This is a genomic window from Gemella sp. zg-570 (assembly GCF_018866345.1).
GTDB lineage: Bacteria > Bacillota > Bacilli > Staphylococcales > Gemellaceae > Gemelliphila.
The window spans coordinates 1-115,343 of sequence record NZ_CP076443.1 but is presented as its reverse complement, the minus strand read 5'-3'; the positions used below and the strand labels follow the sequence as shown (position 1 = coordinate 115,343).

The 115,343-nt window shown below is 30.7% G+C and carries 98 protein-coding genes, 3 tRNA genes, 3 rRNA genes and 1 riboswitch (1 of these 105 running past the window's edge); of the genes, 37 read left to right on the top strand and 67 right to left on the bottom strand.

Annotated features, from left to right (window positions below):
* Both KMP11_RS00520 and yycF read right to left on the bottom strand, forming a co-directional pair.
* Nucleotides 1-1,226 carry the 5' portion of an ATP-binding protein gene (locus KMP11_RS00520; protein WP_216279905.1) on the bottom strand. 640 nt of this gene lie to the left of the window's left edge, so the window shows 1,226 of its 1,866 coding nt (coding positions 1-1,226); it begins with the start codon at nt 1,224-1,226; the stop codon falls past the left edge of the window.
* Complete coding sequence (gene yycF, locus KMP11_RS00515; protein WP_215755839.1) at nt 1,226-1,930, bottom strand: response regulator YycF; 705 nt, start codon at nt 1,928-1,930, stop codon at nt 1,226-1,228. Before yycF ends, KMP11_RS00520 begins: the two co-directional genes overlap by 1 nt.
* A 189-nt stretch (nt 1,931-2,119) precedes the next feature.
* Nucleotides 2,120-2,231: riboswitch (FMN riboswitch) on the top strand.
* A gap of 103 nt (nt 2,232-2,334) precedes the next feature.
* Between yycF and KMP11_RS00510 the strand changes: the two genes are divergently transcribed.
* On the top strand, nt 2,335-2,898 hold the full coding sequence (locus KMP11_RS00510; RefSeq protein ID WP_215755840.1) for an ECF transporter S component: 564 nt from the start codon (nt 2,335-2,337) through the stop codon (nt 2,896-2,898).
* 186 nt (nt 2,899-3,084) lie between these two features.
* Complete coding sequence (locus KMP11_RS00505; RefSeq protein WP_216279904.1) at nt 3,085-3,222, top strand: hypothetical protein; 138 nt, start codon at nt 3,085-3,087, stop codon at nt 3,220-3,222.
* 309 nt (nt 3,223-3,531) lie between these two features.
* Here the strand turns inward: KMP11_RS00505 and KMP11_RS00500 are convergent, their stop codons facing one another.
* Entirely contained in the window at nt 3,532-4,857 is a 1,326-nt protein-coding gene (locus tag KMP11_RS00500; RefSeq protein ID WP_216279903.1) for an NtaA/DmoA family FMN-dependent monooxygenase, read from the bottom strand.
* Nucleotides 4,858-5,140: 283 nt separating this feature from the next.
* Between KMP11_RS00500 and KMP11_RS00495 the strand changes: the two genes are divergently transcribed.
* Entirely contained in the window at nt 5,141-5,698 is a 558-nt protein-coding gene (locus tag KMP11_RS00495) for a TetR/AcrR family transcriptional regulator (protein ID WP_216279902.1), read from the top strand.
* Nucleotides 5,699-6,111: 413 nt separating this feature from the next.
* Here KMP11_RS00495 and KMP11_RS00490 read toward each other — a convergent pair whose 3' ends face one another.
* The 6 genes from KMP11_RS00490 to KMP11_RS00465 all read right to left on the bottom strand — a co-directional run bounded on the left by KMP11_RS00490 (nt 6,112) and on the right by KMP11_RS00465 (nt 11,511).
* Nucleotides 6,112-6,612, bottom strand: coding sequence for a DUF4064 domain-containing protein (locus KMP11_RS00490; protein ID WP_215755842.1), 501 nt, complete (start codon nt 6,610-6,612; stop codon nt 6,112-6,114).
* 78 nt (nt 6,613-6,690) lie between these two features.
* Nucleotides 6,691-7,527: an exodeoxyribonuclease III gene (locus KMP11_RS00485; RefSeq protein ID WP_215755843.1), complete on the bottom strand. Its 837-nt coding sequence runs from the start codon at nt 7,525-7,527 to the stop codon at nt 6,691-6,693.
* 614 nt (nt 7,528-8,141) lie between these two features.
* Nucleotides 8,142-8,741, bottom strand: coding sequence for a response regulator transcription factor (locus KMP11_RS00480; RefSeq protein WP_216279901.1), 600 nt, complete (start codon nt 8,739-8,741; stop codon nt 8,142-8,144).
* The gene (locus tag KMP11_RS00475) at nt 8,738-9,592 is read right to left on the bottom strand and encodes a sensor histidine kinase (RefSeq protein ID WP_216279900.1); all 855 of its coding nucleotides are present in this window, start codon (nt 9,590-9,592) and stop codon (nt 8,738-8,740) included. The genes KMP11_RS00480 and KMP11_RS00475 overlap by 4 nt, the downstream gene beginning before the upstream one ends.
* A 301-nt stretch (nt 9,593-9,893) precedes the next feature.
* Nucleotides 9,894-10,634 (bottom strand): ABC transporter permease, encoded by a 741-nt coding sequence (locus KMP11_RS00470; RefSeq protein ID WP_216279899.1) that lies wholly within the window; start codon nt 10,632-10,634, stop codon nt 9,894-9,896.
* A gap of 1 nt (nt 10,635) precedes the next feature.
* Nucleotides 10,636-11,511: an ABC transporter ATP-binding protein gene (locus tag KMP11_RS00465; protein WP_216279898.1), complete on the bottom strand. Its 876-nt coding sequence runs from the start codon at nt 11,509-11,511 to the stop codon at nt 10,636-10,638.
* Between the two features lie 222 nt (nt 11,512-11,733).
* Here KMP11_RS00465 and KMP11_RS00460 point away from each other — a divergent pair, with 222 nt between their 5' ends.
* Nucleotides 11,734-13,068 (top strand): MATE family efflux transporter, encoded by a 1,335-nt coding sequence (locus KMP11_RS00460; RefSeq protein ID WP_215755848.1) that lies wholly within the window; start codon nt 11,734-11,736, stop codon nt 13,066-13,068.
* A gap of 280 nt (nt 13,069-13,348) precedes the next feature.
* On the opposite strand, the gene KMP11_RS00455 is transcribed toward KMP11_RS00460, so the two are convergent.
* Nucleotides 13,349-14,395, bottom strand: a complete 1,047-nt coding sequence (locus KMP11_RS00455) for a LacI family DNA-binding transcriptional regulator (protein WP_216279897.1) — start codon at nt 14,393-14,395, stop codon at nt 13,349-13,351.
* A gap of 414 nt (nt 14,396-14,809) precedes the next feature.
* Here KMP11_RS00455 and KMP11_RS00450 point away from each other — a divergent pair, with 414 nt between their 5' ends.
* Nucleotides 14,810-15,766, top strand: coding sequence for an L-lactate dehydrogenase (locus KMP11_RS00450; protein WP_215755850.1), 957 nt, complete (start codon nt 14,810-14,812; stop codon nt 15,764-15,766).
* Between the two features lie 663 nt (nt 15,767-16,429).
* Here KMP11_RS00450 and purD read toward each other — a convergent pair.
* The 3 genes from purD to rpsU all read right to left on the bottom strand — a co-directional run bounded on the left by purD (nt 16,430) and on the right by rpsU (nt 19,713).
* Nucleotides 16,430-17,668, bottom strand: coding sequence for a phosphoribosylamine--glycine ligase (gene purD / locus KMP11_RS00445; RefSeq protein WP_216279896.1), 1,239 nt, complete (start codon nt 17,666-17,668; stop codon nt 16,430-16,432).
* 72 nt (nt 17,669-17,740) lie between these two features.
* On the bottom strand, nt 17,741-19,252 hold the full coding sequence (gene purH / locus KMP11_RS00440; protein ID WP_216279895.1) for a bifunctional phosphoribosylaminoimidazolecarboxamide formyltransferase/IMP cyclohydrolase: 1,512 nt from the start codon (nt 19,250-19,252) through the stop codon (nt 17,741-17,743).
* Between the two features lie 287 nt (nt 19,253-19,539).
* Nucleotides 19,540-19,713 (bottom strand): 30S ribosomal protein S21, encoded by a 174-nt coding sequence (gene rpsU, locus KMP11_RS00435; protein ID WP_135156913.1) that lies wholly within the window; start codon nt 19,711-19,713, stop codon nt 19,540-19,542.
* A gap of 572 nt (nt 19,714-20,285) precedes the next feature.
* Here rpsU and KMP11_RS00430 point away from each other — a divergent pair.
* Nucleotides 20,286-20,927 carry a hypothetical protein gene (locus KMP11_RS00430; protein WP_216279894.1) on the top strand — a complete coding sequence of 214 codons (642 nt, stop codon included), beginning with the start codon at nt 20,286-20,288 and terminating at the stop codon, nt 20,925-20,927.
* Between the two features lie 414 nt (nt 20,928-21,341).
* Nucleotides 21,342-21,905: a hypothetical protein gene (locus tag KMP11_RS00425; protein ID WP_216279893.1), complete on the top strand. Its 564-nt coding sequence runs from the start codon at nt 21,342-21,344 to the stop codon at nt 21,903-21,905.
* 708 nt (nt 21,906-22,613) lie between these two features.
* Here KMP11_RS00425 and KMP11_RS00420 read toward each other — a convergent pair.
* From KMP11_RS00420 to yidD, 8 genes are all read right to left on the bottom strand, one after another.
* Complete coding sequence (locus KMP11_RS00420) at nt 22,614-23,795, bottom strand: helix-turn-helix transcriptional regulator (RefSeq protein WP_216279892.1); 1,182 nt, start codon at nt 23,793-23,795, stop codon at nt 22,614-22,616.
* A gap of 22 nt (nt 23,796-23,817) precedes the next feature.
* Entirely contained in the window at nt 23,818-24,639 is an 822-nt protein-coding gene (locus KMP11_RS00415) for an ABC transporter permease (protein ID WP_216279891.1), read from the bottom strand.
* 1 nt (nt 24,640) lies between these two features.
* Nucleotides 24,641-25,858, bottom strand: a complete 1,218-nt coding sequence (locus KMP11_RS00410; protein WP_216279890.1) for an ABC transporter ATP-binding protein — start codon at nt 25,856-25,858, stop codon at nt 24,641-24,643.
* 303 nt (nt 25,859-26,161) lie between these two features.
* Nucleotides 26,162-26,473 carry a DUF1904 family protein gene (locus tag KMP11_RS00405; RefSeq protein WP_216279889.1) on the bottom strand — a complete coding sequence of 104 codons (312 nt, stop codon included), beginning with the start codon at nt 26,471-26,473 and terminating at the stop codon, nt 26,162-26,164.
* A 165-nt stretch (nt 26,474-26,638) separates the two neighbouring features.
* Nucleotides 26,639-27,283, bottom strand: coding sequence for a VTT domain-containing protein (locus KMP11_RS00400; RefSeq protein ID WP_216279888.1), 645 nt, complete (start codon nt 27,281-27,283; stop codon nt 26,639-26,641).
* Between the two features lie 73 nt (nt 27,284-27,356).
* The gene (locus KMP11_RS00395) at nt 27,357-30,902 is read right to left on the bottom strand and encodes a UvrD-helicase domain-containing protein (protein ID WP_216279887.1); all 3,546 of its coding nucleotides are present in this window, start codon (nt 30,900-30,902) and stop codon (nt 27,357-27,359) included.
* Between the two features lie 1,959 nt (nt 30,903-32,861).
* Nucleotides 32,862-34,667 carry an ABC transporter substrate-binding protein gene (locus KMP11_RS00390; protein WP_215755861.1) on the bottom strand — a complete coding sequence of 602 codons (1,806 nt, stop codon included), beginning with the start codon at nt 34,665-34,667 and terminating at the stop codon, nt 32,862-32,864.
* A gap of 203 nt (nt 34,668-34,870) precedes the next feature.
* Complete coding sequence (gene yidD, locus KMP11_RS00385) at nt 34,871-35,125, bottom strand: membrane protein insertion efficiency factor YidD (protein ID WP_215755862.1); 255 nt, start codon at nt 35,123-35,125, stop codon at nt 34,871-34,873.
* Between the two features lie 171 nt (nt 35,126-35,296).
* On the opposite strand from yidD, the gene hemH reads away from it, so the two are divergent.
* Both hemH and KMP11_RS00375 read left to right on the top strand, forming a co-directional pair.
* Nucleotides 35,297-36,313 (top strand): ferrochelatase, encoded by a 1,017-nt coding sequence (gene hemH, locus KMP11_RS00380; protein WP_216279886.1) that lies wholly within the window; start codon nt 35,297-35,299, stop codon nt 36,311-36,313.
* 162 nt (nt 36,314-36,475) lie between these two features.
* Nucleotides 36,476-36,910, top strand: coding sequence for a Dps family protein (locus tag KMP11_RS00375; protein ID WP_216279885.1), 435 nt, complete (start codon nt 36,476-36,478; stop codon nt 36,908-36,910).
* Nucleotides 36,911-37,195: 285 nt separating this feature from the next.
* Here the strand turns inward: KMP11_RS00375 and KMP11_RS00370 are convergent, their stop codons facing one another.
* The 3 genes from KMP11_RS00370 to KMP11_RS00360 form a co-directional block, all read right to left on the bottom strand.
* On the bottom strand, nt 37,196-37,465 hold the full coding sequence (locus KMP11_RS00370) for a type II toxin-antitoxin system RelE family toxin (protein WP_215755865.1): 270 nt from the start codon (nt 37,463-37,465) through the stop codon (nt 37,196-37,198).
* Nucleotides 37,458-37,682: a type II toxin-antitoxin system RelB family antitoxin gene (relB, locus tag KMP11_RS00365; RefSeq protein WP_215755866.1), complete on the bottom strand. Its 225-nt coding sequence runs from the start codon at nt 37,680-37,682 to the stop codon at nt 37,458-37,460. The genes KMP11_RS00370 and relB overlap by 8 nt, the downstream gene beginning before the upstream one ends.
* A gap of 298 nt (nt 37,683-37,980) precedes the next feature.
* Nucleotides 37,981-38,298, bottom strand: a complete 318-nt coding sequence (locus KMP11_RS00360) for a sigma-70 RNA polymerase sigma factor region 4 domain-containing protein (protein WP_215755867.1) — start codon at nt 38,296-38,298, stop codon at nt 37,981-37,983.
* Nucleotides 38,299-38,495: 197 nt separating this feature from the next.
* On the opposite strand from KMP11_RS00360, the gene KMP11_RS00355 reads away from it, so the two are divergent.
* Together KMP11_RS00355 and KMP11_RS00350 are read left to right on the top strand one after the other, a co-directional pair.
* A complete protein-coding gene (locus tag KMP11_RS00355; RefSeq protein ID WP_215755868.1) occupies nt 38,496-38,855 on the top strand; it encodes a helix-turn-helix domain-containing protein in 360 nt (119 codons plus the stop codon).
* Nucleotide 38,856: 1 nt separating this feature from the next.
* Nucleotides 38,857-39,090 (top strand): hypothetical protein, encoded by a 234-nt coding sequence (locus tag KMP11_RS00350; protein WP_215755869.1) that lies wholly within the window; start codon nt 38,857-38,859, stop codon nt 39,088-39,090.
* A gap of 221 nt (nt 39,091-39,311) precedes the next feature.
* Here KMP11_RS00350 and KMP11_RS00345 read toward each other — a convergent pair whose 3' ends face one another.
* Both KMP11_RS00345 and KMP11_RS00340 read right to left on the bottom strand, forming a co-directional pair.
* On the bottom strand, nt 39,312-39,524 hold the full coding sequence (locus KMP11_RS00345; RefSeq protein WP_215755871.1) for a DUF2922 domain-containing protein: 213 nt from the start codon (nt 39,522-39,524) through the stop codon (nt 39,312-39,314).
* A gap of 17 nt (nt 39,525-39,541) precedes the next feature.
* The gene (locus KMP11_RS00340; RefSeq protein WP_215755872.1) at nt 39,542-39,736 is read right to left on the bottom strand and encodes a hypothetical protein; all 195 of its coding nucleotides are present in this window, start codon (nt 39,734-39,736) and stop codon (nt 39,542-39,544) included.
* Between the two features lie 175 nt (nt 39,737-39,911).
* Here KMP11_RS00340 and cdaA point away from each other — a divergent pair, with 175 nt between their 5' ends.
* The 3 genes from cdaA to KMP11_RS00325 all read left to right on the top strand — a co-directional run bounded on the left by cdaA (nt 39,912) and on the right by KMP11_RS00325 (nt 42,015).
* Nucleotides 39,912-40,733: a diadenylate cyclase CdaA gene (gene cdaA / locus KMP11_RS00335; RefSeq protein WP_215755873.1), complete on the top strand. Its 822-nt coding sequence runs from the start codon at nt 39,912-39,914 to the stop codon at nt 40,731-40,733.
* Nucleotides 40,726-41,685 carry a CdaR family protein gene (locus tag KMP11_RS00330; RefSeq protein ID WP_215755874.1) on the top strand — a complete coding sequence of 320 codons (960 nt, stop codon included), beginning with the start codon at nt 40,726-40,728 and terminating at the stop codon, nt 41,683-41,685. Before cdaA ends, KMP11_RS00330 begins: the two co-directional genes overlap by 8 nt.
* Before the next feature lie 78 nt (nt 41,686-41,763).
* Complete coding sequence (locus KMP11_RS00325; RefSeq protein WP_215755875.1) at nt 41,764-42,015, top strand: hypothetical protein; 252 nt, start codon at nt 41,764-41,766, stop codon at nt 42,013-42,015.
* 385 nt (nt 42,016-42,400) lie between these two features.
* Here the strand turns inward: KMP11_RS00325 and ftsH are convergent, their stop codons facing one another.
* The 5 genes from ftsH to KMP11_RS00300 all read right to left on the bottom strand — a co-directional run bounded on the left by ftsH (nt 42,401) and on the right by KMP11_RS00300 (nt 47,767).
* Nucleotides 42,401-44,422 (bottom strand): ATP-dependent zinc metalloprotease FtsH, encoded by a 2,022-nt coding sequence (ftsH, locus tag KMP11_RS00320; protein ID WP_215755876.1) that lies wholly within the window; start codon nt 44,420-44,422, stop codon nt 42,401-42,403.
* A 7-nt stretch (nt 44,423-44,429) separates the two neighbouring features.
* On the bottom strand, nt 44,430-45,005 hold the full coding sequence (gene hpt, locus KMP11_RS00315; protein WP_215755877.1) for a hypoxanthine phosphoribosyltransferase: 576 nt from the start codon (nt 45,003-45,005) through the stop codon (nt 44,430-44,432).
* A gap of 3 nt (nt 45,006-45,008) precedes the next feature.
* Nucleotides 45,009-46,331 carry a tRNA lysidine(34) synthetase TilS gene (gene tilS / locus KMP11_RS00310; protein WP_216279884.1) on the bottom strand — a complete coding sequence of 441 codons (1,323 nt, stop codon included), beginning with the start codon at nt 46,329-46,331 and terminating at the stop codon, nt 45,009-45,011.
* Nucleotides 46,321-46,956, bottom strand: coding sequence for a S1 RNA-binding domain-containing protein (locus KMP11_RS00305; RefSeq protein ID WP_216279883.1), 636 nt, complete (start codon nt 46,954-46,956; stop codon nt 46,321-46,323). The genes tilS and KMP11_RS00305 overlap by 11 nt, the downstream gene beginning before the upstream one ends.
* A 103-nt stretch (nt 46,957-47,059) precedes the next feature.
* Entirely contained in the window at nt 47,060-47,767 is a 708-nt protein-coding gene (locus tag KMP11_RS00300; protein ID WP_216279882.1) for a GntR family transcriptional regulator, read from the bottom strand.
* 256 nt (nt 47,768-48,023) lie between these two features.
* On the opposite strand from KMP11_RS00300, the gene KMP11_RS00295 reads away from it, so the two are divergent.
* From KMP11_RS00295 to KMP11_RS00250, 10 genes are all read left to right on the top strand, one after another.
* Nucleotides 48,024-49,331 (top strand): ABC transporter substrate-binding protein, encoded by a 1,308-nt coding sequence (locus tag KMP11_RS00295; RefSeq protein WP_215755881.1) that lies wholly within the window; start codon nt 48,024-48,026, stop codon nt 49,329-49,331.
* Nucleotides 49,332-49,797: 466 nt separating this feature from the next.
* The gene (locus KMP11_RS00290) at nt 49,798-50,907 is read left to right on the top strand and encodes an ABC transporter ATP-binding protein (protein ID WP_216279881.1); all 1,110 of its coding nucleotides are present in this window, start codon (nt 49,798-49,800) and stop codon (nt 50,905-50,907) included.
* Nucleotides 50,908-50,941: 34 nt separating this feature from the next.
* Nucleotides 50,942-51,850, top strand: a complete 909-nt coding sequence (locus KMP11_RS00285; protein WP_216279880.1) for a carbohydrate ABC transporter permease — start codon at nt 50,942-50,944, stop codon at nt 51,848-51,850.
* An 11-nt stretch (nt 51,851-51,861) separates the two neighbouring features.
* Nucleotides 51,862-52,692, top strand: coding sequence for a carbohydrate ABC transporter permease (locus tag KMP11_RS00280; protein WP_216279879.1), 831 nt, complete (start codon nt 51,862-51,864; stop codon nt 52,690-52,692).
* Nucleotides 52,693-52,695: 3 nt separating this feature from the next.
* Nucleotides 52,696-53,385, top strand: a complete 690-nt coding sequence (locus tag KMP11_RS00275; RefSeq protein WP_216279878.1) for an N-acetylmannosamine-6-phosphate 2-epimerase — start codon at nt 52,696-52,698, stop codon at nt 53,383-53,385.
* Nucleotides 53,385-53,690 carry a hypothetical protein gene (locus KMP11_RS00270; protein ID WP_215755886.1) on the top strand — a complete coding sequence of 102 codons (306 nt, stop codon included), beginning with the start codon at nt 53,385-53,387 and terminating at the stop codon, nt 53,688-53,690. The genes KMP11_RS00275 and KMP11_RS00270 overlap by 1 nt, the downstream gene beginning before the upstream one ends.
* A gap of 243 nt (nt 53,691-53,933) precedes the next feature.
* Nucleotides 53,934-55,196 (top strand): restriction endonuclease subunit S, encoded by a 1,263-nt coding sequence (locus tag KMP11_RS00265; protein ID WP_216279877.1) that lies wholly within the window; start codon nt 53,934-53,936, stop codon nt 55,194-55,196.
* A gap of 131 nt (nt 55,197-55,327) precedes the next feature.
* On the top strand, nt 55,328-55,774 hold the full coding sequence (locus tag KMP11_RS00260; RefSeq protein ID WP_216279876.1) for a MarR family winged helix-turn-helix transcriptional regulator: 447 nt from the start codon (nt 55,328-55,330) through the stop codon (nt 55,772-55,774).
* Nucleotides 55,767-57,587 (top strand): ABC transporter ATP-binding protein, encoded by a 1,821-nt coding sequence (locus tag KMP11_RS00255; RefSeq protein ID WP_216279875.1) that lies wholly within the window; start codon nt 55,767-55,769, stop codon nt 57,585-57,587. The genes KMP11_RS00260 and KMP11_RS00255 overlap by 8 nt, the downstream gene beginning before the upstream one ends.
* Nucleotides 57,574-59,352 carry an ABC transporter ATP-binding protein gene (locus tag KMP11_RS00250; RefSeq protein WP_216279874.1) on the top strand — a complete coding sequence of 593 codons (1,779 nt, stop codon included), beginning with the start codon at nt 57,574-57,576 and terminating at the stop codon, nt 59,350-59,352. Before KMP11_RS00255 ends, KMP11_RS00250 begins: the two co-directional genes overlap by 14 nt.
* A gap of 45 nt (nt 59,353-59,397) precedes the next feature.
* On the opposite strand, the gene KMP11_RS00245 is transcribed toward KMP11_RS00250, so the two are convergent.
* From KMP11_RS00245 to KMP11_RS00235, 3 genes are read right to left on the bottom strand one after another with little or no spacing between them, the layout of a single operon-like run.
* Complete coding sequence (locus KMP11_RS00245) at nt 59,398-60,219, bottom strand: acetylxylan esterase (RefSeq protein ID WP_216279873.1); 822 nt, start codon at nt 60,217-60,219, stop codon at nt 59,398-59,400.
* Nucleotide 60,220: 1 nt separating this feature from the next.
* Nucleotides 60,221-61,168, bottom strand: coding sequence for an acetylxylan esterase (locus KMP11_RS00240; protein WP_216279872.1), 948 nt, complete (start codon nt 61,166-61,168; stop codon nt 60,221-60,223).
* 8 nt (nt 61,169-61,176) lie between these two features.
* Nucleotides 61,177-62,037: an ROK family protein gene (locus KMP11_RS00235; protein ID WP_216279871.1), complete on the bottom strand. Its 861-nt coding sequence runs from the start codon at nt 62,035-62,037 to the stop codon at nt 61,177-61,179.
* Between the two features lie 190 nt (nt 62,038-62,227).
* Between KMP11_RS00235 and KMP11_RS00230 the strand changes: the two genes are divergently transcribed.
* From KMP11_RS00230 to KMP11_RS00215, 4 genes are all read left to right on the top strand, one after another.
* The gene (locus KMP11_RS00230; RefSeq protein WP_216279870.1) at nt 62,228-63,106 is read left to right on the top strand and encodes an N-acetylneuraminate lyase; all 879 of its coding nucleotides are present in this window, start codon (nt 62,228-62,230) and stop codon (nt 63,104-63,106) included.
* Between the two features lie 102 nt (nt 63,107-63,208).
* Complete coding sequence (nagA, locus tag KMP11_RS00225; protein WP_216279869.1) at nt 63,209-64,360, top strand: N-acetylglucosamine-6-phosphate deacetylase; 1,152 nt, start codon at nt 63,209-63,211, stop codon at nt 64,358-64,360.
* A gap of 14 nt (nt 64,361-64,374) precedes the next feature.
* Nucleotides 64,375-65,097, top strand: coding sequence for a glucosamine-6-phosphate deaminase (nagB, locus tag KMP11_RS00220; protein WP_216279868.1), 723 nt, complete (start codon nt 64,375-64,377; stop codon nt 65,095-65,097).
* A 22-nt stretch (nt 65,098-65,119) separates the two neighbouring features.
* Nucleotides 65,120-66,172 carry a cyclically-permuted mutarotase family protein gene (locus KMP11_RS00215; RefSeq protein ID WP_216279867.1) on the top strand — a complete coding sequence of 351 codons (1,053 nt, stop codon included), beginning with the start codon at nt 65,120-65,122 and terminating at the stop codon, nt 66,170-66,172.
* Between the two features lie 140 nt (nt 66,173-66,312).
* Here KMP11_RS00215 and KMP11_RS00210 read toward each other — a convergent pair whose 3' ends face one another.
* Nucleotides 66,313-66,606, bottom strand: coding sequence for a PspC domain-containing protein (locus tag KMP11_RS00210; RefSeq protein ID WP_215755898.1), 294 nt, complete (start codon nt 66,604-66,606; stop codon nt 66,313-66,315).
* Nucleotides 66,607-67,466: 860 nt separating this feature from the next.
* Nucleotides 67,467-67,922, bottom strand: a complete 456-nt coding sequence (locus KMP11_RS00205) for a low molecular weight protein-tyrosine-phosphatase (protein ID WP_216279866.1) — start codon at nt 67,920-67,922, stop codon at nt 67,467-67,469.
* Nucleotides 67,923-68,143: 221 nt separating this feature from the next.
* Between KMP11_RS00205 and KMP11_RS00200 the strand changes: the two genes are divergently transcribed.
* Together KMP11_RS00200 and KMP11_RS00195 are read left to right on the top strand one after the other, a co-directional pair.
* Complete coding sequence (locus KMP11_RS00200; RefSeq protein ID WP_216279865.1) at nt 68,144-69,868, top strand: ABC transporter ATP-binding protein/permease; 1,725 nt, start codon at nt 68,144-68,146, stop codon at nt 69,866-69,868.
* Complete coding sequence (locus tag KMP11_RS00195; protein WP_216279864.1) at nt 69,868-71,466, top strand: ABC transporter ATP-binding protein; 1,599 nt, start codon at nt 69,868-69,870, stop codon at nt 71,464-71,466. Before KMP11_RS00200 ends, KMP11_RS00195 begins: the two co-directional genes overlap by 1 nt.
* A 256-nt stretch (nt 71,467-71,722) precedes the next feature.
* Here the strand turns inward: KMP11_RS00195 and KMP11_RS00190 are convergent, their stop codons facing one another.
* Together KMP11_RS00190 and KMP11_RS00185 are read right to left on the bottom strand one after the other, a co-directional pair.
* Nucleotides 71,723-73,030: an N-acetylmuramoyl-L-alanine amidase family protein gene (locus tag KMP11_RS00190; protein WP_216279863.1), complete on the bottom strand. Its 1,308-nt coding sequence runs from the start codon at nt 73,028-73,030 to the stop codon at nt 71,723-71,725.
* Between the two features lie 415 nt (nt 73,031-73,445).
* Nucleotides 73,446-74,675, bottom strand: coding sequence for an aminopeptidase (locus KMP11_RS00185; RefSeq protein ID WP_216279862.1), 1,230 nt, complete (start codon nt 74,673-74,675; stop codon nt 73,446-73,448).
* A gap of 983 nt (nt 74,676-75,658) precedes the next feature.
* On the opposite strand from KMP11_RS00185, the gene KMP11_RS00180 reads away from it, so the two are divergent.
* The 3 genes from KMP11_RS00180 (at nt 75,659) to KMP11_RS00170 (ending at nt 77,179) form a co-directional block, all read left to right on the top strand.
* Nucleotides 75,659-76,147, top strand: a complete 489-nt coding sequence (locus KMP11_RS00180; RefSeq protein ID WP_216279861.1) for a VanZ family protein — start codon at nt 75,659-75,661, stop codon at nt 76,145-76,147.
* Nucleotides 76,148-76,223: 76 nt separating this feature from the next.
* Nucleotides 76,224-76,580: an arsenate reductase family protein gene (locus KMP11_RS00175; protein WP_216279860.1), complete on the top strand. Its 357-nt coding sequence runs from the start codon at nt 76,224-76,226 to the stop codon at nt 76,578-76,580.
* 23 nt (nt 76,581-76,603) lie between these two features.
* A complete protein-coding gene (locus tag KMP11_RS00170) occupies nt 76,604-77,179 on the top strand; it encodes a hypothetical protein (RefSeq protein ID WP_216279859.1) in 576 nt (191 codons plus the stop codon).
* Between the two features lie 214 nt (nt 77,180-77,393).
* Here KMP11_RS00170 and KMP11_RS00165 read toward each other — a convergent pair whose 3' ends face one another.
* The 10 genes from KMP11_RS00165 to KMP11_RS00120 form a co-directional block, all read right to left on the bottom strand.
* The gene (locus KMP11_RS00165; RefSeq protein WP_216279858.1) at nt 77,394-77,711 is read right to left on the bottom strand and encodes a hypothetical protein; all 318 of its coding nucleotides are present in this window, start codon (nt 77,709-77,711) and stop codon (nt 77,394-77,396) included.
* The gene (locus KMP11_RS00160; RefSeq protein ID WP_216279857.1) at nt 77,711-78,385 is read right to left on the bottom strand and encodes a transaldolase family protein; all 675 of its coding nucleotides are present in this window, start codon (nt 78,383-78,385) and stop codon (nt 77,711-77,713) included. Before KMP11_RS00160 ends, KMP11_RS00165 begins: the two co-directional genes overlap by 1 nt.
* A gap of 159 nt (nt 78,386-78,544) precedes the next feature.
* A complete protein-coding gene (locus tag KMP11_RS00155; RefSeq protein WP_216279856.1) occupies nt 78,545-79,345 on the bottom strand; it encodes an SDR family oxidoreductase in 801 nt (266 codons plus the stop codon).
* A gap of 11 nt (nt 79,346-79,356) precedes the next feature.
* Nucleotides 79,357-79,710 (bottom strand): PTS glucitol/sorbitol transporter subunit IIA, encoded by a 354-nt coding sequence (locus KMP11_RS00150; RefSeq protein WP_216279855.1) that lies wholly within the window; start codon nt 79,708-79,710, stop codon nt 79,357-79,359.
* Nucleotides 79,711-79,736: 26 nt separating this feature from the next.
* Nucleotides 79,737-80,741: a PTS glucitol/sorbitol transporter subunit IIB gene (locus KMP11_RS00145; RefSeq protein WP_216279854.1), complete on the bottom strand. Its 1,005-nt coding sequence runs from the start codon at nt 80,739-80,741 to the stop codon at nt 79,737-79,739.
* 15 nt (nt 80,742-80,756) lie between these two features.
* On the bottom strand, nt 80,757-81,305 hold the full coding sequence (locus tag KMP11_RS00140) for a PTS glucitol/sorbitol transporter subunit IIC (RefSeq protein WP_216279853.1): 549 nt from the start codon (nt 81,303-81,305) through the stop codon (nt 80,757-80,759).
* A gap of 26 nt (nt 81,306-81,331) precedes the next feature.
* A complete protein-coding gene (locus KMP11_RS00135) occupies nt 81,332-81,775 on the bottom strand; it encodes a transcriptional regulator GutM (RefSeq protein WP_216279852.1) in 444 nt (147 codons plus the stop codon).
* Nucleotides 81,776-81,785: 10 nt separating this feature from the next.
* Nucleotides 81,786-83,699, bottom strand: coding sequence for a BglG family transcription antiterminator (locus tag KMP11_RS00130; RefSeq protein ID WP_216279851.1), 1,914 nt, complete (start codon nt 83,697-83,699; stop codon nt 81,786-81,788).
* A gap of 435 nt (nt 83,700-84,134) precedes the next feature.
* A complete protein-coding gene (locus KMP11_RS00125) occupies nt 84,135-84,449 on the bottom strand; it encodes a PLP-dependent aminotransferase family protein (RefSeq protein WP_216280162.1) in 315 nt (104 codons plus the stop codon).
* A gap of 222 nt (nt 84,450-84,671) precedes the next feature.
* Nucleotides 84,672-85,397 carry a M15 family metallopeptidase gene (locus KMP11_RS00120; RefSeq protein WP_215755916.1) on the bottom strand — a complete coding sequence of 242 codons (726 nt, stop codon included), beginning with the start codon at nt 85,395-85,397 and terminating at the stop codon, nt 84,672-84,674.
* An 870-nt stretch (nt 85,398-86,267) separates the two neighbouring features.
* Here KMP11_RS00120 and KMP11_RS00115 point away from each other — a divergent pair.
* Nucleotides 86,268-91,466 (top strand): sialidase domain-containing protein, encoded by a 5,199-nt coding sequence (locus KMP11_RS00115; protein WP_216279850.1) that lies wholly within the window; start codon nt 86,268-86,270, stop codon nt 91,464-91,466.
* Between the two features lie 877 nt (nt 91,467-92,343).
* Here the strand turns inward: KMP11_RS00115 and KMP11_RS00110 are convergent.
* The 8 genes from KMP11_RS00110 to iolE form a co-directional block, all read right to left on the bottom strand.
* Entirely contained in the window at nt 92,344-93,102 is a 759-nt protein-coding gene (locus tag KMP11_RS00110) for a 5-deoxy-glucuronate isomerase (RefSeq protein ID WP_215755918.1), read from the bottom strand.
* Between the two features lie 12 nt (nt 93,103-93,114).
* Nucleotides 93,115-94,569, bottom strand: a complete 1,455-nt coding sequence (locus tag KMP11_RS00105; RefSeq protein WP_216279849.1) for a CoA-acylating methylmalonate-semialdehyde dehydrogenase — start codon at nt 94,567-94,569, stop codon at nt 93,115-93,117.
* Between the two features lie 13 nt (nt 94,570-94,582).
* Nucleotides 94,583-95,584 (bottom strand): 5-dehydro-2-deoxygluconokinase, encoded by a 1,002-nt coding sequence (iolC, locus tag KMP11_RS00100; RefSeq protein ID WP_215755920.1) that lies wholly within the window; start codon nt 95,582-95,584, stop codon nt 94,583-94,585.
* Between the two features lie 11 nt (nt 95,585-95,595).
* Nucleotides 95,596-97,506, bottom strand: coding sequence for a 3D-(3,5/4)-trihydroxycyclohexane-1,2-dione acylhydrolase (decyclizing) (iolD, locus tag KMP11_RS00095; protein WP_252344648.1), 1,911 nt, complete (start codon nt 97,504-97,506; stop codon nt 95,596-95,598).
* Nucleotides 97,507-97,710: 204 nt separating this feature from the next.
* Nucleotides 97,711-98,499 carry a DeoR/GlpR family DNA-binding transcription regulator gene (locus tag KMP11_RS00090; protein WP_215755921.1) on the bottom strand — a complete coding sequence of 263 codons (789 nt, stop codon included), beginning with the start codon at nt 98,497-98,499 and terminating at the stop codon, nt 97,711-97,713.
* Between the two features lie 123 nt (nt 98,500-98,622).
* Entirely contained in the window at nt 98,623-99,639 is a 1,017-nt protein-coding gene (locus KMP11_RS00085) for a Gfo/Idh/MocA family protein (protein WP_216279848.1), read from the bottom strand.
* Nucleotides 99,640-99,650: 11 nt separating this feature from the next.
* A complete protein-coding gene (locus KMP11_RS00080; RefSeq protein ID WP_215755923.1) occupies nt 99,651-100,682 on the bottom strand; it encodes a Gfo/Idh/MocA family protein in 1,032 nt (343 codons plus the stop codon).
* A 16-nt stretch (nt 100,683-100,698) separates the two neighbouring features.
* Nucleotides 100,699-101,601 carry a myo-inosose-2 dehydratase gene (gene iolE, locus KMP11_RS00075; protein ID WP_215755924.1) on the bottom strand — a complete coding sequence of 301 codons (903 nt, stop codon included), beginning with the start codon at nt 101,599-101,601 and terminating at the stop codon, nt 100,699-100,701.
* Between the two features lie 303 nt (nt 101,602-101,904).
* Here iolE and KMP11_RS00070 point away from each other — a divergent pair, with 303 nt between their 5' ends.
* The 3 genes from KMP11_RS00070 (at nt 101,905) to KMP11_RS00060 (ending at nt 104,178) form a co-directional block, all read left to right on the top strand.
* Entirely contained in the window at nt 101,905-103,500 is a 1,596-nt protein-coding gene (locus KMP11_RS00070) for a solute:sodium symporter family transporter (RefSeq protein ID WP_215755925.1), read from the top strand.
* Nucleotides 103,501-103,566: 66 nt separating this feature from the next.
* Complete coding sequence (locus tag KMP11_RS00065; protein ID WP_215755926.1) at nt 103,567-103,863, top strand: PTS sugar transporter subunit IIB; 297 nt, start codon at nt 103,567-103,569, stop codon at nt 103,861-103,863.
* Nucleotides 103,864-103,869: 6 nt separating this feature from the next.
* Nucleotides 103,870-104,178, top strand: a complete 309-nt coding sequence (locus KMP11_RS00060) for a PTS sugar transporter subunit IIA (RefSeq protein ID WP_215755927.1) — start codon at nt 103,870-103,872, stop codon at nt 104,176-104,178.
* Between the two features lie 124 nt (nt 104,179-104,302).
* On the opposite strand, the gene KMP11_RS00055 is transcribed toward KMP11_RS00060, so the two are convergent.
* From KMP11_RS00055 to dnaA, 11 genes are all read right to left on the bottom strand, one after another.
* Nucleotides 104,303-105,505, bottom strand: a complete 1,203-nt coding sequence (locus KMP11_RS00055) for a hypothetical protein (RefSeq protein ID WP_215755928.1) — start codon at nt 105,503-105,505, stop codon at nt 104,303-104,305.
* Nucleotides 105,506-105,528: 23 nt separating this feature from the next.
* Entirely contained in the window at nt 105,529-105,669 is a 141-nt protein-coding gene (locus tag KMP11_RS00050) for a hypothetical protein (protein ID WP_215755929.1), read from the bottom strand.
* A 95-nt stretch (nt 105,670-105,764) separates the two neighbouring features.
* Nucleotides 105,765-105,879: ribosomal RNA gene (rrf, locus tag KMP11_RS00045) — 5S ribosomal RNA — on the bottom strand.
* Between the two features lie 58 nt (nt 105,880-105,937).
* Nucleotides 105,938-108,820 (bottom strand): 23S ribosomal RNA (locus KMP11_RS00040).
* Between the two features lie 100 nt (nt 108,821-108,920).
* Nucleotides 108,921-108,996 (bottom strand) — tRNA-Ala (locus KMP11_RS00035).
* A 42-nt stretch (nt 108,997-109,038) separates the two neighbouring features.
* Nucleotides 109,039-109,115, bottom strand: a tRNA-Ile gene (locus KMP11_RS00030).
* Nucleotides 109,116-109,175: 60 nt separating this feature from the next.
* Nucleotides 109,176-110,732: ribosomal RNA gene (locus KMP11_RS00025) — 16S ribosomal RNA — on the bottom strand.
* The 16S, 23S and 5S rRNA genes sit together here with 3 tRNA genes alongside, the layout of an rRNA operon.
* 104 nt (nt 110,733-110,836) lie before the next feature.
* Nucleotides 110,837-110,910 (bottom strand) — tRNA-Gly (locus tag KMP11_RS00020).
* Between the two features lie 236 nt (nt 110,911-111,146).
* Nucleotides 111,147-112,337, bottom strand: coding sequence for an MFS transporter (locus KMP11_RS00015; RefSeq protein WP_215756706.1), 1,191 nt, complete (start codon nt 112,335-112,337; stop codon nt 111,147-111,149).
* Nucleotides 112,338-112,361: 24 nt separating this feature from the next.
* Nucleotides 112,362-113,501, bottom strand: coding sequence for a DNA polymerase III subunit beta (gene dnaN / locus KMP11_RS00010; RefSeq protein ID WP_215756707.1), 1,140 nt, complete (start codon nt 113,499-113,501; stop codon nt 112,362-112,364).
* A 155-nt stretch (nt 113,502-113,656) separates the two neighbouring features.
* Nucleotides 113,657-115,123: a chromosomal replication initiator protein DnaA gene (dnaA, locus tag KMP11_RS00005; RefSeq protein ID WP_215756708.1), complete on the bottom strand. Its 1,467-nt coding sequence runs from the start codon at nt 115,121-115,123 to the stop codon at nt 113,657-113,659.
* Nucleotides 115,124-115,343: the final 220 nt, after the last annotated feature.

Genomic DNA, 115,343 nt, shown 5'->3' with positions numbered 1-115,343 from the left:
ATAGTTGTTAGTGGTGTTCTAAGTTCGTGAGATAGGGTTGATACAAATTCTCTACGTTCTTTTTCTTGTCTTTCTTTTTCGGTTACATCGTACAAGACTATGATATAACCGTCTACTTTTGATAAAGAATAAAATTCATTTGGGTCTTCTGCTATAACCTGAGTAAATTCTATTCTATAAAGTAACTCTTCATCATTTTCATTTATAGATATTAAAAGACTGTCTTCTGCTTCTAATATTTCTGAAATTGTTTGGTATTCTGTAATATTTAATATCTTTAAAACATCCTTACCTATGAATATATAATCTTCATCATAGGCTAGCATTTCTTTGGCACTTTGATTTATCAAAATTATTTTTCCGCTACTATCGGTTGAAATAATTCCGTCCATCATACTACTTATAATAGTTGATAACTTTCTTCTTTCGGCTTCTGTAATGCCCTGTTCTTCCTTAATTTTTTTTGAAATTTGGTTGAAGGCTATGGCTAAATCTCCAATTTCATCATTTGTATTTATGCCAATAATATTTCCGTATTCTCCCTCTGCCATATTATCTACCTGAGAACTCATTTTTTCGATAGAGTTTGTTATAGTTTTTGAAGCAAAAAATCCTATAAAAGTTACCACCGAAATAGAAAATACAGTTGCTATAAGCAAGAGGTTAGACATATCGGCAATTTCATCATAGACACTACCAATATCTGTAACTATGTAGATAGCTCCTAAAATTTGGTCATCACTTTTTACCGGTGTTACATAAACCCAGTAGACTTTGCCACTGTCATCAGTCTGTTCTTTGCTGGCACTTTCTCCTGTCTTGATTACCTGCCTAACGATAGGGTCAACAGAACGTTTGCCTGAATAATTTTTACTTCCGTCTGTTGTTGACGATGCAACTATGGTCATTTCATTATCAACTATATTTAGCAGTGATAATTTTGTAGTTGTGAACTCGGTAGCTATTTTTTTTATGTTGGTTTCTATGGCTAACTTGTCGGCACTTGTCGGTATTTTTACCATTTCTTCTAAAATGTTATAATTTAACTTTTTCTCTTGCTCTACTATTGTATTTTGAAAGGTAGCAATATTTTTTGATTTCAGTTGCGTTGTAAAATAAACTCCAACAAGTTGTAAGGATATAATATTAACTAAAACATAGACTATTACGAATTTAAAACGAATTGATGAAAAAAATCTTTTTTTACGTTTTAATTCCAATGCCATTATTCATCTACTCCCATAAAATATCCTACCCCCCTACGAGTAGCAATATAAATTGGATTTGCTGAATCATCTTCTATCTTTTCACGTAAACGTCTTACTGTAACGTCCACGGTTCTGACATCTCCAAAATAGTCATAACCCCAAACTGTCTGCAATAAATTTTCTCTTGTTAAAACTTGTCCTTTGTGTTGGAATAGGTAATAAAACAATTCAAATTCTCTGCGAGTTAAATCAATATTTTCTCCGTGTTTTTTAATTATATATGCTTCTGGATAAATAACTATATCTTTAATTCTTAATTCATCAGTTTCTTCTTCAGCTTTTTCCTCGTTAGCTTTGGCAGTTCTTCTTAAATTAACTTTTACTCTTGCCATCAGTTCTCTAGTTGAAAATGGTTTTGTTACATAATCATCAGCCCCAAACTCAAGACCTAAGACCTTATCTATTTCACTATTTTTTGCTGTTAACATAATGATAGGAACATTCATTTTATTACGAACTTCTCTACACACTTCCATACCATCTTTTTTTGGTAGCATCAAGTCAAGTAAAATTAAATCTGGATTTTCGCTAAAGGCTAAATCAACTGCACGCTCTCCGTCATGAGCCATGACAACTTCATAACCCTCTTTTTTTAAATTAAATTCTAATATTTTAGCAATGGGTTTTTCATCATCTACAACCAGAATTTTATAAGTACTCATTTATTATCCTCCTTTATGTATAAGGTTAGCTTTAATATACCATTTTTTAAAAGTTTTTTCTACAATTACAAATTACTATAGAATAATTGTAAATTTAGCATCCATTTTTTAAATATTAATTGCTTATTTATACAACTTATTACTTTACAAAGAATATTTTTTTAGCTATAATTTAGCTATAAAATTTAATATTATCTTCGGGGCAGGGTGAAATTCCCGATCGGCAGTAAAGTCTGCGAGCGTAAGCTGATTTGGTGCAATTCCAAAACCGACAGTATAGTCTGGATGGTAGAAGATAGGTCATAGGTAACTTTGTAGAAAGTTTATTTGTTGTACCATTATGCCTCGTATTCAATTTTGAATACGTTATTTTTTTGCCTTTAGAAGATAGGAAAGAGGTTAATATGTATAAAAAAAATACACATACACTTATTTTAACTGCACTTCTTGCAGTAGTTTCTCTTATTCTATCTTTAGTGAAAATGGCTGTGCCTTTTTTGCCACCATTTTTAACTTTAGATTTATCATTTATTCCTATATTTGTAGGTTTATCTATATTAGGTTACAAACAAACTTTAGTAATATCATTACTAAAAAATTTCCTGCACTTCTCCTTAATTTCACACGAACCAACAGGAAGTATAGCCAATATAATAGTTGAGTTTGTATTCTTAACTTGCTTAGTATATTTTTATAAAAAAGGAAATGTACAAACTATTATAGGTGGAATAGTAGGAACTGTAGCTATAACATTAGTAATGTCTTTAATGAATTATTTTATTTTATTACCCCTGTACGGTTACATAATAAACTTATCAGACATAGTAACTAATGTTAAAACTATCGTAGCCTACGGTATTATTCCTTTTAATATAATTAAAGGCTTGTTCTTAATAATCCTATTTTTTATAACAAAAAGTATTACGAGCAAATTACCTAGTAGTTTAGTTGGCAAATTTAAAAATTAATAAAATTATTTAAAAAATAAATCCCAGAGGCTAAAAAATTTTATTCTTTGGGATTTTTATGTTAGCTTGGAAAATAAAATTCTAAATTTTTCTAATTTATTAAGAGGGTAAATTCAAAAATTTTCTTTAATTCTTCCTGCAAAAATAAGTTCTAAGTTAATATTGAAACTTTTAGGGTAAAGTTTTATGGCTGTGAATTTATTTGATAGATTGGGAAATAAATTTCTAAATTTTTCTAATTTATTAAGAGGAGAAATTCAAAAATTTTCTTTAATTACATCTGCAAAAATAAGTTCTAAGTTAATATTAAAACTTTTAGGGTAAAATTTTATGGCTGTAAATTTATTTGATAGCTTGGGAAATAAATTTCTAATTATTAATTTAAAATTTTGTAATTTATTTATAAGTAAAGTGAAATTTAATTTTTAATATTTTTGGGGTGATTTATCTAAGTATAAAATTATTTTTTAATATCTTGATTAAAAATTATTATAATTTTTTTAAATTTGATTGGTAAAAATATTTTTTATTTTATTGAGATTTTTAAATAAATTAATTATTAAAATAAAATTTGAAAAATAAAAAGTAGTGAAGACTTAACTTGTAAGAAAATTCTTCACTACTCATATTTATTTATTTTTCTTCTCTAGTGCCGTATTGATAAGGTAGACCTAGATTTTCACGCAGAGTTGAACCTTCATAGTCTTTGTGGAAAATTCCACGTTCTTGAAGAATAGGTACAACTTTTTCTACGAAATCACGAACTCCGTCATGGGCTAAATCTGGAACTATTGAAAATCCGTCTGTTGCTCCTGACTCGAACCATTCTTGTAAGAAGTCGGCTACATCTTTTGCTGTTCCTACAACTACCGGGTGATAGTTAATAACTCCATGGGCTAGGGTGTCAACTGGTGAATAGCCTTCTTTTAAAACTTCTAAGGCACGGTAAGAACGTGGGTCGTGTGGATTGGCATAGGCTGATTTTAACCAACTTTCAGGAACTGGTTGATAAGGGTCAATACTTTGGAAATTTAATCCGACCATGGCTCCAAGATAGGCTAAACGATGAGCTAATTCTTGTTTATCAAATTCTAATACTTTTCTACGACGGGCAAGTGCTTCTTCCTTACTGTCTGCAATAGTAAACATAAATCCTGTGAAAACATTTATCTCATCAGCTAAACGTCCATGAGCAACTGCACTTTCTCTTAACATATTTCTATATTCACGAGCTTCTTCAATACTAAATGGATTTGCATAAACTCCAGATGCAAAACGTCCTGCTAGTTTAATACCTTCTGGGCTTGGTCCTGCTTGGAAAATAGGTGGTTGCCCTTGATCTGACGGTGGAATAGGTAGTGGACCTTGTGTTTGAACATACTCTCCTTTATAGTTAAGGGCGCGAATTTTTCTAGTGTCAGCAAAAGTACCAGATTCTTTATCGTGAACATAAGCATCTTTGCCCCATGAACCCCAAAGACCTTGCACAGCTTCAATCATTTCGTTTGCTCTACCATAGCGTTCATGACTAGATTTTAAACGAGCTCCAAAGTTTGCAGCTGTTGCTGGTGTTGAAGTTGTTACTGCATTCCAACCAACACGACCATGACTAACAACATCTAGTGCTTTGAGATGACGAGCAAGATTATAAGGCTCATTAAATGTTGTTGAAAATGTTCCAACAAGACCAATATTTTTTGTCGCACGAGCAACAGAAGTCATGGCTATTAGGGGGTCCATCGAGTGCATTGGACTGTCATTAGTCAAATCATTAACAAGGGCAGGAGTATCTGCCATAAATAGAGCATGAATTTTTCCTTTTTCTGCTAATTGTGCCATTTCAACATATAAATCCATATCAGTGTAGGCATCTGCCTTAGCTTCTGGTAAACGCCATGTTTTAAATTCTCCACCATAACCTGACACCATTTGTAATACAATTTTCATTTGTTTTTTCATATAATATACCAACCTTTCGATTTCAAATATAATTTTATTTATACTAACAGAAATATTTTTTATTAATAATCAAACTACAAAAATATATTTAGTCTTGATTAAGCAAATAAAAAATACTTAACAATAAAATTTTTAAATTTAAAATTTTACTTGAACAAGTTGCTATTTGCTTTCTAAGTTTCTTTCTGTTATATTTTATATATTACATCTGTCATTTGACTTCGTCAATTTACAGTTTCGAACAATTTGTAACTTACAGGACAAAAAAAGGAGAAGTGTCATTTTGAAAGAAGATTTACGTTTTAAAAAAACTGAATTAGCCTTGCAAAAAGCATTTTTAGAATTACTACAAACAAAAGAAATAACTAAAATTTCTGTTAAGGAAATATGCAGCCTAGCCCAAGTGTCAAGAAATGCCTTTTATCAACATTACGAAACTAGAGAACATCTTTACGACAGTATGCTAAAAGAAATTCTTTTTTCAATCGAGCAGGCCTGTAAACCACTTGTCAAAGACTTAGCTAGTATTACAGAAGCTGAAAACAGATTATTTTTAGATAATATTCTGAGGGCAGTTGAAGAACATCGTTTTGTAATTTATCAACTATTAACCAGTCAGCCAGCAGCCTTTTATGCCGCTTTTAATGAAATGTTGATTTCTGCTAATATGCAAGGAGTTGATGGAACTTCAATGCAAATTGATACTTCCTACATTCATATTTTTTCGGGAGGAATTACTGCCTTTGTTAGCTACTGGTTGCTAAAAACTAGCTTCACTTTGGAAGAAGCCCAAGAAAAATTATTTACTATCTTGGGGCAGTTGAAAGTTGTTGCAGACTAAATTTTTAATTTAGCATTTGAAAAAATAAATTTAATTCAAAATAAAAAATCATTGTAAAAACTAAATTTTTTGTTAGTTCTTGCAATGATTTTATTTTAAAATTTGCATTTAGTTTCTTAAAAATAATTTGAAATATATTTATCCTTATGCTTAATATAGCTACTATTAATAATAATTTCATTTTAAAACCTGCATATATTATTAATATATCAAGAAAATAATCTCCACTCCTATACTTATAATTTTAAGTATAAAAATAAGGTTTTTTACTTGTTTTTAAAAATAAAAATCCGAGTTTTAATTTTAAAGACTCGAGTTTAATTTTTTACTGAAAAAAATTTTTTTAATTTATGAAATAATTATTTGTAATTTTGTATTTTAGGATAAAAAAATCCCGCCTAGACGGGATTTTTTTAAATATATTCTATTTTATCAACTTCAATATTTTTATTATCTTCACTATTATTTGAGAAATTATTGAAATCATCATTTGGTTTTCTAATAAATAACCTTATAGCTACAACTAGGTATAATATATATACTGGGAATAGCCAAGCAACTGTTACTAAAAATGTCAGTATAGCTAATATTAAAAATAGCACTCCTGCCAATATTCTTTTCTTCATTAAGAAACTAAAAATTATAGCAAGAACTGTTATTACTACAATGATTATTGTATAAATTTTTAAAAATGTAGTTATGCTCGACAATAAAAAATTTAAATCATAATTTGTAGATGCTCTATTAGAACTTCTTAAACCTTCTTCAAAAGCTCCTTTGAATTCTTGACTATTAACTAAATCACTAAGTTCGCCACTAAAAACTACGAAAGCAAGCAAGGTTGAAAATAAAATCATGATAATATTAGCTATCCAAGCACAAATTTTTTCCCATTTTCTTGAAAATTTTTGCATTTAAAACACCTCTTTCTTGTTTTATTATACCTCTTTCATAATAGCACATATTAAAAATAAAATAAAGAAATTATAATTTTAAAAATTTAAATCTATTTCTAATTTTATAGGTGTGTGGTCTTGTCTTGCACCAGAGTCAATCATTTCTGATACTCTAACTTTATCGGCTAGTCTATTACTAACTAGCCAGTAGTCTATTCTCCAGCCAGTATTGTTTATCTTGCTAGTTTTTACCCTTTGTCCCCACCAAGAATAAACGTCTTTGATGTCGCCATGAACATATCTGAATGTGTCTGTAAAACCTCGGGCTAACAACTTGCTAAAGCCGTCTCTTTCTTCATCTGTAAAGCCCGGTGATGTTCTGTTGCTAGCTGGATTGGCTAGGTCAATTTCTTTGTGGGCAACATTATAATCTCCTGTTGCTAAAACTGGTTTTTGCTTGTCTAATTCTGCCAAGTATTCGGCATATTTAATATCCCATTCTTGTCTTTCGGCTAATCTTTTTAAACCATCGCCAGCATTTGGTGTGTAAACTTGCGTAACAAAAAATTCTGCAAATTCTAAAGTTATGATACGACCCTCACTATCCATAGTTGTCGGTGCATTTATTTTTGGATAAGTTAGGATTGGTTGGGGCAGGGTATTTTTGTATAAAAACATTGTTCCTGCATAACCCTTGCGGGAAGGTTCTACCGATGAACGCCAAACTACTTCATAAGCTGGGAAGTAGTCAGCTAAAATTTCTAAATGTTTTTTGCTGGGCCCAGTTGCTGATAATTTTGTTTCTTGAATTGCAATTATATCTGCATCTTCTTTTACTAAAGTATTAATAACATCTCTTGATAACAAAGCACGAGCAGAATCACTAGTAAGTGCCGCATTTAAAGAATCAATATTCCACGATATAAGTTTCATTAAAATCTCCTCAAAATAAATTTCATACTAATTATAGCAAAAAAATATAGTCCTATAAAATATTTGCTCTCTAACAAGAAATTATTTGTAGGGTACTAAAATAATTTTTTAGATAAATATTTTATAAAACTATATCTTAGTAAAAATAGGGATTTTAAAAATAACTACAAGTTATACAATTCTTAAAGTATTGATTATAAAAAGATAAAGTTCAGTCCTTGTTTTATAGATTTTTATAAAATCGGTAGTTTTTTATAAAGTAAATTATATCTTAAATTTTTAAGTGAATGAAATAATATTTATGTTGAAACTTGTAAAGTGTTTTTGCTAAACTCTGCACCTTGTAGAATTTTTTGCCTTTTATTATATATCTTTATATTTATAAAATATTAGCTAGACCTTGGCTTATATGTAAAATAATTTTTAAAGTTTTCGCCGTTTTAAAAATTATAAAAACCCTCTGTTTTTAGCCACATTAAGAGCTGCTAGTCTATTACTTGCGTCAAGTTTATTTAGAATATTAGAAATAATTTCTTACTCTTGCATTTTTTCTAAAGTTTTTATAAAGATAACTTATATTTAAAATAATTTTAAAATTTTCGCCATTCTAAAGTTTATAAAAATCCTCTATCTTTAGCCACATTAAGAGCTGCTAGCCTATTACTTGCATCAAGTTTATTTAGAATATTAGAAATATAGTTTCTTACCGTTCCCTCTGACAGATACATTTTTTTAGCAATTTCTTTATTGCTCAAACCACTTTCAATAAGCAATAATATTTTTATTTCTTGGGCTGATAAAATATTATCAGACAAAACAATATTTTCCATAAGTTCTGGTGAATATTCTTTTTTTCCCTGCAAAACTCTCCTGATAGTAGTCATCAATTCTTCTATTGACCTATCTTTTAAAACATAGGCGTCAACATTATTTTTTATTGCCCTTTGGAAATAACCTCTTCTTTTAAAGGTTGTAACGATAATTACCTTGGTAGCCATATTATTTTCTTTGATATATTCTAAGACGTCTAAACCTGTCTTGACCGGTATTTCTACATCTAGTATTGCAACATCAAAATTATCTTGGCTTAATAAGTCTTGGGCTTCTACACCATTACTTGCTTGAATAACATTTTTTACATCATCTTCTAAAAGCAAAAGTTTGGCTAGGGCATCTCTTAACATACTTTGGTCTTCTGCTAGTAATATTTTCATTTTGTTACTCCTTTTGGAATAGTTATTTTTATCTGTGTCGGATTTTTTATATTTTCTATTGCGACCTTACCGTCTACTAGTATTATTCTTTCCTTAATACTTTTTAATTCTTTACCAGTCAAATTCCCAAAACCCTTACCATTATCTTCTATATAAAAGGCTAATTCTTTTACATCTTCTTGAAAAGTTATTTTACAAAAAGTTGCTTCGCTATGTTTTAAAATATTATTGATACATTCTCTTAGTACCATAGCAAGTGTTGACTGTTCTATCGGAGATAGGTTGCCCTTAGCAAAATTTTCATGAATTTCAAATCTTATATTTGCCAAGTCTAAAATTTCTTTGGTTAGATAAAGTTCTTCTTCTAAAGTTCTATAATTTAGATTATTTATTATCTGACGAATTTGTTTTGAAGTATCCTTTGTTATGCTATTAAATTCTGCTATTTCTTGTTTAGCTTCTAGGTATTTTTCTCTTTCCAAAAATTTTATGGCTAGATCTGATTTTAGGCTCAAAGTTGCAAAAACATGACCCAGTGTATCATGCAAATCACGACCTATACGATTTCTTTCATTTTCTGCAAGAAGATTATTAATATATTCATTGTGTTTTAATTTTTCATATTCCTTCTCAGCCGTTAAAATATTAAGTCTAGCGGATAGGTGCATAATTAAACACAGCGTAACTAGGACAAGACCAACAAAACGCTCATAAAATTTTGCATTACTTAATAAGCTGTAATTTATATAAATTATGGCTATACAGAGAAAAAAACTAAGGTGTCTAAAAGATTTTATATTGGTATCCTTATACTTATAATTTATCAGAGAACTATGATAAATAAACATCATACTATTAAATACTGAAAAAATTAAAGCACTAGCCAAAGAATAAAGGCACATATAACTCCACATAAGATAAGAAATAAATTTATTTTCTAGATAGAGTGAAGCGATATAGCAAAATCCCATTATAACTGTTAAGTAAAACATATAAGCAGGGTAATCACCTGTATAGGTGTAGTAAAAAGGAAAAATTAGCCAAAATAAAGAAATATAAAACATTAAACTGTATTTTTCTTTTGAGACAGAAAATAAATTCATAAGTACCTCTTTAAAAAATTCTTTCCTAAATTATACCACAATAAACTTACTAAGCCCTATATCTTTTTCTTAGTAGTAGGGTAATAAAAACTAAGACGAAAAAATAGGCTATTAAGACGAAAAATGAGTTACTAGCAAAGGCTTTTTTATTTAAAAATTCATTTGCCATATTATTGATATGATAAGTCGGTGTTAATTTTGCTATTTTTTGTAAAAATTCTGGAAAAGTATCTATCGGCCACCACAAGCCACTAATCATGGATAAAAATATAAGTATTATATTACTAAAAGCTGCAACCTGTTCAGAAGTTCTTACCAGTGTTAATAAAAAACCAATTCCCATCATACAAATTGAACCAAATAGAATAATTAGAAAAGAAATCAACCATTCACTAGCAGAAAGTTTTACCCCCTTAACAAGGTAACCGATAGAAAAAACAAAGATTATAGCAATAACAAAATTAGCCACTATTCTTAAAATTTTAACCAGATAATACTGCCAAATCTTAATAGGTTTCATACTTAAAAAATCAAACCATTTTGTATTCCTATCTTCAACAACCATCATAGGAAAAGATATTATAGAAAAAGAAATACTAGAATAGATACACATTGCTATCATAATATATTTTATTACATTGGGAATAATCTCTGCTGGATAAGATTTTGTCAAGATAGACGACATAAGTAGAAATATCATGACAGGCAGACCAATTCCCATAATAAATAATGATAAATTTCTTTTAAATAAAAGCCACTCTGTTTTTAATAAAGCTGAAAAACTAGTCATCTTATTTTTCCTCCTTTGTATTTTCAAATATTGCCGTTAGTAAAGTTCGATTTTGTATTTCTATTTCATTCAGACTACAAGAATTTTTTAAAATATTCCAAATCTCATCTGCATTTTTTGTATTAAAAACAAGATTATCTTTTTTAATTTCTAAGTTTTTAATAAATTCTATTTCTTTTATAAGCGGTAGATATTTGCTAGGAATAGTAAATTCTTTTTCTAAGTCTTCAGATTTCAAAGCGTAGGGGCTTGTATCTTTTATTAAACTTCCCTTATTTAATACCAAAATACGCTCTGCTGTGTGTTCAACTTCTTCTATGTAATGAGAAGAATAAATAATTGTCATACCCTTTGATTTTAGGTCATTAACTATTCCCCAAAAACGTATTCGAGTTTCAGTGTCCATGGCAGAAGTTGGTTCATCTAAAAATAAAATTTTAGGCTTGCCTATCAAACTCAAAATAAAAAATAAAAATCTCTTTTGACCTCCGGATAATTTACTAACCAACTGATTTTTTTGTTCCGAAGAAAAATTTAAAATGGCATCTATTTCAGCTAAAGAAAGATGATTTTTATAAATGGTCTGACAAAACTCAATTAATTCTCTTACTTTTAACTTTTTCGGCACAGAATTTTCTTGCCCCAAAATAGCAATTTCTTCTTTTAAACTTATATCCGAAACTTCTTTATTGCTTATTCTGATACTCCCACTTGAAGCCTGCATTTGACCCAATAAATGTTTGAACAGGCTTGTTTTTCCTGCTCCGTTAGGTCCTATCAGGGCAAGGCACTCACCAGCCTTCACATCAAAAGAAATATTTTTTAGTATCTCCTTATCTCCAATTTTTTTACTTAAATTTTTAACAGATAATAACATAATTTCCCTCCTTGCTTTATCCCTTATAAACATTGTAATAAAAAATAAAATTATTTTTCAGTACAGGATATAATAAAAAAATATGACAAATGTAATAATTTCACTTTGAAAGAGTTTTAAATTAAATAATTATTTAATAAAATTCTTATTATCCTATTTTACTATTGATTTTATTTGTTATTAGGTATAAAATTATTGAGTGCTTTTTATTGGAGGTAGCTTATGAATGATATGTCAAAAGGCAAAATTTTGCCACAAATATTAAACTTTGCTTTGTTTATTTTTATTGGTGGACTTATGCAAAATCTCTACCTAATTATTGACTCGATAATCTTAGGTCAGTATGTCGGAAAAGAGGCTCTTGCTTCTATAGGTATTGCTTCTACTGTCAGCTTTGTTGTTATAGGTTCTATTATCGGTATTACCCAGGGTTTCAGTATTAATATGGCTAAAAGTTTCGGTGCAGGAAATTTTGTAAAATTTAGAAAATATGCCTATAATTCTATTATTTTATGTATTATTGTCGGTTTGAGTTTTAGTATGATTTTATCACTTACTAACGGCTACTTTTTAAAACTTATGAATACTCCCGAAAATTTATTTGATATGACTCACAATTTTTTACTTGTTTTATATTTGGGATGTATCGCCAATTTATTTTATAATTTATTTGCTGGAATATTAAGAAGTATAGGAAATAGTTTTGCACCCCTTATATTTTTAGGAATTTCTGTTGTTAGTAACGCCAGCTTGGTTTATATCTTTGTAGCAATTTTAAAATACGGTATCGTTGGTTCTGCTTTTGCAACTATTATTAGTCAAACAATAGCTGCCATAACTTGTTACATCTTTATAATAATAAAATACCCTCAATTAAGAATTAAAAAAGAAGAAAAAATTATCGAAAAAAAATTATTAAAAAATTTACTTTTACAGGGTATACCAATGGGTATGCAGTTTTCTTTTACAGGAATTGGTGTAATTGTAGTTCAAAGTTTTTTAAATGGTTTTTCAACAGAACACATAGCAGGATTTAGCGTTGCAATTCGTATTCAAAATATAGTACTCTATATTTATGTGGCTTTGGGTAGTGCCTTGGCTACCTACACCAGCCAAAACTTCGGAGCAAAAAAATTCACAAGAATTACAAAAGGGGTAAATTACACAGCCCTAATTTCTGTTGCTATAAGTATATTTGCTGCATTTTTAATAATAACTTTTGGTGAACAGGTCGCAAACTTATTTACAGAAGAAAAAAATCCAGAACTAATAAAAGCTACGACTACTTATTTTCATACGGTAGTTTGGGGCTATCCTATTTTAGCACTCCTAATACTATATAGAAATGTTTTACAAGGTTACGGTTTTGCTATAACTGCCATGTTTGCAGGTATAATAGAACTACTTATGCGAGTAATCGTCGTTTTTTTATTCACAGGAACTTACGGTTATTTAGCAATATGTCTTGCTGACTTAGCTACTTGGCTAGTTACTGGTCTTTCCCTGATATTTACTTACTACTACCTAAAGAATAAAAAACTAGCTATTATTAAGTAGGTATATATTCATAAATTTCTAAAAACTAGCAATACTTTAGAAAAATAGTTTAAGGTCTTGTTAGCTTTTTATTTAAATAAAATATATAAATTAATTATACGGAGTTTTAGGTTAATAAAAAACAAGGAATTTAACTTCCTTGTTTTTTATTATACTCTTATTTTTCAAATTTTATTGTAATTTCAAAAAATTTTTTATTTTACTTATTAGATTATTAAATTTATTTTTATTAAAATAAGACAAGCCCTAGCAAAAATTCTGCTGGGGCTTAGATAATTTATTATTTTGTTGTTTGTCTGTGGATAATTCTATGTGGTAGGAATAGTTGATTATTATTAGCCTTAATTTCTTCTAAGTCTCCCTCGTCAAATTCCTTATCTTTTTTCTTAGCTTTTTCAATATCAATAATTTTTGTTAAAATTCTCATAGATACTGCTCCAATATCGAATATCGGACAGAATACTGTTGATATTTTTGGTCTTGTCATATCTACCAACTTAGTATTTTCAAAAGAAACTATTTCTAACTCTTTAGGAACTGCAACTTTAAAATCTTGTGCTTGATGCAAGATTGCTAAAGCCGCTTCATCAAACATGGTGATTGCTACTTCTGCCCCTAAATCTTTCAAACGTACAAAAACTTGTTTTTCACTATCTTTATAAGTTTTATAACCCTCAATAATTAGACTAGAATCAAACTCCATAGCAAATTCAGAAAGAGCTTTTTTATAACCACTAATAATACGCTGAGCTTTTTGAGAATTGTAGGAACTAATTATCAAGGAAATTTTTTTACGACCTTTTTCTAAAAATTCTTTTGTTAGATCATAACTAGCCTTTTCATAATCAATATTCACAGAATAAAATTTATTATCTGTACTTATATTCCCAGATAAAACTAAATGTACGTCCAAATCTTCTAAATAAGACTTAGTGCTTTCAGGCATAGAATCTCCCACATATAAAATTCCATCAACCTGCTTACTCATAAAAGAATTTAAAATATCACGTTCTATTTCTTTGCTACTAGTAGAATTAGCTAAAATAACATTATATTTATACATATTGGCTACTGATTCAATTCCACTAACCGTTTCAGAAGAAGACAAGTCTGAAATATCTGGTAAAATTATCCCAATAGTTGTAGTTTTTTTACTAGCCAAACCTCTTGCAACTGCATTCGGAGTATATTTAAGTCTTTTAATTACTTCTTTTACCCTCTCTCTTGTCGCTTCTTTAACATTAGGATTATTATTAACAACCCTAGATACAGTAGCCATAGAAACCTTAGCCTCCTTGGCAACGTCATAAATCGTTGATACTCCCATATATATAATCACTCCTCAATCTTGTTTTATTTAATATTTAATTTGTAAAATTGAAACCTTTTCATCAATATAATAATTCTAACAAATAAAACTTATAAAGTCTAGTATTAAGAAATAAAAATTTATTATAAACCATTTTTTTATCTCAAGTAAAATATATTTCGAATATTACCAAATTTTCTTATATAAATTATATAAAGTAAAATTAAATTAGCTTCATTTTTTAAATAGAAAAAATAAGTAAAAAGCATAAAATTTAAACTCATTATTTTATTTTAAAAAATTTTTATCTTTTTTTTGATTTCGCTTTCTTTTTTAAAAATAATGTGCTATAATTAATTCATAAGGAAATTAATAATTTCATTAATTTTCAAAAAATAAAAATTTATAATTATAATAATGGAGGAGTTTTCTATGAAAGCTAAAAACAGAAAAGTCGTTTTAATAGGTGCTGGTATGGTAGGTATGAGTTTTGCATATCAATTATATTCAAGTGGTTTATGCGAAGAGTTAGGTTTAATTGATTTCTTCGCAGAAAAAGCAGAAGGTGAAGCAATGGACTTAAACCATGCTGGAGCTTTAGTTCCACCTATTAAAGTTACATCAGGTGGATATGAACAATGTGCAGATGCAGATGTTATTGTAATCTGTGGTGGACTACCTCAAAAACCAGGTGAAACTAGACTTGACCTTGTTGACAAAAATATGAAGGTAGTTAAAGACATGTCTGAGCAAATCGTAGCTTCTGGATTTGACGGGGTTATCGTTATAGCTTCTAACCCTGTTGACGTATTAACTAACGCATTACAAAAATTCACAGGATTCCCTAAAAACAAAATCGTTGGTTCTGGAACAACACTTGACACTTCAAGATTCCGCTACATGCTAGGTGAAGTATTAGATATAGCTCCTAACAGTGTTCGTGGTTACATCTTAGGTGAACACGGTGATACTCAATTCGCCGCTTGGTCTAACGTTTATGTTTACGGAAAACAATTCAATCAATTCTTAGAATCAACTAATAAATTTACTCTAGCTGATTTTGAAAATATTGAAGAAAGAGTTATGCGTGCCGCTTACGAAGTTATCAACCGTAAACGTGCTACATACTATGCAATCGGTATTTCATTATTGACAATAGTAAAAGCTATCTTACGTGACGAAAATACTGAACTTGCTGTATCTGGATACTGCGATGGTCACTACGGAGTAGAAGGTCTATATATCGGTACACCTGCTATTATCGGTCGTGAAGGTGTTCGTGAAGTAGTAGAATTAAAACTTACAGAAGATGAATTAGCTAAAATGAAACATTCTGCTGATGTTCTTAAGAAAACTCTTAACGATGCATACGCAGCATTAGAAGCATAATTTAAAAATAAAAATAGTGCAGATAAAAAATCTGCACTATTTTTTAGTAATATTTAATATAAAAAACAAATTCAATAAAAAACAGAATATAAATTTATTATGTTATTTTTTATTTTTTAGATAAAAAGTAAAAATTAATTTTCACTCAAGTCTGTTCTCTTTTTAGTAGCATTTATTACCCTCTATTACAGCACTTATAAAAGCTAAACTTTATAATTTTTTCACATTTATATCAAATTCACTCAATGAAATTTAACCAAATCTTTTTTTTATAATTCCAGCAAGAATAGCAGTCCCCGTATTACCTACCTCAATAAAACTTATCTTTTTGTTTTTTATATAACTTGCGTCTTATTTATTTTTAACAATATTATAAATAATTAGGATATTTTATTGCTATATTAATAGTATAAAAATTATATTTATAAACTTTAAAATTAAAAATATATCTAAGTTTATAAAATTAAAAAATAAAATAGAAAATTACAAAATAAAAACTCAAGATATGTAGTGAATATCTTGAGTTATATTTTCAATTTTAAAAGTTTTAAAACTTCTAGCAGCAATTAAAATTCATATTCAATTAGGTTAAAATTAAAATTTATATTAAAAAATTCCGACACTAAATAGCTATTTATTTTTGCTATACTTACAAATCAAAATTTATTTTATCGCCTTATCTCCTATATCCTTTCTAAAAAATAATTTTGGACTTAAGGATAGGCTATCAATTTCCTTATAAGCATTTGCTTTGGCTTCTTTTATGTCTTTACCACGTCCGCAAACTAATAAAACACGGCCACCATTTGAAAACCAAGTCCCATTTTTTTCTTCTAAGGCAGCTACATAGCAAGTATCCTTTAAAGTAAAATTCTCTAGTTCAATTCCTTTAAGATAAGACGCTGGATACCCTTCTGCTGCCAAAACTACGCCACACACTGCATCGTCTGACCATTTTAATTTTACTTCTTCATTGTTATAAATTTTTTCAATAACTTCCATAATATCGCTATCCATTTTTTCAAGTAAAACTTGTGCTTCTGGATCGCCCAATCTTGCATTAAATTCAATTACTTTAACACCGTCTTGGCTAGCAATTAGTCCTGCATACAAGAAACCATGATAAGAAGTTCCCTCACTAGCAAGACCCCTACACACAGGAAGTAAGACTTCATCAATAGCCTGCTTGCGAGCCTGCTTGCTAATTTGAGGAACGGGACTATATGCTCCCATACCTCCAGTATTAGCCCCCTTGTCAAAATCATAGGCTCTTTTGTGGTCTTGGGCAATCTCATCAAAAGGAATAACTATCTCTCCATTAACAAATGCCATCAAAGAAAATTCTTCTCCATCTAAAAATTCTTCTATAACAATCTTGCAAGAAATCTCTTCACCATAAAAATTTTTTAAACATTCCTCTGCTTCATCAAAGTTATTAGCTATTACCACACCCTTACCAGCTGCCAAACCGTCTTTTTTTATTACTAGAGGATACTTAGAATTTTTTGCATAGTCTAAGGCAGAAGATAAATTTGTAAATTCTTCATAGGCGGCTGTGGGTACATTAAATCTTGTCATAACTTCCTTAGCAAAAGACTTAGACCCTTCCATTTGTGCCGTGTACTTATCAGGACCAAAAACTTTAACTAGCGGACTTAATTCATCATAAATTCCCTTAACCAAAGGTTCTTCTGGACCAACTATAAGCCAATCAATTTTTTCTTTTTTTACAAAATCTTTTAATTTTTCAAAATCTAATTCTGTAATATCTATTAATGTTGCATCATTTCTCATGCCGTCATTACCAGGTGCAACAAATACCTCAGCAACTTTTTTACTTTTTTTTATTTTTCTACAAAGTGCGTGTTCACGTCCACCACGTCCTATGACCAATACTTTCATACACAAACTCCTTTTGGAAAAAATTTATTTTTAAAATAATAATTTTTAAATAATTAATAATAAATTCCTATATTAATGTTTAAAATGTCTTATGCCCGTTGTAACCATAGCAATATTTTCTTTATTTGCTACATCTATTGAATCTTGGTCCTTAATAGAACCACCAGGTTGAATAATTGCACCTATGCCAAATTTAGCTGCTAGTTCTACCGTATCTCCCATAGGGAAAAATCCGTCCGAAGCAAGAACAACATTAGCCTGCCCGTCTAATTTTTCTAAGGCAATTTTTGCAGAACCAACCCTATTCATCTGACCGGTACCGATACCTATTGTAGATTTACTCGTTGCCAAAACAATGGCATTAGATTTTACATGTTTTACTACTTTCCAAGCTAGTTCAAATGCTTTTTCCTCTTCAAGACTAGGTTTTTTCTTTGTTACAACCTTAAATTCTGCATCTGCTAGGCCTAAACTATCTACTGTTTGGGCTAGTAAACCCCCAGAAACAGAAACATATTGCAAGGTATCAGCCTGTGTTTTTGTAGTTTCACACACTAAAAGTCGTAAATTAGGTTTAACTTGTAAAACTTCTAAGGCTTCTTTAGAATAGCTAGGAGCAATAATTACCTCTAAGAATATTTTTACCATCTCTTCTGCTATTTCCTTGCTTACTTCTTCGTTAAGGGCAACAATTCCACCAAAAATAGAAACTGGGTCAGCCTTGTAAGCATTAGTGTAGGCTTCATAAATATTTTCTCCAACTCCAACACCACAAGGATTCATGTGTTTAACGGCTACAACTGCTGGATGTGAAAATTCTTTTACAACCTCTAAGGCCGCATCTGCATCACGAATATTATTATATGATAATTCTTTTCCTTGCAACTGCTTAGCTCCTGCTATTGTATTAGCAGCAGGCTTTTTGTCGCTATAAAAATATGCTTTTTGCTGAGGATTTTCTCCGTAGCGTAAAGTTTTTTTATTTGTGTAGCTTAATTCAATATTATCATCAACAAAATAATTTACAATTTGTCTATCATAACTTGCAGTGTGGTCAAAAACTTTCACAGCCAAAGATTTGCGATAGTCATAATCATCACTTTTACTAGCAATTTTTTCTAAAATTACCGAATAATCATCAGGGTCAACAGCAATAATAACATCTTTAAAATTTTTCGCAGCTGAACGTAACATGGTTGCCCCGCCGATATCAATATTTTCAATAGCTAACTCTTCTGTACAATCTGCTTTTGCAATAGTTTCTTTAAAGGGATAAAGATTAACACAGACTAAATCAATAGGTTTAATATTATGTTCTTTAATAGCGTCTAAGTGGTGATTTAAACTACGATTAGCTAGGATACCTCCATGTACTGCTGGGTGCAAAGTTTTTACACGCCCGTCCATAATTTCTGGAAATCCTGTAATATCTGATACTTGTTTTACCTCAATCCCAGCTTCTTTAAGAACGGTAAAAGTTCCGCCAGTAGAAACAAGTTCAAAATTTTGCTCAACTAAACCTCTAGCAAAATCAATTAATCCTTTCTTATCCGATACACTAAGTAAAGCACGTCTTTTTGTCATGATAAATTTTCTCCTAGTAAATATAAATTTTAAAAGTTTGTTTTTAAGTTTATAAATTATATTTTGTATATTTTATACAAGGTTATTATAACATAAATACATACATTTAGAAAATAATATTTATTTTTTATTAAAAATACGAACAAAATATTTTTAATTATATTTTATTAAATAAAAATTTTAAGAAGAAAATAAAAATAACCCTAGGAAAATTTCCTAAGGTTATTAAATCTAAAAGAGGGAAATCTTTAGATTTTAGTTTCTAAAATAAATTTTGCGTTTTATAACTAGAATTTACGTTTTCTAGCCGCTTCTGATTTTTTCTTACGGCGAACACTTGGTTTTTCGTAAAACTCACGTTTACGAACTTCTTGAATTGTACCGTTTTTAGAAACAGCACGCTTGAAACGACGTAAAGCGTCCTCTAGTGTTTCGTTTTTACGAACTACAGTTTTTGACATTGGACTTCCCTCCCTCCGAATTTAAAAAGTCTAAGTTGATTGTTAATTTCCTATGTTATAAATACATAAGCTACGAATTAAAATTTATAATTCACCTAAATATTGTATATTATTTTAACCTGTATGTCAATAAAACATTTATATTTATTTGTTTATAAAAATTTTTTAAATTATAAATATAAATCAAAAAATTTTTTAATTAATACAGTTTAATTTTAAAAGTCTACTATATAATTTTGCTTTAATTTAATAGTCATGAAAACTTTATAATCTGATGTTAATTTTCCTGTATTATTTATATTTTTATCTTAATTAAACAGATGCTTGTTTTTCATTAATATAGCCGTGTTTTTCAGTCTTTTTTTTCCTTGTTTTATATGCTACGATTGAGGTGCAAGATATATCTTAGTAGTAAAAAATAATTTTAAAATATATTTTCTTGCAAATAAATATATTAAATAAAAAATAAAGGAGGCAATAAAAATGAGGAAACAGAAAAATTTTTATCGGCAATCTTAGCTTCAAGTCTATTAGTTACACCTATTTCTGCTTTAGTTAGTAATTATGATAATGTGGCTAAGGCTGATAACCCAATTTGCCCTGCTAAAGTAGAAAATACTAAAATAAAAGAATTTAATAACTATCAACAATTAAAAAATTTCAAAGATATAGAAAAATATCTAAATTTAAATAATATGAAATTTTTATCAGCATACCAAATAGTAGATGATGAAAAAATAGTAGCGATAATAAATTATTTTAGCGAGGAAGATAACACTTATTACAATCTTTATACAGATGAAACACCTGAAATAAAATTTGTTTCAACTCAAACAGAAGAAAAAAATAAAGATAAAACTTTTAAATTATATTCTTGGAATGGTGTAGATTTTGATAATTCATTCTCTATTTCAGTAGATAATAACAATAAAGAAAAAAATTTTAAATTAAATAAAAGGTCTACAGGAAAAGAAGTAGCTTTTAGTTGGGCTTGTTTATTTAGTAGTAAAATTGCTTGTATATCTGCTTCAGTTGCTGGTGGAGTTATTGGAGCTGGAATAACTGGAGGATGGGGAGCAGCTGTTGGTCCCTTAATGGGATGGGCTTGCAGTTTTGTTTTCGGTAAATTAGTAGAAACTTATGGAAGTAAAGAATATGGTTGTACTTTATTTAAAAATGGAAAATTAACTTGGGACTGCATAAATAATGGGTAACTTTTTAAAACACTATATCTCAATAAGTATAATATCAATAACGATTGAAATATTATATTATATAATATTAAAAAAAGAATTAAATTTAATAACAGTGATTTTTCATATAATAATTGTAGCTATTATATATATATATATTAAAATTATACACTAAAATAAAAAATAAATAAAAAGACAACAAATAGTCGTCTTTTTTTATTTTTCAAATTCAAATTTTACTACTAAACAGAAAAAATAATAAAATTATTTTTTATAATTATACTATTTTGCAAACGCAACACTCCTTATTGTACCATATATTTTTTAAATATAATACTTGTTTTTTGTCTTTTTATATGTTATAATAAAAATGTAAATAGAAGTGATCACAATATTTCAAAATTAAAATTTTATCAACAAGGGAGGACAATTAAAATGAGTAGAAAATTAAAATTTGCTAGTGCAGTGTTAGCATCTAGCTTAATTATCACACCAATCTCTGCTTTAGTTAGTAATTATGATAATCTGGCTAAGGCTGAGGAACAACAAATTAAAATATCTAATAAAGATATAGAGGAAGCGTTAATAATTAAAGATTATATTAAGTTACAAAAGAAAAGAGGTATATATAGATTTCAATTTACTAATGATCCATCTCTTAACCAAAGACTTAAAGAAATAAATAGCCCATTAAACGATATAATTATAAGTCAATATATATCTAATTTAAACGATCATTTTATAAAAGAAAATGGTGATGGAGCTTTGACTAATACTATAAAAGAAATTAGAAATACATCTAAAAATAATATGATAAATAATATCTATACATTTCGAAATGCTTGCTCTAACGCTATGTTTGGTTTAAGTGTTGCTTCTACTGCTTTATATACTTGGGCTGGAATATTAGCTGGAGCTGGTCCGGCAGGCTGGGTGGTAGGTATAACTGGAGCAACGGTAGGAACTATCATTGGTGCAGCGGGTAATTGGGCATGTTAAATAATACAGAAAAAAAGATATTTTTATTTAATATTATTATATGTATTTTAGTTACAATTTATTTCTTTAGCTCATCATATAAATATGCTAATTTAATAGCTCATAGCTTATTAATCATAAATATTTTAGTTACTCCTGTAATTTTTAGTATAATTAAAAAAAGGAAAAAATAAAAAAATTGATTAATATTTACTTCACCATAAGTAGTATTACTTAAACTGCTTAGACTATCTAAACTTGTAAAGTAGACTGGATACCTACAGTATATCAAGGTTACCACACAGGAGAATATCATTATGCTTATAAATACAGTCATTGGAGAGAACAATAGAATATTTAATTTTATAATTTTATTTATTATATTTTATATAACACTAAAATCATTACTTTATTCAAAATATTATTCAAAAAAAATAAAAACTACTACTAATATAAAACTAACATTATTGGCAATAATATTTTCAATTATTATAGTAAAAATATTTAGTGGAAATCTTATTAACTATTTTGGGCTTATATTTTTTAAGCATAACATTAAATTTTATCATTAAAAAACTGTATGTAGACTATAAACAGAAAAAAGATGACTAAATAGTCGCCTTTTTATTAAAATTATTTTTTCCCTACTAAAAAATTTCATAAAAAATGCTATACTATTTAAAAAGTATAGCATTTTTTAATATTTATTTATCTATTTCACTAAATTTATTATAAATATCTGGAATTTTCCCTATATTTTAGTGGCGTAGATTTTACAAGTGATTTGAATATTCTTATAAAATAACTTGTATCAAAATATCCTATATAATCTGCAATTTCTGATATTGAAAAATCTGTATTTTTTAATAGGTACTGGGCATTAGAAATTCTTTTTTCGTGAATGTAGTCAACTATACTATAACCCATTTCTCTATTAAAGACTGATGATAGATAACTCTTATTTACATCTAATTCACTACTGATATTATCTAAGTTTATTTTTTCACGAATATGTTCATTAATGTAGGCTATGCAATTTCGGACAACCGGTTGCTTGTCCTTATATTTTTCCTTATCAACTAAAATACTATATCCTCTTACAATATTTTCTGAGAAATCATCATTATCTAATTTGTTTTTAACCTTGATCCACATAACATCTACATCAAGTGAATTTGCTTCACTTTGCGACAGGGCAGAATACAAAACGTCATTTAAAAAATATCTTTGTTCTTTAGTTCTACTAAACCCCAATTCAAATGCTGCTTGACCAATTTCTTTAATCTTCAAGTCGTAAATCATAGCAATTTTCGTTACATCGCCATTATAGACAGCCTCGTAAATATCTTTGCTAAATTTTCCGCGATTATTCAGTAATTCCCTAATATGGTATTTTTTATTTGTTACTTTCTTAGAATTTTTTACGCTATTATCCGTATAAATTGCCACAGCATTTAAGTAATCTATATCTTCTTGCTCAGATATTAATTCTAGTAGATAATTAAATTTTTTCTTAGTTATTACGCCAACAGAAAACAAGATAGAAATAATTTCGTCAGTTATAATAATATTTTGTTTGGCTAACATTTCCTGATAGTCTTCAACAGAAATATAACTTTCTAAGTAAGGAGACAGTATAAAAAATTCCTCTGCATTTTCCTCACTGGCTAAAAACATTGTATAAATTCCCATACAACTTTTAACCTTAACAAATTTATTATTTTTTAAATCACTTATTATTTCATCTTTACTTTTCTTTAAAAATCTAATTATCTGTGTATCTAAATCTTTATTATCAAGAGAAATCTTACTAATATCATTATCGAAATTATTATAGCTAGCTACTAAAGTATTACCATTTATTCCTAGTATATCTTTTATTCTATTTATTTTTTTATAAGTAGTTTTCAATATAAGACTCCTTTGTAGTATTTTAGCTTAAAGTAATGTCTCTTCTTGCATTCACTATATATGAAACTAGAGTGAAAAATACTGTATAAGCTAATGCCATTAATAATAAACTTCTACCATTAAGTTTAAATGCTTCTTCAATAATAGTTCTTCCGTTAAAACTTATATAATAACTAGGAAGAGATTGAATATTAGTAAAGATATATTTTATGTATTCAAATTTTGGTATAATTAATGTAGATAAGCCACTTATAGCCCCTCCAGCTAAAACCATAACCAAAACAACCACTAGAGATAAAATTTGCGTTTTAAATAGTACACATATTAATAAAACCAAAGAAATATAGAATAGTACTGTAACTAGAGATGCTAAAAATATAATTCCTAGATGCTGCCAAACTATTCTATTAAAGTTTTCTTCACCTAATTTTTCTGTAAAGACTGTATGTAAATTTATTTTCCCCTTGTAAAAGACAAAATATTTTAAAATAAAATCAAAAGCAACCAGTACAAGTGTAAATAAGAAATAATTAAAAATGGCTAAGAATATTTTGGTCGTTAAGATACTAGAGCGTGATTTTGGTTTTGAATATAAGAATTTTATTGTCCCACGAGAATATTCTTGGGATAGATTATTAGCAAACATTATCAAAATAAAAATATAACTTATACTTGTTACAACATTTAAAAGTTCTACAATAAGATGATACCCTTGAACTTGGCTAATGTCGCCTCTAGTTTTTGCAAAATTAACAATAAACAAAATTGCAAAAGAAATTAAGAAATATAAGTATGTAGAAATTTTTTTATAATCTTTTGCAAACTCATTAATAAATAATTTCATATTATCGTCCTCCTTTTCCTGTTATTTCTAAAAATCTTTCTTCTAAAGTTTTTCTAACTACTTTAATGGTATCAATTTCTACATAATTTCCAACCAAGTATGAAATTACTCTAGCCTTGTCTTCTTTAGAAATATTTTCAAATACGAATCCTTCTTCGCTACGTTCATAAGCAAGATCTACATCTCTAACTAAGATTTCTGCCCTGTCATCATCGTAAGTTGTGATAAGAGTTTTTTCTACCTCTTCTCCACAGATATTTTCTAGTGTGTCGTCTGCAATGATGCGTCCTTTTTCTAAAACTATAATTCTGTCAGAAACTTTTTCGATTTCATCTAGCAGGTGAGATGAGATGATAATAGAAACTCCCGTCGAAGCTATATCTCGTAATTTATTACGAAATTCTTGAACACCTTGTGGGTCAAGTCCGTTTACCGGTTCATCTAAAATTAAAACTTTCGGGTCGTGTAGTAGGGCTTGGGCTAGACCTAAACGTTGACGCATACCTAGAGAATATGTTTTTACTTTTTTGCGAGCAACTTTTGTTAAACCGACAAATTCTAATAATTCTTTAATGCGAGATTTTGAAATTGACTTGCCCGAAATTCGGGCGATTTGTTTTAAGTTGGCGTAGCCTGTCATGTAGTTATAAAATTCTGGTGATTCTATCATCGAACCAACTTCTGCTAGCATCTTAGTTTTTCCTATACCGAGTGGTTTTTCAAAACAATAAATGTCTCCCTTAGAAATTTTTGTCAGCCCAACCATCATACGCATAATAGTTGTTTTTCCACTTCCGTTAGGGCCAAGTAAACCAATAATTTCTCCTGGATACATATCAAATGTTATATCTTCAACTATTGTTTTTATACCGATACGTTTTTTTATGCCCAAAACTTCCACCACTGGTTTTGGTCTTTGGTCAGGAGTTTCATTATTTTCTAAAAAATTACCACTTTCATTAGCCACAAATTCATTATTAAATTTTATAACCTCTTCTTCTTTTGCATTAGCTCGACCTAAGGCCCTATTTAATTCTTCTCTGTTAATAATTTGTGTTTCTTCAAAATCATTTTTTTCCATTACAGCTTTTGTAGCTTCTGCTTCGACTTTAGTCTTTATTTTTTCTAATAGCTCTTGATATGATGCTTTGTTATTTTTTTCTGCTCTTACTTTTAAATCATTATCAAGAAGGTCATTATCATTAAAATTATTTTTCATATTTCTTTCTTCCTTTCTTAAAAATCCATATTCATTATAACATAATAAAAAAAATATTGCTATGAAATTTCATTATTTTAGACTTTTACAGGAAAAAATAAAAAAATTATTAATTTTCTATAAAATAAAAATTCACTGCAAAATAAAATTTACTGCAAAATAAAATTTACTGCAAAATAAAATTTACTGCAAAATAAAATTTACTGCAAAATAAAATTTACTGCAAAATAAAATTTACTGCAAAATAAAATTTACTGCAAAATAAAAAAATCTTGTACAAGACAAGATTTTTAAATTAAGATTTTAAAATTCAAACTCTTTTTCTAAGTCTAAATCTTTGAAGTAAACAAATACTTTTTCGTAACCAGCTTTTTTTATAATATTATTGATAGACTCTGCAACTTCTTTGCAGACTTCAACAGGTCTACTCTTCCAAGAAACTTCTACATAGACACGAGAAATTTCCAGACCGTCATAGATAGCGACGCTTTCTAATAAATCTAGCGTAAAAGCATTCTTGGGTCTAGCTATAATTTTTTCTACTCTTTCTAAAAGTTCTGTACTCACAGCTTTTAAGTCAGCTTTTTGCATTCCTTTAACAACTATTCTTGGCATATTTAATTCTCCTTATATTTATTTCTTCTATTATAACATTTACTTGTAACCTTTTTCAATATTATTTAGCAATTCTTAATTTTTATTTTTAATAAAATATAAATTTGACAAATTATTTTAATTTAAAAAATAAGCATCCAGAAAAAATTCTGAATGCTTGCAAGCTTATTTTTTTAATTTTGTTTTTACCACTCCAACAAGTAGAGGTATTAAACTTATTAATATTATTACAATAATTAGCAAAGAAAAATTTTCTTTAACAAAAGTTATGTTGCCAAATAGGTAGCCCACCGTAACAAATAAACTACACCAAGTTATACCACCGAAAAAATCTATTATTCTAAATTTTTTGTATTCCATTTTTCCTGCACCTACTATGAAAGGCACAATCGTTCTAATAATTGGGAAAAATCTCGCTAGAAAAATTGATTTTCCGCCATGTTTAGCAACAAATTTTTCTGCATCTTCAAAATTTTTATCACTTACAAATTTTTTAAACCAAGATTTTTTCTTTAGGTAATCTGAAAAATTTCTACCGACAAAATAGTTGCAATTATCTCCTATTACCGCCGCAGCTACACACAAGAATAAAAGCATGAAAAAATTATTCCCTGTCGTAGCCCACAAGGCACCACTAGCAAACAGTAAAGAATCTCCCGGTAAAAACGGCATAAAAACCACGCCAGTTTCAATAAAAATAATTAAAAATATAATTGCATACATCCACCAAGTGCCATATGTGTTCATCAATTCGCTCAAGTGTCTATCTATGTGCAAAACAAAATCAATTAAAAATTTAATAGTATCCAATATTAGCCTCCAAAAATTTTTACCCCTTGAATTATAGCATAATCAATTTTTTCTGTCTAATTTTAATATTTTACTAGACTTCTATAAGTTGACCTAATATATATGAATAAATATATTTTCTGACACTTATATTTGCTCCGTAATATTTTTTAACCGCTTGGGCGTAAAGTTCTAATTGTTCTCCATGACGTTCTTTTAAAATTTTCAAACCTGTTTTTTCTGTAACATAATCCGTTTTATAATCTATAATCGTATAATTATTACTATCTTCAATTAGTAACAAGTCCACCACCCCTTGCAATATCACACTCATATCACTACTACTATTTTTAAATAATTCTTTTGCTAGAGCTGGGCTGGTAAATGAAATTTCAGTGGCAAGTCTGTCAGATTTTTTTACCATATCCATAACCCTACTATTTATAAAAGTAGAAATTAAATTAATATCTATTTCATTATTTATTAATTCATATTCTTCTAGGTTCAAAATTCTTTTTTCTTTAATATTTAAAAAATCATCTGAACTTTTTAGCAAACTAGCAAGATAAGAATTTATATCAGAAATTAAGTTATTATTTCTAAAATCTATTACTATTCTTTCAAAAAGTTTATGAATAATATTTCCCTTCATTATGGCTTGGCTAGCCTTATTTTTTTTGCTTAGATTTTTTAAAAGCAAATATTCATTTTTTTCTTTTTGAGAGATTTTTGTTTTATTGTTAGCTTGTTTTAAGGCTGAGTAGGAAGTTTTGGCTGGATAGGTGTCATTTTTTATTTGACTAGAACTTGCTAAGTTTAAATCTGCTATTTCTAAACTTACCTCTTCATTTAGAAAATCAAAATTTACATCTTCACTTGTTATTTCATTTTCTGCTACTGTATCAATTTCAAAAATTTTAAACAAGCTATCCTCTTCTGTTTCATCAGCTAAATTATCCATATCATAATAAGATGCCACTATATTTAGCATATCAGCAAAACTTTTTACACTTTCAAATTTTGCAAGTGTCTGCTCCTTATCATTAATTTCTAAACTTTCTTCCCCACCTAGATTTATTTCTGCTGTTGTCGTTAAGTATAAACCTTTTACAGCCCTTGTTAGTGCCACATATAAATTACGAATTTCCTCTTCATAAGACTTTTTCTTAATAAATAAACTGTTTAAATAGTAATTTTTATTGTTAGTAGCTGGATACCACATTTTTTCATCAATACTCAAACCTAAGTCTCTTGAAAAAATAATTTTATCGCTATAATCTTTTTTACTAATTTCTTTTTCTAACTCTGCAACAAAAACATATTCGTATTCCAAACCTTTTGAAATGTGTATTGTCGAAATTGTTACACTATTTTTAGAAGATTTTCTTTTTGTATCATATTCGCCAGCTTCTCTAATATCATTTAAAACTTTTAAAGTGTAGCTAAGATTAATATTATTACTAGCTTCTCTTATAATATCTAAACAATTTTCGTAATAATCAATTTCTGTATCGTCCATATCCTTAGTTCGCATATATTCCATAAAATCAATATCTTTTGCAAATTGCAAGACTACATCTATAGGCTTGAAATTAAAACTAAAGTTCAACCATCTCTGCAACATACTCAAGGCATATTTAGCTTTTTCTTCCTTAGAAATTTTTAATTTTTCATAAAGATTTTTTCCGTCTAGTAAGGATAATTTCAATAAGTCCTCATTACTAAATTTAAAAATAGATGAATGAAGTAAGACCGACAAGGCATAATCAAAAGACGGATTATCTAAAAATCTTATCAAGTTTAAAATAAGATTAAAACTGTGCGACTCGGTTAGCCCCTCTTTTTCTTTAAAATATACTGGTATGCCATAAGAATTTAAAATTTCCTTGTATTTTTTTATATTGAAGGCACTACGAAGTAAAATTGCATAGTCGCTATAATTATTCCCCTGTGAGATACCGTGAGAAATTTCTCTAGCAATATTATGAATAATAACTTCATTATTTAGTTTTTGTTTTGGTCTAGCACATAAAATATGGGTAGCAATTCTTTGTTCTTCTTTTTCTTTTACGCTAGGAAAATACAAGGCACTATCTTTGTCGTAGCTTACTCCTGCATTTTTTTTATACATTAACCTATTGAAAATAAAATTACTTGATTTTAAAACATTGTCATAACTTCTAAAATTTTCCTTTAGGACAACGCAAACTCCCTTGAGTTCTTTATCGAATTTGTATTCCCTATTAAAGTCAAAATCATTATCACTTATCAAATCAGAAATTTTAGTAAAGGTCTGGTACTTTTCTTCAAATAAGTCTGGATTTGAACCCCTAAAACCGTAAATAGACTGCTTAACATCTCCCACTCTGAAAAAATAAGTATCCTCTGCCCTAATAAGATTTAAAATATATTCCTGCAAGTCGTTATTATCTTGATACTCATCTACATATATTTCTAAAAATAATTTTTTATAATATTCACTTGCTTCTGTTGGATATTTTTTGCCATCAATATTTTTTTCCAAAGCCTTAATAGCTAGATGATTTAAGTCGGAAAAATCTAAAAATCCTTGGGTGCGTTTTTCCAAAATAAAATTGTCATCAATAGCTAATAATATTTTCGGGATGGCTAGGCATAATAATTCTATTTTTACTTTTGCTTCTAAAAAATCTAACAGTTGCAAAATTTTATTATACACAGCTCCTACATCTTTATTTTCTATATCAAGCAAGATACTAGTTAAAACTTCTTTTAAAACTTGTTTATTATTAAAACTTTCATCTAGGTCTAAATTTTTTATTTGCTTATTAAAAAAATCTTGTCTTTCCTTACTTAAATTTGCAAAATCTAAATTATTTTCTTTATTTTTTATTGCTAATAAACTTGACACAGCTTGCTGGATAGTTGCTAATTCTTCAAAAATATTATTTGTATTAATACTTTTTAATCTTGTATATATGTCTTGATAGCTAGTATCTTCTTTTAAATTTTTTACTAAATTATTTTTAATATAATCTTTATAGTTGGGAATAGTTAGCATTTTTGTATAGAAATTTATCAAAAAAGTCATAATTTTTTCTTTACTGTCAAATACTTCAAACAAAACATCTAATAAATTTTTATCTTCATGGGCAAATTGTTCTATTGTGTAATCAACAGTATCTTTTAATAAAATTTTATTGTTAGATAAAACTTTGAAATTTGGTGATAAATATCTTATTTTACCTGCCACGCTTTCTTCAACTAAATAATAAAATTTTTTCAATACATTTAGGCAAAAACTATCTATTGTTGTAACCTTAGCATCTCCCATTAATAATCTTTGATTTTTTAGATGGAGTAAATCTTCCTTACTACCAGATTTTAATAATCTTTCTTCTATTTTATTTTCTATTCTTATCAGCATATTTTTTGCTGCCGCAGTCGTAAATGTTAAAACTAATAACCTATCTATATTCCATTTATCACAAGCTATTTTGCGGGATATTCTTTCTGATAAAACTTCCGTTTTTCCACTACCAGCAGCAGCAGAAACTAAAATATCACAACCATTCATACCTATAGCTTGCCACTGACTTGGTGTTGGCGGATATTTTTTTTCTTTTGTAAAATCGTCTATTCTTTCGATAAAAATACTCATAACATTCTTCCTTAATTTTAATCTTATATTATTATACAATAAATATTATTTTTATTAACTGTTAAGAAGATTATATTTACTTATAAATATATATAATGCCTCTTGAAAACTAATAGTCAATATATTATAATTTTTACCTGTAATTATAAAATTGCTAATCTAATATACCTATTAAAATTTCTATATTAATATATCTTATATTTTTATTATACTTAATAATTTATATTTTATCTTTTTCATCTATTATAAAATTAAAATTTTCTTGTATTTATCGCTTCGCTTTGCTTAGCCACAAAACATTACATAAAAAATGTAAAAGAAGACAGGATTGACCTCCTGTCTTCTTTATTGTGTTCACAATAACTAATTTGCTTAATTTAATTCTATATTGTTTATTTCTTTTTGTCAAGCAAATTATTATTTTACTTTTATTTTATGTTATAATATTAGTGTTGCTTTACCGATACCTAGCAATAGGAGGAGGTGGAATTATGTTAACTCTAAATAATTTTATTTTTTCTGTTATGGCAAGTATAACGGCTTATTATATTTGCAAATGGTTAGACAGAAATAAATAAGCAACTAGCCTTGAAAAAGAAAAGACAGGAACCGCCATTCCTGTCTTTTTATTATATTAACTCTAAATAATTTTGCTTAATTTAATTCTATATTTTTTATTTCTTTTTGTCAAGTAAATTGTTATTTTATATTTTTTAGAATTTATATCTGTATTTTATAAAATTAAAATATTATACGAATGGTTATTTCTTAATTTTTCTTATATACAAAATTCAGCACATAAAATTATCATCCGTCTAGCACTTCATTTTACTCACACGCAAAATCCAGCATAAGACACTGTAAAGAAAAGACGAATTGCAGACTTAATTTTTATAAACTACAAAATTCTGTACCTAAAATTATTTCCTGTCTATCGCTTTATTTTGCTCGACCGCAAAATTCAGCATAAGACACTGTAAAGAAAAGACGAATTGCAGACTTTATTTTATAAACTACAAAATTCTACACCTAAAATTACCCTCCGTCTATCGCTTTATTTTGCTCGACCGCAAAATTCAGCATAAGACACTGTAAAGAAAAGACGAATTGCAGACTTTATTTTATAAACTACAAAATTCTACACCTAAAATTACCCTCCGTCTATCGCTTTATTTTGCTAACACGCAAAATCCAGCATAAGATATTTTTTGTGTCTATCGCTTTATTTTGCTCAACCGCAAAATTCAGCACAAAATATTTTTTGTGTCTATCGCTTTATTTTGCTCAACCGCAAAATTCAGCATAAAATATTTTTTGTGTCTATCGCTTTATTTTGCTCAACCGCAAAATTCAGCATAAAATATTTTTTGTGTCTATCGCTTTATTTTGCTCAACCGCAAAATTCAGCATAAAATATTTTTTGTGTCTATCGCTTTATTTTGCTCAACCGCAAAATTCAGCATAAAATATTTTTTGTGTCTATCGCTTCATTTTGCTAACACGCAAAATTCAGCATAAGATATTTTTTGTGTCTATCGCTTCATTTTGCTAACACGCAAAATTCAGCATAAGATATTTTTTGTGTCTATCGCTTCATTTTGCTAACACGCAAAATTCAGCATAAGACACTGTAAAGAAAAGACGAATTGCAGACTTAATTTTTATAAAATACAAAATTCTGTACCTAAAATTATTTCCTGTCTATCGCTTTATTTTGCTTAACCGCAAAATTCAGCATAAGATATTTTTTGTGTCTATCGCTTTATTTTGCTTAACCGCAAAATTCAGCATAAGATATTTTTTGTGTCTATCGCTTCATTTTGCTAACACGCAAAATTCAGCATAAGATATTTTTTGTGTCTATCGCTTCATTTTGCTAACACGCAAAATTCAGCATAAGACACTGTAAAGAAAAGACGAATTGCAAAAGCAATTCGCCTTTTTATTAACAGTGTCTAATTATCCTTGAGCACCTTTGTCTGCTGTTAATTCTAAGTTTTCGTATCCTAATTCACCTTTCCCAGCTTTAACTAAGTCGAATGATTTAACACGTTTGTTTACCCAAAGCATAGCCGTATTCCAGCTAAATGGTAACCATGCTCTTGTCTCAGCAAAGTCTTTATCGAATTTTTGGTAAACTTCTTTTAATTTATTATCATCAAACATTTCAGGAGAATTAATTTTCTCTAGGGATGCTTTTAAATTATCGTCAGTATAACGTTGGAAGTTAAGCGGAGATTTGTTTCCTAATAGTTGCGTTGGGTTAGGGTCTGTTCCTAGTCCCCATGCTCCTTGGAAGAGATCGATTTCTGGGTCATCTGCTTGAACACGTTGTGACCATTCGTTTGGTGCCATTAGTTTACCGTCTACTAATTTAACGTCTAAACCAACATCTTTCCAAGATTTCAAGAATGTATCTGCTAGGGCTTGGTCGAATGTTTGCCCTACGTCACGGATAGCAAAGTTAAATGTTAATTTTTTACCGTTTTTGTCTTCACGTAATCCATCACCGTCAACATCTTTTAGACCTGCCTCATCAAGAAGTTTTTTAGCTCTTTCTTGGTCTAGTTTGTAGCCAGGATTTTCTGGATTGTAAAGGAATTTTACAATCGGTGGATATAAACCTGAACCAGTAGGTGTAAATCTTAGACCTTGGTAGAGTTTAGCATTGATTTGGTCCCAATCAACAGCGTAACCGAATGCTTCACGCACCCTAACATCAGCTGCTTTAGCGTCAGGGTTGACTACTACTTCACCTTTTTCTTTGTCAAATTTACCTAGTTTAAATCCTACATAAGACATGTAGTAGTCAGGTTGCCCTAAGATTGTTCCATTTTGTAAGTCTTTTGTATTAGACCAGATATCTGCAGTAAGGTCTCCCATGAGGTCTACTTCTCCTGCCTTCATAACCTGGCTAGCTTGGGCTGGTACTACACGTTTAAATTCAATATTTTTAGTTTTAACTTCTGATTTTTTGAAGTAGTGTTCGTTAGCTTTAAGTGAAACACTTTCTCCAGCAACCACTTGGTCGATTACATAAGGTCCATAAGATAGTGGTTTTGTATTTAATTCTGCTTCAACAAATTTAGTGAAGTCTTTTGATGCTTCAGCTACTTGTTCAGCATTTAAGAAACTTGAAATAAAGCCAGAACCCCATAATAGAGCTGGTGATAATTTAGTATATTTGATAACTACTGTTTTATCATCTTTTACTGTAATACCAGAAATTTTATCAGCTTTCCCTTCGTGGTAGTCTTTCATACCTTCGATTAAATCAAATGTATCTTCATAACGAATATTTTCCACATAGTCTTTGTTACCCATTAATTCATAAGTAGCAACTATATCTTTGGCTGTAACGGGTTGACCATTAGACCAAGTTAGGTCTTTGTTAATTGTCAATGTTGCAGTTTTCGCATCCTTATCTAGGTGTAACTTTACTGCTCCACTATCGTCGTCTTGTTTAAAACGTTTTAAATCATCAGATTTAAAAGTATCTCCCGTAAATGCAGCCGTAACATAAAGGTCTGTTGCATTTAATGCAAATGCAGGATTATACATGCCTATTAAAGGGGCATTTGACAAAATACCAACTTTAAGTGGCGTATTAACAGCTGTTCCTCCATTGTCTACAGAAGTTTTAAATTCTACGGCAGGTTTTGCTCCGCTAGATTTCTTAGTAGAAGTACCAGAAGAACAAGCAGTAAGAACTAATGACAAAGCCATAGCAGAACTAAAAACTTTTAAAAATTTGCTTTTTTTCATTAAAAATCCTCCTTAAAAATAATAAGCACCCGGGTGCTTTGAAATAATTAATAGTAATATATCATTAATATATGCAAAAGTCAACTATATTTTCTGAATATTAAAATATTTTTTAGAATATTTTATTTTTTACCTTATCTAGTTAAAAATTATATAAAATAATAAATTAAAACTAGAAATTAGGCTTGAAATTTTACCATATTTTATTTACCTTTCTTTGATTTTTTAAAAACATCTTCCTTGAACAAGGGAACATTATCAAAATATTTCCCCTTATAAAGTGGATGACATTTTAAAAGTCGTTTTATGGTGAGATAAGTTCCTAAAAAAAAGCCAAACCTCTGATAACTTTCTAAAGAATAGGCTGAACAAGTTGGCGAAAATCTACATCTGGGTTTGGTATAGGGGGAAATAAATTTTCTATAAAACTTTATCAAGACTATAAATAATTTTGCCATAAGAACTCCAAATAAAATTAATTTTCTACTATTATTATATACTGAAATAATATTTTTTAAAATTATATAGGATTGTTACCAAAAAATTTAGTATAAAATTAAACTTTAATAAAATATTAAACTATATATTATGCTATAATTATTACAAATAAAATAAAAGAGGAAATTACTATGAAAAAAACAGCTATTTTAGTTATGACTTACGGCTCGCCAGAGGATTATTCTTTTGAGGGAATTGCAAAATTTTTTACCAACATTCGCAGGGGCAAAAGACCTAAAGACGAAGAAATTCAACACCTTTACGAAAACTACAAAAAAATTAACAAGTCTCCCCTACAAAAAATCAGTCAGGAAACTGTTAGACTACTAAGAGAAAGAATTGGTGCTACTTATAACATTTATTTTGCCAATAAATTTTCTGCTCCCTACATTACAGACGCCATAAAAAAAATGGAAGATGAGGGCGTAGAAAAATGTATCTGCCTTATCTTAGAACCACATTACTCTATCTATTCAATTATGGGTTATGAAAAATTTTTAGAGAGTAAAAAAATTAAATTTAATCTTATCAAAGACTGGTATAAATCTGAAGCCCTAACTACTTATTGGGTGGCTGAAATTCAAAAAATAATTACAGCTATTAACTCTGATGATTATAAGGTAATATTTACAGCCCACAGCGTGCCGACTATTGCCCTAGATTATGGCGACCCCTATATCGAGCAAATAAAAGACAATATAAATATACTTGCCCAAAGACTTAACTTGAAAAAAGAAAATTATACTAATGCTTGGCAAAGTGAATCGGATATTGGTATACCTTGGATAAAACCTGACGTTTTAGAATATCTAAGAAGTCAAGAAGAACACAAGAAAAACTACATTTTTGTTCCCATATCATTTATTAGCGACCACATAGAAACTTTATTCGACAATGATATAGAATGCAAGGAAATTTGTGATGAATTAGCTATAAACTATTACAGACCAAAAAGCCCCAACTATGATGAAAGATTAATAGACGCTTTGGTAGAAACAATAGACCTGCATAAAGATAAGGACTTTATTTTTCTAAACGGTGAGGAGGGAACTTTTAACGAAATGTCAAGCCCTGATGAAAAAGACGATTTAAAAATGCCCGACTTCGTAAAAAAAACTCATAGCCAAAAAAGGAAAAGAAAATGTTAAAATGCCAAAACACATAAGAAAAATGCTAGAAAAAGCAGGAAAAATAAAAAAAGAAAACTAAAAATAATAATTAAAATTTCAAACAAGTTTTAGTTTTACAAATTATTTTATTAGCTTTATTTTATAAATAATAGTATACTTATTTTATAGGAGGAATAAGAAATGACACAACATGAACAATTAAATAAATTAGTAGCAAATCTTACAGTTTTATATACAAAATTACATAGCTTCCACTGGTATGTAAAGGGGTCATCTTTTTACACACTGCATGAAGTATTTGAAAAATATTATGACCATGTAACAGAAACATTAGACGAAGTGGCAGAAAGATTTTTAGCCATAGGTGGTCGCCCAGTTTCTACATTAAAAGGAGCTTTGGAAATAGCAACTATCAAAGAAGCAACAGAAAAAGAAACTACGGTAGAAATGGTAGCCGCTGTTTTAGCAGATTTTGAACTGCTGATTGCTGACGCTTCAGCCCTTATCGAAGTATCAGAAGACGCTAACGACCAAGGTACTGCCGACTTAGCACTAGGTTTGAAAACTGAACTAGAAAAAAATGTTTGGATGTTAAAAGCCTACTTAGATAGATAAGAAAAAAAGACTACATTAATTTGTAGTCTTTTTTATTTTGATAAAAACTTGATATAGAAAATATAAGCATATTCTTAATTTTTTTAAGCATAAATTTTATATTTTGCTAAGAGCAAGGTTAGTAAAATTTTTAAAAAATTTATCTTTATTTTAGCAGTTAAAAATTTTAAAGATAATTTTATAAAAAAAAGACGATTATCTAGTCGCCTTAAAGACGATTATCTAGTCGCCTTTTTAATAATATCTATAATTTCCTAAAATATATTTTATTAAAAAATCTGATTTTTAATTATATATTTCTGACCTATGTCCAACATGAATATTTGTTATTATTAATTTTTTATCATCTAATATTGCAATTATACGATAATTTGACACCCTAAATCTAACATAATCAGCTAGGTTACCTTTTAAATGTTTGCCAGGAGAAGTAGGAAAATCAACATCGTTTAAATGTTTATCTATCCATTTCATAATTTGCCTTCTTAGTCCACTATCTAGTTTGTCCAAATCATCGAAAAAACTTTGCATGTACTCAACTTTATATTTAGCCATATCTTTTCATCGCTTCTTTATGTGAAAAAGTTTTTTTATCATCTTCCAGCCATTTTTTATAAGATTTATCAGCCATTTCTATATCGTACAAATCTTCTAACTTTTCCATTACAGCTTGTCTTATAAAATCTGTTTTTGTTGTATTTTTTTCTTTAACAACATGTGTTAAAAATTTATTTACATTTTCATCAAATCTTACAGAAATAGGGACACTCATACAAGTCAGCTCCTTATATTGTATTTTATTTAACTACAACTATAACATATCTAAAATTTTATAGCAAGAAATTCTATAATATATCTAAAAAATTCAAAAATAAAAAAGCAAGTTAGTAATTATTATTACATAACTTGTTTTTAATCTACTAAGTTAAGACAGTTACTTAATTACAACTTACTTTTTTACAAACTATTTTTAATCTTGACCTTGCAAGCAGAATTGCTTTAAACCTAAAAATAAAATTTTATCTGCCTATTAAATAAATCTAAATTTCTATACTCCCCCACTTCCCTATTTACGCACTAATTTTTTCAGCTAACTCACTCTTACATTCCTTAAAAATTGCCTTTAGGTGCGACTGGGAAAAATGAGTTTTCTCGGCAACCTCTTTTATCAAATAATTTTTAACATAACGCAAGAGCATAGCCTCCTTATAAACTATATCAAGGCTGTTGTAAAAATTTATGGTAGTCAAAACATCTTTCACCAACTTTATTTGTTCCTCCTTATTTAGATATTCTCTTATATCCAACTTATTTTCCCCTTCTTTTAACAAGTCTTTTTCTAATCTATAGGCATTCCTTAATAAATATTCTATATACTTCTTATTCATACTATCCTCCTTTGTAACTTTAAAAGTTACATAATAAGCAAAAAAATTTTCTTTTCTTGCTAGAATTTTTATTTTGCTCTGAAACTCCTTGTCGAAATTATAATAACATTTAATTGTGTATCTTGTCAAGTTCTATAAAATGTTTTTGTTGCTTTTTAAGTTAAAAAATATTATACTTAGTCTAAGGGGTGATTGTTATGACAGTCGGCGACAAAATTAAAAATTTACGTCTTAAAAAAAAATATACTCTTGATGAACTAGGTAAACTCATAGATTCATCAAGACAAACCCTATATAAGTATGAACAAGGTATTATCACCAACATACCCAAAGAAAAAATAGAATTATTAGCCAAGGCACTAGGAACAAGTCCAGCCTATCTCTACGGTTGGGATAGTGATGAGGGCTACTATTTTGATGAGAATACTCGGGAAATTGCAGAGGATATTTTTGAAAATGATAACTTACGCATACTTTTTGATGCTAGTAGAAATGCTAGTCCTGAAGATTTGCAGCTAGTAACAAATCTTTTATTAAATCTAAAAGAGAGGGAATAATATGTACACTACTTATATAAATGATATTTGCATAAATGTTGAAATTCGTGATTTGCATTCTTGCAAGGTAAAGGGTTGTGCTACTCCAAACGAAGATGGCTCTTACACAATATTTTTAAATTCTAAATTTAGTCAAGCCCAGCTAGAAAAAACTTATAAGCAAGAATTAAATCATATTATCAATGAAGATTTTACCAAATATGATGTCAATGAAATAGAAATTTATGCCCACTAAAAATACCAGCCCATCAATTTTGTGGCGGTATTTTTTTATTTATATCGGTATAATTATTTATTGTCTTATTCAATTCTGCTAATTTTTCCGCTATTATCTTCAAGCTATTATCTAATTTTAATAAGAAAAAGACTGAAACAAATATTGGAAAACCGACAGAATTTATTATATTTATAATATCCATATCAATGATTTAGGCTGGTCTAACCCAGCCTAAGCTCCTATTCTATCACTTGTTCTTGACGAATGATATAAACTGCCTTATCAAAACTTGCCAAAACTCTTTTGCTAGTATTGAATATCTTTGTCGCGATAATTTTACTACCTACTTGACTAACCGTATCCTTATCTAAAGATTCTTTTGGATTTTTAATAATTAACTTGTATTTTTTATCGTCTGCTGTTGTAAAAATAAGTTCTAATGTTTTATTCATTTTTTATATCTCCTTTATTATATTGCTTCTGTTACTTGCATAGCATAGTCTTCTATATTATCAGATATAATAGTTGACATTAATATGCCCACCTCTTTTGCCTCTTCCTTAGAAATCTCCGGTGAAATCTCGAAAGAATGAGCTTTTTTTACCTGTTTAGCCGCTTTTTCCAGTGTGTAATTTAATTTTAATATTTTCTGTGTAGTTGTCATAATTTTTCTCCTTTTTATTTTTTGTCTTTGGCCTCTGACACTAAATATATCGTTAAAAATTTTATTTTTTCCGAATTATTTTTAAAATTTCTATATTTTCTAAAAAATATTAAAAAACTATGCTATAATTAAAATATTGAAAAATTATATTAAAAATTATTGGAAGGAGGATAATATGTTAGCTAACTACTTCAGCGAAATTACTTATATGAAAATTATAATATCTTTAATTGATATTTTGCTCGTTTGGTTTTTGGTTTACACCGCTTTGAAATTATTGAGTGGGACACGTGGTATTCAGCTTGTTAAAGGAATAATTATTATTGTTTTTTTGCGTCTAGCTTTTAATCTTATCGGTTTCCAAACAATGAGTTACATTATAGACCAACTGGTAAATTGGGGTGTCCTTGCTATAATTATTATCTTCCAACCAGAAATAAGAAGAACCTTGGAACACCTAGGTCGCTTTAACCTATACAATATAATTTTTAATAGGGATAGCAGCCTTGCTGACAAGGACAGGGCAAATACTATTAATGTTGTTGCTGATACTTCTAAACACATGGCAAGAAGACGTATCGGAGCTCTTATCGTTTTAGAAAATAATACTGGTCTTGATGAATATGCAGAGAGTGGAATTGAATTAAATTCTAATATTAGTAATGAACTAATTATTAATATTTTTATACCCAACACTCCCCTACATGACGGTGCCCTTATCCTAACAAAAGAAAAAATTAGGGCTGCTAGTTGCTTTTTACCCCTTAGCGATAACAAAAATATTGCCAGTAATTTAGGGACTAGACACCGTGCCGCCATAGGACTTTCTGAAAACACAGACGCTATTATCGTGGTCGTGTCGGAAGAAACAGGTCATATTTCTGTTGCCATGAACGGCAAACTAAAAGAAAATCTTCATGCAGGAGATTTAAAAAATTTCCTAAATGAAAATTGGCTAACAACAAATACTACATTGAGAGGCGATACTAATGGATAAAGACAAATTATTTTTAAAAATTGTATCCTTGTTAATTGCTATACTGATGTTTTTTTCAGTAAATGATAATTTATTATCTAATTTCTTTGAACAGGGCAAAAGTTCTAACTACACAACTACTTGGATAAGATCAGTACCCATAGAAGTAAATTATGACAAGAATAAATACTACATCTTAGGAATACCGGATAGTGTTGATGTTAAAATTACTGGACCTACTGCCAAGGTGCAAAAAGAAAGTGTCGATAGAAGTTTCAAAGCACGCATAGATTTTAGTAAAATAGATGTGGGTGATAACCAAAAACTAAAAGTTGAAATCGTCGAATTAAATAATGGGCTTGAAGCAGTTAGTAATCCAGAATTTATCACAGTTTCTGTCCGCAACAAGATAAGTAGAGAGTATCAAGTTAAACCAACAGTTAAAAACGAAAGACTACTCCTAGGTTACAGCTTAAAATCCGTATCAGTAACTGACCAAACTATAAAAATTTCTGGAGCAGAAGAAAGTTTAGACAACATTTACGAAGTTCGAGCAGAAAGTACAGAAAAAACAAAAATCAGCTCTAACATCAAAGAAGAAGCAAAACTAGTTGCTTATGACAGAAACTTCAATAAAATAGAAGATATAGAAATGGAAAAAACTACTACTACTATTTCTATTAATGTAGAAGCCATAGAAAAAACTATTCCCATAACTATCAACCAGATTGGAGAATTACCTAGCGACTATGAATTAGTAAGCATAACAGTTGAACCAAATTCAGCAAAAATAAGGGCTGAGAATAAGGACATCCTCACTAACATCGAAGAAGCCTTTGTAGATGTTGAACTAACAGATATCAAACAAGAAACTAAGGAACTAAGCAATCTTAAAATATATGCAAACACAAGCTCATTATATACTTTTGATGTCGCAACTGTTAAGGTTACTATAAAAGTCAAGAAAAAATAAAAAAGAACTTGCAGTTTTTTTCTGCAAGTTCTTTTTACTTATGCTATAATCAAATAAAACAAAATATTCGGAGGCACCATGGAGGACAAAAAATTATTATTTATCGTTATCAGCACCCTAGCATCTTGTGTCAGTTTGGGGCTTATAATCGGTTCTTTTTTCCTAAAAAATGAAAATACAAAAAATTACATTATCCTAGTAGCATTTGCTATTCTAATAATTCAAAAAATTATAGAAATTATCAAAGTAAAAGAAACTAGAAAAATAAGTTCTGCTATCTTAATACTTTTAGCCACAGCACTAGGTTACTTTATAGGTGTTAGATTTTAGAATTTAATATATAAATAACTTATTAACATCTTACACCACTTATTTTTTAAATATTTTATAGACTAAAAATAGATAAAAAAATATTTCAGCATAAATTATGCTACATTATTTTCTGAGTCTATTTTAATTTTATAAGAATTAAAAAATCATAAATTTTTATCAAGTTATTTGCGACTAGACAAATTTATAATTAAAAATTTATTCGGACTTGGCTATATTCTTTTTTGCAAATTTTTTTATTAATAAGCCAGCACTTAATACTGCACTAATAATTTTTAAAAATTTCATTTTATATCTCCTAAAATTTTTCTAACTAAAGTCTAACACAGATAAAAATAATTAGCAATAAAAGACTTAATATTACTATTAAGCCTTTTATTTTTTATTAATTTTCTTTGTCTGTATCAGATTTTGCTTCTTCAAGATTTTCTTTATTTTCTGAAATTGCTTTAGATGGTAAAACTTGTTCTTCAGCTGATTTTTCTTTTTCTAAAGCCTCTTTTTTAGCTTGTTCTTCATAGTATTTTTTATTTACTATTTTGTCTAATTTTTCAGCTGTTTCTTCATCTAATTCATTTGGCATTTTTCCAAATTCAAATAGGGCAACTATTTCTTTTCTGTCAATAGTTTCTACTTTCATCAGAGTTTCAGCAATTAGTTCAAGTTTTCCTCTATTTTCTTCTATAAGATTTAATACTTTTGAATAATTTTCTGTAATTATTCTTCTTACTTCATTGTCTATTTCTCTTAAAATTTCTTCTGAGTAGTTGCCTATACTTGATAATTGTCGCCCTGTATATGGGTCATTATAAGGGAATTGTAAAGGACCTATCTTATCACTCATACCATATTCTGTTACCATGGCTCTTGCAATTGCAGTTACACGTTCAAAATCATTGTGGGCTCCAGTAGATACTTCATTAAAGAAAATTTCTTCTGCTGCACGTCCTCCAAGTAGTCCACAGATTTTATCCGTAAGGTCTGTTTTTGTCATAAAGTATTTTTCTTCTTCTGGTATCATCAAGTTGTAACCACCTGCGTCCCCACGAGGAATAATTGTTACCTTTTGAACCTTGTCTGCACTGTCTAAAACCATACCTACGATGGCATGCCCAGCTTCATGATAGGCTACTAGACGTTTTTCTTTATCCGTATACACTCTACTACGTTTGGCTGGTCCTCCAATTACCCTATCCATAGCTTCGTCTAAATGCGATTTTTCAATTTGAGTTTTATTTTCACGAGCTGCAAGAAGTGCCGCTTCATTTAATAAGTTGGCTAGGTCGGCACCAGAAAAACCAGGAGTTTTTTCTGCCATACTGCGTAATTCTACATCTTTAGCAAGAGGTTTGCCTTTGGCATGTACTTTTAATATTGCCTCACGCCCTTTTACATCAGGTGTAGATACTTTTATCTGTCTATCAAATCGTCCAGGACGACGCAGGGCAGAATCTAAAACATCTGCTCGGTTAGTAGCAGCTATTACTATAATACCCTTGTCTCCTTCAAAACCGTCCATCTCGACCAATAGTTGATTTAAAGTTTGCTCACGCTCATCATTTCCACCACCTACACCAGAACCACGTTTACGTCCTACTGCATCTATCTCGTCGATAAAGATAATACACGGTGCTGCTTTTACAGCTTCTTTAAATAAATCACGAACACGACTAGCCCCAACCCCAACAAACATTTCTACAAAGTCTGAACCCGAGATTGAGAAAAATGGAGCCCTTGCCTCTCCTGCTACTGCTCTAGCTAATAAAGTTTTCCCTGTCCCTGGAGGTCCTTCTAAAAGTACCCCTTTGGGAATTTTAGCTCCCATTTTTGTAAACTTGCGGTGGTCTTTTAAAAATTCTACCATTTCTGCCAGTTCTTGTTTTTCTTCATCACAACCTGCCACGTCTGCAAAGGTAACTTTAGCTTCATCACCCTCAATTTTTTTTGCTTTGGATTTTTGGAAACTCATTATTTTTCCTCCTCCGCCTCCTTGCATTTGGCTCATAAAGAAGAATAACAATCCTACCATCAATAAAACTGGGAAGGCATTACTCAAAATGCTTATTATCACATTTGTTTTGTCTGCTGCCTTAACTTCTAAATTACCAATATTTTTTTCCTTAGCCTTATTGTAAAAAGCTTCCCATATTGATTTATCCTGAGTTGATATTGTTGAAGTAAATGATTTATCACTGTCAGTATATTTACCTTTTACTATAAATACTTCTTCTGATTGTTGGATAGTAACATCTTTTAATTTATTTTCATCTAATTTTTGTACTAATTGCGAATAATTAATATTCTCTATCGGCCCTGGCAGGTCTTTTTGCCAAAAAGCGAATATACCTATTGATAAAATTATCATGGCTAGTATCGCTAATGTTGGTCTTTGTTTTTTATTATTCATAGAGTAGCTAATCTCCTTCTATCTTATTTTTTACAGTATATATTTCTGGTTTCAAGACACCTATGTAGGGGAGGTTGCGGTATTTTTCTTCATAATCTAAACCAAAACCTACTAAAAATTCATTCGGTGACTCAACTCCTATATAATCTGCATTAACTTCTACTAATCTTGCTTCTGGTTTGTCTACTAAAGAAGCACAAGCTATACTCTTAACTTTTCTTTCCTTTAAGTATGTCATAAGATGTTTTAAAGTTCTACCAGTATCTACTATATCTTCAACAATTATAACATCTCTATTTTCTAAGTCCATAGTTACGTCTTTTCTCAAAATAATACTCCCTGTTGAAGATGTTCCACCATGATAACTTGCTACATCTATAAAATCTGTAACTATGTGTATATCTATATGCTTGATTAGTTCAGACATAAAGGGCATAGCACCTTTTAATGCACACAATAAAACAGGCTCTTGCTCAGAATTTTTATAATCTTCCATTATTTGTTCTGCTATTCTTTTAGAAGCGAGAACTATTTCTTCGTGGCTAAATAATACTTTTTCAATATCTCTTTTTAAATTTTTCATTATTTATCCTTTCAACAATCTTAAATAATAATCGTATTTGCTGTTTTTACTTATTTTACTACCAATACCCAAAACACCCAGAGCCTGCCCCTCCTTATTTTTAACAACTGGCAACCTATCCCTTAGACTTTTCGGGATTTTTTCATCTATAAAAATTCTAGCAATCTTTTTGTGTATATTCCCTCTTTTTATAGTATCTCCATCCTGCTTAGGTGCAAGCAAGAGTGGTAAATCACTTTGGTTAAAACCAAGTTCAGCCTTATTATTATCTCTTGTTATAATTATTTTATAATCTCCAAAATCACAGCTAAATCCATCGTAGATGTCATTAGCTAAAATTTCTATCCTATTATTATAACATTTTTTTTCTATTTTACATACACTTATACTTTGATATTCTTTGATTAATTTAATATTTTCTTTTAAATCTAGGCTAATATTAGCTTTTTTACTAGCTAAATTTTTTAAGGCTGTAAATATTGCCCGCCTGCTGACATTAAAATTATTAAATTTTTCGTTGATAATATAGTTAATAAGAAAATATTTTTCAATATTATGTAAAATATCAAAATCCGCTAGATTAATTTGGTATTTGCTATCATTAATTTTATTGATGTGGGGTATGAATTTAGATAAGGTGTTAAGCCTAACCAAATCATTCAAATCATTGTAATAAGTAGCAAATTCTAATAAATTTTCTTCAGCACCCTTGTTAATAGCTGCTAGATGGGGAACTATCTTGTGCCTAACATAGTTTCTTGTATAGTCTGTATCAAAATTAGTCATATCCTGATAAAATTTTATATTGTGTTGACTTGCATATTTTTCTATATCTTGCTTGGATATATTTAGCATGGGTCTTAAAATTTCAATATTATTTATAATAGTAGCTTCTTCTATTGATAATCTGTAATCTATGGTTCTACCTGAGAATAGTCTTAATATAATATTTTCTACACAGTCATTTCTGTGGTGGGCAGTTACTAGCTTACTTACATTCTCAAGTCCAGCAAATTCTTCAAAGGCTTGATAACGTAAAGAGCGAGCTTGCATTTCTTCGGAAATATGCTGTTCTTTTGATTTTTCTTTTAGGTGTAATTCTTTTTTATAAAATTTTACCTTATTTTTTTGAGCTAGACTTTCTACAAAAGTAGCTTCTTTATAAGATTCTGTACGCAGACCGTGATTTATATGAAAGACCACAAGTTCCTTGTAGCTATCCTTATATTTATCAATAAGCAGATGAAATAAAACTACTGAATCTACTCCGCCAGAAAGGGCAAGGCCTAGCTTATCATTTTTATTCCATAAGATATTAAGTTTCATTTAGCCACCCACTTTCTTTTATCCTGTTTTTTACCTCTTCTAATTGTTCAAGTCTTTTTTCATAATTTGCTACTATATCCTCAACAAAATTTTCTGGAATAGGTAAAAAAACTTTTTCTTCTTTATTTTCTAATTTTTTTTCGTCTGCTAATTTTGTAATGGAATTTTTCTTTTGAAGGGATATTTTTATATTACCTATTGTTGTTAATTTTTTTAAATCCTTTAGGCTAGGACTATTTTTATCTTGTTTTATTTCTTCTTTTTTAACTTTTTCTTTTGCCGTCTTATCCTGTTTTTTTTGAGATTTAATATTGCTTTTAGCCAGAGTAGTTTTTTTAATAGATTTATTTTTTTCTTCTATTATATTATTATTTTTTTTATCAGTTTTTTCATCCTGCTTAATCTCTTTTTGGGTCAGAACAAAATAACCTTTTTTCTTAGAAAGTATTTTAGCAGAAATATTATAACCCACAGAAAAAATTTCTGTTAGCTTCTTCTTTTTAGAAATATACATATATTCCTTAGGCAACAAGGCTTTTTCTCCATTTTCTAACTCTATAAACATGCCATAGTTATAAACTTCTGTAACAAGTCCGCTAACCTGACTACCTTTTTCTAATATCAAAATAACCACCTCACTCAAAAATACTTTTTTATTATAACATATTAAATTTACTATTAATAGAAAAGAAAAAACAGAAATAAATATTTATTTCTGCTTAATTAATTTAATCATGTATTTCTATTTTGTAATATTTGTAGTTAATATAAATTTTTACATATTCAAAAATTTTTCCGTTTGGTAAGAATGTTTGTCTGTCAAATTCAAAACACGGTTCATTATCAGGTGCAATCAAGTCTTTTACTTCTTTAGGAAGACCTACCGTAACACTTATAGTTTTTTTAAATTTTTCTTTATGAATATCTATACGATATTTATTTCTAATCATAGTTGCTAATTCACTAAAATCTTCTAAATTTTCCGTATCAATATTAGGAAGATATTTTATGGGTATATAGTTTACTTGATAGGCCCAATTAATAGTATCAATATATTTTACACGATTTACTTTTAGTAATTTTTGAGGCTTAATTTTTAAAAATTTTGTACATATTTCTTCATCAACTATTATCTCTGCTGAAAGAACCTTAGATTTTTCTATATTTTTTGGATTGAAATAATATTTAAAATTATTATTTTCTGTAAAATATATTTTTTTATTTACCAGGGTTTTACAAACAAAACTTCCCCTGCCCTGAACCCTATAAATATAACCGCTGCTTACTAAGTCATTTAAAACCCTAACCGCAGTTGTACTACTAACATTATAAATATCTTTTATTTCTTTTTCTGTATATATTTGTTCACCCTCTTTGAAGATGCCACTTTCTATTTTTAAAATTATATTATTAATAATTTTTTCATATTTTTTCATTATATCACCACCGAATGTATAGTAAACACCTATAAATAATCAATATAATATTATCATTTTAGAATATATTTGTAAAGGAAATTTCTAATACTTTTTTCTACGCTTTCATAAAAAAATATAAATAATTAAAAATTAGTAATTCAATTAAAAAATATTATTAAAAACGCTTTACATTTTTTGAATAATGTGCTATTATAAATTTAACACGTTAAGTGCAATAATTTTTATCTTAATATATCTAAAGGGGGCTCAGTTTATGAGTAAAAAATTTTTAAAAATTATTTCTGCAGCTGCTGCTTCAGCTGTATTACTTACAGGGTGTGTAGGTGGAAAAAAAGATGATAAAAAAGCCGCTGACCCTAATGCAAAAGTTGAGATTACATACTGGAACTTCCCTCAATTCACAAAAGACAGTGAATTTAAAACAACAGAGGAATATGACGCAGCATTAATCAAAGCTTTTGAAGCTAAATATCCAAATATTAAAGTAAACTATCAAAAAATTGAGTTTACTGATGGACCAGCTAAAATCGAAACAGCTATCCAATCAAAAACAGCTCCAGATGTCATATATGACGCTCCTGGGCGTGTAATTGCTTGGGCAGCAAAAGATTTATTAGTGCCATTCGATAATATTGACAAGTCTAAATTAGCTCCAGCTGCAGTAAATGCATCTAGCTATAAAGACAAAGTGTACCTATATCCACAAGGTGTTGCTCCATTCTTAATGGGTGTTAACCTTGACCTTACAGATAAATTAGGTGTTACTGATTTATTACCGCTTAAAAAAGAAGGACGTAACTGGACAGTTGAAGAATACGAAAAATTCTTAAAAGCTGTTAAGGAAAAAGACCCAAGTATAACTCCTGCTTTATTCTACACTAAATCAGCAGCAGGCGACCAAGGCCCACGTGCATTCGTATCTAACCTTTACGGTTCTTGGATTACAGATAAAGATGTAACTAAATACACTATCAACGATGAAAAAGGTGTTAAAGGGCTTGAGTGGGTTAAAAAAGCTTATGATGAAGGTCTTTTAGGACAAGGTGTTGCCCTTGAAGCTAAAGACGCATTAGAAGCGTTCAAATCTGGACAAGCAGCTTCTACTATCCTATTCTCACCAGGGATATCATCATCGCATGCATCTGGATTTAACTTTAAATTCTTACCATTCCCTAACAACAGCGGAAAAGCTACTTATGAATACCTAGTTGCTGGTCCTGCTATCTTCGATAATGGAGATGCAAACAGAGCAGAAGCAGCTAAAAAATTCGTAGACTTCATGGTTAATGATAAGGATTGGGGTAAACGTACTCTATTAGCTTCTGGTAACTTCTCAGCCAAAGTTGGTGAAACTGGTCTTTACGATTCAGAAGAACTTAAATTTGCTGAAAGCCTAACACCACAATTTGGTCCATACTACAACACTATACCTGGATTTGCTAAAATGCGTCCGCTATGGTTCAATATGGTTCAAGGTGTACTTAACGGAACTTCTACTCCTAAAGCAGGATTAGACAAGTTCGTTAATGACGCTAACAAAACTATTGAAGAAGCAAAATAGTTTAAATTAAACAGAAACTCAAATTTGAGTTTCTGTTTTTTTATAAACTAATTTATTTTAAATTTAGTTTCTGCGAATTTTTATATTACAATTAAATATCTACAAATATTTTAAAAATAAAAAATAAAATAATTAGCGTTAAAATTTTTAAAATAAAAATATTTTTTATCAGTCATAATTATAATGAATTTAATATTAATTAAATTTTTATCTTATAAGCAATATAAAAAATTTTATAAATAACTAAAAAATACATAAAAAAATAAGGAGTAATTTAACATATTAAATTACTTCTTAATATTTTATATGCAAAAAATAATATCTTTTTATAAATCTCTACCATAACCTTAATACGGCTTTTTAAAATTTTAAAAATCACAAATAAAACGCTTTACAAAATGCCTATAACATGGTATTATAAATTTAACACATTAAATAATCTATTTTATAATTATCGGAGGTTTTTATGGTAAATCTTTCTTTAAAAAATATTTATAAGAAATATGACAACGGCTTTGTTGCTGTTACAGATTTTAATCTGGAAGTAGCAGACAAAGAATTTATAGTTTTTGTAGGCCCTTCTGGATGTGGTAAATCTACTACTCTACGTATGATTGCAGGTTTAGAAGATATTTCTGAAGGAGAATTCTACATAGGGGACAAATTGGTAAATAATGTGGAACCAAAAGACCGTGATATAGCCATGGTATTCCAATCTTACGCTCTTTATCCTCACATGACAGTTTTTGAAAATATGGCTTTCGCTTTGAAACTTAGAAAAGTTCCTAAAGATGAAATAAAAGCTAAGGTTGAAGAAGCCGCTAAAATTTTAGGGCTTGAAGAGTTACTTGACAGAAAACCTAAGGCTCTATCAGGTGGTCAACGTCAAAGGGTTGCTCTAGGACGTGCTATCGTTCGTTCTCCAAAAGTATTCTTAATGGACGAACCACTATCAAATCTGGATGCTAAACTACGTTCAAACATGCGTGCTGAAATAATTAAAATTCACAACTCGCTTGGAGCTACTACTATTTATGTAACTCACGACCAAACAGAAGCTATGACAATGGCAGACAGAATTGTTGTTATGAAAAAAGGGATCATTCAACAAATAGGTAAACCAAAAGAAATCTATGACGAACCAGAAAATCTTTTCGTTGCTGGATTTATCGGAGCCCCAACAATGAACTTCCTACACGGTAAAATATCAGAAGGTAACTTTATAACTAAGGGGAATACTGCTATTGAAATACCTGAAGCTATGCGTAATAAGTTAATAGAAAAAGGTTATGAAGGAAAGGAAGTTGTTTTAGGTATTAGACCAGAAAATATTTCTAATGACCCCCTAGTTTTAGAAACTTACAGCCATGCAACAATAACTTCAAAAGTAATAGTTGCTGAATTGTTGGGTTCTGAATATATTGTTCATACTGAAATTAACGGGGAAGATATAAAAGCAATAGTCCATTCTAGACAAAATATTAAAATGGGAGATGAAATAAAATTTGCTCTTGACATGAATAGAGCTCATTTCTTCGATGTAGATACAGAATTGTCTATTCTTTTAGAAAAGTAATTAAAACTAATTTTAAAAATTTAAAGGAGACAACATGAAAAAAGCAACAGTAAATAAAAAACGCATAGATTATAGTGCATACTTGTTCATCCTACCTGTTTGTATTTTCTTTATTACATTCGTTTTAGTTCCTATGATTCGTGGGCTTGAGTTATCACTATTCAGTTTCTCTAAACGAAATCCTGTTTTCGTAGGATTTAAACAATATGCAGACTTACTTTTTAGTAGTAATGGGGCTACTATTCACGAACCTTTTATGAAATCTTTAGTTAATACTGTCATAATAACTGCAGTGGCAGTTCCTATCGTAGTATTAGTTTCGATTTTTGTTGCGGTAACAATATATAATAAACACGCAACTGTAAGGTCATTCTTCCGTGGTGTATTCTATATACCAGCTATCTCTTCTGTAGTTTCTGTTACGGTAGTTTGGGCATGGATTTATCACCCACAATATGGTATTTTAAACTACCTATTTAACTCAGCAGGTATTATAAGTAAAAATGTTGACTGGCTAGGGAATCCAAATACAGCCCTATATGCAATTATCACTATATTGATAACTACTTCTTTGGGCCAACCAATCATACTTTATGTTGCAGCATTGGGTAACGTGCCGAAAGAATTATTAGAAGCAGCTGAAATTGATGGGGCTACTAAATGGCAAGTTTTTAGAAAAATAACTTGGCCACTTATTATGCCAACAACACTTTATATAGTGGTTGTTACTACGATAAACTCTTTCCAATGTTTCGCACTCATCCAACTTTTAACAGCTGGTGGTCCAAACTACGGAACAAGTACAATCATGTACCTAGTTTATGAAGCAGCAATCAAAAATGGTGACCATGGTATTGCTTCTGCAATGGGTATTATTTTAGCTATTGTCATAGGAATTATATCTATCTTACAATTCAAATTCCTATCAACAGATAACGATTAGGAGGGAAAATAATGAAAGAGAAAATAAGTATTTTTAAAATAGTATCAATGATTATATTACTAGGCTTGACAGTATTCTTTATATTCCCATTCTACTGGATAGCATCAGGTTCATTTAAACTTCAAGATGTTGCAATATCTATTCCGCCAGAATGGTGGCCTAGCCAGCCTATACTTGATAACTATACAAAACTTTTCACACCACTAACTCTACGTTGGTTCTTTAACTCAGTTTTTGTATCAATAGCAACTACTTTTCTAGTATGTGCTACTTCTGCACTAGCAGGATACGCTTTAGCTAAAAAAGAATTTCCTGGAGTTAAGATTATATTCATGATTTTTGTTGCCGCTATGGCACTACCAAAACAAGTAATATTAATTCCTTTATTAAACTTAATTACTGAATTTGGTCTGATGAACACATACTATGCTCTAATTTTACCAGCTGTTGGTTGGCCGTTTGGGGTATTCCTAATGCGTCAATTCTCTCAATCAATACCGAAAGAATTACTTGAATCAGCAAGAATAGATGGTTGTGGTGAATTAAGAACATTTACTAATATAGCCCTACCAATTATCAAACCTGGTATTGGAGCCTTAGCAATATTTACATTCATTTCTAGTTGGAACGATTACTTCTCACAATTAATCTTCTCTAACACACCAGAAATGTCTACCCTACCTCTTGGGCTTGCAGCCTTAGCACAAGGTCAAGAATTTTCAAATGACTACGGACTACTAATGGCAGGAGCTACCCTAGCTTCTTTACCTATGATTATAGTATTTATTTGTTTCCAAAATTACTTTACTCAAGGTGTTACATTAGGAGCGGTGAAAGGATAAAATATGAAAAAAGAACAATTATTCGACTACTTAAAAGGTGGATTAATAGTTTCTTGCCAAGCATTAGAAGGAGAACCCCTATACAGAAAAGAAGGTGGCGTTATGATGCTTATGGCTCAAGCAGCAAAAGAAGCTGGTGCCATAGCTATACGTGCCCAAGGAATAGTAGATATTGTTCAAATTAAAGACTATGTTAAGCTACCTGTTATAGGGATTATAAAAAAATCATATCCAGGCTACGACTCGTACATTACTGCTACTATGGAAGAAGTAGACGCTCTTGTTGAAGCAGGTTCTGATATAATAGCCCTAGATTGTACTCTTAGACAACGTGGCGATGGAAAAACTGTTAATGAATTTATAAAAGAAATCAAGACAAAATATCCAGACGTAGTTCTTATGGCTGATATTTCTAATTTGGAAGAAGCTATTAATGCAGAAAAAGCTGGTGTTGATTGTGTAGGTACAACTATGAATGGCTACACTCCTTACACAGCTGATTCTAAAAAATTCGACCCAGATTTTCTAGCTAGTATTAAAGCAAATGTTAATATACCGATTATAGCTGAAGGAAAAATACATGAACCAAAAGAGTTAAGAGCTGCCCTAGATGCAGGTGCTCACTGCGTTGTGGTTGGTGGAGCAATAACTCGTCCTTTAGAAATAGCTAAAAGATTTGTGGCAGAGCTATAATGACTATACTTTATCTTATGGCTTATTGGTACACATACAGCAAATGGTATATACTCGGTTCATGGTTTGTAACACACATGCTTAATGTTGCATTTAAAAAATTGTGGTTATCTCCTCTAATTGTAAATGCAGTAGCTATTATACTCCTAGCTGCTGGAATATATTTGGGTATGATTAAAGGTCAAGAAGTAGGTATATCATTTTTATCGGTATATATGCCAATAGTATTTTCTAGTATAATTATGAATTTAATTGTACTAGCTTATAGAAAAATTAAAGAAAAAATAAAAAATTCTATAATTTAATATCTAAATTTCACTCCAGAAGTTAGAAAAAAATCTAATTTCTGGAGTGTTTTTTTTATTAGCTATATAATAATTAGTAAGGATGCAAAGAACAACAAAAATAATTTATAGTGAATATTTTTACACTTTTGAATTTTTTTCATATGGTAAGAGAAAATATAGTATGCTATAATAAAACCTAGCAAAATATTATATAAAAAAATAAAAACAAAAATAAGTAAGCAAAATAAAACAGGAGAATAGATGAAAAAGTATGAGAAATACAAAGAAATAAAACTGCCCTGGTTAAAGGAAGTGCCAGAGGGGTGGGAATTAAAACAAATTAGAGAAATTTTTTATGAAAGAAAAGAAAAAGTATCAGATAAAGATTTCCCAGCGTTATCGGTAACAAAAAATGGTATATATAAACAACTTGAAAATGTTGCTAAAACAAACGATGGAGATAATAGAAAAAAGGTGCTTAAGAATGATTTTGTTATAAATGGTCGTTCAGACAGAAAAGGGTCTTCAGGATTAAGTTGTTATGATGGTTCTGTATCATTAATTAATATTGTATTAATTATAAAGAATGCATACCCCAAGTTTATACATTATTTATTAAAATCTATTCCGTTTCAAGAAGAATTTTACAGAAATGGAAAGGGCATTGTGGCAGATTTATGGAGTACAAATTTTCAATTAATGAAAAATATAATTTTACCTATCCCCCCACTATCTGAACAAACCCAAATAGCCAACTTTCTTGATTGGAAAATAAATGAAATAGATAGGTTGATAGAGTTAGAGAAGAGGAAGATAAAAGAAATTGAAAAATTAAAAAATAGACTAATAAATAAATTAATAAAAGTAGAAAATGGAAATAAGATTAAAATAAAATATTTTTGCAATTTATTTGGAAGAATTGGTTGGCAAGGCTTAAATTCGGGTGAATACAGTGATAAGGGAATATTACTTATTACTGGAACTGATTTTAAAAATGGAGAAATAAATTATGAAACTTGTGTCCGAGTTCCTTATTTCAGGTGGGAACAAAATAAAAATATTCAGATAAAAAATGATGATTTATTGATAACAAAAGATGGAACAGTGGGGAAATTGGCACTTGTTAAAAATTTAAAAGAAAAAGCTACACTTAATTCAGGAATTATGAAAATAGAATTTTTTAAAGACACTATTGTTACTAAAGAATATCTTTATTATGTATTAAAAAGTGATATATTCAAAGAATGGTTTAATAATTTAAATTTAGGTGTTGCTACAATAATTCACCTATATCAAAGAGATTTTTATAATTTTGAATTTTTTTATCCAGATATTCATACTCAAGAAAAAGTAGTTATAAAAATTAAAAATATAGAAAATAAATTTGATAACTTATTAGCTTATTTAGAAAGTCAAATCCAAAATCTACAAGAACTAAAACAAAGTTTAATTTCTGATGTAGTTACAGGAAAAATAGATGTTAGAGATATAAAAATACCAAATTATAAAAAACAAAAGTATTGATTAGAAAAACTAATCAATACTTTTTTAAATTTTAATTTATTAAAAAATTAGTTCTCATGAAAACTTTTATATTGACAAGAAAAATTATTAGTAGTAAAATAGTTTCCACGCTAACTATTTTGGAGGGTGTTGTGGAAAATAATTTATCTAACATAAAAAAATTATTAAACGACCTTGAAAAGTACTGTACAAAAAAAGCCAAGTTATATGACGTAGAAAATTTGGCAGGACCTCAAGGAAAAGTACTCTATTATCTATACAAAAATAAGGACAAAAAAATTTTTGTTAAGGATATAGAAAAAAAATTCGATATGACAAAGTCAGTAACTAGCAACTTACTTAAACGTATGGAAAAAAATAATTTTATAGAAATTATTCCATCAAAAAAAGATAGACGTTATAAGCAAGTTGTCTTAACAAGCTATGCAGAAAATAAAATACCTAACCTACTTCTATTTACAGCCGATGTTCATAGCGTATTGGGTAAAGATATTTCAAAAGATGATTGGCTAATTACAAAAAAAGTTTTAAAACAATTAGCTGAAAATATTTCAAAAGAGGAGAACAGCGATGTTTAAATTATTAAAAAAATTGACAAAAACAGAACTACTATTTGTTCTAATATCGGTAGCTTTTGTTTGTGCTAATGTTTGGCTAGAATTGGAAATACCAGCATTTATGTCAGAGATAACAACCCTACTGGGTACTCCTGGCACAAGTGCAAATGATATTTTTTCATTTAGTATTCACAGTCCAGGAATGAAAATGCTCTACTATTCTTTATTAAGTTTTATAGCTTCTGTTGTAGTAGGTTTTTTCTCAGCAAGAGTTGCCGCTTCATTTACAAGCAGAATACGTTCAGAGATATTTCATAATATACTAGACTATTCAGAAACAGAAATTAAAAAATTCGGTATTCCTAGTTTATTAACAAGGTCTACAAATGATATTACTCAAATTCAAATTTTAATAACAATAGGCTTACAGGTTGTAACAAAAGGTCCTATCATGGCTATTTGGGCTATGACTAAAATAGCTGGCAAGGGTGTTGTTGAATGGATGTGGGCAACAGCCGTTGCAGTTGCTTTTCTAGTTTTTGTTATTGCCATATTACTAACTTTAGTCTTTCCTAAGCAAAGAATTATTCAAAAGATGACAGACAACTTAAACTTAATCACTAGAGAATCATTAACTGGTATCCGTGTTGTTCGTGCCTATAATGCCGAAGGTTATCAAGAAGAAAAATTCCAAAAAACTAATGATGATGTTACAAGACTAAACTTATTTGTTACTAGAATTTTATCTGTTATGAACCCCGTAATGTTATCAATATCTAGTGGTTTGACTTTAGCTATATATTGGATTGGTGCTTTCTTAATAAATGATATTAAGATACCCCAAGACCCTAGCAAGATAGAACCTGCCCTGCGTGAAAAACTAGCAATATTTTCTGATATGATAGTATTCTCATCTTATGCAATGTTGGTAGTAATAGGTTTTATGCTTATGCTGGTAGTCTTTATGATTTTACCAAGAGCCATAGTTTCTGCCAAAAGAATTAATGAAGTTTTGGAAACTACAAGTTCTATTAAATTTAACAAAAATACACAAAAACATTCTCAAGAAAAAGCCACTGTAGAATTTAGTAATGTTAGCTTCAGATATTCTGAAAATTCAGAAGCTGTCCTTGAAAATGTATCTTTTAAAGCCGAAAAAGGTCAAACTGTTGCCTTTATAGGTTCTACTGGTTCGGGTAAATCAACCTTGATTAATCTTGTTCCAAGATTTTATGACGCAACGAGTGGTCAAATAAAAATTAATGGCAGTGATATTAAAAATTATTCAAAAGAAGATTTACACAACATAATAGGATACATACCACAAAAAGCAGTCCTATTTAGTGGTAGTGTAAAATCCAATATACAAATGGGAACTAGTAAGCAAGAAAATCTAAGTGATGAGGCTATTTGGACAGCCCTTGAATTAGCCCAGAGTAAAAACTTTGTTGAAGCTAAAGAAGATGGTTTGAATGCCCACGTTGCTCAGGGTGGAACTAATTTTTCAGGCGGTCAACGTCAACGTTTAGCTATAGCTCGTGCCTTGGCAAGAAAACCGGAAATTTTAATTTTTGACGATTCATTCTCAGCACTTGACTATAAAACAGATAAAATTCTGCGTGAACAACTCAAAGAAAAAACAAAAGATACGACAAAATTAATAGTAGCACAAAGAATTTCTACTATTATTGATGCAGATTTAATTATCGTTTTAGAAGAAGGTAGGGTTGTTGGTCGTGGCACTCATGAGGAACTATTAAAAACTAACAAGGTCTACCAAGAAATTGCCTACTCTCAATTATCTAAGGAGGAATTAGAACATGAAAAAAAATAATACTTCTTTCTTTGGAAAATTAAAAAACCATACACAAGGCTTCCAATTAGGATTTATTGTCGCTAGTATTTTAGCTATTGTTTCTGCCGTTACGACAGCAATTGGTCCCGAAAAATTAAAAGAAATTACCAATCTTATAGTAGAGGGAATAAAAATTAACAGCGACGGAACTTTTTCTAATATTGATATAGACAAAGTTGTAAATATAGCCATATTTTTAACAATTCTCTATTCAATATCGGCACTTGCAGGCTACGCTCAAAGTTTTATAATTGCAACCATTGTTCAGAAATTTAGTAATAGACTGCGTAAACTTATCTCGAAAAAAATAAATAGTCTACCCCTAAAATACTTTGATTCTCATTCACAAGGAGATACCCTATCTCGTGTTACCAATGATGTTGATACGGCTAGCCAGTCTTTAAATCAAAGTTTATCACCAATTATTTCATCAACAATACTAATTTTGGGTGCAGTATTTATGATGATTAAAACTAATTTTACTATGGCTATGACTGCAATCGGTTCTGTTTTTATCGGTTTTGCCTTGTCTGTAATAATTATGATTTCATCGCAAAAAATCTTTAAAAAACAGCAAACTAACCTTGCCCTAGTAAATGGTTATATAGAGGAAATTTATTCTGGTCATAATGTTGTAACTAGCTACAACGCTATAAATCAAAGTAGCAGTGAATTTAATAAACTAAATAGCAAACTCCATAAAACTATGTGGAAATCTCAATTTATATCTGGTATCATGATGCCCATGATGATATTTATAGGCAACTTCGGTTATGTTATGGTCTGTGTCGTGGGTGCAATCTTGGTTATTGACGGCAAGATTACAATAGGCCATATCGTAGCCTTTATGACCTATGTGCGTATTTTTTCACAACCCCTATCACAACTTGCCCAAGCTGGAACACAAATGCAATCTGCCAGTGCAGCCATGGGTCGTATTTTTGAATTTTTAGAAGAAAAAGATATGCAAGATGACAGCGACAAAAAACGTCAATTAGACCATATCAAAGGAAATGTAGAATTTAAAAATGTTTCATTCGGTTATAGCGAGGAAAAAACAATAATTCATAATTTCACAGCAAAAGCAAATGCCGGGCAAAAAATCGCCATAGTAGGTCCAACTGGAGCTGGTAAAACTACCATAGTAAACCTATTAATGAAATTCTATGAAATTAATAAGGGGTCAATAGAAATAGATGGTGTCGATATTAAAAATATGAGCAGGGCTGAAATCCACGACGCTTTTTCTATGGTTCTTCAAGATACTTGGTTATTTGAAGGAAGTGTCCGTGATAACCTAGTTTATAACCAAAAAAATATTTCTGATGAAGATGTTAAAAAAGCTACAAAAGCAGTCGGCGTTCATCACTACATCAAAACTTTACCCAATGGTTATGATACTATCCTAAACGATACTAATAGCCTTTCAGTAGGACAAAGACAGCTAATAACTATTGCTAGAGCCCTACTAAAAAATTCACCACTTCTAATACTTGATGAAGCTACATCATCTGTGGATACTCGTACAGAACAAATAATTCAAAATGCCATGGATACATTGATGAAAGGACGTACATCTTTCGTTATAGCCCACAGACTTTCAACCATTAAAAATGCAGACTTAATACTGGTTATGCGTGAGGGTAATATTATCGAACAGGGTAACCACGATGAACTGATTGAACAAAATGGTTTCTATGCCGAACTTTATAACTCACAATTTGAAGAGGGTGAAGAAGAATAAAAAAAGCAGAGTAAAATTTACTCTGCTTTTTTGCTATCTATATTTTTAATCTTGGGCTAAATTTCTAAGCACATACTCATCAAAAAAGTGTTCTTGTAAAACTTCTTTTTCAAACTTGCGATATTTTTTAATTTCTTTTTTACTTGCCAGCATATCAAAAAATTTATTTTGACAAGCTAGTGGCGTTACTGGATTTAAACCAGACTGCCCGTAATAAACTTCCGCTTCTATATCTTTTGCATAGCTTAAAACATCTATTTTTTCTAAAGACTTAAACATTTCATCTTCTTTTTCAATGTTGTAGCGTAGATAATTTCTTAGCGGTTCGTAATAACCTGTATCCTTATCTTCAACTACAATAGTTTCAAAATCACAGTTATCGATATTAGCGATAAACAATTTATCTATTTTTTTACTAACTGCACTTGCAACAGCTAGACATGCAGCACCCTGACCTACTCCAAAGCCGTATATTTTTTTTGAAGAAAATTCTTTTTCTAAAATACTTACTAAGTCTAAAGTATCTTGATAAAGATTTAAGAAATAATCATTTTCTAAAAAAGGTGCATAGATAGACCAGCTTTGCTCATTGCTACTTTTCCCGATTTGACCCCTAACGTGTAAAGAGCATACGGCGTAACCATGTAAGGCGTATCTACTCAAGTTTAGGTAATCTTTAGGTGCTATCTTGTAGTCAGCAACTTCTAAAACTACCGCCTTTACTTCCCCTTTAGGAAGGAATAAGTCTGCATAGATATTAGAATTATCTCCTGCTAAAAAACTAAGTCCGTAACAGTCAGCACTAGGATGCCCCTCTAAAATATTTGTTTTATTATAAGTAAATTCTCTTTTGTATTGTAATTCCATTTTACACCCCTTTATTGTTTGCCAATAAAAATTCTAGCATTTTGTCATTAAAATCTGGCATTCTCTCATGGGCAAATTTTTTATATAAAATCATTTTTTTCTTACTCTTGATATTATTATAAACTGCATATTGGGTAGGTATAGGACAAACTAAATCTATTTTGCTTCCTGCAAAAAGAACATCTGCTTTTATCCTAGGAGCAAAATTTTTCGTATCTATGTAGGCTAGTCTTTTGAAAAATTTTTCGTCATGCTCGCCAGTGTTGTTGAACCAACGGGCATAATAGCGTAAACCTTCGTAGGCTAGCAAGTCTAAATCCATGTCATATACTTTTTTCATATCTGACAAGAAAGGATATTGAATAATACATTTTTTTATATCAGGATTTAAGCCTGCACAAATCACAGAAAAAGCTCCACCTTGAGAACCACCAGCACAATTTATATTATTTTCATCAATAAAATCTAAGTCTTTTGCTATCCTAATAAGTAAACACACATCTAAAATATTTTTACGATAAAGCATATTATCTAAGCTATCATCTAAGCCTGCTACTATATGACCTGCTACTGTTGTGCCCTTAATTCCTCCAATATCTTCACTCCTCCCACCTTGACCGCGGAAATCCATAGCAAAAGATGCATAGCCTAAAGAACAAAAAGCACTTTTTTTAAACCAATTTCTGCTACAACCTGGATAACCGTGGAAATAAAATAGGGCTGGTAACTTTTTAGAAGTTTTTGGTTTTATTAACTTGGAATATATGCTAGCACCGTCAAAACTTTCAAAAGTTAGATGAAAATACTCTATATCAGAAAAATTATATTCTTCTGCCCTCTCTAAATTATATTTTAATGGTATACTTTCAATAAATTTTAGTTGCTTGTCCCAATAAGTATCAAAATCATCTGGTCTGGGATAAGCTCCCTTGTAATCTTCTAAAAACATAAAAACTCCTAATTAAAAAATGGACTTATAGCTCCATAAAGAGCTGCATCATTATCTAGCTGTGCTACTAAAAATTTAGTTTTATTTGTTTTTATAGAATTAAGCTCTCTTACTTTTCTTTCTATAAGATTGATAATATATTCTCCCTGCTTAGATATTGCACCACCTATAACCACATATTTTGGATCTAGTATAAATAAAATATTAACCAAGCCTAGTGCCAACTCTTCTAGCCACTCATCAAGTATTCTAAGACAGTCTTTATTTTCATTTCTACATTCAACAAAAAAATCTTTAACACTTAAATTGTCGTCATATTCTGCCTTTATTTTATTAGCCAGGGCTATGGTAGAAGCTCGCTGTTCATAAGTAGTTTTAGTTTTAGGGTCATAAAGACTTCTCCCTACTTCGCCGGCTCCAAAATTAGAACCAGTCAAAATTTCTTTAGCATAGTAGGCTCCACCTATACCTGTTCCCAGGGCTACGCAAAATACTTCTTCTAAACCACAGGCTACACCATTAATTAATTCTCCTCGCAAGGCACAATTAACATCATTATCTACAAAAATTTCTAGGGCTAATTTTTCTCCGATTTCCTTTTCAAAATCAGTTCCAATATAATTTTTTATAGTAGGAGTAGCAGAAATAACTTTTTTCCTTAGTGTATCTATTACACCCGCTGATGAGATACCAACTTTTTCAAAAGAATATTTTCCTCTAATTTCCTTAGAAATTTCTACTATAAGATCTGTAATTTTTTTCTCCACATTGTCAGGAGTATCTGCAACTTGTCTATAAATTATATTTTTTTCTTTATCTACTACTGCGAATTTAATAGTTGTTCCTCCAACATCAACAGCTAAATACATAATTTCCTCCTTAAAATTTAATATGTTATTTTAATATCATTATACACAAAAATAAAAATTTATGCTAGTATTATTTTCTATAAAATAAAGAATGATAGCGTATTTTTTCTTGACATAAGATTAAAAAAAGTATACAATATAAATGAAAATAATTTAATGTGTTAAATTCTAAAAAATAAGGAGATTGTTCATGAAAGACTTAAAAGGTGTTTATTCTGCATTATTAGTCCCATTTGATAAGGAGGGAAATCTATTAGAAGATGGGCTAAGAGAAGTAATAAATTACAATATCAACGTAAATAAAGTTGATGGTTTATATGTAAACGGAAGTAGTGGGGAAAATTTTTTACTAAATACCGCTACTAAAAAACGTATTTTTGAAATCACAAAAGAAGAGGCTGGAAATAAAGTTAAACTAATAGCTCAAGTTGGCTCTCTTGATTTGAATGAAGCTGTTGAACTAGCTAAATTCACAACTGAATTGGGTTACGACTCACTATCAGCTGTAACTCCATTCTACTACCAACTTTCATTCGAAGAAATAAAACACTACTACCAAACAATACTTAATGCAACAGACAACACAATGATTCTGTACTACATTCCATTCTTAACTGGTGTTAAAATTAGTTTAGACCAATTTGCAGAATTATTGGATAATGAAAAAGTTATCGGTGTTAAATACACTGCCGCTGACTTCTACCAATTAGAACGTTTCAGAAAGAGATTCCCTGATAAGTTAGTTTGGTCAGGATTTGATGAAATGCTTGTTCAAGCTGCAGTAAGTGGTGTAGATGGTGCTATCGGTTCTACATTTAACGTACAAGGAGCCTTAAGTAAAAAAATATTCCACCTTGCTAAAGAAGGTAAGCTTGAAGAAGCTTACCAATTACAACACAAAGCAAATGACCTTATCGAAAAAGTTCTTGAACTAGGACTTTATCAAACTCTAAAAGAAATTCTAAAAATCAAGGGTGTAAATGCAGGACACTGCAAAAAACCTATGAAAGAATTTGACACAGAAAAATTACCAGAACTAAAAAAACTGGTAGAAGACTATAACCTATAATATATTCAGGTTAAATATAATTTAAAGCCTACTAAAAATAATATGATTGAAGCCTGAGAAATTCTCGGGCTTTAATTATAGATAAGGAAATGAGGGAAAAATATGCTAATAAAAAGTAAAAAAGTTTGGCTATCTGGTCAATTTTTACCACTAATCATAGAAATTATAGACGGAAAAATAACTTCTATCTTTGAATACGACGAAAATAAAAGTGTAGATTATGACTTTGGAGCAAATAGAATCTTGCCCGGTTTCATAGATATACACACACACGGAGCTTACGGTTTCGATACAAATGACGCCGACAAAGAAGGGCTTAGCAAGTGGGCAAAGAATATTGGTGAAGAGGGCGTTACAGCATTTTGTCCAACAACCATAACACAAACAGAAGAAGTTTTAACTAAGGCTGTGAAAAATGTAGCCGACCTCATGGCTGAAGATTATGAGGGAGCTGAAATATTGGGTATCCACTTTGAAGGTCCCTACCTAGATGTTGAAAAACGTGGAGCTCAACCCCTATCTTGTTTAGCCAAACCTAGTGTAGACCAATTTAAAAAATTTCAAGTAGCTAGTAAGAACAACATTCGCTTAATTACCCTAGCCTGCGACCTAGACCCTGACTACAAACTAACTAAGTATCTTGCCGCTCAAGGTATAAAAGTCAGCATGGGGCATTCATCTGCAAACTACAAACAAACTGCCCTAGCCTTTGCAAATGGAGCCAACTCACAAACTCACGTTTATAACGGTATGACAGGTTTCCACCACAGAGACCCGGGACAAGTAGGTTACGCCTATTTTTCAGATGACAGCTACGGAGAATTAATATGCGATGGTATCCACTCTACACCAGAAGCAATAAGTATCTTCTTCAATGCCAAAGGAAAAGAACGTAGCATCTTAATAAGCGACTCTATGAGTGCTAAAGGTTTGGGTGCTGGAGAATATATTTTTGGTGGCGAAAAAGTTATCGTGCATAAAGACGGTAGTGCCACTCGTGAGGACGGTAGACTAGCAGGCTCAACTGCAAGCATCATAAAAAGTTTAAAAGTCGTTGTAGAAGAAGCATTAGTTCCTATCACATACGCAATTAATGCCTGCACCAAAAATCCAGCCAACCTTCTAGGTATCGGAGATAGAAAGGGTAAAATAAAAGTAGGTTACGATGCAGACCTTACAATAATTTCAAATGATTATGAAGTAATAACTACCTTTGCAAGAGGGAAAGTTACATATAAAAATAAATTTTATTAATAAGGAGAAATAATATGCAATATAATGTATATAAAACAAAAAAAGAGGCTTCTGTGGCTGCCTTTGAACTAATGAAAAAAAACTTAAGTTCAAACGTAACTCTAGGACTTGCTACGGGTGATACACCCAGAGACTTATACAAGGCAATGATAGAAGATTATAATAAGGGCGGTTTTTCTTATAAAGATGTAAAATCATTTAACCTAGATGAATATGTAGGTATTTCTTATGACCATCCAGAATCTTACCACAAGTTTATGGAAGCTAACTTATTCGACCATATTGATATAAAAAAAGAAAATACTCATGTCCCTGACGCAAGTGCAGAAAATTTAGAAAAAGCTATTGCAAATTACCAAAATCTCTTAGATAATAGCATTATAGATATACAAGTATTGGGTGTGGGAAGTAACGGTCATATCGGTTTTAACGAACCCAATACTCCTTTTGATATCGGTGTCCATCTTGTGGATTTAAAAGAAGAAACAATTTTAGCAAATTCAAGATTTTTCGACAACAATATAGACCTTGTACCAAAACAAGCTGTAACTATGGGTATAAATGACATTATGAAAGCAAAAATGATTATACTACTTGCATTCGGAAAAAATAAAAAACAAGCTATAAAAGAATTATTATCTAACTTAGAAGTTTCTACCTCTATACCATGTACAGTTTTAAAACAACATGCCAACCTACACATCTTTGTCGATGAAGAAGCAGACTACCAAAGATAGAAGTCTAAGGAGATTTATGTAAATGGTTAATATAATAAAAAGTTTTAAGGTGGGAGAACTCCCTGCCCCACAGGGTTATGAAAAAAATATTGGTGTTGCCAATATGCTGTGTGGCATTATAGACAATAAAATTATTTTGGGTGGCGGAGAAAACTTCCCTTACAAGTCAGTATTGGATGGCGGAGATAGGGTAATCCATAAATTCCTATACCTTATAAGACCCATAGAAAATTCATTTCATATTATTGACAAAACAGAATTTGAAAGACCAGTAGCCTACGGCTCTACCGTTGAATATAACAATATGCTTTTCTATGTTGGTGGTAATAGAATTTTAAAAATAAATGTTATCAACAACAAGCTTCACCTCCAAGAATATGTAAATCTACCTTTTAACATAGAAAGGGGTATTGCCCACATTCAAGGCGGTATCATCTACTACGGTTTGGGTTGCATAGACGGAGAATATACAAATAGATTTTTCTCCTTTAATATCTTTACAAAAGAAAATATTGAACTACCATCATTCCCAGCTTCTGGTAGAGAACATTCAGTATCAGCTATCTTCGGAGACGAAATAGTAGTATTCGGTGGTGCTAATCAAACAGCCTATACAGAAGGCTACAAGTACAACATCAAAAAGAAAATTTGGACAACTATAGGAGATGTTGAAATCGACGGAGAGAAAATTTCAGTTATCGCTGCTGGCTACACCAAAATTGATGACGACACCTTGGTAGTAATAGGTGGATTTGCAAAAGAAAGATGGGATGAAGCAAACTATAAACTTACCCACTTAAGAGGAGAAGAAAAACAAGAATTTAGAAAATTTTATTTCACCCAAGAACTTGACTACTATAACTGGAATAAAAAATTATTATTCTATAATCACAAAACAGAAACTTGGTCAAGTCCAGGTGATATAGATTTCAATCCAAATTGTGGTAATGCCCTTGTGCTAATAAACAATAGTTTATACTCTATTATGGGAGAAATAAAACCTGGTATCAGAACTCCAGAAATACACAGAATAGTCTTAGACAAATTAAATTACAAAGAAAAAGAACTATACTAATATAAAAATAGTGTGGATAAAAAATCTGCACTATTTTTTATTTAAAATTTTTTACGAACCTAAATAAATTATTATCTAAAAAATTTTTATTAATACTAAAAAAATAAAAAATAGCTGTAAAATTTTACAACTATTATTTTTTATATTTCTCTACTATTTACATCAATAAAATCATCACTTTTTTTATAATTATCAATCTTGCCATCTTCCAAGGGTAAATTGTAGGCTAAAAAGTAATAAAAGAAAGCAGTTAAAGCAAAAGAAAATATTACACTAAAGAACCAACAGGTCCTTACATTTACTACTTTATAGCCAAACCTATTGGCAATTCCTTTACAAACTCCAGCAAATATAGCACCCTCATTAGCCCTATAAATACCAAAAAAAGAAGCTATGGCTGTAAATGGTTTTTTAAAAGAACTTTTTTTATTCAAAATCTTTGCTCCTTATATTTTTGAATTTTATAATTTAATTTATGTATTTTTATATTATGCCACAAAAAATAAATATTATCAAATTTAAAAGCAAAAAGTAAACTTTACTAATACAACTAGACTTAAATATATTAATATAGTTATAACTTTTAATATAATAAATATATGTTATAAGTACCATATAATTAACACTTTTGAAATTATAATCATTTATACAAAAAATTATAACTAGATAGCAAACTTTTCAAAATTAAATCTCATAAATTTTTTCCATGTTCAAATAGTAAGTAGCTTAAAATTATTAAAATAAAAAACTAATATATAATTTTTTCAAGCAAGATAAAAGCTAAATAAAAATTTTATGGCGATAGTCCCTAACATAAAATTTAAAAACTAGTCTAGAAACAAAAAGTTATATTATATATTTTCTGGAAAAAATATAAATTTAAAATAATATTTTTTAAAAATAAATCACATAAATTTTTTCCATATTTAAATAGCAAGTAACTTAAAATTATTAAAATAAAAAACTAATATATAATTTTTCTTATTAGCATATCAAAAATTTAAAAATCTACCCTAAAAACTAAAAGCTTACCCTATATAATTTCTATCAAAATATAAATTTAAAATAATATTTTAAAAGTAAATCTCATAAATTTTTTCCATATTTAAATAGCAAGTAACTTAAAATTATTAAAATAAAAAGCTAATATATAATTTTTCTTAAATTTTAAATCTAAGTAAATAAAAAGTTACATCATCAAGAAAAGCTTGTTTATAAATAACAAGTAACCTCCTAATTTTGTAACTTTAAATTTAATATTATTAACTTAGTTATATAAAAGAGCAAAAAATATTTATAATTCTTTTTTTATCTTGTCAAGTAGAGCCTTGCAACCTAAAAAGACATCTTCATAAGTTTTGTCAAAGTCCTTAGTGTGCCAAGGGTCTGCTATTCCTCTTTTAAGTCCTGCATATTCTAGTAGCATTTTCACTTGCCCACTAGGTCTTTTACCGATAAATTTTTGAATATTTTTTATATTGCTTTCGTCCATAGCCACTATATAGTCATTAGCCAAATCTCTATCCTCTAAGCTGCGAGAGTACATACCAGCAACAGAAATATTTTCTCTTGCCAGCCTTTCTTTTGTTCCCTGATGAACGGGATTGCCATGCTCCCAAGAACTTGTTGCTGCTGAATCTATTTCTATCTGCTTGCTAAGTCCCTCCTCTTCAACCATTTTTCTAAATACCGCTTCTGCCATGGGTGAACGACATATATTGCCAAGGCAGACAAATAAAACTTTTACCATTTTTTCCCTCCTTTTTTCAATTTAATTATATACTATTATAAATTTTTTATATAATATTTAATTTAGGATAGGGAAAAATTTTATGAAATATGAACATTATGTGAATAAATCTTATTTTTTAGCAAATATTAGAAAAATTTGTTATTTTTACATGAAATTTTTATTATATTCTTATATAATAGTATTTGATAATTATTATCAATTAAACTTAAGGAGGAGCTATGAAAATTGACAAAAGAGCCCTTGCTCTATTCTATATAAAAAATGAAGTATATCTCATTGCCTTTTGTAAGGTTCTAACTTTCCTTTCTTCTTTATACCTTACCTACAATTTTGTAGACTTATTATTCAAACTAATAAATAAAAATGCAGATTCTTCTTATCTTACCCTATTTATACTAAGAAGCCTTTTTGCCCTTATCGTCTACTACTTGGCAATGTTTTTTGACAATAAAATTTCCCATGAAATTGCTAAAAAAGTTCGCAACTTGTTGCGTACAGAAATTTATAACAAGATAGAAAAGTTATCCCTAAACTATACAGAGGCCGTTTCGACAAGTAGCTTGCTGGTTATGAATTCTTCTTCCATAGTCAGTATCGAATTATATTTTAATAAGTTTATACCCCAGATCTTCGCAACAGCTCTTATAGTTATATCGTCTTTGGTCATATACGGTTTTATTAGTATTTGGCTTGCTGTAGCCATGCTAATTCTCTATCCCTTAATACCCCTATCAATTATGATTATTATTAAAAAATCAAAAAAAGCTAACAAAAAAACTTTTACAGATTTTCTTAGCTTGTCGGAAGTGTTTTTTGATAGGTTGCAGGGTTTTACGGTAGCAAAAATATATGGCAAAGAAGCTAATGTCAGCCGTGAAGTTGATAAACTTAGTTTAAATTATCGCCAGTCTACAATGCAACTCTTAAAACACCAGCTAAATTCTATCAATGTAATGGACGCTATTACCTATCTTTCTATTTTTATTATGTCTATTATTGCCATCTTGACTTTGGATAATCCTATTTTTATTATCTTTGTTATTGTTGCCAGTTTTGAATGCTTTAAGCCCTTGCGAGCTATGGGCGGACTATTCCATATTTCTATGAAGGCTAGTGTCGAACTAGAAAACATTTATAAACTCCTGGACTACAAAGAAGATGAAAAAGATAAAAATATCAGACTTGCTCCCGGTTATGATATAAATATTAATAATGTTGACTTTGCTTATGACAACAAGAAAAAAATTTTAAAAAATATAAATATGACTTTTAGAAAGTCAGAAAAAATTGCCCTTGTTGGTGAAAGTGGTTCTGGAAAATCTACACTTATAAAACTTTTACTGGGCTTAAAAAGGGTGCAAAAAGGTTTTGTAAAATACGCCGACTATAATTTGGCAGATGTAGACTTTAAAGAATTAGCAAAAATTATAACGCTTATTACAAGTGATAGCTATCTTAATGCAGACACTATCCGTAATCATCTAGCAGTTAATGAAAACATTAGCGAAGATGAAATGTTTGAAGTTTTAGAAAAAGTAAATCTAAAAGACCTAGTCTTAGAAAATGGAGGTTTAGACTATAAATTAGCAGAGGGTGCATCTAACCTTTCAGGAGGGCAAAGGCAAAGACTTTTGGCGGCCAAAGCCATACTAAAAAATTCCTATATCTATATTCTTGATGAGTCTGTATCCAACATTGATGATTATAGCAAAAAATCTGTCCTAGCTGCCTTTGATAGTATCAGCAAGGATAAAATCATACTTATTATTTCTCACGACTTAGAAGTTACTAAAGACTGCGACAAGATATATGTTCTAAAGGACGGAAAAATTTTAGAAGAGGGTGCCCATATAGAACTTATTAATAAGAATAATCTTTATGCCAACCTATCCAAAGAACAAACTAGTCTAAAAAATAAATTTCTTGCAAGGGAGGTAGAATAATGACATCACTAGCTAGTTTAAAACAATTACTAAATTTAACAAAAGAACTTAAAAAACCCCTAATAAAAGCAACTATTTTCGGTTCTCTTGCCCACATCAGTCTTCTTGTCTTTACATTTCTATTAGCCCTAATCTTTTTAAACAGGGGCTGGTCTGTTTACCTGCTGGCTGTCTTAGCCTTTTTGCTAGCCTTTATCAAAGGGTTTTCAGCCTATGCAGAACAACTTTTAAATCACTACGTAGCCTTTAAGATACTCCACATTTTACGTATCAAGGTTTTAGAAAAATTCAAAAAAATATCCCTAGACAAGTTTCTAAAAAATAATTCTGGCGACTACATGACAGTCATTACTAACGATATAGAAATATTAGAAGTTTTTTATGCCCATACCATAAGCCCATTTTTTATATTTTTAGTCCAAACCTTTGTGCTAACCACATTCTTAGCTTTCTTTAGTCTGAAATTAGCCTTGCTTCCCCTAATCATATATCTAATAATGGGTCTTGCCCTGCCCCTGATTTTTAAAAATTCGGCTCAGAGCTACGGCGATAATTACCGCAAGCAGCTGGCAGATATAAATAAGAACTCTAAGGAAGAAGCCTATTCTATATTTGAAAGTATCCAATACCAAAAAATAGATGCCGTTAAAGAGAAACTAAATAAAGAAACTGACGCCCTAACTAGTAGCTCTTATAGAAAAAATCTTTTTCAAATAAATCTTAACTTTATAAATATGCTAATTTATAATTTGGCTGTCATATCCTTTATATTTGCCGCAAAAAAACATCTAAGTGATACAAATACAATAATAGCCCTTGTCGCTATGTTTATAGTCTCATTTACCCCTATATTTTATATGGGGAATCTAGCTTCTACCCTTAGTCCAACAATGGCAGCAGGAAAAAGATTTTTAGAACTGATAAACCTAGCTGAAGAAGAGGAAAACTCTGGTAATATAGTTGACTTCAAGGAATTAAAAGTTGATAAACTTAACTTTAGTTACGGCAAGAAAAAAATAATAGATAACCTAAGTTTTTCTGCTAAAAAGGGGCAAATTGTCGGTCTTGTTGGCGACAGTGGTAGGGGAAAATCTACCCTGGCAAAATTAATAATGAAGTTCCTCCCCCTTGAGGATGGTCAGATAAAAATAGACGGTGTCGATATTTCTAAGATAGACAATACCTATTTCAGAAAAAATTCCTCTATCATTATGCAGGATACTTATATGTTTAATACAACTTTGGCAAAAAATATTGCCCTCTTTGATAAAAAAATTGATAATGAAAATTTATATGCCAGTTTAGAGGCAACCAATCTTAAAAATTTTGTCCAAGCTCTGCCAAAAAAAGAAGAGGAAATAATTGGGGAAGGTAGTAGTAATATCTCTTCTGGACAAAAACAACGCCTATCAACTACCCGCTCCCTATACAGCAAGTCAAAATTACTAATTTTAGATGAGGCAACTGCCAATATAGATGTCTTTAGTGAAATTGAATTGCTAAAAACATTGGAAAAAATAAAAAAGGATAAAATTATCCTTATAATTTCCCACAACAAATCCACCCTATCTATTTGCGACAAGATAGTTGAAATATAAAAAGACCTATGACGGGTCTTTTTTGGTAGAAAGTTTTTATGCTAGCTGGTATGATAAAAATTTTTAATTAAAAAATTTAGATTTTTATTAGCTAGCTAATTAATAAAATGATAGAAATAAAAATGCTAATAAAAGCTAGTAAAGCATAGGCAAGTAAAATAATATTCTAGCTGGGTCTGGCAATTTATATTATTAGAAGCTTGACACAATAAAAAACTTGCTAGACATTTGTCTAGCAAGTTTTTTTGTGTAGGTATTATTTTACCCATGCTCCATTTTCATCTACTAAATAGCCATCTGGAGTATATTCATTAACTGCCATGTAGCCACCTTGTTTTAGGTAGTACCAGTTTCCGTCAGTGTGTTTAACCCACTCATTTTGAGCCATGTAGCCTCCTGGATTTAGGAAGAACCAAGACCCGTCTACATATCTCCAAGTGTTCTCAGCCATTTTTCCGTCGTTATCGAAGTAGAACCAAGAATTGTATCCTTTGTCGAATACCCAGCCCTTAGCCATAGTTCCATCTTCTTTGTTGTAGTGCCAAGCTCCGTCTTTTTTAGCAAATCCTGGAGTGAATGTGTCAGTAAGACCGTATTCAGCATTTAATTTAGTTAAGTAGTTATCACTTAATCCTGGAACTTTAGATTCTACATAGGCTAAGGCTTCTTTTAACTCATCTACATATTTTTTATTATATTGAGCTACTGCCTTATAATATTGAGCATCCCCAAGTAGATTTACATATTCTGGATCTCCTACTTTTGCACCACTTACAGCAAGTTTTCTAGCCGCTTCAGAGTAGTCGAATTCAGCCTTTCTTAACTCTTTTTCAGCTTCTTCTAGTTTAGCCTTAAAATTACCTACACTTTCAAGCAACATTCCTAAAGCTTTTCCAGCTTTATCTCTAGCTTTCTCAAGATCTTCTGTATTACCATCAGCTTTTGATGCTTCTAGCTCAGCTTTATATCTTTCAAGATAAGCAAGATTAAGTTCTGTTGTAGCATCCTCTACTGCCTTTTTGGCTGCTTTGATTTCAGCTAGTTCTTTAGCTTTATGTTTCTCAACCAATGCAAAAGCACCTTGAGCCACAGTTAATGCATCCTTATCCATATCTAATTTTTCTTTTAAATCAGCTAATTCTTTCTCAGCTTTTGCAACTTTCATTAACTCTGTTTGTAAATCTTCGTCAGTGTAGCTAGGTTTTGTAGTAGAAGTGTATTTTCCTACATTAAGTTGGGCTAATGCAAGTTTTCCTTCAGCCTCCTTAACCTTAGTTTCAGAATTTTTAACTTCTTCTTCAAATTTATTAACCTTTACTTTAGCATCTTCTAACAATTCTTGATGTTTTTTCTCTAAATCTTTATAGCCTTCTTTTTTAAGTAGCATCATTAGAGCATCATTAGCGTCTTTAACTTTTCCTTCAGCCGCCTTAATAGCTTCGTCAGATTTGTATTTAGCTAATTCGCTAAGTTTGGCTTGGGCGTTTTGTGGTTGTGTAAAAGCTGTAACTGATGGTAATACTAAACCAGCAACTAAAGCTGATGCGATTAATTTTTTGTTCATAAGCATGAATCTCCTTTAATAATATATTTTATGTTCTAATAATACCACCATATTATTGAGATGTCAACACTTTTATTAATCATTTCATTACAAAAATGTTACAAAATTGTTACAAAGCTATATATATATATATATATATTAGGCTTCTTCAAAAATAATTAGCATTTTTGCCCTAAAACTGTTAGGCAGTGGTTGCAAAATAATTACTTTAGACTTGCAGAAGTCTTACAGACAGACCCAGAATAATTTCTTCTATATAAATATAAAAAAATTCTAAGTTACAAATTCATTTCTTAAAATTTTTCTTTCCATCTAAAAAATAAAAAAGCCAATCAGGTTGGCTTTTAATATTTTATAAATTTAATTTTTTATGTAAGATTAATAAATTATTTTCTAGCTTATAACTTATAAAACCTTACGCCCAGTTTCCTGCTTTGAATATTGCTACTTCTTTGCCGTCTTTTGTTATTCCTACTATGTTGGTAGTCTTATCTCCTATCATAAAGTCAACGTGAATTAAACTGTCGTTAGCTCCAGCTTGAGCTAGTTCTTCTTCTGACATATTTTCTCCATTTTCTAAACAAGTAGGATATGCTTTACCTAGGGCGATATGGCAAGATGCATTTTCATCGTACAGAGTTTCTAAAAATAAAATCTTTGTATTTGAAATTGGTGAATGGAAGGGTACTAGGGCAATTTCTCCAATTCTTTTTGCACCTTCATCTGTTTCTAGTAAATTTTTTAGAACTTCTTCTCCCCTTTTAGCAGCAAAGTCAACAACTTTTCCATTTTCAAATTTTAACCAGAAATCATCTATTAAAACTCCGCCATAATTAAGAGGTTTAGTATTATAAACTATTCCGCTAGTAATATCCTTATGGGGAAGAGTAAATACTTCTTCTGTTGGAATGTTGGCAACAAATCTTTCTCCTGTTTTACCTGCGATACTTCCTGCACTTTGCCAAATGTGATTGTTTGGTAGTCCTACATATAGGTCTGTTCCGTTTTCGCTTCTTATGTGGATTTTTTCAAATTGGCTAGAGTTTAAAAAATTTCCTTTTTCATCAAGTATAGAAATATGTTCTTCCCAATTTGCTATACCGTCGCCATCAAGGCGGCAAGCAGTCAGTATCAAGTCCCATAGTTTCAAATAGGCTTCTTGGTCTGCTAAGTCTGGGAATAATTTTTTAGCCCAAGCTACTGAAGATGCTGCCGTTACGCACCAAGGGCATTCATTATTCATTATAGCTTTCATATAGTTACGCAGGGCTTTTGCTCGGGCTAGCATATCCGTTTTTAATTTCTCGCTATCAACTCCTGCCAAACCGTCTGGGTCATCACTGATTATAGATATAAAGCCAGCACCCTTTTTAACTGCTTCTTCATTTTTAGATACCAACCATTCTGGAAATTCTGCTAGACTTTCCTTGCTGGCATAAGTTAGGCTTTGTCTTTTTAATTTTTGGTCATTCCAGTCGATACTAACTTTTTTTGCTCCTAACTTATAGCATTCTTCAGATACTTTTAGGGCAAAATCTCTTGCTTCGATACTTGAGCGAATAACTATCTCCTGATCTACTTGTGTATTAATACCTATTTTTGCAACAACTTTTGCATAATTTTCTATTCTTTGTTCTAATGTCATACTCGCAACTCCTTTTAAAAATTACCCTAATTATACCACAGCTTGTAAAGTCTACCAACTAACTATTCTCAAATTATTTTAAAGAAAAGATTGCTAAGTCTACAATTTCTCTAAAAGTTTTTTAATTTTATTAGCTAATTTCCCTAAAACTTTCTACTAATAAACTAATATTTTTTAAAAAATTAATTTAAAAATTTTTCTAACAGAAGTAACTATCAAATATACTTGACAAAATTCACTGAAAAATATAAAATAAGAATATAAGCAAGAAAAAATATGAAATTCATAGTAGCACCTCCTTTACTGTTAAGTAAATTTGGCAAAAGCAACAAAAATATTGTAGCATAAACTAATATTTTTTTAAAATTAATTTAAAGATTTTTTCTAACAGAAGTAAGTGTCAAATATACTTGACAAAATTCACTGGAAAATATGGAATAAAAACATAAGCAAGAAAAAATATGAAATTCATAGAAGAAAAGACAGGATGCCCGTCCTGTCTTTTCTTTTTTCAAGGCTGGTTACTTTTTAAAAATTCTATCCAACCATTTGCAAATGTAATAAGCAAGAACATTTACCATAATAGAATTTATTAGATAATTTATGAAATACATAGTAACACCTCCTTTACTATTACGTAAATTTGGCAAAAGTAACAAAAATATTGTAGCATAAACTAATAAATAAAAACAAAGTAAAAAATAAAAATTTTAAAATTATTAAACTATACAAAATTTATTACTTAAAAATTACTAGCCTTGCTAAAAATTTTACAAAAATTTTTATAAAAACTTAATGATAAAAACCACGTTTAATTAAACTTTATAAAATTAGATTTTAAAAATTTATTCACTAAAATTTTTAAACCTATAAAGCTCTTTTAAAATAAAATATTAAAAATTAATCACTTCTTTCTAATATTATTTTATATTGTTATTACTTATGTTATAATTGTCTTGAGATAAAATTAAGCGAGAATTTGTATGCCATCAAAAAAAACACATTTAATATCCAATATTTTATTCTGCCTCTACCTAGTATTTTTAACTTGGATTATTATTTTCAAATTAGACCTGGATGTTTTTTCTTTTATTAAAAATCATTCTGCAAGAAATATCAATCTTCTTCCCTATGCCTATATGAATAAACTAGAGGTATTTTTAAATATTTTAGTATTTATTCCCTTTGGTATTTACGGAAAAATTATTTCTGATAATTCTAGTGGCCTTTCTGTGATTTCCTACGCCTTTAGTCTTAGCTTTTTTTACGAAGCAGCCCAGTACATTTTTGGTGTTGGTTATAGCGACATTACCGACCTAATAGACAATACTCTGGGTGCAATAATCGGTGTTCTACTTTTTAAAATACTAAATCTAACTTTTAAAGAACATACCCAGACCCTAGTAAACTTTTTTGCCCTAGCAGTGGTTTTCGCTTTTCTTTATGTATTACATAGCTATCATTTACTATAAATAACTTTTAATCTTATTTTTTATTTTAAAATATCTATGCTATAATATAGATGAGAAAATATGAAAGGAGAAATATATGAAAATTTACGAATATCCGAAATGCTCAACTTGTAGAGCGGCTAAAAAATTTATCAAAAACAATGATATTGATGCTGAATTTATTGATGTAACAAAGCAAACACCAACAAAAGAAGATATAAAAAATATTTTGAAAAACTTTGGTGTACCAATAAAAAAACTTTTTAATTCTAGCGGTATCCTTTACAGAGAAGGCAAGCTAAAAGAAATACTACCAAATCTTTCTTTAGACGAGCAAATTGACCTACTTTTAAGCGACGGTATGCTTATAAAAAGACCCCTTGCTTTTGATGTGGATAATGAGGTCTTTTTACTAGGCTTTAAGGAAGAAGAATGGGAAAAACAAATTAAATAAATTTTATAAGGGGAGGTACTTTTATGGAGGACAAAATAAGACAATATGTGGAAAATGAATTTAATAATTTAGCAGAAAATAAATTTAACAGTAAAAAAACAAAAAAATTAGCAAAAAACAGAGTTATGAAAAACTCTCTAAAAGTCTACAACAAATACATAAATAAGGGCTACTCTGAACATGACGCTTTAGATTTAACTCTTAGCTGGAATAAGAAATATTCTCTTAGAAGTAATATCTTTATGGTGAAAAATACAATCTGTTTTTCTGGAGAAATGAAAATTTATGCCACTACCTTTATTACTTTGCTAATTATTATGGCTATTTTGTTTATGATAGACGATGATAGCATTGTTTTTCTTTCAGCCTTTTTATTATTTATTTTAGCTAACATAATATTGTTAACAAAAGATTATAGCGAAGATAAATTATATAAAATTATTGTTAATTCTAGGTTTATATACTTCATACCCATAGCCCTTGTTTTTTACTTACTTAACCATAAAAATCTTATATTTATGGGAGGGGTATTTTTACTACCTATTGAAGTATTATTTATACAAATATACATCTTGTTTAATAAAAATAAAGCCTGCTAAATACTCAAGCTAAGATTTAGATTAAGTATTAGCTTGTTTTTTAATCAAAAAACAAGCTTTTTCAAGCTTGTCTTTTAAAAAGTATTTATTAATTTTTTCAATATTTAATTGATAATTAAGGTCTTTTTATTTAAATCTAGGTTTATAATAAGGTTGGCAAAATTGTATATTATACAAACTTATTTTTTATAAGAACTTAAAAATAGAGTTTTAATTATTTCACTTCTTTATTTTTTGCCTTATTTAATATATTCAAATTACTAACTAATTTTTTAACTGCATACCAAGTAAGAAGTATAAGTGGAATGTAGTAAAACCAAGAACGAATGTGATATATATGTTCTATTAAAAACAAAACACTTACAAGTGTAAATATTATACTTATCTTGATAAGATTATTACGATATTTACTTAGTTGTTTTTTATCAAGTAATATACGAGTTTCATAAGGAATTAATTTTTCTAAAAATAACATAAGACTTGCAAAACTACCTAGAACTATCATTAAGATATAAGTAATAGTACAAACCATTATATAAAATCTCCAACCCTTAAATTACCGAATGTTTTATTCCAATCTACTTCAAAATCTGAAATAGATTTGTCTGTATAGGGGTGCCAAATACTTTGTTCTAATAAATCTGTAGAGACTGTAACAGTGTCTACTCCAATTACTAATAAGTCTGTAAATTGTTCAATATTTTTAAAACTTGCAGCTAATATTTTTGTATTATAAGAAGATAAAATTTTTTGCATATCAGCTAATACTTTTATAGATTCCATACCCATGTTTGCCATTCTGTTGACATAGGGAGCAACATAATCAGCACCTGCTTTGGCTGCGGCAAACACTTGAGAAGATGTAAAAATAGAAGTTACCGTTACTCCAATACCTTCCTTTTTACACAAAGAAACAGCTTTTAAACCTTCTTTTGAAATAGGAATTTTAATAAAGAATTTACCTCCAAAAAACTTATGTAATTTTATAGCTTCAGATAAAATTTTTTCGGCAATTTTTTCTGTCGTTTGAACATGTATTTCATAGTGTGAATTTACAAATTTTTTAATCTCATACATTTTCTTTTGCAAATCTGAATTCTCTTTTGCTAAAATAGAGGGATTTGTGGTAATGCCCGATATAGGATAATAGTCTGCAATTTTTTTTATTTCTTCTATATCGCTACTATCTACTAGTATATTTGTCATACTATCTCCTTTCTATTACTTCCTACTATTATTAATTCTAAGTGTTTTATACTATGTCTTAAATTTCACTTTTAAAGTAATATTCAACTATATAGCAAAAATATTACCTTAATAGTTATAAATTTATTTGGTATAAAAGAAAATATTTTTATTTAATTTCTAGCCACGGGTTTTTCCACCTGCAACATTATAGGTTACTCCATGAACATAACTTGCACGTTCACTAGCCAAATATGCTACAAGGTCTGCTACTTCACTAAGTTTTCCATCTCTAGCAAGCGGTGTTGTCTTGCTACTTGTGTAGCCTTCACGAATTTTCTCAACCGTAATTCCTCTTGTGTAAGCTAGTGCTTGCTCATAAGCTAATGTTCGTAAACCTGTTGCTTCTAAAATACCAGGTGCTACGCCTACAACTCGCACCCCGTATTTTCCTAATTCTTTTGCCCAAGAGCGTGTAAAAGAATTAACTGCATTCTTACTAGCTGCATAGATACTTTGCCCTTCTGAACCTTCTAATCCACATTCTGACGACATATTAATAATAACACCACTACCTTTTTCAACAAAAATTCGTCCAACAGTTTGTGCTACTAGATAAACACCTTTTACATTAATATCCATTACTTTATCATAAACAGCATCATTTAATTCATACTTACTATAACTTTTTTTACTGTCTACTAGTAATGTCGGTATATTAATTCCTGCATTGTTTACCAAGATATCAATACTACCAAATTTTTCTAATGTTTTGGTTACCATTTTTTCTACATCTTCACGTTTTGATACATCACACGCTAGGTACATAAGTTTATCATTATCTGATTGTTTTTCTTGCAAATCACTAACTACTACATTACAACCCTGATTTAAAAATTCTTGTACAACTGCTGCTCCTATACCTGAATAACCACCTGTAACTATCGCTGTTTTTCCTGTTAAATTTAACCATGTTGTCATAATATTCCCCCTTACTCTTCTATTCGAATTACTGTTCCTATTTCTAAGACTGGACATTGTTTATTTTCTACGGCAATAGCTCCAGGTAAAACATTGCTATCATCACTAAAATTAACTGTTAGATGTCCTAGTTGCACCAAATTATGTTCAGCAATATCTCCTACCGCAATAATTTCATAATCTGAACCGTCTATTATCAAACGTTGTCCTACTTTAATTTTTGCTTTTGTAGGTTTTATAGCGATACTATAACAATAATCTTTCAAAGTTTCTGGTGCATTATCTCCAAAAGTAATAAACATACTATCGCCAAGTTCTTTAACTAAAACTCCCTTTTCTTTAACTGTATTTTCGTATACTAACACATTTTCCACTCCATAACTTTAAATTTTTAATACAAACCAAAGCTTGCTAACCAAGCAACAATAACACGAGGAACTCCTATAATAAATCTAGAATATAGTACAGAAACAACTCCTACTTCTACTGTTTCTGGTTCTGCTTCGGCTAAACCTAATCCTACTGGGATAAAATCACACGCACATTGTGTATTAATTGCAAACAATGCAGGTAATGCTAAACTTGGAGGTATATTTCCTTTTCCAATTTCAACCCCAATTAATGTACCGATAATTTGTGCAATAACCGCACCTGGTCCAAGTAAGGCAGATAAAATTGGAATTGAACAAACAAAACCTAAGGCAACTAATCCATAAATATTACCTGCTAATGGTGTTAATAATTTGGCAAACCAATCTCCAAAACCAGAACCCTGAATAATACCTATTAACATCGCCACAAATGCCATAAATGGCAAAATAGTTGTAATCATAGCTTGTACTGCATCACGTCCTGCTTGATACAAGGTATGAACAAATTTCCCAACATTCATACCTATTTTTTGAACAAGAGATGATTTTGAATTTTCTGCCAATGTTTGAGATACTTTTTTATCAGCACTATATTTAAATTCACGTTTTTCCTCTGAAGAATAAACTATTTTTTCCTCACTACTTGCTAGACCATCTACAGATTTAATTTCATTCAAACCTACTGCTGAAACATAAATGTCTTCTTTAATAAATTTAGCAAGCGGTCCACTAGGTCCAACAGGCATAATATTTATTGTCGGAATACGTTTTTGTGGATAAATACCACAACGCAGTGTCCCACCACAATCAATAATAACTAAAAATATTTCTTCATCAGGTACAGATGTTTTAAAACCATTTACAGCACGGCAACCCGTAAGTGAAACTATTTTCTCAACAATTTCAGGTTCTGCTCCTCCACCTGTAATATAAAGTAGTACATCTTTCCCTGGTTTTGGTGTAACTGTTAAAGGACCACCAAAACCTCCACTTCCTTTTTCAATACGAATACTATTGTAAGTCATGTCTAGTTCCTCCTATTATTTTATCTGCAATTCATTTTTCAACATAATTCCTTGTTGTTTCATTACGATTTTTGTTGTAAAATCAGTAACCCAACCTGCAAAGAAATTCATGACTAAACCAACCAATAAATAGTGAATTGCTAAAGGTGTTATGTTTAGACCTAATTGTGTAATTCCATTTGCTATTCCTAGGTAAATAAAAATTTCTCCGACATTAATATGTGGAAAAATACCACTATTTGTATGACAGTGATAAGATGCAGAAGCATAATAACTTGGTTTCATACGTTCTGGTAAAAATTTACCCATAGATAGTGCCATAGGATTTCCTAGCATAAAGGCTGATAAGAATGGCAAGACTCCATAAGCCAACACCACATTTTTTGAACACAGTTTTGCAAAGTTATCAACACGCTTAGGTCCGATAAATGCAATCAATGCATTCATAAATACAAGTAATAATAATACTTTTGGAATAATTCCAGTTACCCAACTAACAAAGGTTTTTGCACCCTCATCGAATAAGCCTGTAAATCCAGAAGCCAATTGAACAATATAATCCATTTTTTCTCCTCCTAATAAATATATTTTTATGAATTAAATTTTAATTTGCGATAAATTTTTATAAATGGACTCGGTGGCATTGACACCTCGTCACCATTTGCAACAGTTTTGAATGTTACAACTCCGTCTAAAATTGCACTTGTTAAGGACTTAGACAAGCCCAAAGCTTTACAATCACCTTCATTAATAGTAGCTACATTTATACCCTTAAAAGCATCATATCTGTGAAATCTTGCAAGAACAGTTACTCCTTGCATCACTGCACCGTCTATGACTTTTTGTTTGTCATCTATTGCAAACATCACAATTGCACCAGCACGGAAAGCCCCTTTTTTTCTTCCTATAACAACACATCCTTTTTGACGCATTTTGCGATAGTATTTGTGAAAACTTTGTATCTGAATATAGGTCAATAGATACTGTAAAATAAAAGCTATCAATAGCAAAAAACCAAGAGCAACTATGTTCATAATATTCCTCCTATCTGTATAAATTTGTTTCTTTGATAAAGTAATGAACTAAATCTGTGTAATTTTTTAATTTTGATATTCCAGTGAGAAACTTTTCATCTTTCATCATTGAAATCAACTCATCATAAGTTTTTACAAGTAGCATAGAATAACTATCGTCAGCAGGTATGGCTGCTAGAAAAATTAGTTTCAAATCTGGTTTATCAGAAAAACCATCTTCACTAACTCCTAAAGACAATATAAAAAGATTAGATTTAAGATTTATTACATGGGGAAAAGCCACTTGGTCTGTAAAAATCATAGACGAACGCTTTTCTCTCTCAATAACACGTTCTAAAAACATCTTGTCAACAATATTTTTTTCTATCAACTTATTGACTATATTATGTACGTTCTCGTGGTAAGTTTTTTGTGGGTCGCATATGAAAAATGTTTCTTCTGAAATAGAGCTAATAAGTACCGACTCCACACCTCTAATAATTGGCATGTTTGCCTTGTCAATATACCTCATCAAACCAATTTCTTTTTTTATATAGGCAATATCTAAAATTTCTGGCTGAAATATTACTCGTACATCTTCAGGAAAATCTTTTTTTACCGTCGAAATTACAAGTTGATAATCTTTATAGTCAACATTTTCATAAGGAGAAGAAACCGTTAAATAAATATGCTCTTTGAGTTTTGATTCCAACTGAAAAATCATAAGTTCCCTAAAAGCTGAGCCTGTTTTTGTGATTAGCAAAACTTTCATTTTATCAAAATTAATACTCAGCTTATTAATAAAAGTTTCAAAATATACTGCCAAATAACAAACTTCAGCTTCCGAAATCTGATAACCATAATCTTTTTGGATAACGCCTGAAGCTAATTGTGCAATCTTGTAGGACATAACATATTTTTCTTTGATAGTTTCCGTCATATTGTTACTATAATTAACACCATATTTTTGTCTTTGCATTAAAAAGTAAATATGATACATAAATTCTTCCACCATATTTGAAATATCAAAATCAATACCATACTCAAAATAAATTTCTCCAAGAATATGAGCAACAAGTTGTTTATACTCTTGATTATCTTTCAAACTTTTATTAATGCTTGCAATATTAGTTGCTAATCTCATCGTAGCAAAGCAAATTGTTAAAAATTTCTTTTCATCTTGCGATAATTCTAACTGATATTTTCCTTTAATATAGTTACATATATCTTCTAAAAATTCTGACGTGTAAAAATTTAATAATTCATCATACTGGTTTTTGGTGAAATGTAAATAAAATCCATTGGCAAATCTGTCTAGTGATACAGTTAAATATTTAATAAACTCACTTTTTATTTGAAAATCAATATGATGTTTTATGAGTAGTTCGTTGATATAATCATTATCCTCTTTATCGAAAATATCCTCTTTATAAATATAATTATAAATATTTTCAATAACAAACATCCGAATGTCTTTTTCAGCTCCTTTTACATTTATACCAACATTCGTTTTTCCAATTATGGAGAGTTTGTATTCTTTGACAATATCTTTTAATTTATTAATATCGCTGAGTAGTGTACTACGGCTAACAATCATATCAAAAGCCAAATCATCAATAGTGTGTGATACTTTACTTTCCATCAATTTTTTAAAAATATAAACCAATCGAACTTTACTAGAGTCAAAATTTTTATACATATCATAAATACTAGATTTAATATTTACATATTTTTCAAATTTCACAATGTAGAGGAGATAGCCACCGCTATCATATTTAATGTAGGCAGCATCTCCTAGCATAGCATTTAAATCTTTGATTTCATTTTGAATGGTTTTTTGCCCAACTCTAAATATATCCGAAAAATATTTTTCCTGTACGATAAAATTTTCTTCTAATATATTTAGTATCCGCAAACTTCTATTATCATAGTTGAAAATATCCACAAATCTCACCACCTATTTTTATTATAAGGGTCTTATATTCAAAAATTAATACGGTTATTTTCTAGCTTGTAGAAATTGGTTATCATATTTATAGTAGCAAGGTTTTAATATAACAATTTATTTAACTTATTATTTTTTATTTAATATTAAGCGAGAAAAAAGATATAAAAATAAATTCCATATTAATTTTTTTCTTATAGACAAGAAACTTAAAAATAAATAATCATTAATAAGACCATAAAAATTTACTCCATATTATAATAAAGTAAAAATCATAATATAATTAAAAATTATCTATCATTCTTAAAATAAAAAAACAACCTCCTTCAAGGTTGTCTTTAAACAAAATTATTTATTAATTTTTTTAATATTTAATTGATAATTAAGGGCTTTTTATTTAAATATAGGTTTCTAATAAGTTAGTAAAATTGTATATTATACAAACTTATTTTTTATAATTTTTTTCAAACTTCCTAGCACCAAATCAAATTCACGACTAGCTAAAGTTCTCATATCAAAAATAATAGTATTATCCTTTATTCTTGTAATAATTGGTATTTCTACTTCTAACAAATCTTTTTCTAGTTGAGTTGATGATATTTTTTCATGACTTAGTTTTACTGCTATACTTTCTAGGTAAGAGGCTGGATAACTTCCTCCACCAACTTCTGCTACATCATCAGAACTTTCATAGCCCACTCTTAAATTTTTATCAGCTTTTTTCGCTAGGTCTTTTAATAAATTAGAAATAACTCCCGACCCATCTTAGAGTTTCAACCACCACAGACTACCATATTCAAATTTTTATTTTCCATGAAATTTCTTCTCTCTATATCTCTTGTATTATATTATACTACTTATTATCTTATTTTTAAAGACTGTTACAAAATACCTTACAGAGCAAGTTACTTATTATAAAACTAAAAAATCCTCCCTACATAAATAGTAAAGAGGATATATTAACTTAATATTCTATTCCTTATAATCTCCACCTTCAACACCAAGATATTCTTCTAAAGAAATATTTTTTTCGTATATTTCCCTAGCAATAGCCTCTCCAACATATCTAATATGCCAAGCCTCTGCCATGTATCCTGTGCTATTGGTAAATTCATCTTTATATCTTATTATAAAACCAAATCTATGAGCATTGTCTGCTAACCACTTAGCTGCTTGCTTGCTTGTTTTTCTTGTATCTTCTGCTCCAAGAAGTTGCCCCTCCCTATCTATTAGGTCGAAGGCTAAGCCACTCTGGTGTTCGCTATAACCCGGTCTTGCAGAAAATGTGTCAGCCTCTTTTTTACCATGAACAGCCACATAGTTGTTATAGAGATTTTTCTGAGTTTCATAACTTCTAAAACCCGACGTTTGATTAGAAACATTTAAACCTAAACTCTGGGCTTCTCTTATAATCTTATTGACCTGCTCTCTAGCTTTTGGGTCTTCTCCCTTGTTATAAGATTTTGGCAAGGGATGTTTTTTATTTATCACCATTAGCCCCTTTACAATCGTTGGTTCTTTGGCAGTTTCTGGTGTTAAGTTGGTGTTGGTTGCAACCTTTTCTTCTTTCTTAGTTTCTGTTTTTGTAGTAACTTCTTTTTGTTTATTAGCAACTTGCTCTTCCTTGTAATACAGATTATAAAAAATAAGCCCTAAAAATAAAACTAGCACTGCTAAAAATGATAATAATTTTTTCATAAATACCCCTTTATATTAAATATATTTCAATGTAATTATACCACATTAAAAATTTTATTTCTAGGTGAATAGAAGAATTTTCATGTGAAATAAAAACTTGTTGAAAATAAAGCCTAACAAGAAAAATCGCAAGAAAACATCAATAATTTTCTCCATAAAGATTTAATAAATAATTTTACATCTAGTAGCTAATTAATTGCCTACTAGTTTTTTATAAAATTACTTTTTTAAAAATACAAACAAAATTTAAGTTTATAAATTAAATTTTTTGAGTATCTTAAAAATTTTTCATTCTTAATTGTAATATCCTACTTTGATTTTTAATAAAAAAATATTATTAATTATTTATTTTTTATTTCCATAAAAAATTATTCTTTGCACAAGTTTATATAAGTACTATGCTTAAAATGAATTTTATTATATTTTCTAAGAAAGTATTAATATACTAAATAATTTAGGTTGTTAAATATAAGACCTTGTGCATGAAGCTGCTTCTTTGCTTATAGGTTAAAGAAATCGTTTTTATTTTTTTATAAAAATTTATGAAAGCCCTTGACATATATATATATATATATATAATTAAGGTATATACTATATTTTACTTTATTATAAATCTAGTCTGATATTGATTTTATAAATTCATCAGATGGGTTTTTATAGATATTAAAAAAAGCATCTAATCTAATTGCCTAGTAAAGAATATAAATAATGATAGGTCAGGATTTCTTCAAGCCTTAATTTTATTATCCTTACTATGTAAGATGAAAAACAGAGGAGAGGGGGATAGTTCTGTAACTTTAGCAAGTTTTTAATTGAAAACTGAAGATTTTTAAATAAATTAAATTAATTAAAATTAATAGGAGGTTTTATATGTTTTATATGAAGGATAGGTTAAACAGACAAAAAAAATATTCAATCGTTAAATTGACGATAGGAACTTTTTCTGTTGCTGTAGGAAGTGTTATATTGGGTCTAAATCCAGTGCAGGCTACAGAGGTATCAAATGAAAATCCAAGTTCCGAAGGTGTAGAGTCTTCCCCAGAAGATCCAGTTAGTCAACCAGTTGAAAGTGCAAGTGCTGTAGCCCCAAGTGGACAACCAGGAGCAAGTTCAACAGAGGAAGCAAACACCGACAGACCACAACCGAATAGCGATGAACAACCAGACGCTGACTCTCAACCAGTACTTGCTAAGCCAAGTTTTGAATCTCCAAGCGAAGAAACAGCAGGAGCCACTCAACCTGGAGAGCTAGCAGGAACTGGAGCAGAGCCAGCATCTCCAGAAGTAAACCCAGGAAGTGGTGGAGGTATGGCAGCAGCTGGAGCGATGCCAGAATCTGGACAACCAGCACTAGGAGAAAGCCCAACATCCCCAGCAGAATCTCAACCAAGACCAGAAGCTGGAGAAACAGCAGGAGATGAGGGACTGGCAGAAAATCAACCAAGTGAAGAAAACGGCGAAACAGTATCAAGCTCGTCAGACTCTGCAGAAATGCCAGAAAGAGGTCAACCAATGGCAAATCCAAGAACTGATGGAGAGATGTCAGAAGTAGTGGCAAGCCCAGGCCCTGACGTAATGGGAGGCACTGGAATGAATCCAGAATCTGCAACCATGGGCAACTCTCAACCTGGAGAAACAGACTCAGGAAATAATGGAGGAATGACAGAAGCAGAAGCTGGACGATCAGAAATGAATAGTCCAAGTGGTGGAGAAGTAGTTGAACCAAAAGCAGGGGATGCAGCAAGGTCAGAATCTCAACCGATGGCAGAAAGCAATGGAGCAATGGGAGAAGCTGGTGAAACAGTCCCAGCTGAAAGTGGAGAACCAGCAGAAAGACCAGAAGCCCCAGAAGAAGGAGTTGTAGCAAGTCCAGAAAATAATGGAGGAATATCGGGACAACCAGCAGAAAACACAGAAAATGAAGAAAGACCAGCAGCCCCTGATGCAATGCCAGATGCAAACCCAGGAAATAGTGAAGCAATGCCAGAAACTGAAACAGAGTCAGAAGTTGGAAAACTTGTAGGAACTCAGCCAATGGCAGAAAACACAGGAACTGGAGCAAACCCAGCAGAAAGTGGGGGATCAGGGGGAGCAAGTTCAGCAGGAGCAATGGCAAACTCAGAAGCAGATGGAGAAGTAGTTCAACCAAAAGCAGGAACTGGAACAGAAGCAAGACCAGAAACCCAACCAATGAGAGAAAATACAGGAGAAGCAGAAACAGGGGCAAGTCCAGAAAGTGGCGAAACAGCCCCAGCTGAAAGCCCAGGACAACCAACAGAAAGACCAGAAACCCCGGCAGAGAAACCTGGAGCAAGACCAGAAAGTGGTGGACCAATGGCAGGAGCAACAAGCCCTCCAGCTCCTGAAGCAAGGTCAGAAAATGAAGAGATGGTAAACCCAGGAAATAGTGAAGATACAGAAGAAACTGAAGAAAACTTAGGAGAGGACACAGAAACTGAAACAATTGTAATAACAGACAAGGATGGAGGTGCAAACCCAGAAACAGCAGCTAACTCTCAACCAACAGGAAAAGAACAACCAAGTGAAACTCCAAATGCTCAACCAGGACTTGTTCAGCCTCGTGTTGAAACTCCAGGTGGGCAACCAGCAAACAGTGTTCAACCAGATGCAGAAGCTCAACCAAGTGAAACAACAGAAGGATCAAATACTGAACAACCAGCTATAAGAGAGGAAGCTAGACCAAAAGACATGATTGCAGAAAAATTCAAGGATTCTGCAGTAGTTAGCCGTGAAGGATTGGCCTTAAGTGATACAAATGGCAAACGTGTTGACCTAACTAGTGAATTAGAAAAATTCAAAAACTTAAGCAATGCAACTTATCATTTGGAATTCAAGCCCGCGAAAAATTCTCCTTCCTTTTACAACCTTTTCTCAGCCTCTAGTACAAAAGTTGAGAATGAATACTTTGCTATATTTGTAAAAGATGGCAAGCCCAACCATGAATCGCGTGGAAAAACTGGCGATCAATTTTATAATAGTTTTGAAGATGCGACTGGAAGAATTAAGCCAGGAGAATGGAACAGTGTTACTTTGACCCTTAGCCAACCAGAGGGTGCCGATAAACCAGGTAAGGTCAGTTTGTATGTGAATGGTGTTCTTTCTAAAGAAATCACCAGCACAGATCCTATTAAACTAATCAAAGATATGCCAGATGTCGACACTGCCCAGATTGGAAAAACTAAAAGAAAGGCTAGAGATGTTTGGGAATCAAATACAGATGTTGACCGTTTAACGATTTACAACCGTGCCTTGACACCAGAAGAAGTGGCTGTCCGTTCTAGCTTGTACCATCGTGAAGATCGTACCCCAACACTTTATGAAGGTTCTGTTTTGACAGATAAGACTAATATTTATAAGAGTGGGCTTGCAGGTCGTAAAAATGCTGCTGGTAAATTTGGTTACCGTATCCCAGCTCTACTTGTTACCGACAAGGGAACCCTAATTGCTGGAATTGACGAACGTCGCTTGCATAAATTAGACTACGGTGATATTGCAATGGTCGTTCGCAGAAGTGAAGATAAGGGTAAAACATGGAGCAAGCCTATTATTGTTTCTGATTTAAGAAATAATGAGAATGCTTACGATCGTAACCAAGGTGCCCCACTAAATATTGATATGTCCTTGGTACAAGATCCTAAAACAAAACGTATTTACTCACTCTTTGATATGTATCCAGAAGGGCGTGCTGTTTTTGGTCTTCCAAATATAGAAGAAAAAGCCTATACAGAAATTGAAGGCAAGACTTACTTAAATCTATATAAGACAGGCGAAACAAAACCCTACACAATACGTGAAAATGGACTTGTATACACACCAGAAGGTACAGCAACAGACTACCACGTCGTTGTCAAAGGCGAAGAAGCTGCATTTAGCGATTTAGGGGATATCTATCTCGGTGATGAATTACAGGGTAATATCTACTTCCAAACTAACAAGACATCTGACTTTCGCGTAGCAAAAAATTCCTATATCTGGGAATCACACAGTGATGATGACGGTAAGACTTGGTCTAGCCCACGTGATTTGACGCCACAAATCAAAGAGTCGTGGATGAAATTCTATGGCATCGCCCCAGGAGCAGGTATTGCCTTGAGAACGGGTGATCACAAAGGACGCTTGGTAGTTCCAACTTACTCTACCAACTTCACAAGCCACCTAACTGGTTCCCAATCTTCTCGTGTTATCTACTCAGACGACCACGGAATGACTTGGCATTCAGGTAAAGCAGTTAACGATGGGCGTAATTACAATGGAACAAAACTCGATTCTAAAACTATGAATGTTGCAAACGCCCAAAACACAGAGTCGGCTGTCGTTCAGTTAAACAATGGTGATTTGAAACTATTCATGCGTAACCTTAATCGTAAAGTTCAGGTAGCTACCAGCCATGATGGTGGTCAAACATGGGATCCAGATGTTGTCAGCATGGAAGATGTCCATGATTCTTATGTCCAATTAGCAGCTATCCATACCATGCATGAAGGTAAAGAGTATGTGGTTCTAACCAATGCAAACGGATCAGACAGTAGCCGAACACAGGGTACAGCTCGCCTAGCTCGTGTTGAGAAAGACGGTAGTCTAACTTGGCTTAAACATCAATTAATCCAAGAAGGCAAGTTTGCCTATAACTCCCTACAAGAAATAAGTCCAAATGAATATGCTATCTTGTATGAACATGCAGAAGGTAACCAAAATGAATATACTATTAACTTCAAAAAATTCAACTGGAACTTCTTGGCAGAGGGATGGAATTACCACAATAAGATAGTACGTGTTGAAAATATTCAGAAAGATCCAGATAAAACTAATACATTTACTTTAACTTTTAGCCAACCTGTCTTGGCAAGAAAATCACCTAATTTATCTCTTAAGAATGGTCACCAAGCTCAATTTGTAACTCAATTAGATCCAAAAAATCTGGTCTATTCCTTATCAAACGATGAAGATTGGAACAGTGAAATTACTGGAACGGCTTCAGGAGAACTGGTAAATGTCAATAATGATCCAATTATCTTGAATACTCCCCTAATAAGACATCACAGTGTTGGTGATGAGGCAGCTCCTTACGCTGAAAAACCTCAATTATCAATTTCAGAACTCACTGCGACTGCTAGCGAAACAGAAGTGGCAAATGAGCCAGCAGTACCAAGCTCAACAGAAACAGCAAGCGACACTACAGAATCAAGTATAACTGTTGTGCCAAACCAACCAATGGCCGCAAGTCTAGCAGAAACAACAAATGAGCCAGCAGTACCAAGCTCAACAAATGAAGCAGGCGACACTGCAGAAGTAAGTAGAACTGATGTGTCGAATGAACCAACGGCAACAAGTGTAGCAGAAACAACAAGCAATAATTCAGAAGCAAGTAGCGAACCAGTATCAAATCTTGAGGATAAGATGGTAGGCTTGGCACATGAAGGAACAAAACTTAAAATTATTGGTTCGAGTCTTGCCTTGAATGGGGCAACTCAGGTGCAAGTTCGTCCAATGACCTCAACAGCTCCTGCTTTAGAAGATCAAAACTATGATTTATATGATGTAACCCTTTATAACGAAAAAGGTGAACCTGTTCAAATAAAAGGAGAAGTAACTGTTGTGCTACCAAGCAAAAGAAAAATTGACAAGGTCTACTATGTTCTAAATAATATGACAGAAAGTCTACCTTTTGTACAGAATGAAAATCAAACAGAAGTAATGTTTAAGGTTAGCCACTTTAGCCAATATGCTCTTGTTTATGCTAAAAATATCAGTATCCCTAGCCCAATTATTCCAGTAGAAGTAAAACCTACTCTCCTGTCTTCAACTGTGAAACCAGGTACACTATTACCTGCAAATAATAAGAAAGAAGATAAAATGGAAGTTCAAACGATACCAGCAGATCAGATGATAGCAGAACAGATGCCAGCAGATCAGATGATAGCAGACAAAAAAAATAAATCTAAAAAATCCTTACCAAATACTGGTGTCACAAATTCTAATCTAGGATTAACTGCTTTAATTATGGCCACACTAGGCTTAGCTATAGCAATTCGTAAGAAAGTTAAATAATTATAAAGAAAAAGCTAATAAGAAATTTATGTAGTAAATTTCTCTCTTTTAACTATTAAGAAGCCAACATAAAAAATGTAATCACATCTTAAGAGATAAACTCCCAATAACAAAGTACATTAGAAAGATCCAAAGCTAAAAGCAACTTAGGATCTTTCTTTTTATTATAGCTTTTTTATTCTTTCTTGAGGTAAAAACTAGCTATTTATAACTTATCTTCTTAGGAGCTTTTTATAATTTTAAAACTATTTAATATATGTTTCAAAATTAAACAAATCTCTAAAGTTAAATAATAATACAGGAGTTTTAACTAACTTAAAACTTTAAGAAAATAAAAGATTAGCTCTCATCAAGATTAAAAATATAAGAAATTATTTAATTAAGAATTCCTTGTAATTTAAAAAGATTATTATACAAAACTAAATTCGCTCTTTAATATAATCTTAGAAGTTACTTTTCCCTTGTTACTATATTTAATAGGCAACTTAACTTTTAAATTTATTGAAAATTTAAAAAATCTTATTATGAAAAATTTTTATATTACTATATATTAAACAAATATAATTAACAACATCAATAAAGATTTGCAAAATTTTTATAAACTTTAAAATATAACATCTTAAAAATATTTTTTAAGATGTTATTTAGAATATAAAATTAATAATATTTTCTCCAATTTATAAAATTTTCATATAAATTATTATATATTTTATTTAAACACATAAAAAATTTATTTTTAAATAAAAAAAGACAACCTAAAGGTTGTCTTTTTTTTGTTTATTAGTATATATTCTAAAACATATTTTCTTTATATACAGATTTTTTATTGAGGAAGTCTTTTTACATATTATTTGATATTTTTCAAATTTATTATTACTTATTTTTCAAGCAACCATTTATGTTCCTCGGCATAAATTCTTTCTGTCCAAGGATTATTTTCAAAGTGCGGAATCATCCACACATAATACATACGATATCCAGGGGCACATACTTGCGGATGTACCAAACCACCAGGTATGTAGGCTACACTATTATTTTTTACAAGAGCCGCCTCATCTCCAATCACCGATACACCAAAACCGTTTGGATGATCAAATTTAAAGTAATAAACTTCTGGTTGTGGGTGATGATGTGGTGGGTAACTATTCCAACGACCTGTATAACTCAAAACCTCTCCCAGCACCATATTAGAGTAAGGAGCTGTTTCATAATCAAATATAGTTCTTATTATTCTTTTAGATGACGCCTCAAAATCATCTTCCCCTGCTATAAATTGAGATACATCTTCTGGTTTGTAAAAACGAGGTGGGAATGTATTATCATTTTCTTTTTGTTGCACGAGAAGCTCACTTGCTTCATGAGCAACTATTTCTATGATAATTCCTTTGGGTACGTGTAAGCAAGAGGGTTTATTCTCAAAACAATTTTCTCTTTCAATCAACTCTTCTTTATCTAAATAGCGAATAGTAAGTTTCCCAAAAATTGGTAAAATAGCTGTTTCTTTTGTATCTGATATCAATTCTAATTTTTCAGATGGTTCTAATAGATAGGTTGCAACGTCCATATTCATATTGGCGTGAAAATTTTTATCGCAAATATTATTTTTTCCATTTTGTAGTTCTACTTGTCCAAACATACTCCATACTCCTTAAAATTTATTAGTACGATATTGTGCAGTTACTACTTTTTTATGTGTATAAAACTCAATTGCATCTTTTCCGTTGCAATGTAGTGTGCCGTAGAAAGAATCTTTCCAGCCTGAGAATGGGAACCAAGCAATTGGTGCTGGTACTCCTAAATTAACACCCAACATTCCTGCATCAATATTTTCTCTAAAATATCGAATAGCTGCTGCATTATTGCTAAACAAGCATGAACCATTTGCAAAGCGAGAGCGATTTGCCAAATCTACTGCCTCACGAATACCAGAAATACGTGTTATTGAAACAACTGGTGCAAATATTTCATCTTTCCAAATAGTCATAGTATCATTTACATTATCGAAAATAGTTGGTGCTACAAAATAACCTTTTTCTGGAATATTTTCACGTCCATCTCTTACTAATGAAGCTCCCTCTTCTACCCCTTTTTCAATATAACCAAAAATACGCTCTTGTGCTACTTTATCAATAACTGGTCCTAAGAATACATCTTCTTCTAAAGCATTTCCAATAGATAATTTATCTGCTTCTTCCTTTAATCTCGCTATAAATTTATCTGCTATGCTATCTTGTACTGCTATAACAGCTGCTGCCATACAGCGTTCTCCTGCTGAACCAAAAGCACCACCAATAATTTTTGGCATAGCATCTTCTAAATCTGCATCTTCTAAAACTATAAGATGATTTTTAGCTCCAGTTAAGGCCTGGACACGTTTTAAATTCTCTGATCCTTTTTGATAAATGTAGCGTCCTACTGGTTCACTTCCTACAAAGGAAATCGCTTTAATATTAGGACTTTCTATAATACCATTTACCACATTATGAGAGCCAAATACAATATTGAATACTCCTTTAGGAAATCCTGCTTGTTCAACAAATGAAACAATTTTTTCAATTAACAATGGTGTTTTTTCTGATGGTTTTAGTACAACCGTATTACCGCAAGCTAAAGCCATTGGAAACATCCAAAATGGAACCATCATAGGGAAGTTAAATGGGGTAATACATCCAACTACTCCAACTGGGTAACGGTAGTTTACTACTTCTACATCCGTAGCGACCGTTGCTAAAGAATCCCCCATATATGAACTAACTAATCCCGCAGCGTTTTCAACATTTTCAATACCGCGTCCAACTTCACCCAAGGCTTCTTTAAGATTTTTTCCATGTTCTAATGTTATTAATTTAGCAAGCTCTTCTTTATTTTCTTCTAAAATTTGTTGTAATCTAAATAAATATTTTACACGTTTTAAGATAGATACATTTTTCCAAGACTCATACGCATTTTTTGCAACTTCTGCTGCATGTTCTAATTCTTCTTTTGTTGATAGGGGTACTTTTGCTATAGTTTCCTCAGTTGCTGGGTTTGTAACTTCTAAAAATTCACCACTCCCACTTTCAACCCATTCTCCATTGATATAATTACGTAATACTTTTACCATCTTTTATTTCTCCTTATCTGTTATATAAATTTGCCTTTTCTACAGCTTTTTCAATTTCTTCTAACGTCGGTAAACTTTCAGAACATGAATGACTACCAATGTTAATAGAAGCTGATGCACTAGCATAGTGCAGAGCTTTTTCTAGTAGATATCCTTTTAATAAACACGTCAGCAATGCAGAACCATGTGCATCTCCTCCACCAAATGATTTTAATACCTTGGCTGGATAAGATGGTACAACATACTCATTTCCACTATCATCGAATGCACATGAACCTTTTTTACCATGCTTAATAATAACAATCTCAGCTTCTCCATGCTCCATCCAATAAGTTGCGACCTCTTTATCTGTTTTCTCTGCTAACCCTAATAATCTTCCTGTTAGGTCAAATTCTTCTCTAGATCCTATAATCAAATCACTATTTCTAGCAACAGTAGTGTAATAGATACTAATTTCATCTTCATTTTTCCAATTATATGAGCGATAGTCAATATCAAATACTATTGCCACGCCATGTTTTTTTGCCAAATACATAGCTTTTAAAGTAGCTTCTCTTGACGGACTTTCTGAAAGTGCTGTTCCTGATATTAATAAAACTCTTGTTTGTTTTATATATTCTTCATCAATTTCTTCAGTAGATAGTTTTAAATCTGAAGCTTCATTTCTATACATTAAAATGCTAGATTCTGTTTCAGATTTCATTTCTGTAAATGTTAATCCCAGTCTGTCTCTTCCGTTTGAGCGTATCACATGACTTGTATCCACATTTTCTGAGTTTAACTTATCAATAATAAATGTCCCAAATTGATCATTAGATACTTTTCCGATAAAACCTACACGATTTCCTAGTCTTGATAATCCTATAGATACATTTCCTGGAGAACCTCCCAAATACATATTAAATGATTTTGTTTTATCTAATGTTCTATTTATTTCGTTAGGATTTAAATCGATTGTAACCCTTCCTAAACAAATAACATCGTACTGTTTGTCTGCTTGCATGAACTTTTTCATCATTAGACTCCTTAATATTTTCTTGCTATTTTTAATTGATTTTCTTTTTCTTCATACGCCTTTTGAACTGCTTGTTTCGGAGAATGACTAGATACTCCCACATTCCACCATGTATCATATCCTGCTGTCATGGTTTTCGGTAAAACTTTGATGTCAATAAGAGTTGAAATTGGACTTGATTTACTATCTTCTAAAGCTTGATGCAAGTCTTCTAATGTCTTCACACTGTAAGTTTTTGCTCCATACCCTTTAGCTACCGTAGCATAATCAATATTCATAATATTGTTATCTTTATCCCTAAATTCACAATAGAAAGAATCACTTCCGTTGCTCATTTGTAAATTATTGATACAGCCAAAACCAGAATTATCTAACAAGACAACATTGATTTTATAACCATACTGTAAAGACGTAACTAACTCGCTATGCAACATATTAAAACTTCCATCTCCTACAAGCGCATAAACTTCACGATGGGATTCTGCCATTTTAACTCCCAAAGCTCCGTTGACTTCATATCCCATACAAGAATAACCATACTCCATATTGTAGCTATTTTCACTGCGACTATTCCACAATTTCTGAACATCTCCTGGTATAGAACCCGCTGCCGCAACCATAACAGAGTCTTTGTCAATATTGTCATTAATATATGTAATAACACTACTTTGTGTTAATTTTGTTTCTAACACTTGTGAGTACTCATTTAATATTTCTTGGGTGAAATGTCCGTCTATCTCTGGTTTAAAATCATTCATTGTAAAGGTTATGTTAGATAATCTATTACGTTCTTCTTCCCACTCTTTTTTGTAAGATGCAATTTGCTCATCTGTATATGTAGTTTTATAGTCTCCCAACAACTCATATATAGCAAGTAAATATTCTTTAACATCACTTACAACACTAACCGCATCAAATTTATAAGCTTGCATACGACTTAAATTTACATTTACAAAACGTTTTGCTTCTTTAAATTGTGTTTTTGAGCATGTTGTAAAATCAGTGTAACGTGTACCTAAGCCAATAATTAAATCTGCATTTTGAACCACTTTATTTGCTGCAGTTGTACCTAAAATACCATTACCTCCCAAATAATATTCAAAATCATATAGTAGGGTAGATTTGCCTGCGTGTGTTTCAACTACTGGAATACAATATTTTTTTGAGATTTTTTCAATTTCTTTTTTTGCTTGAGAATATTTTGCGCCACCACCAACTAATAAAACGGGGTTTTTTGCTTGACTAATAACCTCTAACGATTGTTTTAATTCTCTTTCAGTTGGCTTTCTACGATCTATATAGTGGACTCTCTTTTCAAAAAATGAAATAGGATAGTCATAACTTTCCCCCTCTACATCCTGTGCTAAACAGATAGCTACTGGACCAGCTGTTTGTGGATTAGTCAAAACTTCAAAAGCTTTTACTAAGCTAGACATTATCTGCTCAGGTCGAGTAATTCGATCCCAAAATCGACATACAGGTCGCAGAGCGTCGTTTGTAGTAATCGTAATGTCATCTTCTCTTTCAAATTGTTGTAATACTGGATCTGGTTGTCTTGTAGCAAAAGTTTCTCCAGGAAGAAGCAAAACAGGAATGTTGTTTGCAATAGCTACTCCTGCCGCTGTTACAAAGTTAGCCGCCCCTGGGCCTACAGAGCTAGTGCAGGCATAAATTTGACGACGATTTTTCTGTTTTGCATATCCTATTGCCGCTAATGCCATCGCCTGTTCATTTTTTCCTTGGAACGCTAGCAAGGAATGATGCTCATCTTGCAAGGCTTGACCCAAACCTAACACATTCCCATGTCCGAAGATATTAAATATACCTTCTACAAATCGATTTTCTTTCCCATCATAAGAAATATATTGACGATCCAAAAATCTAATTATTGCTTGAGCTGTTGTTAATCTTACTGTTTCCAAATAAATTCCTCCTAACCCTAAATGTTATCAAAAGTTGATAAACATATACTCAATAATTAATTTTATTTTATCATGTTTTGTATTTTTAAACAAGCTCTTTCATCGTTTTTTGTTTTTTTTGTGTAAATATATTAACATGAATATTTTATTTTAGAATTTTCCAAATATAATAACACATTAATAAAAAAAATCATCTAATTTTTGTTATACTTCCTCTTTCGCTGTTTCTATAAATGTAATATTTTTTAACTGTGCGAATTGTTTCATAAGTTCATCATCTAAACTATCAGTAATAATTGTTTTAAATTCAGTCAATTCTGCAAATGTAATAAATCCTAATTTGTTAAATTTTGAACAATCAACAAGTAAATATTTTTCTTTAGTCTTTGAAACTACCTTTGTTTTAAGTTCATACTCTTCCATTGTTGCATTCATTACACCATTATCTATGGATACACTTGTTGCTGCCATAAAAGCTTTAGAAACATTTAATCGTTCTAATATAGAGTATGTTCCTAATTTAGTGAAGGAGCTTGTTCTTTTTAGATACTTGTTTCCCGATAATATAATATCAACATTGGGAAATTTTACTGCCTTATTAATCACTGGTAAACTATTCGTAACAACTGTAATTTTTATATCCTGTGATAAATAATCCAAAATACCCAGAGTTGTAGTTCCAGAATCAATGTATATTGTATCGCCATCCCTAATAAAAGTAGCAGCCTTTTTTGCAATGTTTTGCTTTTCTTTTGGTTTTGTATGGTGGCGTTTTTCAATATCAATTAATACATCTTCTGTTTGAATAATACCATCTTTTATAGATTCTACTCCCCCATAAACTTTTTTTATTACTTCTTTTTTTAACAACTCTTTAATATCTCGGCGAACCGTATTAATGGATATCTGAAATTTTTCTTCCAATTCACTTAGAGACACTTTTTTGTGTAAATGAATGTAGTGTTCCATTTCATATATTCTTTTAGATTTCATAATTCTTACCTTCTTTCATCCACATTAGTCTCTATAATTTTATAAAATTTTCTTTATGTTTTGAAAATATATACATAGATAAGTTGGGACCTAAAAATCTTTCTAAAAGTCTACTTCTCTTTATTAACATTCCTTTATTATGCCTTCTTGTAATGATTGTTGACAAACAAGAGATACTCTTGTAGCTATAAGACCATCTTGTGCACTTGCTTGTGGATTTCTATTTTCTTTGATACACCTTGCAAATCCAACAATTTCTTCTATAAATGCTTTTTTAAATCTTTCTGGAAAATTTGCCGAACATTCTCTTCTTACCCCAGTATGATCATAAATAGTTACTAAATTTTTTTCTGGAACTCCCGCTATACGTAACCAACCTTTTGTTCCCATAATTTCTGTTTCTACTTGATATCCATGCGGGGCATTTCTTCCTACAACCAAATGAACCATTGCTCCATTATTTAATTGAGCTTGAACTATTCCTGTTTCTAATTCTCCAACCTCGTCTAATTCTGGACGTGCAAAGTTTGCACCAACAGCCCAAACTTTAGAAAATTCACAACCAGTCAACCAACGAATCAAATCAATATCGTGAATAGCCATATCATGATAAATACCACCGCTATTGCTGTTTTTGGCAAAATTAACAAAAGAATCCAGTCCGCTACTAGGATCTATTCCATACGCACGAATATAAACTATGCTTCCTATTTCTCCACTTTCTATTTTTTCTTTAGCATATAGATAATCAGCGTCAAATCTTCTCATAAATCCAACTTGAAACTTCACTCTATCTTTATATTTTTCTACAACTTCTACAACTTTTTTTATATCTTCCTCTGATAATCCAAGTGGTTTTTCTGCAAATGTGTGAATTCCTTTTTCCATAGCGTAACATATCATTGAAGGTCTAACATCAGCTCCTGCTGCAATAACAACAAAATCTAACTTGGCTTCATCTATCATTTTTTCAAAAGAAGAATAGGTGTTTTCAACACCTAAATACTCTTTAGCGTATAATAACTCTTCTTCAAAAATACTACATGCTGCAACCAATTTTACTTCTGGTATATGATTCACCATATTTTGAGCGTGTGTTTTCCCCATTCTTCCCAATCCAACAATTCCTACTCTTAACATATGGTTTCTCCTTAATTAAATTGTTTGTAAAAATCTGGTTTTGTTATTAATTCTATTTTTTCTGTTTGTCCTGTTTGTTGAGAAAGGATACAGGCATCAGATGTTACCGCTGACACATAACCATCCCATGAAGAAGGTCCATTTAATTCTTCTGAAGCATTCAGACGATCTGCAATATCTTGAAATTCTACATCGTAAGCAGCTATAAATCTTTCTTTCCAGTCTGTTAAAATGCTTGTACTTCTTCTAGCAGCTTTACTTAATACAACGCTTGGTACTGCAGGTAATTGTGCCATTCCTAACTCTCCCACTATATCGCAGTGAATATCATATCCATAAGCATTTACAAACACTTCTGTTACAATATTTACACCAGATTCTGTCTCAAGAACAACAACTTGAGGATCCTGAAGAGGTGTATTATATTCATTAGTAACAGCTGCTCTTTTTGGAAAATACACTTTTGCACTCTTATATTCTTCATCTAATAACCAATGCATAATTTCAATTTCGTGAATAAAAGTTTCTACAATTGCCTGACTACTAACATAATTTTTCGGTTGAGATAAATAAGTATTAAAGTGACGACAATGTGCCATAAGAGGTTTTCCTATTTCCCCTTTTTCTATATATTGTTTTAAAGTTTGATAGCCAGGATCGTATCGACGCATAAACCCTACTTGTAACATACGTTTACCTGTTTTTTCTTCGGCTTTCATAACTTCTAAACATTCTTCTTGTGTCATTGCAAGTGGCTTTTCTACAAATACATACTTATTAGCGTTTAAAGCAGCAATAGCAACTTCTGCATGTAACTGATTAATGGCTGTAACAACTACTAAATCAACTTGATCAGACTCTACTAAGTCTTGATAGCTATCAAAATTTTTTGCATTAAGATGGTATTTTTCTATCAAATCTTCACAACGATTTTCAACAACATCAAACAAACCAGTAACTTCCATACCTGATATGCGATTTTGGATACGGTTTAAATGATCTTCTCCTATTTTTCCTAATCCTACAATTCCTACTCTTATCATAAATTTATTTACCTCTCTATTTATATTTTCTTAATGTTTGCATATAGTTATATCCTTTTATCGCATATTCTAAAGGATTTGCTATTTTAGGATCTTGTTCTGCTTCAACAACAATCCAACCCCTATAATTCATATCTACTAAAAATTCATAAACTTCTCTGTAGTCAATACAGCCGTCACCAGGAACAGTGAAAATACCATGTAAAAAGGAATTTAAGAAACTCATATTTTCTTTAACTGCTTCTTCTAACTTTTCTAGACGAACATCTTTAAAATGAACATGCCCAATACGATCTTTAAATTCTTTTAATAAAGGCATATATTCTCTATCAGAAACGTAAATATGACCTGTATCATATAATAAATAAACTCTAGTTGGATCTGTCAACTCCATTAGTTTACGTGTTTCTTCTAAAGTTTGTATTCCTGTTCCCATATGATGATGATAACACAATTTTAAACCATGATCATTTGCTATTTTCCCCAAAACATTTAAACCATCTGCCAAACATTCAAATTCTTCTTTTGTATAAAATGGTTTTTCTGTATAAACACAAACATCCGTCATGCCTTGAATACTTCTACTTTGCTCTGAATAAACTGCAACATCTGCTCCTACTGCTTGTAAAAAACTACAATGTTTCGTGAAATCTTCAATTGACTTTTCCAGTCCATCTCTAATTAAATAACCACTAAACCACTGTCCTGCTATACGCATATTTCTTAAAGATAACTCTTTATTTAATTCATCAGGGCAAGCGGGATAACATCCTCCTATCTCCGTTCCTTCAAAACCTACTAATTTTGCATCACTTAAAATTTGTTTATAGGTATTCTCCTTTCCTATATCTGGAATATCATCATTTCTCCATCCGATTGGAGCAATTCCATATTTTATATTCGTAACCTCGTAAGACACATTTCTTCCTCCTTATTTTGATTATATTTTGAGTTTGTTTTTATTAACTTATATTAAAATTATACACATTTATTAAAACGTTGTCAACTGTAAAAATACATGTAATAAAATCAAAAAAACACAATAAATTCTTTGTTTTAGCACAACCTTACACTGTAATATATAGAAAAAATTTTTATTTTTTAATTAGTAAACGTTGACAAAAAATTATTTTTATTTTAATATATATATATCAAAGGTTAAGTTTTGATTATATTTTGATTGTAACGAAACCTTAATAATATTTTTAGGAGGTTCCATATAATGGGATTATTTTCAATTATTTCATTTTTAGTTATTATTATCTTTGTTGCTTTATATGCCTATAATAGGAGTAAAAGCACTGTAGATAGTACAAACGAGGAAGGTTATTTCCTAGGGGGTAGGAGTTTAACTTCTTTTGCTATTGCATCTACAATCATTATGACCAACTTATCTACCGAACAAATTGTTGGTCAAAATGGGCAATCTTTTAAAGTAGGTATGGAAGTTATGGCTTGGGAAGTAACTGCCGCTATAACTCTTGTAGTTTTAGCTCTTGTCTTCCTTCCACGATACTTTAAATATGGTATCAACACGATTTCTGATTTCATAGAAGTTCGTTATGATACAATGACTAAGCGTGTTGTTTCAGTCTTATTTATGTTTACATATATAGTTTCCTTTTTACCAGTTGTATTGTATTCTGGATCATTAGTATTCAATAAGATTTTTAGGGTAGATCAAATTTTAGGAATTTCTAGTGGGGCTTCTGTTGTTGTAATTTCATCATTCATCGGAGCTGTTGGAATTTTATACCTGCTACTGGGCGGAATGTCTCTTGGAGCTTATAGTGATACAATTTACGGGGTTGGTTTGATTGTTGGAGGTTTAGCTATTCCTGTTATTGGACTTATCATTTTAGGTGATGGCAGTTTCTTAGCTGGTATTGAACATATTGTACAAAATAGTCCAGAAAAATTAAATTCAATTGGAGCCATAGATTCAGAAATTGTTCCTTGGCCTACTCTATTTTTTGGTATGTTATTCAATAACCTATTTTTCTGGTGTAGCAATCAAATGATCGTACAAAAAGCTCTTGCTGCTAAAAATTTAAAAGAAGCTCAAAAAGGAGCCTTAACTGTAGGTTTCTTCAAGATTTTTGGTGCATTATTCTTGGTATTTCCTGGTATTTTAGCTTTTAATATGGTAGGAGATAAAGTTACAAATCCTGACGATGCTTACCCTACTTTGATTGTACACATCTTGCCACAATGGGCACTTGGAATTTTTGGAGCTGTTATATTTGGAGCTATCTTATCTTCTTTTGTAGGTTCACTAAGTAGCACAGTTACACTATTTACACTAGATATTTATAAACCTATATTTGGAGAAAATAAAGATACAAGGCAAATAACTCGTATTGGTCGTCTAGTAACTCTTGCTATCGGTGTATTAACAACAATAATTGCTCCTTTAATAGCTTTATTCCCTCAAGGTCTTTATGCTGTTGTTCAAGAGTTTAATGGAATTTACAATATGCCTCTATTAGTTCTTATTCTTGCAGGATTCTTTGCAAAACGAGTTTCTGCTTCTGGAGCAAAATGGACATTTTTCATTCATATACTACTATATGGTTTATCAAAAGTATACTTAAGTAATATCCATTTCCTATATGTTTTAAGTGTTTTATTCTTCCTAGATCTTATAATATTACTAACATTTAGTAAATATGGTAGAACTGAAGAATTTGACTTTAACACTTATAGTAGCGAATTAGACCTAACACCTTGGAAAAATAGATATTTAGTAAGTACTGTTGTTGTTGTAACAGTAGTTGCTACATACTTACTATTCTCTCCTCTTGGTCTAGCTAAATAAATTTTATTAAATAATTAATTTAAGAAATTATATATTATTTCAAATTAAAAAAAAGGAGTTATTTATATGAAACAAATTGTTATTATTTGTACAGCTGGAATTTCTAATACATTACTTGTTCGTAACCTTAAAGAAGAGGTATCTTTAAAAAAACTAGATTATAATATCGTAGCAACTCCAGCAACAAATGCAGATGAAGTATTAAAAACAGCTGACGTTGTTTTACTTTCACCTCAGGTTGCATTTGCAAGAAGAAATATTTGTCAAAAAACAAACTCACCTGTAGAAGTTATAGAGCCAAACGCTTATTTAAACCACGATGTTTTAGCAATCTTAGAATTTATTGATCAAATTATAAAATAAAATATTATGACAAAAAATACTAAAATTTCAATGACAATGATTACTTATGCAGGATTAGCAAAAAGCAATTTTATAGAAGCAATACAAGAAGCAAAAATATCAAATTTTGAAAGTGCTAATAAGCTATTAGAAGAAGGTATTTCTTATTCTGTTCAAGCTCATAAAGAACATTCTAAATTACTTCAATCTTTTGCTTCAGGAATAGATATTCCTATTGACTTACTTCTTATTCATGCAGAAGACCAATTAATGAACGTTGAATTGTTAAAAACTATTACAGAAGAATTTATCGAGCTTTACAAAAAATTATTATAAAACACTAACAAAAAAATAAAAAAGTATTTTCTAATTTATATAAGAAAATACTTTTTTTATTAAATTTATACTATCTAGAAAACATAATTTCTAATAATTCTTTAAGTACTATATAATATTCATTTTATAGCTGATTTTTATCTCTATATATCAAAGTATATTTTAAAATTTTATTGGTAAGTAATATATAATTTATTAGATATAATAAAGATAGCATTTTAAATATGTATTCAGGTATATATTCACTATCGAAAAATAAATAATTAACATAAGTTATTAAACCTATAAAAAAAGGTATTATGCCAAAAATTGCAAATTCTTTTTCTAAAAATAATATAACAATAAAAAGTAAATCTAATAAATATCCGTATCTATCATGCATACCTGTTAAAAATATTAAACATGTATAAACTGTCCATATAGTTAACAGCATAAATACTTTATTGTTATTAATATTTATATTATTTTTTACAATGTAATATATTCCCGATAATAAAACCATCCCACACAACAAAATAGAAATGTATCTTATTGTTTGAATATAGCTAGCTTCATAAGTTGGTGCTATCCATGACCATAAACTTGGAAAATTAATCCATATATAAGGCTCTTTTGTTTGTCCTAAATAAACTTTAATTGGATCCAGAAAACTTCTACCATAAATAAATCCAGGTATACATAAGATATACATACCTAAAAATGTAAAAAATCCTAATTTTATAATACTAAATTTTTTATTTATAAAATAATAATAAATAAAGGTAGGTAAAATAAATATTGTTTGTAATTTAAAAGAAAATGCTATTCCTAAAACTAAAAATGATAAGTTAAATTTTTTTTTATTAAATAAAATTAAAGATATTATTATAAATGAAACGTATATAGAATCAGCTTGTCCCCAAAAACCAGAATTAAAAAATATTGTTGGTAATAATAATACTATACTGTACATATAAGTAAAGTATTTAATTTTTTCTTTTTCAACAAATTCCATAATTAATATACCCATAGCTATAGCTAAAATAAAATCGAAAAATATTGAAAATAATTTATATCCTATTATAGGATTTATTGAAGTAGAAGACAATAAACTTATAAAAAATTGATAAGGTATATTATAATTACCTATTTCATATCCTATAGATTTTATACCTCCTAATCTTATAGCTTCATAATACCAAGGTAATAAAAAAAATTTCATATCACCTGAAATATAATCAATAGAAATCAACCTAATAGATAAAGCAAAAATACTTACTGTAGAAAGAAAATAAAATGTTATATTTTTTTTTATATGATTTAAAAATTTTTTATCTATATAAAGCATGTAATCCCCTTATAATACTAATATTAGTATATTCTATCATAATTAATATAAGCTACCTTTATATTAAGTTCATTAAATGTAGAATTTATTTTTTCTAATGCTTCTAATATACTTTTTTTATTTTTTTGAGTTATAGTTAATAATTTTTCATCTTCAAGATACATAATATTACCTCCATTTATATAGTATAATGTTACACTATTTTTTTTATAAAATCAAATCAATAAAACAAAAAAAGAACCCATAAGGGTTCTCTAAAGCCTGGCAACGTTCTAATCTCGCAGGTTCTAAGACCAACTACCCTCGACGCTAAAGAGCTTAACTTCTGTGTTCGGTATGGTTACAGGTGTGTCCTCTTTGCTATCGCCACCAGACGAAAACTTTATATATATTATATTATATCCAATCTACTTTGTCAATTCCAAAACTTACTTGATTAAGTCTTCGACCTATTAGTTTTAGTCAGCTCAATGTGTTACCACACTTACACTCCTAACCTATTCTCCTTGTCGTCTTCAAGGGGTCTTATACTACGTGGGAAATCTCATCTTGAGGGGGGCTTCATGCTTAGATGCTTTCAGCTCTTATCCCGTCCGTATTTAGCTACCCAGCTATGCCACTGGCGCAACAACTGGTACACCATTGATACGTCCATCCCGGTCCTCTCGTACTAAGGACAGCTCCTCTCAAATTTCCTACGCCCACGACGGATAGGGACCGAACTGTCTCACGACGTTCTGAACCCAGCTCGCGTACCGCTTTAATGGGCGAACAGCCCAACCCTTGGGACCGACTACAGCCCCAGGATGCGATGAGCCGACATCGAGGTGCCAAACCTCCCCGTCGATGTGGACTCTTGGGGGAGATAAGCCTGTTATCCCCAGGGTAGCTTTTATCCGTTGAGCGATGGCCCTTCCATTCGGTACCACCGGATCACTAAGTCCTGCTTTCGCACCTGCTCGACTTGTCTGTCTCACAGTCAAGCTCCCTTGTGCCTTTACACTCTCTAAATGATTTCCAACCATTCTGAGGGAACCTTTGAACGCCTCCGTTACTCTTTAGGAGGCGACCGCCCCAGTCAAACTGCCTACCTGACACTGTCTCTGAGTTTTCTATTCTCTAGGTTAGAATTCCAATACAGCAAGGGTAGTATCCCAACATCGCCTCCTCGTACACTGGCGTGCACGTCTCCTAGGCTCCTACCTATCCTGTACATACTGCATCAAAATTCAATATCAAGCTACAGTAAAGCTCCATGGGGTCTTTCCGTCCTGTCGCGGGTAACCTGCATCTTCACAGGTACTATGATTTCACCGAGTCCATCGTTGAGACAGTGCCCAAATCGTTACGCCTTTCGTGCGGGTCGGAACTTACCCGACAAGGAATTTCGCTACCTTAGGACCGTTATAGTTACGGCCGCCGTTTACTGGGGCTTCAATTCATACCTTCGCTTGCGCTAAGCACTCCTCTTAACCTTCCAGCACCGGGCAGGCGTCAGCCCCTATACTTCACCTTGCGGTTTTGCAGAGACCTGTGTTTTTGATAAACAGTCGCTTGGGCCTATTCACTGCGACCACATCTCTGTGGCTCCCCTTCTCCCTAAGTTACGGGGTCATTTTGCCGAGTTCCTTAACGATGGTTCTCTCGCTCACCTTAGAATTCTCTTCCCAACTACCTGTGTCGGTTTGCGGTACGGGCACCTCTTATCTCGATAGCGGCTTTTCTTGAGAGTTTGGTTTTAGCAACTTCGCTACTTGTTTTCGCTCCCCTTAACGCTTCATGATTATGCTTGGCGGTTTTTCCTACCTCGCTCACTTTGCGCTTAGACGTACTATTCCATCAGTACGATTGCTTAACCTCCTCTGTCCCCACTTCTCTCAATTGATATTTGGTGGTACAGGAATTTCTACCTGTTGTCCATCGGCTTTTCCTTTCGGATTCACCTTAGGTCCCGACTTACCCAGGGCGGACGAGCCTTCCCCTGGAAACCTTAGTCTTTCGGTGGATAGGATTCTCACCTATCTTTCGCTACTCACACCGGCATTCTCACTTCTAACCGCTCCACCTCACCTTCCAGTTCGGCTTCACCGCTGTTAGAACGCTCTCCTACCATATAACATTAGTTATATCCGCAGCTTCGGTTGTTTGTTTAGCCCCGGTACATTTTCGGCGCAATGTCACTCGACCAGTGAGCTATTACGCACTCTTTAAATGGTGGCTGCTTCTAAGCCAACATCCTGGTTGTCTGTGCATCATCACATCCTTTTCCACTTAACATACAATTTGGGACCTTAGCTGGCGGTCTGGGCTGTTTCCCTTTTGACTACGAACCTTATCACCCGCAGTCTGACTCCCGTTTATATTTATTTGGCATTCGGAGTTTATCTGAATTCGGTAACCCGGGATGGGCCCCTAGTCCAAATAGTGCTCTACCTCCAATAAACTTCTAACGAGGCTAGCCCTAAAGCTATTTCGGAGAGAACCAGCTATTTCCAAGTTCGATTGGAATTTCTCCCCTACCCACAGCTCATCCAAACACTTTTCAACGTGTCCTGGTTCGGTCCTCCATTCAGTGTTACCTAAACTTCAACCTGGCCATGGGTAGATCACTTGGTTTCGGGTCTACTCCATCATACTATTTCGCCCTTTTAAGACTCGCTTTCGCTTCGGCTCCATGTCTTCCACTTAACCTTGCATGATAGAGTAACTCGCCGGTTCATTCTACAAAAGGCACGCCATCACACTTATATAGTGCTCTGACTAGTTGTAAGCACACGGTTTCAGGTTCTTTTTCACTCCCCTCCCGGGGTTCTTTTCACCTTTCCCTCACGGTACTGGTTCACTATCGGTCACTAGGTAGTATTTAGCCTTGCCAGATGGTCCTGGCTGTTTCCAACGGAATTTCTCGTGTTCCGCTGTACTCAGGTTCTATCTCTTTTCAATTTGCCATTTCGTCTACAGGGCTTTTACCTTCTTTGGCTCGCCTTCCCATGCGATTTGACTATGGCTTTTCTCCAATTTGTTGATAGTCCTACAACCCCCTAAAGCATGCTTTAGGGTTTGGGCTTTTTCCTTTTCGCTCGCCGCTACTTAGGAAATCGATTTTTCTTTCTTTTCCTGCAGGTACTTAGATGTTTCAGTTCTCTGCGTTACCTCCCTTTCGGGTGACAGCTTTTTATTTCTGCCGGGTTGCCCCATTCGGATATCTACGGATCTTTGATTACTTACGTCTTCCCGTAGCGTTTCGTCGTTTGTCACGTCCTTCTTCGGCTCCTAGTGCCAAGGCATTCTCCGTGTGCTCTTTTCTACTTAATCGTGTAGCTTTGGCTTCGTTTTTTCCTTGAACTCTTTTTCTCGGTTTTTCTCTTGTAAATCTTCTTTATAATATATATTCTGTTTTCATTGTGCAAATAAATGGTGGAGCCTAGGAGGATCGAACTCCTGACCTCCTGCGTGCAAAGCAGGCGCTCTCCCAGCTGAGCTAAGGCCCCACAATAATAATTGTTCTTCTATTAATATTTTATTTTAATTAATGGTGGGCCTAAATGGACTTGAACCATCGACCTCACGCTTATCAGGCGTGCGCTCTAACCAACTGAGCTATAGGCCCATATTATGTTTGAACACTCAAAACTAAAAGAAATTGTCAATGTTTTTCCTTTTTCCTTAGAAAGGAGGTGATCCAGCCGCACCTTCCGATACGGCTACCTTGTTACGACTTCACCCCAATCATCTACCCCACCGTGACCGGCTCCCTCCTTGCGGTTAGGCCACCGTCTTCGGGTGTTATAAACTCTCGTGGTGTGACGGGCGGTGTGTACAAGACCCGGGAACGTATTCACCGCGACATTCTGATCCGCGATTACTAGCGATTCCAGCTTCATGTAGTCGAGTTGCAGACTACAATCCGAACTGAGAATAGTTTTGTGAGGTTGGCTTGCTTTTACAAGGTCGCTTCTCTTTGTTCTTATCCATTGTAGTACGTGTGTAGCCCAAGTCATAAGGGGCATGATGATTTGACGTCATCCCCACCTTCCTCCAGTTTGTCACTGGCAGTCTATCTAGAGTCCCCATCTTACTGCTGGCAACTAGTTATAAGGGTTGCGCTCGTTGCGGGACTTAACCCAACATCTCACGACACGAGCTGACGACAACCATGCACCACCTGTATCAGTGTATTACCATAGGCAATAACAATTTAATCTCTTATCTCTTCACTGTATGTCAAGACTTGGTAAGGTTCTTCGCGTTGCTTCGAATTAAACCACATACTCCACCGCTTGTGCGGGTCCCCGTCAATTCCTTTGAGTTTCAGTCTTGCGACCGTACTCCCCAGGCGGAGTGCTTAATGCCTTAGCTGCAGCACTGAAGTCTTTTGACTCCAACACTTAGCACTCATCGTTTACGGCGTGGACTACCAGGGTATCTAATCCTGTTTGCTCCCCACGCTTTCGCGCCTCAGTGTCAGTTGCAGGCCAAAAAGCCGCCTTCGCCACTGGTGTTCCTCCTAATCTCTACGCATTTCACCGCTACACTAGGAATTCCACTTTTCTCTCCTGCACTCAAGTTTAACAGTTTCCAATGACCTTCCACGGTTGAGCCGTGGGCTTTCACATCAGACTTATTAAACCACCTGCGCGCGCTTTACGCCCAATAATTCCGGACAACGCTTGCCACCTACGTATTACCGCGGCTGCTGGCACGTAGTTAGCCGTGGCTTTCTGGTTAGGTACCGTCTCTACTGTATATAGTTACTATACAGTCATTCTTCCCTAACAACAGAGTTTTACGAACCGAAATCCTTCTTCACTCACGCGGCGTTGCTCCGTCAGACTTTCGTCCATTGCGGAAGATTCCCTACTGCTGCCTCCCGTAGGAGTCTGGGCCGTGTCTCAGTCCCAGTGTGGCCGATCACCCTCTCAGGTCGGCTATGCATCGTCGCCTTGGTAGGCTTTTACCCTACCAACTAGCTAATGCAGCGCAAAGCCATCTCATAGTGTCAGTTTTCTCCGACTTTTAATTTTTCTTCATGCGATTTTAATCTTATCCGGTATTAGCTACCGTTTCCAGTAGTTGTCCCAGTCTATGAGGCAGGTTCTTTACGTGTTACTCACCCGTTCGCCGCTAAAAGTTGTTGGTGCAAAGCTCCTACATCTTTTCGCTCGACTTGCATGTATTAGGCACGCCGCCAGCGTTCGTCCTGAGCCAGGATCAAACTCTCCAAATTTTATTTGTTTGTTTGTTTAGCTCTTTTAAAGTTTTTGTTGTCTTTTTTAACTTTTTTTGGAATTAACGTTGACTTTTTCTTTTAGTTTTCAATGTTCAAAATTTTGGAGCGGGTGATGAGAATCGAACTCACAACATCAGTTTGGAAGACTGAGGTTTTACCACTAAACTACACCCGCTTATTTATGTAATATTAAAGACTTTGATATTCTATTATAAAATATTTATTTTGTCAAGATTTTTAAAAAAAATAATTAGGTTATTTTATTATTAAATTGTTCAACTTGTGTCAAGACTTTTATAATTATACAGTATTTAAAAATCATTGTCAACATATTTTTTAAAAAAAATTTATAAAAAATGTAGTTAATTCTTATTCTTTATAAAAATTTTAGATTTAACTACATTTTATTTTTTAATTTTCTATTATATTTCCTTTTTTACTACAATGTATCATAGTAAATAACTGTATTATTGATATTACTAATAATACATAAAGAACATTATTCCAATCTGATATATCTTTTATATATCCTAAAACTGGGGGAAAAAACGCTGCTATTAAATAACCTACTGATTGAGATATTCCTGAAACTTTTGATGCTTCTTCTGAATTTGTCGTTTTTGATGAAAAAAGGTACATTACGTAAGAAAATGCTCCTCCTCCTGCTAAACCGTAAAAAATCATTAATATTATCATAAAAAAAAGATTTTTTCCTACAAATATTATACCAACTATAGCTATAAAGTAACTTAAAGCAGTTATTATTGGTATAACTAATTTATTTTTTAATTTATCTGCAATTATGGGGATGAGGAATGTTGCAGGAAATTGGGAAAATTGACTAATCGATATTAAAAAGCCTGCTTTACTATTGCTAAATCCTTTTGTTATCATAATTTCTCCAAACCAAGAAATACTACAGAAAAAAAGTGCTGATTGTAATCCCATACTTAATGTTAAACTGTATAATTTTGGATTTTTATATATTCTTGTTTTATATTTTTTAAATTTTTCTACACTTTGAATTTTAATATCTGCTTCTTTACTTAAAATATAAAATAATATCATTGCTAATATTGATATTATTATCCATATATTCAAAGCTAAACCTAAACTAAAATTTTTATTTATTATGTTTAATTGTACTAATGGATAACTTACTGCTGACGATATAGATGCACTTATAGCCATTATTACAGTATAAAAACCTGTCATAAGACCTAATCTAGTAGGAAAATATTTTTTTGTTATCCCTGGTAATAATATATTTCCAAAAGCAATTGCCATTCCCATGATAAATGTAGTTAAAAATATTACATTTTTATTTATGTAAAATCTTGCTAATAACATTAGACTTATTACAATAGTAGAATAAAATAATGTTTTTTCTAAACCATATTTTTTAGCTATTTCAGAAGCGAAAGGACTTACTATAGCAAATGCCAAGAGAGGAATTATTGTTATAAATCCTGCTACTGTATTGTCTATTTCTAATGTTTCTTTTATTGTTCCTATTATAGCACCTAAACCTGTTATAGGTGTTCTTAAAACTGAAACTAAAGTCACTATACATAATATTATTAATAAATTTTTATTTTTCATTAATTTTTTCCTTCTTACTTATTATTAATAAGTTCTTACAGGAAGTAAAACTTCTATTATATCTCTATGATAATCACTTGGTTGCATAGTAAATGCTGTTAGTTCTCCAGAAAATTTTATAACTACTTTTTCTGAATTTATGGCACCTATAGCTTCCTTTAAAAATTTGGCAGAGGCTGCTATTTCAAATTTACCTACTTGACTTTCTATTTCAGCAAATACATCTTCTTTTGCTGTTCCTAATTCTTTTGAATTAGATGTAATATTTATAATATTTCCATTTATAGTGAATTTTACTATATCATTTTTTTCATCCTTACTTACCAGCGAAACCCTATCGACTGCATCATAAAAAATTTGACTTTCTACATTTACTACACATTCAAAAGTAGATGGAATTAATTTTTCTGTATTGGGATATTTTCCACTTATAAGAAGTACATAATAAATAATATTTTCATAAATAAATATTACCCTATTATCTTCATAGTATATTTCTAAATTATTTTCTTTACTTTCTATTATTTTTTGAATAGATTGTAGGGCTTTTTTTGGAATTATTATATTAAATTCTTTATTTTCATTTAGATTATTTATCTTTAATTTTCTCTTACTCAATCTATGTGAATCTGTTGATGTAGCTGTTAAAACTTTTTCTTCTAATATAAAGTTTACACCTTCTAAAATAGGTCTTTGATCATTTTGTGCTGTACAGAATAATGTTTCTTTTGTTATGCTATTAAAAACAGTAGAATTTATTTCTAGTTTATTTTCTTTTGATACAGTTGGGAATTCTGGATATTCATTAGGTTCATAACCTTGAATATTAAATTCACTTTTTCCCGATTTTATTTTTATATATTGATTTTCTATTTCTATATCTATTTGATTAGTGGGTAATTTTTTTATAATTTCTATAAAATATCTTGAAGGTAAAACTGCTTCTCCTCCTCTTTCTACATTTATTATTTCTTTATCTTCATCCATTGTATTTATAAAATATTCCATAGATAATAAAGAATCACTTGCTTTTAATATCATTTTATTTTTATCAAGTTCTATTTTTATACCTTTTAATATTTCAAAAACAGGTGTAGGTGATAAAGCCCTCGATACTGTATTTAAGCCTTCTAAAAAATTATTTTTTAATATTGAAAATTTCATGTTATCTCCTTATATATTTATATATAATAAAATAATACTAATAATATATCTTGTTAAAACTTTTAAAAAATAAAAGAAAGAAAGATAAATTTAAATAAATAGTTTTTAAAAATCTGTTGAAAAGTTTGTTAAAAACTTTGTTATTTTTCAACAACTTATAAATTTGTAAGTTTTTCTTTTATTATTTCTATGTTTTCTAAAATATTATTTGTATTGTCAGCTATTAATGTTGTAATTTTTGTATTAGAGTAAAAGATAGAAGAATGGTCTTTATTGAATAACTTGCCTATTGCTGGTAAGGAAAGGTCTGTTAATTCTCTACATAAATATATGGCTACCATTCTAGGTGTTACTATCTCCTTATTTCTTTTTGCTGATAGCATATTATCAACAGAAATATTATAAAATTCAGAAGTTATATTTATAATATCTTTAGGTGAAATTTTTTTCTTAATATTTTTAATACGGTGTTTTAAAATATTTTCCACTAATTCAAGAGAAATATTTTTAGAATCTGCTTTAAATTTTATTTCTTTTAAAACCCCTTCTATCTGCCTAATATTATCAGTAATATTACCAGAAATATAACTTATTATAGAATCATCAATTTGTAGATTATTTTCTTGACATTTAAATTTAATAATAGCCATTCTGGTTTCGTAGTCTGGCGGAGTGATATCAGCTAAGACACCAGAATCAAAACGAGAAACAAGTCTATCATCAAGACCATCAAGTTCATTAGGTTCTCTATCACTGATAAGAACAATTTGTTTTTGAGCTAGATGTAATTCATTGAATGTGTGGAAAAAAGCCGTTTGAATACTTGTTTTTCCAGAGAAAAATTGAATATCATCTATTAAAAGTGCATCTATTTCTCTATATTTTTGACGAAATTCTTCTGCTAAATTTTTATGTTTGTTACCAGTTTGAATAGAATTAACAAAATCATTTAAAAATTGTTCAGAGGTAACACATTTTATTTTAAAATTAGGAAAATTTTTTTCCAATTCATTACCTATTGCGTGGAGTAAATGCGTTTTTCCCAAACCAACACCACCATAAATAAAAAGTGGATTGTGTTCTCCTGGATCATTTGCAGCCGAGTAAGCCAGGTTAAAGGCGTAGGTATTACCTTCACCAACAACAAAATTATCAAAAATAAAATTTTTATTTATACTAGTATTATCTTTTGATTTTGTAATATTTTTATTTGGTGTTGCTTGCTTATATTCATCAAAAATAAAAGATTGTGTCGAAAAAAGATTTTGAGAACCAGAAGGTTTATCTTTTGCTAAAAAATTATCAAGAATTATATCTTCTGTATTTTTTTTCTTTTCTATTTTTCTAACATCTTCTTTAATACTATTATCATCAAGATAATTATAGAAGATTTCAAAATCAAGACTTGTAGAATTTTTAACAATTTCTTTTATTTTAGAATCAAAAATATTTTTAAGATATTCAGAAATAAGACCGTTGTTACTGGTAATAGTAATTTGCTTATTTTTCATATCGACTAATTCAATAAAATTCGGTGCTATCCAGGTAGAAAAAACTTCTTCATTAAGCTCAGATTTTAATTTTTTAACAATAATTTCCCATAAAAAATTAGAATTACTCATAAAAAACCTCCTAAAAAGATTAAAAAATATTATAACATAAAAAAAAGTTTTCCACAACTTTTGAAAAAAATTTCAAAAACTTTTGAAAAAAAATAAAAATAAAAATTTTAAATTGTTAAAAAAATAAATTATTGTGGAAAAATAAAGAGTTATCAAAATATTTTTCAAAAGTATTAAGTATTTAAATAAAAGAAACAAGAAAACTTTTAACAAGTTTTAA

Coding starts and splice junctions, on each gene's coding strand:
- yycF (WP_215755839.1), bottom strand. CDS start 1,930: ATGAGTACTTATAAAATTCTGGTTGTAGATGATGAAAAACCCATTGCT.
- KMP11_RS00510 (WP_215755840.1), top strand. CDS start 2,335: ATGTATAAAAAAAATACACATACACTTATTTTAACTGCACTTCTTGCA.
- KMP11_RS00505 (WP_216279904.1), top strand. CDS start 3,085: ATGGCTGTGAATTTATTTGATAGATTGGGAAATAAATTTCTAAATTTT.
- KMP11_RS00500 (WP_216279903.1), bottom strand. CDS start 4,857: ATGAAAAAACAAATGAAAATTGTATTACAAATGGTGTCAGGTTATGGT.
- KMP11_RS00490 (WP_215755842.1), bottom strand. CDS start 6,612: ATGCAAAAATTTTCAAGAAAATGGGAAAAAATTTGTGCTTGGATAGCT.
- KMP11_RS00485 (WP_215755843.1), bottom strand. CDS start 7,527: ATGAAACTTATATCGTGGAATATTGATTCTTTAAATGCGGCACTTACT.
- KMP11_RS00480 (WP_216279901.1), bottom strand. CDS start 8,741: ATGAAAATATTACTAGCAGAAGACCAAAGTATGTTAAGAGATGCCCTA.
- KMP11_RS00475 (WP_216279900.1), bottom strand. CDS start 9,592: ATGATGTTTATTTATCATAGTTCTCTGATAAATTATAAGTATAAGGAT.
- KMP11_RS00470 (WP_216279899.1), bottom strand. CDS start 10,634: ATGACTAGTTTTTCAGCTTTATTAAAAACAGAGTGGCTTTTATTTAAA.
- KMP11_RS00465 (WP_216279898.1), bottom strand. CDS start 11,511: ATGTTATTATCTGTTAAAAATTTAAGTAAAAAAATTGGAGATAAGGAG.
- KMP11_RS00460 (WP_215755848.1), top strand. CDS start 11,734: ATGAATGATATGTCAAAAGGCAAAATTTTGCCACAAATATTAAACTTT.
- KMP11_RS00455 (WP_216279897.1), bottom strand. CDS start 14,395: ATGGGAGTATCAACGATTTATGACGTTGCCAAGGAGGCTAAGGTTTCT.
- KMP11_RS00450 (WP_215755850.1), top strand. CDS start 14,810: ATGAAAGCTAAAAACAGAAAAGTCGTTTTAATAGGTGCTGGTATGGTA.
- purD (WP_216279896.1), bottom strand. CDS start 17,668: ATGAAAGTATTGGTCATAGGACGTGGTGGACGTGAACACGCACTTTGT.
- purH (WP_216279895.1), bottom strand. CDS start 19,252: ATGACAAAAAGACGTGCTTTACTTAGTGTATCGGATAAGAAAGGATTA.
- rpsU (WP_135156913.1), bottom strand. CDS start 19,713: ATGTCAAAAACTGTAGTTCGTAAAAACGAAACACTAGAGGACGCTTTA.
- KMP11_RS00425 (WP_216279893.1), top strand. CDS start 21,342: ATGAGTAGAAAATTAAAATTTGCTAGTGCAGTGTTAGCATCTAGCTTA.
- KMP11_RS00415 (WP_216279891.1), bottom strand. CDS start 24,639: ATGAAATTATTTATTAATGAGTTTGCAAAAGATTATAAAAAAATTTCT.
- KMP11_RS00410 (WP_216279890.1), bottom strand. CDS start 25,858: ATGAAAAATAATTTTAATGATAATGACCTTCTTGATAATGATTTAAAA.
- KMP11_RS00405 (WP_216279889.1), bottom strand. CDS start 26,473: ATGCCAAGAATAGTTGTTAAAGGAATGCAAAAAGCTGACTTAAAAGCT.
- KMP11_RS00395 (WP_216279887.1), bottom strand. CDS start 30,902: ATGAGTATTTTTATCGAAAGAATAGACGATTTTACAAAAGAAAAAAAA.
- KMP11_RS00390 (WP_215755861.1), bottom strand. CDS start 34,667: ATGAAAAAAAGCAAATTTTTAAAAGTTTTTAGTTCTGCTATGGCTTTG.
- yidD (WP_215755862.1), bottom strand. CDS start 35,125: ATGGCAAAATTATTTATAGTCTTGATAAAGTTTTATAGAAAATTTATT.
- hemH (WP_216279886.1), top strand. CDS start 35,297: ATGAAAAAAACAGCTATTTTAGTTATGACTTACGGCTCGCCAGAGGAT.
- KMP11_RS00375 (WP_216279885.1), top strand. CDS start 36,476: ATGACACAACATGAACAATTAAATAAATTAGTAGCAAATCTTACAGTT.
- KMP11_RS00370 (WP_215755865.1), bottom strand. CDS start 37,465: ATGGCTAAATATAAAGTTGAGTACATGCAAAGTTTTTTCGATGATTTG.
- relB (WP_215755866.1), bottom strand. CDS start 37,682: ATGAGTGTCCCTATTTCTGTAAGATTTGATGAAAATGTAAATAAATTT.
- KMP11_RS00360 (WP_215755867.1), bottom strand. CDS start 38,298: ATGAATAAGAAGTATATAGAATATTTATTAAGGAATGCCTATAGATTA.
- KMP11_RS00355 (WP_215755868.1), top strand. CDS start 38,496: ATGACAGTCGGCGACAAAATTAAAAATTTACGTCTTAAAAAAAAATAT.
- KMP11_RS00350 (WP_215755869.1), top strand. CDS start 38,857: ATGTACACTACTTATATAAATGATATTTGCATAAATGTTGAAATTCGT.
- KMP11_RS00345 (WP_215755871.1), bottom strand. CDS start 39,524: ATGAATAAAACATTAGAACTTATTTTTACAACAGCAGACGATAAAAAA.
- KMP11_RS00340 (WP_215755872.1), bottom strand. CDS start 39,736: ATGACAACTACACAGAAAATATTAAAATTAAATTACACACTGGAAAAA.
- cdaA (WP_215755873.1), top strand. CDS start 39,912: ATGTTAGCTAACTACTTCAGCGAAATTACTTATATGAAAATTATAATA.
- KMP11_RS00330 (WP_215755874.1), top strand. CDS start 40,726: ATGGATAAAGACAAATTATTTTTAAAAATTGTATCCTTGTTAATTGCT.
- KMP11_RS00325 (WP_215755875.1), top strand. CDS start 41,764: ATGGAGGACAAAAAATTATTATTTATCGTTATCAGCACCCTAGCATCT.
- ftsH (WP_215755876.1), bottom strand. CDS start 44,422: ATGAATAATAAAAAACAAAGACCAACATTAGCGATACTAGCCATGATA.
- hpt (WP_215755877.1), bottom strand. CDS start 45,005: ATGAAAAATTTAAAAAGAGATATTGAAAAAGTATTATTTAGCCACGAA.
- tilS (WP_216279884.1), bottom strand. CDS start 46,331: ATGAAACTTAATATCTTATGGAATAAAAATGATAAGCTAGGCCTTGCC.
- KMP11_RS00300 (WP_216279882.1), bottom strand. CDS start 47,767: ATGAAAAAATATGAAAAAATTATTAATAATATAATTTTAAAAATAGAA.
- KMP11_RS00295 (WP_215755881.1), top strand. CDS start 48,024: ATGAGTAAAAAATTTTTAAAAATTATTTCTGCAGCTGCTGCTTCAGCT.
- KMP11_RS00290 (WP_216279881.1), top strand. CDS start 49,798: ATGGTAAATCTTTCTTTAAAAAATATTTATAAGAAATATGACAACGGC.
- KMP11_RS00285 (WP_216279880.1), top strand. CDS start 50,942: ATGAAAAAAGCAACAGTAAATAAAAAACGCATAGATTATAGTGCATAC.
- KMP11_RS00280 (WP_216279879.1), top strand. CDS start 51,862: ATGAAAGAGAAAATAAGTATTTTTAAAATAGTATCAATGATTATATTA.
- KMP11_RS00275 (WP_216279878.1), top strand. CDS start 52,696: ATGAAAAAAGAACAATTATTCGACTACTTAAAAGGTGGATTAATAGTT.
- KMP11_RS00270 (WP_215755886.1), top strand. CDS start 53,385: ATGACTATACTTTATCTTATGGCTTATTGGTACACATACAGCAAATGG.
- KMP11_RS00265 (WP_216279877.1), top strand. CDS start 53,934: ATGAAAAAGTATGAGAAATACAAAGAAATAAAACTGCCCTGGTTAAAG.
- KMP11_RS00255 (WP_216279875.1), top strand. CDS start 55,767: ATGTTTAAATTATTAAAAAAATTGACAAAAACAGAACTACTATTTGTT.
- KMP11_RS00250 (WP_216279874.1), top strand. CDS start 57,574: ATGAAAAAAAATAATACTTCTTTCTTTGGAAAATTAAAAAACCATACA.
- KMP11_RS00245 (WP_216279873.1), bottom strand. CDS start 60,219: ATGGAATTACAATACAAAAGAGAATTTACTTATAATAAAACAAATATT.
- KMP11_RS00240 (WP_216279872.1), bottom strand. CDS start 61,168: ATGTTTTTAGAAGATTACAAGGGAGCTTATCCCAGACCAGATGATTTT.
- KMP11_RS00235 (WP_216279871.1), bottom strand. CDS start 62,037: ATGTATTTAGCTGTTGATGTTGGAGGAACAACTATTAAATTCGCAGTA.
- KMP11_RS00230 (WP_216279870.1), top strand. CDS start 62,228: ATGAAAGACTTAAAAGGTGTTTATTCTGCATTATTAGTCCCATTTGAT.
- nagA (WP_216279869.1), top strand. CDS start 63,209: ATGCTAATAAAAAGTAAAAAAGTTTGGCTATCTGGTCAATTTTTACCA.
- nagB (WP_216279868.1), top strand. CDS start 64,375: ATGCAATATAATGTATATAAAACAAAAAAAGAGGCTTCTGTGGCTGCC.
- KMP11_RS00215 (WP_216279867.1), top strand. CDS start 65,120: ATGGTTAATATAATAAAAAGTTTTAAGGTGGGAGAACTCCCTGCCCCA.
- KMP11_RS00205 (WP_216279866.1), bottom strand. CDS start 67,922: ATGGTAAAAGTTTTATTTGTCTGCCTTGGCAATATATGTCGTTCACCC.
- KMP11_RS00200 (WP_216279865.1), top strand. CDS start 68,144: ATGAAAATTGACAAAAGAGCCCTTGCTCTATTCTATATAAAAAATGAA.
- KMP11_RS00195 (WP_216279864.1), top strand. CDS start 69,868: ATGACATCACTAGCTAGTTTAAAACAATTACTAAATTTAACAAAAGAA.
- KMP11_RS00190 (WP_216279863.1), bottom strand. CDS start 73,030: ATGAACAAAAAATTAATCGCATCAGCTTTAGTTGCTGGTTTAGTATTA.
- KMP11_RS00185 (WP_216279862.1), bottom strand. CDS start 74,675: ATGACATTAGAACAAAGAATAGAAAATTATGCAAAAGTTGTTGCAAAA.
- KMP11_RS00180 (WP_216279861.1), top strand. CDS start 75,659: ATGCCATCAAAAAAAACACATTTAATATCCAATATTTTATTCTGCCTC.
- KMP11_RS00175 (WP_216279860.1), top strand. CDS start 76,224: ATGAAAATTTACGAATATCCGAAATGCTCAACTTGTAGAGCGGCTAAA.
- KMP11_RS00170 (WP_216279859.1), top strand. CDS start 76,604: ATGGAGGACAAAATAAGACAATATGTGGAAAATGAATTTAATAATTTA.
- KMP11_RS00165 (WP_216279858.1), bottom strand. CDS start 77,711: ATGGTTTGTACTATTACTTATATCTTAATGATAGTTCTAGGTAGTTTT.
- KMP11_RS00160 (WP_216279857.1), bottom strand. CDS start 78,385: ATGACAAATATACTAGTAGATAGTAGCGATATAGAAGAAATAAAAAAA.
- KMP11_RS00155 (WP_216279856.1), bottom strand. CDS start 79,345: ATGACAACATGGTTAAATTTAACAGGAAAAACAGCGATAGTTACAGGT.
- KMP11_RS00145 (WP_216279854.1), bottom strand. CDS start 80,741: ATGACTTACAATAGTATTCGTATTGAAAAAGGAAGTGGAGGTTTTGGT.
- KMP11_RS00140 (WP_216279853.1), bottom strand. CDS start 81,305: ATGGATTATATTGTTCAATTGGCTTCTGGATTTACAGGCTTATTCGAT.
- KMP11_RS00135 (WP_216279852.1), bottom strand. CDS start 81,775: ATGAACATAGTTGCTCTTGGTTTTTTGCTATTGATAGCTTTTATTTTA.
- KMP11_RS00120 (WP_215755916.1), bottom strand. CDS start 85,397: ATGAAAAAATTATTATCATTTTTAGCAGTGCTAGTTTTATTTTTAGGG.
- KMP11_RS00115 (WP_216279850.1), top strand. CDS start 86,268: ATGTTTTATATGAAGGATAGGTTAAACAGACAAAAAAAATATTCAATC.
- KMP11_RS00110 (WP_215755918.1), bottom strand. CDS start 93,102: ATGTTTGGACAAGTAGAACTACAAAATGGAAAAAATAATATTTGCGAT.
- KMP11_RS00105 (WP_216279849.1), bottom strand. CDS start 94,569: ATGGTAAAAGTATTACGTAATTATATCAATGGAGAATGGGTTGAAAGT.
- iolC (WP_215755920.1), bottom strand. CDS start 95,584: ATGAAAAAGTTCATGCAAGCAGACAAACAGTACGATGTTATTTGTTTA.
- KMP11_RS00090 (WP_215755921.1), bottom strand. CDS start 98,499: ATGAAATCTAAAAGAATATATGAAATGGAACACTACATTCATTTACAC.
- KMP11_RS00085 (WP_216279848.1), bottom strand. CDS start 99,639: ATGTTAAGAGTAGGAATTGTTGGATTGGGAAGAATGGGGAAAACACAC.
- KMP11_RS00080 (WP_215755923.1), bottom strand. CDS start 100,682: ATGATAAGAGTAGGAATTGTAGGATTAGGAAAAATAGGAGAAGATCAT.
- KMP11_RS00070 (WP_215755925.1), top strand. CDS start 101,905: ATGGGATTATTTTCAATTATTTCATTTTTAGTTATTATTATCTTTGTT.
- KMP11_RS00065 (WP_215755926.1), top strand. CDS start 103,567: ATGAAACAAATTGTTATTATTTGTACAGCTGGAATTTCTAATACATTA.
- KMP11_RS00060 (WP_215755927.1), top strand. CDS start 103,870: ATGACAAAAAATACTAAAATTTCAATGACAATGATTACTTATGCAGGA.
- KMP11_RS00055 (WP_215755928.1), bottom strand. CDS start 105,505: ATGCTTTATATAGATAAAAAATTTTTAAATCATATAAAAAAAAATATA.
- KMP11_RS00050 (WP_215755929.1), bottom strand. CDS start 105,669: ATGTATCTTGAAGATGAAAAATTATTAACTATAACTCAAAAAAATAAA.
- KMP11_RS00015 (WP_215756706.1), bottom strand. CDS start 112,337: ATGAAAAATAAAAATTTATTAATAATATTATGTATAGTGACTTTAGTT.
- dnaN (WP_215756707.1), bottom strand. CDS start 113,501: ATGAAATTTTCAATATTAAAAAATAATTTTTTAGAAGGCTTAAATACA.
- dnaA (WP_215756708.1), bottom strand. CDS start 115,123: ATGAGTAATTCTAATTTTTTATGGGAAATTATTGTTAAAAAATTAAAA.